The organism is Methylophaga lonarensis MPL (assembly GCF_000349205.1).
Taxonomy (GTDB): domain Bacteria; phylum Pseudomonadota; class Gammaproteobacteria; order Nitrosococcales; family Methylophagaceae; genus Methylophaga; species Methylophaga lonarensis.
In genome coordinates this window covers 1-82,640 of record NZ_APHR01000004.1, presented here as the reverse complement: position 1 = coordinate 82,640, position 82,640 = coordinate 1, and the positions used below count along the sequence as shown (strand labels likewise).

At 51.0% G+C, this 82,640-nt stretch carries 68 protein-coding genes, 1 tRNA gene and 2 pseudogenes; 39 read left to right on the top strand and 32 right to left on the bottom strand.

Going from position 1 to position 82,640, the window contains the following annotated elements:
- Both MPL1_RS00985 and MPL1_RS00980 read left to right on the top strand, forming a co-directional pair.
- Positions 1–1,201: putative bifunctional diguanylate cyclase/phosphodiesterase (locus tag MPL1_RS00985; RefSeq protein WP_009725267.1), on the top strand; the 1,201-nt coding region annotated here is incomplete at its 5' end.
- Positions 1,198–1,434, top strand: coding sequence for a TIGR02647 family protein (locus MPL1_RS00980; RefSeq protein ID WP_009725266.1), 237 nt, complete (start codon positions 1,198–1,200; stop codon positions 1,432–1,434). The genes MPL1_RS00985 and MPL1_RS00980, both read left to right, overlap by 4 nt.
- Here MPL1_RS00980 and folA read toward each other — a convergent pair.
- Entirely contained in the window at positions 1,431–1,919 is a 489-nt protein-coding gene (gene folA, locus MPL1_RS00975; RefSeq protein WP_009725265.1) for a type 3 dihydrofolate reductase, read from the bottom strand. The genes MPL1_RS00980 and folA overlap by 4 nt on opposite strands.
- A gap of 99 nt (positions 1,920–2,018) precedes the next feature.
- Here folA and MPL1_RS00970 point away from each other — a divergent pair, with 99 nt between their 5' ends.
- The 15 genes and pseudogenes from MPL1_RS00970 (at position 2,019) to MPL1_RS00900 (ending at position 21,585) form a co-directional block, all read left to right on the top strand.
- Positions 2,019–3,629 carry a Na/Pi cotransporter family protein gene (locus MPL1_RS00970; RefSeq protein WP_152417537.1) on the top strand — a complete coding sequence of 537 codons (1,611 nt, stop codon included), beginning with the start codon at positions 2,019–2,021 and terminating at the stop codon, positions 3,627–3,629.
- A 242-nt stretch (positions 3,630–3,871) separates the two neighbouring features.
- Positions 3,872–6,052: a primosomal protein N' gene (locus tag MPL1_RS00965; protein WP_009725263.1), complete on the top strand. Its 2,181-nt coding sequence runs from the start codon at positions 3,872–3,874 to the stop codon at positions 6,050–6,052.
- 105 nt (positions 6,053–6,157) lie between these two features.
- Positions 6,158–7,918, top strand: coding sequence for an arginine--tRNA ligase (gene argS, locus MPL1_RS00960; RefSeq protein WP_009725262.1), 1,761 nt, complete (start codon positions 6,158–6,160; stop codon positions 7,916–7,918).
- Between the two features lie 15 nt (positions 7,919–7,933).
- Positions 7,934–8,515 carry an SPOR domain-containing protein gene (locus MPL1_RS00955; RefSeq protein ID WP_009725261.1) on the top strand — a complete coding sequence of 194 codons (582 nt, stop codon included), beginning with the start codon at positions 7,934–7,936 and terminating at the stop codon, positions 8,513–8,515.
- A gap of 67 nt (positions 8,516–8,582) precedes the next feature.
- Positions 8,583–9,857 carry a formylmethanofuran dehydrogenase subunit B gene (locus MPL1_RS00950; RefSeq protein ID WP_009725260.1) on the top strand — a complete coding sequence of 425 codons (1,275 nt, stop codon included), beginning with the start codon at positions 8,583–8,585 and terminating at the stop codon, positions 9,855–9,857.
- A gap of 12 nt (positions 9,858–9,869) precedes the next feature.
- Entirely contained in the window at positions 9,870–11,537 is a 1,668-nt protein-coding gene (locus MPL1_RS00945; RefSeq protein WP_009725259.1) for a formylmethanofuran dehydrogenase subunit A, read from the top strand.
- Positions 11,534–12,436, top strand: a complete 903-nt coding sequence (fhcD, locus tag MPL1_RS00940) for a formylmethanofuran--tetrahydromethanopterin N-formyltransferase (RefSeq protein WP_009725258.1) — start codon at positions 11,534–11,536, stop codon at positions 12,434–12,436. Before MPL1_RS00945 ends, fhcD begins: the two co-directional genes overlap by 4 nt.
- Entirely contained in the window at positions 12,433–13,248 is an 816-nt protein-coding gene (locus MPL1_RS00935; RefSeq protein ID WP_009725257.1) for a formylmethanofuran dehydrogenase subunit C, read from the top strand. Before fhcD ends, MPL1_RS00935 begins: the two co-directional genes overlap by 4 nt.
- 243 nt (positions 13,249–13,491) lie before the next feature.
- Positions 13,492–14,506, top strand: a pseudogene (locus MPL1_RS00930) (class 1 fructose-bisphosphatase).
- A gap of 26 nt (positions 14,507–14,532) precedes the next feature.
- A complete protein-coding gene (locus MPL1_RS00925) occupies positions 14,533–15,255 on the top strand; it encodes an ABC transporter ATP-binding protein (protein WP_009725256.1) in 723 nt (240 codons plus the stop codon).
- 5 nt (positions 15,256–15,260) lie between these two features.
- Positions 15,261–17,627 (top strand): ABC transporter permease, encoded by a 2,367-nt coding sequence (locus MPL1_RS00920; protein ID WP_009725255.1) that lies wholly within the window; start codon positions 15,261–15,263, stop codon positions 17,625–17,627.
- Between the two features lie 4 nt (positions 17,628–17,631).
- A complete protein-coding gene (locus MPL1_RS00915) occupies positions 17,632–18,864 on the top strand; it encodes an efflux RND transporter periplasmic adaptor subunit (RefSeq protein WP_009725254.1) in 1,233 nt (410 codons plus the stop codon).
- A gap of 27 nt (positions 18,865–18,891) precedes the next feature.
- On the top strand, positions 18,892–19,626 hold the full coding sequence (locus MPL1_RS00910; RefSeq protein WP_009725253.1) for a dienelactone hydrolase family protein: 735 nt from the start codon (positions 18,892–18,894) through the stop codon (positions 19,624–19,626).
- Positions 19,627–19,695: 69 nt separating this feature from the next.
- Positions 19,696–21,066, top strand: a complete 1,371-nt coding sequence (gene mgtE / locus MPL1_RS00905) for a magnesium transporter (RefSeq protein WP_009725252.1) — start codon at positions 19,696–19,698, stop codon at positions 21,064–21,066.
- The gene (locus MPL1_RS00900) at positions 21,067–21,585 is read left to right on the top strand and encodes a lipocalin family protein (protein WP_009725251.1); all 519 of its coding nucleotides are present in this window, start codon (positions 21,067–21,069) and stop codon (positions 21,583–21,585) included.
- Positions 21,586–21,618: 33 nt separating this feature from the next.
- Here the strand turns inward: MPL1_RS00900 and MPL1_RS00895 are convergent, their stop codons facing one another.
- Both MPL1_RS00895 and MPL1_RS00890 read right to left on the bottom strand, forming a co-directional pair.
- Positions 21,619–24,744 (bottom strand): efflux RND transporter permease subunit, encoded by a 3,126-nt coding sequence (locus tag MPL1_RS00895; protein WP_009725250.1) that lies wholly within the window; start codon positions 24,742–24,744, stop codon positions 21,619–21,621.
- A gap of 6 nt (positions 24,745–24,750) precedes the next feature.
- The gene (locus MPL1_RS00890) at positions 24,751–25,794 is read right to left on the bottom strand and encodes an efflux RND transporter periplasmic adaptor subunit (RefSeq protein ID WP_040576740.1); all 1,044 of its coding nucleotides are present in this window, start codon (positions 25,792–25,794) and stop codon (positions 24,751–24,753) included.
- Between the two features lie 174 nt (positions 25,795–25,968).
- Here MPL1_RS00890 and MPL1_RS00885 point away from each other — a divergent pair, with 174 nt between their 5' ends.
- From MPL1_RS00885 to MPL1_RS00860, 6 genes are all read left to right on the top strand, one after another.
- Positions 25,969–27,078 carry an AI-2E family transporter gene (locus MPL1_RS00885; RefSeq protein WP_009725248.1) on the top strand — a complete coding sequence of 370 codons (1,110 nt, stop codon included), beginning with the start codon at positions 25,969–25,971 and terminating at the stop codon, positions 27,076–27,078.
- Positions 27,079–27,245: 167 nt separating this feature from the next.
- A complete protein-coding gene (locus tag MPL1_RS00880; protein WP_009725247.1) occupies positions 27,246–27,671 on the top strand; it encodes a plastocyanin/azurin family copper-binding protein in 426 nt (141 codons plus the stop codon).
- A gap of 74 nt (positions 27,672–27,745) precedes the next feature.
- Positions 27,746–28,135, top strand: a complete 390-nt coding sequence (locus MPL1_RS00875; protein WP_009725246.1) for a DUF6746 family protein — start codon at positions 27,746–27,748, stop codon at positions 28,133–28,135.
- A gap of 128 nt (positions 28,136–28,263) precedes the next feature.
- The gene (locus tag MPL1_RS00870; protein ID WP_009725245.1) at positions 28,264–29,001 is read left to right on the top strand and encodes a glycosyltransferase; all 738 of its coding nucleotides are present in this window, start codon (positions 28,264–28,266) and stop codon (positions 28,999–29,001) included.
- A complete protein-coding gene (locus tag MPL1_RS00865; protein ID WP_009725244.1) occupies positions 29,001–29,720 on the top strand; it encodes a TVP38/TMEM64 family protein in 720 nt (239 codons plus the stop codon). Before MPL1_RS00870 ends, MPL1_RS00865 begins: the two co-directional genes overlap by 1 nt.
- 4 nt (positions 29,721–29,724) lie before the next feature.
- Positions 29,725–31,176 carry an ArnT family glycosyltransferase gene (locus tag MPL1_RS00860; RefSeq protein ID WP_009725243.1) on the top strand — a complete coding sequence of 484 codons (1,452 nt, stop codon included), beginning with the start codon at positions 29,725–29,727 and terminating at the stop codon, positions 31,174–31,176.
- 43 nt (positions 31,177–31,219) lie between these two features.
- On the opposite strand, the gene MPL1_RS00855 is transcribed toward MPL1_RS00860, so the two are convergent.
- Complete coding sequence (locus tag MPL1_RS00855) at positions 31,220–31,828, bottom strand: cytochrome b (RefSeq protein WP_009725242.1); 609 nt, start codon at positions 31,826–31,828, stop codon at positions 31,220–31,222.
- 192 nt (positions 31,829–32,020) lie between these two features.
- Between MPL1_RS00855 and MPL1_RS00850 the strand changes: the two genes are divergently transcribed.
- Positions 32,021–32,356, top strand: coding sequence for a hypothetical protein (locus MPL1_RS00850; protein WP_009725241.1), 336 nt, complete (start codon positions 32,021–32,023; stop codon positions 32,354–32,356).
- Positions 32,357–32,758: 402 nt separating this feature from the next.
- Here the strand turns inward: MPL1_RS00850 and MPL1_RS00845 are convergent.
- The 3 genes and pseudogenes from MPL1_RS00845 to MPL1_RS00835 all read right to left on the bottom strand — a co-directional run bounded on the left by MPL1_RS00845 (position 32,759) and on the right by MPL1_RS00835 (position 38,929).
- A pseudogene (locus MPL1_RS00845) lies at positions 32,759–34,860 on the bottom strand (TonB-dependent receptor family protein).
- A gap of 384 nt (positions 34,861–35,244) precedes the next feature.
- Entirely contained in the window at positions 35,245–37,440 is a 2,196-nt protein-coding gene (locus MPL1_RS00840) for a TonB-dependent receptor family protein (protein ID WP_009725240.1), read from the bottom strand.
- A gap of 154 nt (positions 37,441–37,594) precedes the next feature.
- The gene (locus MPL1_RS00835) at positions 37,595–38,929 is read right to left on the bottom strand and encodes a DEAD/DEAH box helicase (protein ID WP_009725239.1); all 1,335 of its coding nucleotides are present in this window, start codon (positions 38,927–38,929) and stop codon (positions 37,595–37,597) included.
- A 210-nt stretch (positions 38,930–39,139) separates the two neighbouring features.
- Between MPL1_RS00835 and MPL1_RS00830 the strand changes: the two genes are divergently transcribed.
- Both MPL1_RS00830 and MPL1_RS00825 read left to right on the top strand, forming a co-directional pair.
- Positions 39,140–39,934 carry a plastocyanin/azurin family copper-binding protein gene (locus MPL1_RS00830; RefSeq protein ID WP_009725238.1) on the top strand — a complete coding sequence of 265 codons (795 nt, stop codon included), beginning with the start codon at positions 39,140–39,142 and terminating at the stop codon, positions 39,932–39,934.
- 138 nt (positions 39,935–40,072) lie between these two features.
- Positions 40,073–40,149 (top strand) — tRNA-Asp (locus tag MPL1_RS00825).
- Between the two features lie 14 nt (positions 40,150–40,163).
- Here MPL1_RS00825 and MPL1_RS14230 read toward each other — a convergent pair.
- From MPL1_RS14230 to MPL1_RS00740, 18 genes are all read right to left on the bottom strand, one after another.
- Positions 40,164–40,697, bottom strand: a complete 534-nt coding sequence (locus MPL1_RS14230; RefSeq protein ID WP_268743737.1) for an efflux RND transporter permease subunit — start codon at positions 40,695–40,697, stop codon at positions 40,164–40,166.
- Positions 40,631–43,273: an efflux RND transporter permease subunit gene (locus MPL1_RS00815; RefSeq protein ID WP_009725236.1), complete on the bottom strand. Its 2,643-nt coding sequence runs from the start codon at positions 43,271–43,273 to the stop codon at positions 40,631–40,633. The genes MPL1_RS14230 and MPL1_RS00815 overlap by 67 nt, the downstream gene beginning before the upstream one ends.
- Complete coding sequence (locus MPL1_RS00810; protein ID WP_040576739.1) at positions 43,270–44,340, bottom strand: efflux RND transporter periplasmic adaptor subunit; 1,071 nt, start codon at positions 44,338–44,340, stop codon at positions 43,270–43,272. Before MPL1_RS00810 ends, MPL1_RS00815 begins: the two co-directional genes overlap by 4 nt.
- A gap of 111 nt (positions 44,341–44,451) precedes the next feature.
- Positions 44,452–45,207 (bottom strand): HAD family hydrolase, encoded by a 756-nt coding sequence (locus MPL1_RS00805; RefSeq protein ID WP_040576735.1) that lies wholly within the window; start codon positions 45,205–45,207, stop codon positions 44,452–44,454.
- Positions 45,207–45,383, bottom strand: coding sequence for a DUF3012 domain-containing protein (locus MPL1_RS13350; RefSeq protein ID WP_009725233.1), 177 nt, complete (start codon positions 45,381–45,383; stop codon positions 45,207–45,209). Before MPL1_RS13350 ends, MPL1_RS00805 begins: the two co-directional genes overlap by 1 nt.
- Positions 45,384–45,409: 26 nt before the next feature.
- Complete coding sequence (locus MPL1_RS00800; protein WP_009725232.1) at positions 45,410–46,687, bottom strand: dihydroorotase; 1,278 nt, start codon at positions 46,685–46,687, stop codon at positions 45,410–45,412.
- A complete protein-coding gene (locus tag MPL1_RS00795) occupies positions 46,684–47,652 on the bottom strand; it encodes an aspartate carbamoyltransferase catalytic subunit (protein ID WP_009725231.1) in 969 nt (322 codons plus the stop codon). The genes MPL1_RS00800 and MPL1_RS00795 overlap by 4 nt, the downstream gene beginning before the upstream one ends.
- A complete protein-coding gene (gene pyrR, locus MPL1_RS00790; RefSeq protein WP_009725230.1) occupies positions 47,642–48,172 on the bottom strand; it encodes a bifunctional pyr operon transcriptional regulator/uracil phosphoribosyltransferase PyrR in 531 nt (176 codons plus the stop codon). Before pyrR ends, MPL1_RS00795 begins: the two co-directional genes overlap by 11 nt.
- The gene (gene ruvX, locus MPL1_RS00785) at positions 48,169–48,588 is read right to left on the bottom strand and encodes a Holliday junction resolvase RuvX (RefSeq protein ID WP_009725229.1); all 420 of its coding nucleotides are present in this window, start codon (positions 48,586–48,588) and stop codon (positions 48,169–48,171) included. Before ruvX ends, pyrR begins: the two co-directional genes overlap by 4 nt.
- The gene (locus MPL1_RS00780; RefSeq protein ID WP_009725228.1) at positions 48,588–49,145 is read right to left on the bottom strand and encodes a YqgE/AlgH family protein; all 558 of its coding nucleotides are present in this window, start codon (positions 49,143–49,145) and stop codon (positions 48,588–48,590) included. The genes ruvX and MPL1_RS00780 overlap by 1 nt, the downstream gene beginning before the upstream one ends.
- Positions 49,145–50,518, bottom strand: a complete 1,374-nt coding sequence (gene trkA, locus MPL1_RS00775; RefSeq protein WP_009725227.1) for a Trk system potassium transporter TrkA — start codon at positions 50,516–50,518, stop codon at positions 49,145–49,147. Before trkA ends, MPL1_RS00780 begins: the two co-directional genes overlap by 1 nt.
- A gap of 8 nt (positions 50,519–50,526) precedes the next feature.
- Positions 50,527–51,801, bottom strand: a complete 1,275-nt coding sequence (locus MPL1_RS00770; RefSeq protein ID WP_009725226.1) for a sigma-54-dependent transcriptional regulator — start codon at positions 51,799–51,801, stop codon at positions 50,527–50,529.
- Positions 51,798–53,963 carry a sensor histidine kinase gene (locus MPL1_RS00765; RefSeq protein ID WP_009725225.1) on the bottom strand — a complete coding sequence of 722 codons (2,166 nt, stop codon included), beginning with the start codon at positions 53,961–53,963 and terminating at the stop codon, positions 51,798–51,800. Before MPL1_RS00765 ends, MPL1_RS00770 begins: the two co-directional genes overlap by 4 nt.
- Positions 53,954–54,532: a DUF4390 domain-containing protein gene (locus MPL1_RS00760; protein WP_009725224.1), complete on the bottom strand. Its 579-nt coding sequence runs from the start codon at positions 54,530–54,532 to the stop codon at positions 53,954–53,956. The genes MPL1_RS00765 and MPL1_RS00760 overlap by 10 nt, the downstream gene beginning before the upstream one ends.
- Positions 54,510–55,787, bottom strand: coding sequence for a 16S rRNA (cytosine(967)-C(5))-methyltransferase RsmB (rsmB, locus tag MPL1_RS00755; protein WP_009725223.1), 1,278 nt, complete (start codon positions 55,785–55,787; stop codon positions 54,510–54,512). The genes MPL1_RS00760 and rsmB overlap by 23 nt, the downstream gene beginning before the upstream one ends.
- Positions 55,788–55,815: 28 nt before the next feature.
- Positions 55,816–56,745, bottom strand: a complete 930-nt coding sequence (gene fmt / locus MPL1_RS00750) for a methionyl-tRNA formyltransferase (RefSeq protein ID WP_009725222.1) — start codon at positions 56,743–56,745, stop codon at positions 55,816–55,818.
- 151 nt (positions 56,746–56,896) lie between these two features.
- Positions 56,897–57,400, bottom strand: a complete 504-nt coding sequence (gene def / locus MPL1_RS00745; protein ID WP_009725221.1) for a peptide deformylase — start codon at positions 57,398–57,400, stop codon at positions 56,897–56,899.
- 168 nt (positions 57,401–57,568) lie between these two features.
- Positions 57,569–57,892, bottom strand: a complete 324-nt coding sequence (locus tag MPL1_RS00740; RefSeq protein WP_009725220.1) for a c-type cytochrome — start codon at positions 57,890–57,892, stop codon at positions 57,569–57,571.
- Positions 57,893–58,088: 196 nt separating this feature from the next.
- On the opposite strand from MPL1_RS00740, the gene MPL1_RS00730 reads away from it, so the two are divergent.
- The 4 genes from MPL1_RS00730 to topA all read left to right on the top strand — a co-directional run bounded on the left by MPL1_RS00730 (position 58,089) and on the right by topA (position 63,106).
- Positions 58,089–59,123: a LysM peptidoglycan-binding domain-containing protein gene (locus MPL1_RS00730; protein ID WP_009725219.1), complete on the top strand. Its 1,035-nt coding sequence runs from the start codon at positions 58,089–58,091 to the stop codon at positions 59,121–59,123.
- A 75-nt stretch (positions 59,124–59,198) separates the two neighbouring features.
- The gene (gene dprA, locus MPL1_RS00725) at positions 59,199–60,251 is read left to right on the top strand and encodes a DNA-processing protein DprA (protein WP_009725218.1); all 1,053 of its coding nucleotides are present in this window, start codon (positions 59,199–59,201) and stop codon (positions 60,249–60,251) included.
- Between the two features lie 9 nt (positions 60,252–60,260).
- Positions 60,261–60,728 carry a DUF494 family protein gene (locus MPL1_RS00720; RefSeq protein ID WP_009725217.1) on the top strand — a complete coding sequence of 156 codons (468 nt, stop codon included), beginning with the start codon at positions 60,261–60,263 and terminating at the stop codon, positions 60,726–60,728.
- 92 nt (positions 60,729–60,820) lie between these two features.
- Positions 60,821–63,106 carry a type I DNA topoisomerase gene (gene topA / locus MPL1_RS00715; protein WP_009725216.1) on the top strand — a complete coding sequence of 762 codons (2,286 nt, stop codon included), beginning with the start codon at positions 60,821–60,823 and terminating at the stop codon, positions 63,104–63,106.
- Here the strand turns inward: topA and MPL1_RS00710 are convergent.
- From MPL1_RS00710 to purE, 3 genes are read right to left on the bottom strand one after another with little or no spacing between them, the layout of a single operon-like run.
- Positions 63,103–63,369, bottom strand: coding sequence for a SelT/SelW/SelH family protein (locus MPL1_RS00710; RefSeq protein WP_268743736.1), 267 nt, complete (start codon positions 63,367–63,369; stop codon positions 63,103–63,105). The two genes, topA and MPL1_RS00710, sit on opposite strands and share 4 nt — an antisense overlap.
- Before the next feature lie 23 nt (positions 63,370–63,392).
- Positions 63,393–64,523 (bottom strand): 5-(carboxyamino)imidazole ribonucleotide synthase, encoded by a 1,131-nt coding sequence (locus MPL1_RS00705; RefSeq protein ID WP_040576732.1) that lies wholly within the window; start codon positions 64,521–64,523, stop codon positions 63,393–63,395.
- Between the two features lie 8 nt (positions 64,524–64,531).
- Entirely contained in the window at positions 64,532–65,029 is a 498-nt protein-coding gene (purE, locus tag MPL1_RS00700; RefSeq protein ID WP_009725213.1) for a 5-(carboxyamino)imidazole ribonucleotide mutase, read from the bottom strand.
- A gap of 247 nt (positions 65,030–65,276) precedes the next feature.
- On the opposite strand from purE, the gene gltB reads away from it, so the two are divergent.
- From gltB to hemE, 3 genes are all read left to right on the top strand, one after another.
- Positions 65,277–69,746: a glutamate synthase large subunit gene (gltB, locus tag MPL1_RS00695; protein ID WP_040576731.1), complete on the top strand. Its 4,470-nt coding sequence runs from the start codon at positions 65,277–65,279 to the stop codon at positions 69,744–69,746.
- Positions 69,747–69,763: 17 nt separating this feature from the next.
- The gene (locus MPL1_RS00690) at positions 69,764–71,170 is read left to right on the top strand and encodes an FAD-dependent oxidoreductase (protein ID WP_009725211.1); all 1,407 of its coding nucleotides are present in this window, start codon (positions 69,764–69,766) and stop codon (positions 71,168–71,170) included.
- Positions 71,171–71,266: 96 nt separating this feature from the next.
- Entirely contained in the window at positions 71,267–72,331 is a 1,065-nt protein-coding gene (gene hemE / locus MPL1_RS00685; RefSeq protein ID WP_009725210.1) for a uroporphyrinogen decarboxylase, read from the top strand.
- A gap of 67 nt (positions 72,332–72,398) precedes the next feature.
- On the opposite strand, the gene MPL1_RS00680 is transcribed toward hemE, so the two are convergent.
- Genes MPL1_RS00680 through MPL1_RS00670 form a run of 3 tightly spaced genes read right to left on the bottom strand, consistent with a single transcriptional unit; the run spans position 72,399 to position 74,755 of the window.
- Positions 72,399–73,628 (bottom strand): ammonium transporter, encoded by a 1,230-nt coding sequence (locus tag MPL1_RS00680; RefSeq protein WP_009725209.1) that lies wholly within the window; start codon positions 73,626–73,628, stop codon positions 72,399–72,401.
- A gap of 18 nt (positions 73,629–73,646) precedes the next feature.
- Positions 73,647–73,985 (bottom strand): P-II family nitrogen regulator, encoded by a 339-nt coding sequence (locus tag MPL1_RS00675; RefSeq protein WP_009725208.1) that lies wholly within the window; start codon positions 73,983–73,985, stop codon positions 73,647–73,649.
- Between the two features lie 56 nt (positions 73,986–74,041).
- Entirely contained in the window at positions 74,042–74,755 is a 714-nt protein-coding gene (locus MPL1_RS00670; protein ID WP_009725207.1) for a TorF family putative porin, read from the bottom strand.
- Between the two features lie 301 nt (positions 74,756–75,056).
- Between MPL1_RS00670 and lgt the strand changes: the two genes are divergently transcribed.
- Positions 75,057–75,836, top strand: a complete 780-nt coding sequence (gene lgt, locus MPL1_RS00665) for a prolipoprotein diacylglyceryl transferase (protein ID WP_040576736.1) — start codon at positions 75,057–75,059, stop codon at positions 75,834–75,836.
- Here the strand turns inward: lgt and MPL1_RS00660 are convergent.
- Complete coding sequence (locus MPL1_RS00660; protein WP_009725205.1) at positions 75,820–76,179, bottom strand: diacylglycerol kinase; 360 nt, start codon at positions 76,177–76,179, stop codon at positions 75,820–75,822. The two genes, lgt and MPL1_RS00660, sit on opposite strands and share 17 nt — an antisense overlap.
- 130 nt (positions 76,180–76,309) lie before the next feature.
- Here MPL1_RS00660 and mnmG point away from each other — a divergent pair, with 130 nt between their 5' ends.
- From mnmG to MPL1_RS00635, 5 genes are all read left to right on the top strand, one after another.
- Positions 76,310–78,193 (top strand): tRNA uridine-5-carboxymethylaminomethyl(34) synthesis enzyme MnmG, encoded by a 1,884-nt coding sequence (mnmG, locus tag MPL1_RS00655; RefSeq protein WP_009725204.1) that lies wholly within the window; start codon positions 76,310–76,312, stop codon positions 78,191–78,193.
- The gene (rsmG, locus tag MPL1_RS00650; protein WP_009725203.1) at positions 78,193–78,819 is read left to right on the top strand and encodes a 16S rRNA (guanine(527)-N(7))-methyltransferase RsmG; all 627 of its coding nucleotides are present in this window, start codon (positions 78,193–78,195) and stop codon (positions 78,817–78,819) included. Before mnmG ends, rsmG begins: the two co-directional genes overlap by 1 nt.
- Before the next feature lie 9 nt (positions 78,820–78,828).
- The gene (locus MPL1_RS00645; RefSeq protein WP_009725202.1) at positions 78,829–79,602 is read left to right on the top strand and encodes a ParA family protein; all 774 of its coding nucleotides are present in this window, start codon (positions 78,829–78,831) and stop codon (positions 79,600–79,602) included.
- 22 nt (positions 79,603–79,624) lie between these two features.
- The gene (locus MPL1_RS00640; protein ID WP_009725201.1) at positions 79,625–80,488 is read left to right on the top strand and encodes a ParB/RepB/Spo0J family partition protein; all 864 of its coding nucleotides are present in this window, start codon (positions 79,625–79,627) and stop codon (positions 80,486–80,488) included.
- Between the two features lie 244 nt (positions 80,489–80,732).
- Entirely contained in the window at positions 80,733–82,565 is a 1,833-nt protein-coding gene (locus MPL1_RS00635) for a methyl-accepting chemotaxis protein (RefSeq protein ID WP_009725200.1), read from the top strand.
- The last annotated feature ends 75 nt before the right edge of the window (positions 82,566–82,640 follow it).

Below are 82,640 nucleotides of genomic sequence, written 5' to 3'. Positions count from 1 at the left end.
TCAGTATATCAACGACAGCCTTGGACATGCGGTGGGTGATGATTTGTTAATCGCCGTTGCCAATCGGATGACAGAACTGGTCCGAGAAGAAGATACGGTCTGCCGAACCGGTGGTGATGAATTTATTGTGTTGTTGCCAGACACCGATGCTCAAGGAGCAGCGCATGTGGCTGAAAAAATGATCAATGCTATTAACCAACCGTTTACCATCCGCGACAATCAGCTATTCATCAGCGTCTCTGTGGGGATCAGTATCTATCCTGATAATGGTCGAGATGCGGAATCACTGAACAAGCATGCCGATACTGCCATGTACCGTGCCAAACAAGCCGGAAGAAACCAGTATCAGTTTTTCACCGAAGAAATGCATCTGCAAATTGTGCATCGGCTGGAGCTCGAACATGCACTGAGAAATGCGCTGCAAGAGCAGCAACTCTTCCTGGTCTATCAACCCCAATTTGACCTCAACACACAAAGCATCAGTGGTTGTGAGGCATTGATACGCTGGCAACATCCCGAATATGGTCTGGTATCGCCGGACGAGTTTATATCGGTCGCAGAAGAGACTGGCATGATTAATCCCATTGGAACATGGGTACTGGAACAGGCCATTGCACAATGCCGGCAATGGCTTGATGACGGTCATCAGGATATTTTTGTTGCGGTCAATCTGTCAGCCGTTCAGTTCAACAACCTCCAACTGGTTGATGATATCTGTGAGATTCTGCATCGCTACCAGCTACCCGCCCGGCACCTTGAACTGGAAATCACCGAGTCCGTTGCCATGATGGATATTGAGCTGACCATCCAGCAACTCAGAGCGGTCAAAAAACATGGCATCGGATTATCACTGGATGATTTTGGTACCGGTTATTCTTCACTGAGCTACCTGAAGCAATTTCCTATCAATATGCTGAAAATCGACAAAAGCTTTGTGTTGGATATGTTGGCAGATCCGGATGATGCTGCCATTGTTGATGCCATTATCACCCTGGCAAAATCACTCGGTTTGAAAACCCTCGCCGAAGGCGTGGAAACGGCCGAACATCTTGATCTGCTCAAGCGCAAAGGCTGCGATTTCGCTCAGGGTTATCATCTGAGCAGACCGGTCAACGCAGAAACCATCACTCAACTACTGGCAACAAATAAAAAAGCTCGCCATACTGAAGACACCACTACGGGCAGCGGAGCTGAACTATGACCATCGCACAAACTATCATTGATGAAATCGAAGTATTAATGCAGTTTGATCTCGACAGCACCTTGTCCGGCATTAAAATTCATCATAGCTCAGCAAGACCGGGGCTGGTTGAAGCGGCTGAACGGTTATTTAACAACGGCTTTATCGATCAGATCGATGGTGGTTATCTGACCGAGCTTGGTCACGAAGCTGCCGAGCATATTCAGTCTGCGATCCGGCTGCTGAGGCCCTAAACAAGCCGCTGATACTGCTCAAAGCAATAGCCATATTCATTGCTGTCATCTGCCGGATGAGCTTCACGGCTCAGACACTGCCATTGCTCTGGCTCCCATTGTGGAAACCAGGTATCACCGGCGACTTCGGCATCAACACGGGTTAAATACAGCTGATCTGCCAGAGGTAAAAACTGCTGGTACAGAGAAGCGCCGCCCATCACCATGGCCTGCTCGGCATCGCCACAGGCCGCCAGTGCTTGTGAAATATCCCTGACCACCACACAACCGACAGCCTGATAATCATCCTGTCGGGTCAGTACGATATTGGTTCTGCCTGGCAACGGCCTGCCAATAGACTCATGGGTATTGCGACCCATAATAATGGGATTGCCCATCGTTACCCGGCGAAAGTACTGTAAATCGGCTGATAAGCGCCAGGGCAGACCATTTTCCCGACCAATCACACCCTGTTTATCCATCGCCACAATAATTGCAATTTTCATATTGTCACCTGTTTTTGACTGTCGCATAGCATAGCATAGCACTGGATTTTGATGATTCCGGTATTATCAAAATCATCAGCGGTGCAAACAGGATCTGTGATGTTTTCGACAATTTCTGCAGTAGTAGGCGGACTGGGCATGTTTATGCTCGGCATGTGGTTAATGTCTGAAGGTCTGCGCATGGCCGCCGGCAATACCTTGCATCAACTTCTACAACACTGGACACGCACTCGACTGCATGGTCTGGGCATGGGATTTTTTTTAACCGCCCTGATTCAGCATTCCGGTGCGGTGACGGTTGCCACCATTGGTTTCACTAACGCCGGATTGCTGACACTGGAGCGGGCTATCTGGATCATTTTTGGCACCAATATTGGTACCACTGTCACTGCATGGCTGGTCGCCATGATTGGCTTTAATTTCAATATTGCCGCCTTTGCACTACCACTGATTGGCATTGGAATGCTGCTAAAAATCAGTCAGGGAGAAAAAGCTGTCGCCTGGCTCGGTCAGGCGCTGGTCGGATTTGGTGTGTTGTTTTTGGGAATTGACGTTCTGAAAGACAGTTTTGCCGATTTAGGCGCTGCAATATCACTGGATATCAGCACTGGCCATCTGGCCACTGACATTCTGTTATTCACAGGCATTGGCTTTCTGGCCACCGTATTGTTGCAATCTTCCAGTTTGATGCTGGCCATTACCATGACAGCACTGGCCGGAGGAATTATTGGGCTGATGCCTGCTGCTGCCGTTGTTGTTGGCAGCAATATTGGTTCAACATCAACCGCTATATTTTCTTCTTTTGGCAGCACCGCTGCCGCCAAACGGGTTGTCAGCAGCCATGTCATCTTCAATCTGCTGACCGCCTCCGTCACCTTGCTGATACTGGCACCACTACTGGCTATTCTGCATTTTGTGCAACAGCTTTTGGTGGATGTGCCGGCAGAAACCACAACGCTGGCACTGTTCCATACCTTGTTTAACCTGCTGGGTATCCTGCTGATTTGGCCAATCGCCAACAGATTGGTGAACTGGCTGGAACATCGATTTATCAGTAAAGAAGATGAACTGGGTAAAGCCCGTTATCTGGATAAGCATGCTCTGAACCTGCCGTCACTGGCTATGCATGGCCTGGTCAAAGAAACACAACGCGTCGCGGAGATGGCATTAAAAGCCGCTGCAGACAGTATCAATTTTGAACGACTCCATCCGGATCTGAAGAAAAATCAGCAGTATTGCGAGCAGATTATTCTGGCTATCGGTGAATACAGCCATCAACTCTACAAGCAAAATCTGCCTGAATCCGTCTCGGAAAAACTGCCGGTATTGCTGAGGATCAACCAATACTACGCAGCTATTTCCGAACTGGCAGTGATGCTGAACAAAAATCGCGGTACGCTGGAAACCACCATGGCATCGCACATAGAAACACAACTCAATGACTTCTATAAAGATTGCCTAAGCCTGGTGTCAGCTGCCAACATCAACGACAGTGGTGAATCAGACATCACACATCAGATGGATTCACTGGAAAGCAATTATCAATCACTGAAATCGCTACTGCTTAGACGTGGCGCAGAAGGCACGCTTTCAATTGCCCGGATGGAAAAGCTGCTGACTGCTATCAGCCAGGCACGACGTATCTGCCAACAATCCATGAAAGCCTTTAATTACTTTCAGAACAGTCAATTTGAAACTGATCAAAATTAAGCCAACATAACTTCTGTACAGACACTGTATTGAATCGATCATAAGCTGTGGATAAAAATCCTTGTGGATAACTTCAATAGTTACCCACAGGAGATCGCTTGCGCCAGCCGGAAGTTATCAACAGCCTCGATAGAACTCAAGCAACTGAATCTAAACAAAATAAAGGATTAATCCAATTATCCACATGACTAAAGAACTAACATCACATAAATTCTTTATATATTTTCTTTGGTAATGATTTAATGTCCAGCATTGTGCAAGTGGCGGTTCCGTGTCCACTAAGGCAAACATTTGACTATCTGAGTGAACTTGATGCCGATAGCTGGCAGCCGGGTATGCGGGTAAAAGTGTCTTTCTCGGGGCGTAATGTGATTGGCATTGTTATATCCAGCAAAAACAATGATTCCGTCGATCAAAAAACACTCAAAAATATTGAGCAACGCATTGATGAACAAGCACTGATTCCCCAGACATTATTCGACATCATTGTCTGGGTCAGTCGTTACTACCATCATCCGATTGGTGAATGCTTTCAAGCGGCGTTGCCCAAGCAACTCAGACGCGCCGATGCTGCACAACTGCAGTATGAAACATATTGGCGCTTGGCCAAAAACAGACAGCCCGAACAGCGTCTTGGCAAAAAACAACAACAAATCATCAACTTACTTGAGCAGCATCAAAACGCTCTGAGCGACAGCCAGATAAAAAAACAGCTTGGAAGCTGCAAAAGCAGCCTGGAAGGTCTACAAAAACTGGAGCTGATTCAGGCCGATCAGACAGCAAAAATGCCATTATTCAACGGCAATATCCTGGATCACAGTCAAACACTTAACAGCGATCAACAGTCCATTGTCGAGACTGTCTGGCAGCATAAGGACAACTTTCAACCCTTCCTGCTGCATGGCGTTACCGGTAGTGGCAAAACCGAGATTTACATTGAGTTGACCGCTCGGATGATGGAACAGGGCAAGCAAGTACTGGTATTAATCCCTGAGATTGGCTTGACTGGGCAGTTTGTTGAACGTTTCTACGCGAGGCTAGGTTCACAAATTGTCGTTATGCACTCATCGGTATCTGATAGTGAACGAAAACAAGCCTGGCTTCTGGCCAGAGAGGGTGCTGCCAAAGTCATTATTGGTACCCGATCAGCCATCTTCACACCGCTGTTGAATCCGGGGTTAGTGATTATTGATGAAGAGCATGACAGTTCATACAAGCAACAGGACGGCCTGCGATACCATGCTAGAAATATTGCCATGGTTAGAGGACGCAATCACGGTATTCCGGTAGTGCTGGGCAGTGCTACACCTTCACTCGAAAGCCTGCATCTGGCATCACAAGGCCGTTATCAAAAACTGCAACTGACTGAGAGAGCTGGAGGCGCACAGTTACCCAAGGTTGAACTGGTGAGTACCGAAGGACTCAGTGAATCGATAAGTCCGCAAATGCTTCAAGCGATTGAAAAACATCTTGCCAGAGGAAATCAGGTATTGCTGTTTATCAATCGACGTGGTTTTGCACCGATCTTGATGTGTCATGAATGCAACTGGCAAGCACACTGCAAACATTGTGACGCGCGAATGGTGGTTCACCAACATCGGAATATTCTGTTCTGCCATCACTGTGGTTACATTCAACGCTTACCTGATGAATGTCCGGACTGCGGTCACAAGGAATTAAAACACTACGGCGCAGGTACCGAAAAAATAGAGCAATCACTGGCCAGGCGCTTTGCAAATTATCCGGTGATCCGCATCGACAGAGATACCACACAGGCCAAGAATGCCTTTGCAGAAATCGTTGCAGAAATTCAGTCCGGAGAACCACAAATTTTGGTGGGGACTCAGATGCTTGCTAAAGGCCATGACTTTCACAATGTCACTCTGGTAGGCATAGTTGATGCCGATCATGGATTATTCAGCGCCGATTTCAGAGCCACTGAAAATCTCGCCCAATTGGTTGTTCAAGTGACCGGCCGAGCCGGCAGAGGCCAAAAAAAAGGCCAGGTGATGATCCAGACCAGTCAGCCTGATCATGAATTCTGGCGTCATCTACTGCATCAGAACTATGCCTCAGTGGCGGAGGCATTGTTACAGGAACGCACACAATTGATGATGCCGCCCAGCCATTACTGGGTAGTGATACGCTCCGAAGCAATGATTCAAAATGAAGCGATGCAGCTGCTGTTTGATGTGCTTTCGGTCATGCAGAAATACCCATCGCCAGAGGTGATATTGTTGGGACCTGTTCCGGCACTTATGGAGAAAAAAGCAGGACGTTATCGAGCTCAGTTATTGCTCAGTTGCGCACAGCGAAAGCCATTGCATCAATTATTGGACCAGACATTGCCAGAAATTTCCAAACTCAAGCTGGCCAGAAAATGCCGCTGGTCTGTTGATGTCGACCCGGTAGCGCTGATCTAGAAACACTATTCCTGATACCGATGACATGAATGGTTGATGTCATCCCGAACATGGATCGGTTAAAATGCGGCATTTATCATTTGTCTTGATTAAGGCTGTCGACCCTTGAAACAACAACTCATCCGACTGACAGAGCAGGCCCTTGGCAAGCTGGTCGGTCTGCAGAAACTCACCGTTACCGAGTTGCCCGAAGTGCAACTGGAACGTACCAAAGATAAAAAACACGGCGATTTCGCCTGCAATATCGCAATGGTACTGGCTAAAGCAGCCGGCATGAATCCTCGACAAATTGCTGAACTAGTGGTGGGTGCACTGGAAGATAATGCAGTCATCAGCAAGGTTGAAATTGCAGGGCCCGGGTTTATCAACTTCTTTCTTAGCGAAGCTGCTTCACGACAAGTTGTGATTGATGTATTGCAACAGCAAGACCAATACGGTCTCAGCAAGGTCGGTGCCGGAAAAAAAGTTCAAGTCGAGTTTGTTTCAGCCAACCCAACAGGCCCATTGCATGTGGGTCATGGTCGAGGCGCTGCCTATGGCTCAGTAGTCAGCAGTCTGCTTAAAGCCGTCGGTTTTGATGTGCATCGTGAATACTACGTCAACGATGCCGGTCGCCAGATGGATATTCTGGCAACCAGTGTCTGGCTCCGATATCTGGAAGCTTGTGGAGAACAAATTCCTTTCCCAAGCAATGGTTACCGTGGCGGATATGTTCAGGATATTGCGGAAATGTTGTTGCAGCAGCAAGGCGACAAACTTCTGCATGCGGCCTCAAAAGTATTTTCCGATATTCCTGCGGATGAACCACAAGGTGGTGATAAAGAAGCACATATCGATGCCTTGACCGAGAAAGCTAAAACCATCCTGGGTGAAAAACATTATCGTCTGGTATTTGATATTGGCTTGAACGCCATCTTGTCAGATATTCGTGATGATTTGGCTGAGTTCGGTGCCGAGTACGATCAATGGTTTTCAGAACGTTCACTGGTCGAATCCGGTGTGGTTGAAACCGCTATTGAGCAGCTCAAACAAGCCAATGTCATGTATCAGCAGGATGGTGCCTGGTGGTTCAAGTCAACAGATTTTGGTGACGAAAAAGACCGTGTCGTGATTCGTGACAACGGCCAGCCGACCTACTTTGCCTCTGATATTGCCTATCACCTGAACAAATACCAGCGTGGTTTTGATCGCATTATTGATATCTGGGGCGCCGATCATCATGGCTACATTCCTCGGGTACGCGCTGCCATGGATGCCATGCAGCAGGATATCAGCCAGCTCAATGTCTTGTTGGTGCAGTTTGCCGTGCTGTATCGCGGCAGCGAAAAAGTAGGCATGTCAACGCGTAGCGGCGAGTTTGTCACTCTGCGCGAGTTGCGTGATGAGGTAGGTAAGGACGCCGCCAGATTTTTCTATGTGCTGCGCAGTGCTGATCAGCATATGGATTTTGATTTGGAACTGGCCAAGTCACAAAGCAACGATAATCCTGTTTACTATGTTCAATATGCGCATGCCCGTGTTTGCAGTGTGTTCCGACAATTGCAGGAACGAGGTGGTGAGTGGACGCCTGAATCAGGCCAGCAAAACCTGCAACTGCTGACCCAACCTCAGGAACAGGATCTGTTCACCATGTTGTCCAGATACCCTGAAGTGCTGGAGCTTGCAGCACTCAATCATGCGCCGCATCTTCTGGCGCATTATTTGATGGATCTGGCTCGCGATTTCCACACTTACTACAACGCGCATCACTTTATTGTGGATGAGGCTGAGCTCAGTCAGGCACGTTTGTGTCTGGTCGCTGCAGTGCGCCAGGTAATTGCCAATGGCTTGGCGGTTCTGGGCGTTTCTGCACCAGAATCGATGTAAGAGGCTGACAAAATAATGGCTGCACGAAGAAATACCCGAAAACAGCAGAAAGGCAGTCTGCCCTGGGGCCCGATGTTACTGAGTTTTGCCGTTGGTGCTTTTGTGATGTTTTTGATGCATCTCAAAGATAATGTGCCGGAGGACAAGGCCAGCAAACAACAGACACCGCGTAGTGAAAGCAGAGGTATTCAGCCGACATTTGATTTTTATACGCTGTTACCGGAAACCGAAGTCGTGGTGCAGCAACCCCGACAAAGTCAGCAACCGATTGTGACTTCACCGCCGGAAGCAGCGGCTGAAGCGCCTGCGGAACCCGTTGCCGGACCTGCAACGGCAGCGATTCCTGCTGAAGCGCAAATCAGTTATATGATTCAGGTGGGATCATTCCGTAAGCTTGAAGATGCCGATGCCTTTCGGGCGAGATTAGCCTTTTTAGGTATTGAGTCCAAAGTTCAGACCGTTACCATAGACAATCAGGATACTTGGCACCGGGTTCAGATTGGTCCCATCGTCGGACGAGACAGTGCGGATGCGATGCAAAAACGGCTGCAGGATAACCAGATAGAGTCTTTGCTAATGAGGGCAAAACACAGTTAAACAGCCGCTTGGATTATCATCTTTATCCACCCGGTCTATTATTAATCACCATCGAGGAACCCCGGTTATGACGCAAAACAACGCTGCGAAAATCTGGCACGAGGTTGCCAGTCCTTTTTGTGGTATCGCCTCCGATGATTTGACCATAGAAGTGAATGGTTCAACGGTCAAAATATTGGAAAACGGGGATGCGATCACTCAGGCTGGTTTTGAAACTCCAATCACCGATACTCAGCCCAGGATTCAGGGTAAACCGGCAAGTCTTGCAGAGGCCGTCGAACATATCGCCAACTTGTTTCGACACAGTCAGCAACCGCTGATCGGCGGGCTTGGCACGGACTTGAATGGTGCACGGGCAGCTTTGGCGCTGGCAGATAAATCAGGCGCAATTGTCGACAGCCAATATTCAAAAGCGGCTTTCAGAAATATTCTGGTGTTGCAGGACACCGGTTATATGACCACCACATTGACCGAAGTGCGAAACCGCGTTGATTTGCTGGTTGTTATTGGCTCTGATATCGAAGCCACCTTTCCACGATTTTTTGAGCGCATGGTCTGGAATGACGAGAGCATGTTCGGTCAGGAAATTGAATCACGTCAGGTCGTGTTCATAGGCAAAGCGCCCAGCGGTGATGCATCGACGTCTCCGGGCGGTCGCAAAGCAAAAGTTCTGGGCTGTGCTGATGCTGATTTGCCAGAAGTCTTGTCGGTACTGAGAGCTTTGGTCAAAGGCAAACAAGTTCAGGCAAGCGAGGTCGGCGGGATTCAGGTCGCCGAATTGCAGCGTCTGGCCGAGCAACTGCTAGAGGCTAAATATTCTGTGTTGAGCTGGTCAGCCGGTCAGCTTGATTATGATCATGCGGAAGCGACCATTCAAACGGTCTGTGAAATGATCAAGGAACTCAACGCTACAACCCGCAGTAATGGTCTGCCACTGGGTGGCAAGGAAGGCGACACCACAGTGAATGCCGTAGCTTCCTGGCAAACCGGTTATCCCATGCGAACCAGTTTTCATCGTCGATTCCCCGACTATGATCCGTTTATCAATGAAACACAGCGTATTTTGAACAATAACGAGGCCGATGTGTTGTTGTGGGTGTCCAGCTTCAATGTCGCTGTCACTCCGCCTCAATCAAATGCAAGCACCGTGGTCTTGGGCAGAAGCGGGATGCAGTTTGAAACAGAGCCTGAAGTATTTATCCCGGTCGGGGTGCCTGGCATTGATCATGAGGGCCGAACTTTCCGCACAGACAGCGTGGTCTCGGTGCCTTTACGAAAATTACGTGACAGCGGCTTGCCCAGTGTATTTGATGTGCTGACAGCTGTTGAACAAGCGCTGTAAACGGAGACTAATATGCTTTTGAAACTGACAGGTGGTCGGATATTTGATCCGGCACATGATATGAACAACGTGGTTCGCGATATTTATGTGCGTGACGGTCGAATTGTGGATGCGCCATCCGATGGCAAAGTTGATCAGGAAATTGATGTTCGCGGCAAGGTCATCATGGCGGGTGCCATTGATATGCATACCCATATCGGCGGCGGCAAGGTCAATATTGCCCGCACCATGTTGCCTGAAGATCATGCTGAAGCCGTAGTCGAACGCACCGAGTTGTTACGCAGTGGCTGTGGTCATGCAGCACCGAGCACACTGACCACCGGTTATCGTTACGCTGAAATGGGTTATACCGCCGGGTTTGAACCCGCTGTACTGCCTATCAATGCGCGTCAGGCACATATGGAAATGCATGATACGCCGATCATCGATAAAGGCGGTTATGCCATGCTCGGCAGCGATGATTTTCTGCTGCGTATGATGGCGGCCAATGCCGATCAGGAAGCTATCAACAACTACGTGGCATGGATTTTGACGCATACTCAGGCGGTTGGCTTGAAAGTGGTCAATCCAGGCGGTATCAACGCCTTCAAATTCAATCAGCGCAAACTGGATTTGGATGAAAAAAATATCTACTACGGCGTAACGCCCCGAGATATTTTGCACCGTCTGTCAACGGCAGTGACCGAGCTGGGTGTGCCTCATCCTTTGCATGTACATGGCTGTAATCTGGGTGTTCCGGGCAATATGAACACTACGCTGGATACCATTCAAGGCGCAGAAGGTCTGCCGATGCACTTGACCCATATCCAGTTCCATAGTTACGGAACAGAAGGCGACTTCAAGTTTTCTTCAGGCGCTGCGCAGATCGCCGAAGCCATCAATAAACACAAAAACATCACCGTGGATGTCGGGCAAATTCTGTTCGGTCAGACAGTGACCGCATCCGGCGATAATATGCGTCAGTTTGCCGGTAGCCCACATGCCCATCCCAACAAATGGGTATGCATGGATATTGAATGCGATGCGGGCTGTGGTGTGGTGCCATTCAAATACAAAGATCAAAGCTTTGTAAACGCCTTGCAGTGGATGATTGGTCTGGAAACGTTTTTGATGGTCGATGATCCCTGGCGTATTTTCCTGACCACCGATCATCCCAACGGTGCGCCGTTTACCAGTTACCCGCATCTGATCAAACTGCTGATGGATAAATCGTTCCGCAACGACATGCTGTCAACCTTGCATCCAGAGGCGCAGAATGCCACGCATCTGGCGTCTCTGGATCGTGAATACAGCCTTTATGAAATTGCCATCATGACCCGGGCCGGTGCCGCCAAACTGGTTGGTTTGGCTGATCGTGGGCATTTGGGGGTGGGCGCTGCTGCAGATATCACCATTTATACCGATAACGCCGATCGTGAAGTCATGTTCAGCAAACCTGATTATGTCTTTAAAGACGGCCAGCTGGTGGTCAAAAACGGTGAAGTCGTCAAGGTCACCTGGGGTACGACTCATGTGGTCAAACCAGAATACGATGCCAGCATCGAAAAGCCGTTGCAGGAGTACTTTGACAAGTACCACACCATGAAAATGGGTAACTTTAAAATCAGTAATGATGAAATCGCAGATGATGGCCGAGGCAGTCTGACCATTCAGCCGTTGCGGCAGGGAGGCAAGTTATGATTATCAACGGCGTCAGCATTGACCCGACTTTCGCAGAAGCCTTTCCAATGAAAGGCACCCGGGTCATTATCACCGCGCAAAATCTGCAATGGGCGATGAACTCAGCCCAGGCATTTACCGGTTTTGCCACCTCAGTCATTGCCTGTGGTTGTGAAGCGGCGATTGAACGGACCCTGGATCCTACAGAAACACCAGATGGTAGACCGGGCGTTGCTTGCCTGATATTTGCCATGGGCGCCAAGGGCTTGGCCAAGCAAGTTGAAACACGGGCTGGCCAGTGTGTACTGACTTCACCTACTTCAGCGCTTTTCTCTGGCATACAAGGTGAGGACGGTAAAGATATTCCTCTGGGTAAAAATCTACGTTTCTTTGGCGATGGTTTCCAGATCTCCAAGATGATTGGTGGTAAACGCTATTGGCGAATTCCAGTGATGGATGGCGAGTTTTTGACCGAAGAAAATACCGGTGTAGTCTCGGCAGTGGGTGGTGGTAATTTCCTGATCTTGGCCGAGTCTCAGCCACAGGCTTTAGCAGCATGCGAAGCGGCTATCGAAGCGATGAAAAAAGTGCCCAATGTCATCATGCCGTTTCCCGGCGGTGTGGTACGCAGTGGTTCCAAAGTCGGCTCCAAATACAAAGCATTGAATGCGTCGACCAATGATGCTTTTTGTCCAACGCTCAAAGGCCAGACCAAGTCGGAATTGTCACCCGAAGTCGAGTCCGTCATGGAAATCGTTATCGACGGTCTGAGCAAGGAAGACATTGATGAAGCGATGCGGGTAGGCATTGAAGCCGCCTGTGCTCTGGGCGCTGAAAACGGTATTCGTCGAATCAGTGCCGGTAACTACGGCGGCAAGCTGGGTCCGTTCCACTTCCATCTTCAGGAGATCATGGCATGAGCGCTTTGACATTCAAATTGATTTTTGAACGCGCCCAGCGAGTTGATTGTTCACCGCTGACCAAGGACAAACTGGAAGGCAAAACCGTTGCCGAGATTGCCGCTCTGCCTTTGGTGGCAGGCAGACAGCCCGTCACTGCCGGCGATGTGTTTGAAATCAGTGGTGATGATTGCCGCCATATCGTGTTTGAAAACAGTTCAGACAAGCTCGATTTTATTGGTCATGGCATGTCTGATGGCGAGATCACCATCCACGGTGCTGCAGGTGCCTATCTGGGTCAGTTTATGACCGGTGGCCAGATTACGGTGAATGGAAGCAGTGATATTTATACCGGTTGTGAAATGAAAGGCGGCCAAATCAAAATCAACGGCAATGCCGGGGATTTTGTCGGCGCGGCTCGTCCTGGATATAAAAACGGCATGACAGGCGGCACAATTATAATCAGCGGTAACACCGGTGCTCGAACTGGAGATCACATGCGTCGAGGCATGATTTTAATCGAAGGCGATGCCGGCGATTATTGTGGTTCGCGAATGGTCTCGGGCACCATCGCCGTATTGGGTGGTGTCGGCCGCCATCTTGGTTATGCGATGAAGCGAGGCACCTTGCTGCTAAATCAAGCGCCGGCCCAGGGCATCAGCGCCAATTTCAACGATTGTGGTTCACACACACTGGCATTTCTGCCGCTGCTGTTTGCCGAGTTTGCCAAGCTAGATAGTGGCTTTGCCAAAGTCTCGCCATTTTCACGAGTACAACGCTACGCCGGTGATATTGGCGGCATCGGCATGGGCGAGATTTTGGTGCGTTTGTAACGCACTGAGACTCGAGCACTAAGCGTCGCTATCCAGCGCGCTGGCCAAGGGCGTCAAAGTTGGCCAAACCTCAATGAGATAATAACGCGCTATAGCTGAAATCCTCGGCTATAGCGCGTTATTTCGTGAAAATTCCCTTCGGTAATGTGTGTGACGCTGTGGTCAGATAGTTTGTCCGGCACTGCTTTGGCAATTTGGTCGCTTTGGTTTACTCTTTGGTGAATCACCAAAGAGGGAGCGCTCATGTCCGATATCGGAAAATCCGTCATCCAGTATATTGTTGAGCAACAGCGTGCGCACCCTGACGCCTCGGGTGATTTGTCAGGCTTGCTCAGTGATATTGTCAGTGCCTGTAAGAAGATTTCTCATCTGGTTTCGCGCAGCGGCATTATTGGCCTTGGCGGATATGCGGATAGTGAAAACATTCAGGGTGAAGCGCAAAAAAAAACTGGATATCATCAGCAATGATGTGATGGTGGATCACCTGAAGTGGACCGGGCATCTGGCAGCCATGGCGTCCGAGGAAATAGAGGATCTGATTCAGATCCCCGGCAAGTTTCCCAAAGGCAAATACCTGATTTGCTTTGACCCGCTGGATGGATCATCGAATATTGATATCAACCTGACGGTTGGCACCATCTTTTCGATTCTGCGTTGCCCCGAAGGAAACGGTAATCCCACACTGAAAGATTTTATGCAAAAGGGTACCGAACAGGTATGTGCCGGTTTTTGCATCTATGGCCCCAGCACCATGCTGATACTGACCATCGGCAATGGCGTGAATGGCTTTACGCTGGACAGGGACGTTGGCGAATTTATTCTGACCCACCCCAATATGCGAATTCCGCGTGATACCGCCGAATTTGCCATCAATATGTCAAATCAACGCTTTTGGCAGCCACCTATCCAGCGCTATGTTGATGAATGTGTGCGTGGCACCGAAGGCGTGCGGGAGAAAAACTTCAATATGCGCTGGAATGCGTCGATGGTGGCCGAGGTGTATCGCATCCTGACCCGAGGCGGAATTTTTCTCTACCCGTCAGACAGCAAAATCGCCAAGCAAGGTGGAAAGTTGCGGTTGATGTATGAAGCCAACCCCATGAGTTTTATCGTTGAGCAAGCGGATGGGCTGAGTTCAACCGGATTGGAACGTATTATGGAGATTCAGCCCAAGGATATTCATCAGCGAGTTCCGGTGATTTTGGGTTCAAGAGCCGAGGTTGAACGGGTCGTTCGTTATCACTCGGAAAAAGCCTGAACAGCCCGTCTGTTACGCCGACCGCCATGGCCGATAAACAACAGCCATTACCGGCATTTAATGTCATCGGACTGACGCGACAATACGGCGAAGGTGCTGCTGCCGTGCACGCCCTGCAAGGCATTGATTTACAGATTCCGGCATCGGCGCTGGTGGTATTGTTGGGGCCGTCTGGCAGTGGCAAGTCAACCTTGCTGAACATTATGGGCGGTCTGGATCATGCCAGCAGTGGTGAGTGCTGGTTCTTTGATCAAGCACTGCATCAGTTCAGTGAAAAAGCGCTGAGCCTGTACCGACGGCAAAATGTCGGATTTGTCTTTCAATTCTACAATCTGATGCCGAGCCTGACGGCGCGGGAAAACGTGGAATTGGTCACCGAAATTGCGGATTCACCGATGGCGGCTGATGAAGCCCTGGCATTGGTGGGGCTCGACCATCGCCTGGATCATTTCCCGGCACAGTTGTCAGGTGGTGAGCAACAGCGTGTCGCCATTGCCAGAGCCATCGCAAAAAATCCGACCCTGTTGCTGTGTGATGAACCGACCGGTGCACTGGATAGCGCCACTGGTCGAACTGTATTGAAGGTGTTGCAGCAGGTTAACCAGCAACTGGGCACCACTGTCTTAATAGTGACCCACGCCGCCGCAACGGCGGAAATGGCCGATCGCGTCATTCACTTTGCCGACGGAAAAATTCGCGAGGTCATCGAAAACCCTGCGCCAGTGCCTGCTGAGCAGATTGTCTGGTAATACCGATGTTATCGCCGCTCGATAAAAAACTGTTTCGGGATATATGGCGGGTTAAGGGACAGGCGATTGCCATCATGCTGGTGATCGCATCCGGTGTCACCTTGATGGTGATGATGGACGGTATGGTCAATTCACTGACGGACACCAGAGATACCTACTATGAACGGTATCGGCTGGCGGAAGTGTTTGCCCCGGTAAAGCGTGCCCCGGCGCATATGGTGGATCGGGTTGCTGATCTGGACGGGGTGTTAGTCGCAGAAGGCCGAATCAATGCCGCAGGGCAGATCAACTTGCCAGGCATTGATGTGCCAGTTCGTATGCAGGCAGTGTCATTGCCGGAACACCGGCAACCGGGTCTGAATGCTGTTTATCTCTCGGCCGGCCGGCATTTGCAGGCTAATCAGCGTGATGAAGTGCTGTTGCTGGAGAGTTTTGCCCGTGAGCATGAACTGGCACCGGGTGACCGCATGACGGTGACCATGAACGGCGCGCGACATCAATTTCATATTGTCGGTTTGGCGCAATCACCGGAATTCCTTTACACCACACCGCCCGGCGAACTGGTGCCAGACGAAGCACGTTTTGCCGTGGTCTGGATGAATCAGAAAGCCTTGGCCGCAGTGTTTGATCTGGATGGTGCCGTTAACGAGATTCTGTTGCGAACCAGTCGGGATGTTTCTGAGACAGGCATCATCACCGAACTGGATCGGCTGTTGAGCCCTTATGGTGGTCTAGGTGCCTATTCACTGGACGATCACCTATCCAATCGATTTATTGTCGACGAGATAAACAGTTTGCGTGTTTCCAGTCGAACCGTTCCGCCGGTTTTTCTGGGCGTGGCGGCTTTTCTGTTATACATCGTCATATCCCGAATGGTGCAGGTTGAACGTGAACAAATCGGCTTGTTGAAAGCATTTGGTTATAGCAGTGTCGAAATTGGCGGCCATTACTTCAAGTTTGTCGTTTTGATCGCCGCAGGTGGTGCTTTGCTGGGCTGTCTAATGGGTGTCTGGTTGGGCCATTCGCTGAGTGGTTTTTATCAGCTTTATTACAAATTCCCGTTTCTGGTCTTTAGCGTCGATCCGAGTGCCTTTGTGATTGGTTTTGTCAGTAGCGTCGCCGCCGCTTCGGCAGCCAGTCTGCTGGTATTGAGAAGGGCGTTTAACCTGCCTGCGGCAGAAGCCATGCGTCCGCCTGCTCCCCCTGATTACAGCGCTTCGCTGCAAATTCCCAAACCTGTGTCCACCTGGCTGGATCAGCCCAGTCGAATGATGCTGAGGTCGGTGCTCAGGCAACCGGCAAGAGCGATGTTGGCGACATTGGGAATTGCGGCGGGTATGTCGCTGAGCGTGGCTATGCTGAGTGTGATGAGTGCTTTTGATCGAACCATTTCGCTCAGCTTTGATGTGATTGATCGTTCGGATGTCACCGTGACTTTTATTGAACCGCTGGGCAGTAGCGCGACGTTCTCGCTGCAGTCACTCGATGGCGTTTTTAAGGTTGAACCGTTTCGAGCAGTATCTGTGCTGATGCGTAACGGGGTACATGATTATCGTGGCAGCATTACTGCACTCAGCGAAAATCCAGCGCTTTATCGGGCCGTTGACGTGTCCATGCAGGCCATTGATTTACCGACAGAAGGCATTGTGCTGTCCCGATCTTTGGCAGAACAGTTGGCTATCCTGCCCGGGCAGTGGCTAACGATTGAGATCAGAGAGGGGCGGCGTCCGGTGATTGAAGTGCCCGTGGTAAGCATTGCGGATACTTTGCTCGGCTCGCCGGCATTTATGTCGATTGAGACCCTTAATCGATTACTGAAAGAACCGGGCAGGCTTTCCGGTGCTTATTTGTCAATCGATCAGCAACAGAGTCAGCGCTTGTATCGACAACTCAAAGACATGCCTGCGGTGGCCGGTGTCACCTTGCGTGAGGAGAGCCGTTCAGCGATCCGAGAGGTTATGGATACCGGCGCGGGCGCTATGCGCTTTATCATGACAGCAATTGCTGCGGTGATAAGTTTTGGCGTGGTGTACAACACGGCTCGAATCAGTTTTGCCGAACGTGCTCGCGATCTTGCCAGCCTGCGGGTACTTGGCTTGAGCCGTTCAGAAACCGGTTTTGTCTTGCTGGGCGAGCTGGCTTTGATTGCCTTACTGGCACTGCCAGTCGGTTGCCTGTTAGGGTACTTTCTGACCAGTCTGATTGCAGAAGCTTTCAGTACCGATTTGTATCGTATTCCAATGGCTTTTGTGCCCGCCAGCTATGGATTGGCGATGCTGGGTGTTGTGGTGGCTGCGGTGGTGTCGGGCATCTTGTTGCAAAGAGATATTCACAGACTTGATTTGGTCTCAGCGTTGAAAATTCGGGAGTAGTGTCATGGTTGCTCGACGTAAATCGAGATCGATTCTCACAGTGTTGGTAATGGTATTACTGATCATTGCCTTTGCGCTGGCATTCTCTCCCCGGCCGGAAGCCGTAGATATTGTGTTGGTGCAGCGGCAGGATATGCAGCTGACCATCAATGAAGAAGCGCGTACCCGAGTGCGAGATGCTTATATGGTGTCTGCGCCGATTGCCGGTCGTCTGTTACGTGTAGAGGCCGAACCGGGCGATCCGGTGATAGGCGGCGAAACTATCATCGCCAGAATGTTGCCGATTAATCCATCGGCACTGGATATTAGAACACGTGAACAGGGGCTGGCAGCGGTTAATGCGGCTGAGGCAGCGCTCAGAATGGCAAGAGCAGATCTGAACAAAGCCATCGCAGACAAGGAGCTGGCCGAGGCAGAGCAACAACGTATTCGCCAATTACATGAGCGCGGGCTGGTGACCCGTTCCGAACTGGATCGGGCAGTGCGTGGCTACAGGGCCAGTCAGGCAGATCATGATACGGCCATTGCCGCGATTGCCATGCGAGAGGCTGATCTTGCCAATGCACGAGCACGCTTGATCAGTTTCAATGATCCGCTCAGTCCGGCTAGCAGTGTGACTAATAGCAACACCATCCCTTTGGTTGCACCGGTGTCAGGACGAATTTTGAGGATTTTGCAAAAGAGTGAAACAACGCTGGAAGCAGGTGCGTCTATTCTGGAAATTGGTGATACGGCAGAGGATCTGGAGATTCTTGCCGAATTATTGTCCAGCGATGCCGTCAGAGTTTCTGTAGGTGATCCGGTGTTTATCGATCATTGGGGTGGCCCTGAACGTCTGACAGGACAAGTCGAACAAGTGGAACCCTGGGGGTTTACCCGGTTTTCAGCCTTGGGCGTAGAGGAGCAGCGGGTCAACACCATCATTCGCTTCACTGATGATCCGGACAAACGTCGTGCCTTGGGCCATGGCTATCGGGTTGAGGTTAGCATTGTGGTCTGGCAGGCTCATGATGTACTGACGGTACCTTCAGCGGCCTTGTTCCGCCATCATGGGTCATGGGCCGTGTTTGTGGTGGATGAGCGTCAGCGGGTTCAGCTGAGACAGGTTTCCATAGGGGTTAACAATGGCATGAATGCGCAGGTGCTGGAGGGCTTAACCGAGCATGAACGTGTGGTCATATACCCCGGTCCTGAAGTGCAGGAGGGCCGACGAGTTCAAGATCGGACAATATTTTAAGTGAGCAACAAGTAGGAGTAAGCCGAGATGGTAAAAATTCTGGCTCTGCTGGTCGGCCTGATGGTGTCATCGGCCATGGCAAATGAAGTGCAATATCAGCTGGAGGGCAACACCTACCAGGGCTATTTTGTTGCCCAGGATCAGGCCGACAAACTGGTGTTGCTGATACATGACTGGAATGGGCTGACCGAATACGAACAACGTCGGGCAGACATGCTGGCCGAAGCCGGATATGCGGTATTTGCGGCCGATTTGTTTGGCAAAGGAATCAGGCCCACAGAGGATGTTGATAAACGCCAGCATACCGGCGAGCTCTACCAGGACAGGCAAAAAATGCGTCGACTGGTGATGGCTGCGCTTGATACCGCAGGAGAATTGGGTGCAAATACCCGCCAGGTAGTCATTATGGGCTATTGCTTTGGTGGCGCTGTCGCGCTGGAGATGGCGCGAGCGGGCAGTGATTTTCTGGGTTATGTCAGCTTTCATGGTGGCCTTGGCACCCCTGAAGGACAGGATTACAGCCAAACTCAGGGAGAGATTCTGGTGTTGCACGGCACGGCCGATCCGATGATTAGCATGCAGGATTTTGCCGCGCTGGCCGAAGCGCTGGAACAGCATCAGGTGCCCAACGAAATGATTGCCTATGGTGGTGCGGATCATGCATTTACCGAGTTTGATGACGCTCGTTATCACCCGGAAGCGGATCGTCGCTCCTGGCAACGTTTTCTCGGTTTTCTCGAAGATCGCTTTGCCAGCCACTGATGTATCAAGCCCGGATTGGCAAATCAGGGCACTGAAATAAAAAGTACTTATCTCACAAAGGAGTGATGCATGTTACTTGTTGCCAGCTCGATGCATGACTATGCCGAGCAAACCCAACAGTTTTTGATCGAAGGTGATATCAAGGCTGCCTTAAAAGCCGCTAGAAACGTCTCAGCACTTCGAACTTCACAAGTATTAACCCGAGTGCCACTGGAAAACGTTATCGCCTTCCTGTTGCAATCCGGCTGGGAAAAAGCCGCCTATGTAGCCGGATATCTACCACCCGCATTTACGGTAACGCTATTGGGGCAAATGAGCGAGGATGATGCCGGATCACTGCTGGCGGAAATGGCACCAGAAAAGTTTGCCGATGTCCTCAAACTGTTGCCTGAAGCATATGCCAGCCGTTTGCTGGATCAAATGGATCCGGTCTATCGGCAACGGGTCATGCAATTGGCAGAATATCCGGAAGGAACCGCTGGTTCAGTAATGAGCCCGAATTTCCTGACCGTTGATGCAGACAGTCATATCAGCGAGGTGATTGAGGCGGTGCGACTGGCTCCGGCAGAGGTAGAGCGCACCGCTTATGTATTTGTCTTGCACCCTGAGACGCAGCGTCTTGAGGGGGTGGTGTCATTGCGTGAGTTGATGCTCGGTGATCCCAAAGCTAAAGTCAGGAATGTCATGACCTCGGATGTGTTTGCGATTGCTGTTGATGAGCCAGCGCTTGAGGCTGCCAGACGAATTCGCAGTCGGCGGCTGAAAATGATGCCGGTGGTTGATGAACAACAAGCAATGGTCGGCATTATCAGTATTGGTCAGTCGATGGATCTGCTGGCACATGAGCTGGCCGATGAATTTGTAGCAATGAATGCCGCCTCACCGGATGAAAGTTTTTATACACCGCCCAGACAGGCAGTGAAAAAACGTCTGCCGTGGATGGCCGCCAATATTTTTCTGAATCTTGGCGCGGTCGCAGTCATTAGCAGTTTTGAAAATACCATTGTGCAGGTGGCTATTCTGGCGGCATTTTTACCGATGATCACCGATATGGGTGGCAATGTCGGCATACAAGCGCTATCTGTGTCGATCCGCAGTATCGCGCTGGGTGAAGCCCGGCTGATAGATTTTTGGAAAGCCGTTCGTAAGGAACTGGTGATAGGCCTGTTTAATGGTGTGGCCCTTGGCGCACTGTTTTGTGTGGTTGCCTATGTATTGCAGGGCAATGTCATTCTTGGCGTTGTTGCCGGCATTGCGCTGGGTATCAATGTGCTGGTCGCTGGTGTGGTGGGCGGCACGATGCCATTTTTGATCAAACGCATGGGTAAGGATCCAGCTCTGATGACTGGACCGATTTTGACAACCATCACTGATATTACCGGCGTCACGATTTATCTGGGCCTGGCAACACTGTTCCTGTCTTCACTCATGGTTGGCTAGATGAAATTAAAACTAATAGCGATTTATGGTTTTTTGTTAATAGTAAGTGCTTGCACACGCGTGCCATCTGGCGTCAGCCCGATCACAGATTTTGAGCTGCAAAGCTATTTGGGCAAATGGTATGAAATCGCTCGTTTGGATCATTCTTTCGAGCGCGGCTTAAGTCAGGTATATGCCGAGTACAGTTTGCGAGAGGATGGTGGGGTGCGCGTCATCAATCGTGGTTTTGATGCAGCCAGACAGCAATGGAAAGAAGCTGAGGGCCGGGCTTATTTTGTCAAAGACAGCAATACCGGCCATCTGAAGGTTTCGTTCTTCGGGCCATTTTACGGCAGCTATGTGATTTTTGAGCTGGACTCTGACTATCAATATGCTTTTGTCGCAGGGCCCAGCCATAAATACTTGTGGTTGTTGGCAAGAACTCCGCAAGTTGATGATGAGGTGATGTCACGCTTTATTGAGCAGGCAGCGCAGGCAGGCTTTGCGGTCGATGAGCTGATTGTCGTGGAGCACGATTAAGCCCCTGGGATTGTTTCCGGTTGTTGTCAGCTCTTATGATTTTCGACCTTGCTGCCAGTTGAGCAAGCTCACCAGCAATGCTGGCAGGAAAGTCAGCGTGACCAGCATCGAACATAAAATGCCTGCCAGCACCACAATGCCAACACCTCGATACAACTCTGTGCCCTCACCGGGGATGAATACCAGTGGTGCCAGACCAAACACGGTGGTGCCGGTTGACATCAAAATCGGCCGCAGACGGGTCGCAACGGCCTGATGAACGGCCTCTCTCGCCGAAAGCGCCTTGTTGAGCAAGTTACGCCTGGCTTGTTCGACAATGAGAATCGGGTTATTGACCACAGTGCCAAGCAAAATGACAAAGCCCAGCATGGTAATCATATCGAAGGGTTGATAGATGCTGGGCAAGCCAAACTGAGCCAGCCACTGACCAGAGCCGTTGACCAGCACCAGGCCGACGATGCCTCCGGCAATGCCTAAGGGGACGGTTGCCATGATGATCAATGGATAACCCCAGTGGGAGAATATGGCCACCAGCAACAGATAAATCAGCAGCAATGCGATGACAAAGTTACTGGTCAGACTGTCGCGTGTGGCATCAAGTTGATCGGCGGCTCCTGAGATGGAGACATCAACACCACTTTTGATTTCGCCCTCGGCTTGCATCGCCGGAATCAACTCATTACGGACGGTATTCACCGCGGTTTCCAACGCAACATCTCTGGGCGGAATAATCCACAGCGTGACCGTTCTTCGACCATCCACCCGGCGTAAAATATCGCTATCCACGGTTTCATGAAGCTCGGCCAGTGCGTTTAACGGCAAGATGGAGCCGTTGGGAGTTAATACCGGCAGTTCAGCAAGCCCGCCCAGCGTTTGCTGCTGACCGGCAGTGCTGAACAAGAACATATCGATCTTGTCGTCATCAATAAAGAATTCATCGATGTAGGCTCCATCACTTAATGCCGCGACGCTGAAACCAAAATCAGCGGCTGTAAAACCAGTTTCGGCCAGACGTTCCCAGCGAGGCCGGATCTCGACCAGTGGTTGATCCAGCGACAGCGAAGAAGGCTGGGAGCTGATTTGTGGATTATCAAATAAACTTCTGGCCCGGCGAAGTGCCGCATCGGCCGTCGTGTATAGCTCGGCCAGTTCCGGGCCGGCTATATCCAGATTGACAGCACGGGTGCCGCCCTGATTACTGGAAATAATCGAACCGCGATGCGAAAACGCTCGCATACCCGGATAACTGGAAAACCATTCGGTGATGGCATTCATCATCGGCTCGATATCTTGCGGACGTGTTGGTTCGCTCAACAGCCAAATACGCCCAGCGCTGATGCGCAGGAAGTAATAGTTCAAAGCCGGCAGGCGAGCCTGACCGTCCAGAAACAGTTGAGGATCAGCATGTCTTGCCGCAGACAGTTCTTGTTGCAGCTGTTCGGCAATGCTGAGCATTTCTGACAGGTTATAGCCCGGCGGTGCCACCATTTGGCTAAACGCTTTGGCTTCTTCTCCTTCAGGCAGATATTCCGCCGGTGGCATCAGCCACCAGGCAGCACCTATCGTCATCATCAGCGCAAAGATGATGGTCAGCGTGCGTCGAATAACCCCTGCTGTTAACCAGTTGACGATGCCGAGAATCCAGCTTCGTCGTGACCGTGGCTCGGCGGCTCGTCCCAGACCATATTGATTGGCAGCGGCTGGCACGGCGGTAATGGCAAATAGCATAGATGCCAATATTGCTGTGGATATGGCAATGGCGATGTCCGAATACAGTTGTCCGGCTTCTTCCTGAACAAACAGCACGGGAGCAAACACCAGAATCGTGGTCAGGCTGGAGGCGAGCACCGCAGGCCAGACCTCACGAACGCCATTGATGGCGGCATTGAGTTTATCCAACCCTTTGCGGCGCGCCTGTTCAATGTTTTCCAGCACCACGATGCTGTTATCCAGCGTCATGCCAATGGCAAAGGCGATTCCCGCCAGTGAGATGACATTGATGGTGCGGTTAAAAAACAGCAGGCCCAAAAATGCTGCAAGGATGCAGACCGGGATGCCCATCAGGCCGATCAGGGTTGCCTTGCCCGAACGAAGAAATAAAAACATGATGAATGTTGCCAGCACAGCACCCAGCAACAAGTTGGTGATGACGTTGTGGATGGAGGCCTGGACGTAGCGCACATCATCACTGTTCAAAAATATTTGCAAGCCATTGGGTTCGAGCAGCTCTTGTTGAATTTGCTCAACAACCTCAAGTAGATCGTCTTTGATTTGTATGACATTGGAACCGGGTTCCCGTGTCACCGCCAGTGATAGCGCCAGCTCATCGTTAACAATCGATACGTTTCGGACTTCATAATGGGACAGGCTGATATCTGCAATATCACCGAGTCGAATATCGCTGCCATTACGGTGTGCGAGGATCATTTGTTGCAAATCTTCCAGATCCTGAAAACGGCCGACGGTGCGAACCAGATATCTTCGTTTGCCATCATCCAGATCACCTGCCGAAACATCGCGGTTTCGCAGCCGAATCTGATCTCGAACTTCGGTCAGGCTGAGGCCCCGTTGCGACAGTTTGGCGGGATCAATATAGATTTGAATCTGGCGTCTGGCACCGCCCCGCACGTGAACCTGTGAAACGCCAGTCACCCGTTCCATTCGGGTGCGCACCTGGTCATCAACAAAATCGTTGATCATGTCCATGTTGAGATTGAGCGGATTGCCGGGCAGTGGTGTGATGGCAAAAAACATAAAGGCGTTTTCAGAAAACGAGCTACTGAACAAACGCGGCTGATCAACGTTTTCCGGATAGCCGCTCACCTGGCTCAATGCATTGGAGACCCGAATCAACATTTCGTTAATATCGACGCCTGCTGGAAAGTCCAGATCGATTCCAGCCCAGCCAGTTTCAGCCAGAGATTCCATTCGTTTCAGGTTGGGCAGGTTGCGCAGATAACGTTCCTGCTCGATCAGGATTTCCTTCTCGATATCTTGGGGTGTGGCTCCCGGCCAGCCAGTGATGACGCTAATCGTGCGAACATCCAGATCCGGAATCATTTGAACCGGAATGCGCAAGGCGGCGGTGACGCCCAGCACACAGATGATCAAAATAGCAACGGTTAACAGCTTGGCGTGACGTATCGGTGCTTCAAGCATCTCGATCTAAAACTCTTCTACATGGACAGACTGGCCATCACGCAGGCCTTCATTGCCACGAATGACTACCTCGGCATCTGCCGTGAGCCCATCGGTGATGACAACGCCCTCACTCAATCTGGCACCTGTTTTTACCGGCTGACGATAGGCAATGCCATCCTTGATTACAAAAACACTCTGATTACCGTCAGGATGGCGTAATAAAGCATCACGCGGCACGATCAGTGGATCATTTTCATATTGCAGCCGGAACTCGGCCACGGCAGAAGTGCCGGGAAGCAACAGATGTTGGTCCGGTTCGACCACAATACGCACTAGAAATGCACGGGCATTTTGGTCGCCAACAGGCACGATAGCGGTAATTTGTGCTGGAATTTCAACACCTGGCAGGGCATCGGGGAAAATGCTGACTGGTGTGTTGGTGTTCAAGGCACTAAAACGTTCCTGTGGCACCTGAACATCCAGTCTTATGGGTTGCGTCGCAACCAGCTCAAGCACCGCTGTGCCTCGTTGAATCCATTCGCCAGCTTCTGTCCATTTGTTTTTAATGACGCCATCGAAGGGGGCTCTCAGGCTGTGTTGTTGCAAAAATGTCTGGGCCAGTCGCTTCGCTGCCTCTGCTGCATCGAGTGCAGCACGTGCCATTTGTTGTTCAGAAAGCCGTCGTGCGGATTCTGTTTCCGAAATATGATTTTGCTGACGCAGGCGCTGCGCTTCATTGACCAGGCGCTCCCGCTCAGTCAACAGGGTTTGGGCTTCTAGCAGGCGGGCTTCGGCTTGTGCCAGTTGATCCCGTGCAACCGCTGTGTCCAGTTGCAACAATACATCACCTTGCTTGACCCGATCACCGGCATCCACAAATACCCTTGAAACCAAGCCTTCAACTTGAGGTGACAGGCGGCTCTCCCGCTCGGCAGTCAGTGACCCCGATAGACGAAAAGCCTGGCCGCTGAGAGCACTTTTTGGCGTGGTGGTCATTACGATGGCTGGGTCAGCGCTGGCGGCTGTGGGTAAGCACATCATCAAGCAAGTTAAAAGTACGGCAAGCATGGCGATCCAGAAACAATGTGAAAATTCATCATACCTCATTAAAGCCGAACCAAAGCCCGAAGCAGGTCAAGCCTGATGCTTTAAATCTCAAGCAAGTCACTCTGCCCATAGCGAGGTTTTGTGTCAGAATGATATTCATTCTCTAAAACCATATTAAGCACAGGTGCGATCCAGATGACAATGCGGGCACTTTTCAGGCGATGGACCGAACGATATTTTTCTGATGAAGAAGCCGTCATTCTACTGATAGTGCTGGCGCTTGGGTTTGCCGCAGTGATTCTGTTTGGCAGAATGCTGGCTCCGTTTCTGACCGCATTGGTGTTTGCTTTTCTGTTGCAGGGCCCCGTCAATATCCTGGAGCGCAGAGGCGTTCCACATCTGCTGGCAGTGACTATCGTGTTTCTGGCTTTTCTGGGCGTCATGCTGGCCTTGGCCTTTATTCTGTTGCCCTTGGTCTGGAATCAGATGGTGCTGTTTTTACAGGAAACGCCGCGAATGTTTGCCAGTGGTCAGCGCTGGCTGGATGAAATACAGGAGCGTTACCCACAATTGGTGACACCGGATCAGATACAAGCCTGGATCGGCATGGCTGGCAGGGAAATGACGCAGTTTGGTCAACGCCTCATCACTGCATCACTGTCATCATTGGGCAGTGTGGTGGCCTTGATTATTTATCTGGTTTTAGTACCGATTCTGGTGTTTTTCATGCTTAAGGATCGGCAGGCACTGGTTGATTTTATTTTGTCCATGCTGCCCAAAAAGCGCTCATTGATGAGTCGGGTATGGCATGAAATGGACGATCAAATCGCCAACTATATTCGTGGCAAGTTTGTGGAAATCATCATCGTTGGCGCGGTGACTTATGTGACATTCACCCTTCTGAGCGTTCCCTATGCGGCTTTGTTGGCAGTGATTGTCGGTTTCTCAGTGTTGGTGCCATACATCGGTGCTGCTGTCGCGACTTTGCCCGTTGCCGCGGTGGCAGGGTTTAATTTTGGTCTGAGTGACCAGTTTATGTACGTGATGATTGCCTATGGCATCATCCAGGCGCTGGACGGCAATGTGCTGGTGCCTGTTTTGTTTTCAGAGGCGGTCAATCTGCATCCGGTGTCGATCATTCTGGCGGTGCTGTTTTTTGGAGGCATCTGGGGCTTCTGGGGCATTTTCTTTGCCATCCCGCTGGCAACACTCCTCAAGGCGCTGGTCTATGCCTGGCCTCGAGGCGTGGAGCTGGAGCAGCAGGCGCAAATGCTTGAGGCCAGTACAGAAAAGCAAGCCGATTAGGGCAGGCAAGGCCAACAATGTCTGGCTATGATGACGGCCTAAACATTAATAAAATCTGAAACTTATCCTTCAAGCTGTAGTCGCAAACTGTGAGGCGCTGCTGGCATTGATGTCAGCAGTGTGTGGTTCCAACAGCGCTGACTTGCGTCAGTAGAAATGGAGGAAATATGAAAATCTGGAAACAAACCTTGCTGGCATCGGCTTTTGCAATGATGGGCTCCTTGTCGATCATGGCTTCTGAAACCCATGTGGTGCATGCCAACATGATGGACTTTGATCCGGTGGTCGTGAAAATCAATCCCGGCGATTCGGTGCAATGGACCAATATGAGCACGCACAATGTCGAAATGATGGAAGGCCTGATTCCAGAAGGTCAGGAAGCGTTTACTTCGCCGATGAGCCAGAATTTCAGCCATACCTTTGAACAGGAAGGCATCTATATTTACCAATGCACACCGCATATCGGTGCTGGTATGGGGGGTGCGGTGATTGTTGGCGAACCCACTAACCTGCAAGTGATTAAAGACGCGGGTGTCCGAGGCGGTCTGGGGCGCGTGGTTCGACAGGCGATTGCCGCAGCAGAGGAAATGTAATTGCTCAGCCATGTCACTTTTATGGCCTGCAATTCGACTTACAATAGTCACTGGTTAAAATTTAAGGAGTCTTGATGAAAAAGTGGGGCGTAATTGCAGGTCTGGTGACCGCATTGAGTTTTACCTTTAATCCGGTCATCGCAGATGATCGCGTTGATCATTTCAAAGGGCTTCAGGCACAAAACCTGAGCGAAGCCTTTGCGCATATCACCGACTACAACCAGCAGTTACAAGAATTGCTGAATACTGATTTGACGCCGGAAGCCATTCTGCAAGTGCATGAGCTGACCTACACACTGGAAAATGCACTTGAGCGACTGGAAACCGAGCTGGAGGCCTGGGCTGAACAGCTGGAAGAGCTGCACCTGGCGTCAGAAAAGTTTGATGCCGAAGCGGTCAAGACTGAAGGCGACGCCTATCTCTCATTGAGTGAACAATGGCAACGCTGGGGCAACACTGAATAAGCCCTGAAAAATCTCCTGAAATGCTGGCTGGCCGGGCCATTAAATCCTGATAATTGATAAGGGTTTGAGCCAGCCAGCATCGGTTCGTATAATGCGAGGTCAATAAGCAGATACGGACCTTCTTCTTTATGGCCATTCAAACGCCATCCCCCGAGCTTCAACTTTCCATCGTCATCCCGATTTTCAATGAGCAGGACAACATTGAACCCTTGTGCACTGAAATTCGCACAGCCTTGCATGCCGCGGGTTTAAGCTTCGAAATCATTCTCGTCGATGACGCCAGCACCGACAACAGCGCGACAAAAATTCAGGCCATGTCTAGCCCTGACATCCGAGGGGTTTTTCACCGCATTAATGCCGGTCAAAGTGCCGCGGTTGCCTCGGGCTTTGCGGCGGCACATGGCCAGTGGATAGGCACCCTTGATGGTGATATTCAAAATGATCCCGCGGATTTACCGGTCATGTTGCAAAAGGCGCTGGCCGAGCAAGTAGATTGTGTGACGGGAGTCCGAGCCAAGCGTCAGGATACTTGGTTGCGTAAATTTTCATCCCGTGTTGCCAATGGTTTTCGTGATTGGATCACCGGTGACAAGGTCAGTGATAGTGGCTGTGGTGTCAGAGTGGTGCGGCGCGAAGCCGTTCGTGAGCTGCCGGTATTCAATGGCTTGCATCGATTCATGCCGACCTTGCTGCGAGGGCAGGGTTTCAAGGTGATTGAGCATCCGGTCAATCATCGTCCACGCTTGCACGGTGAATCCAAATATGGCGTTAACAATCGTCTTTGGCGCGGCATTTATGACTGTTTCGGCGTACGTTGGTACCTGAAAAGAGCTGTTCGTTCTGACAGGCTTGGGTCATCGGATTGATGCAGTCGCCGATTGATCCGTTACTGGAAAGCCCGGAAGTTCAGCAGGAACTGAAACGCTCCGCGCGCAAGGATCTGCGCAAATTTCTGATTTTGTTTTTGATTGGCCTGAGCATTTATCTGTTGGTCAATTTCACGCCTTTTGCCGACTTTCTCGATCTAAAAGAAGTCTCCATTCTTGATGGTGAGCGCACCTTAAAGCTTGCCGGTGTGTTTGTTCTGATGACTGTGTTGCTGATGTCCATCGGTACGCCACGTTTACCGTTTTACGTGTTGGGTGGTTTTGTCTTTGGCTTTTTTGAGGGCTTGGGTCTGGCATTGATTGGCAGTCTGATAGGCTCTTTTGTGATGTTTCGTGCAGCACGCTGGGGCGGCCGGTCATGGTTGTTACGTCGCTTTGGCCATAAACCTGTCCTGCAGCGCATTTTGCAAACGCAACCAACGATTACCGCAGTGGCAATGACCCGGATTTTGCCGATCAGCAATGTGTTCATCAATATTGGTCTGGCGATGAGCAAGGTGCGCAGCCGGGCCTTTTTGCTGGGCAGTCTTATTGGCTTTTTGCCACAAGGCATTATCGCCACTTTGATTGGTTCCGGTGCGGCAGATGACGTGGCATGGGAAGGTGCCGCGCAGTTGGCAATTGCTGCCGCTGGATTGATGGTGATGCTGTGGCTGTTCAGCCGCTGGTTATATCGCCAAAAACAAACAGGAGAATGACTTGATGCAACTTGAGCAGATGAAAACCTGGCATTGGTGGTTGTTGATCACCTTGCTGGCAACATTAATCTTCACTGTGCGAGCTCTTGGACCGGTTGATCTGGAAGGCTGGGCGCAGCACCGTAATGTCGGCTATGTGATGGACATGATGTGGCAGGGCAGTTGGCTGGCTCAGTACGATATTCAGGGCCGAATTCTTTCCAAGCCACCGTTGCATACCTGGACCATTGCGCCGTTTGCTGCTGTGTTGGGTGTGGATCGGCTGGCGATGATCCTGCCGGCGTTTTTATCGGTGCTGGTACTGAGCTGGCTGGTGTTTTTCGAGGGACGTCGTCGGTTTGGCCTGTTGGCTGGCGCCTTTGCCGCACTGGCCGTTATCTTGTCACCAATGATGCTCAAACATATCGCGCTGGTCCGATCCGATCCGATGTTCGCTTTAGGCATCGCGGCCGCAGCGTTTATCGCATTTCGTGCCTGGGAAACCGGGCGTGGCTGGATTTGGTTTTGGGTGATTGCCGGCCTGGCCACGCTGATAAAAGGACCGCTCGGATTAATTCTGGCTGGCGCGGGTTTACTGGCCTATTTCTGGGAAAAACGCACGGATTCAACCACGCCTGCACTTCGAGGCCGACAGTGGCCGGGCGTAATAGCCTTTTTTGCCATCAGCTTGTCGTGGTTTTTGCTGGCTCTCTGGCAGCAGGGCTATGAGCTGATCGATAAAATGTTCTTTGATGAGCTGATTGGTCAGGCCGCGGGGACTAGAAAAGACAGTATTCCGGGAGAAAACCTGCCCAAGCCGACCTTGTTTTTGCTGCTGCGCTTTTTGCCGTTCAGCTTGTTTTTCTTTTACGGCTTGTGGTGCGTGTTCCGCAGACCGGCAGACAATGCCGCCGAGCGTCGCTTTGAACGTTTTCTGACCGTATGGGTGCTGACAGGCTTGCTGATTTTCTCGCTGGCGGCGCATCATCGTGCGGATTTGTTACTGCCGCTGTGGCCAGCCTGTGCACTGATTGCCGGACGGGAAATGGTCAGATTCATGAACCATATCGGTCAAACCAAATTTGTTTCCGGTCTGGTTGTAGTGGCGCTGCTGGTCATTGGCGGCAGTTATAACCACTACCACCATCCAACCGGCAAGCGTGCGGAAAACGTTGAATATGCTGCGCAAATGCAGCAGGCTGCGGCGATCATTCAGGCAGAAGCCATTGATGTCAGTCAGTTACAGCACATGGGGACGGCAACTTTATTGCAAATGTATCTGGGGACTTTCCACCAATGGCTGGATCTGCCACAGCTATATCAGATGCTCGAAGCTCAGGGCGAGGTTTTGCTGGCGGTAGAACCGTGGGCGCTGGAGCTATTGCAGCAAACGTCTGATTTGCAAATCAGCTCGCTGTTTGACCAACAACATGCGCTGGCGGAAACCCCGGTGATGATAGTTCGGGTCAGTCTTTAATTTGGGTGGTATGGCAGCCTGAAACAGGCTGCCGAAACCTCGCTTATCCCAGCATGCGCTTTAAGGTGTTATCACGCAGTTTGAAGTGATGGTAAAGCGCAGCGCCAATATGCAGCGCAATCAACGCCAGCAACACAAATCGTCCACCATAAACGTGCAGGTTCTTTATTGGGGTTCTGGCATCACGCCAAGCTTCTTCACTAATTCCTAAACCGTTGACGACAATAGCCTGAAACGCCGAGGTATCGGAGAATTTCGGTAACAACTCAAAAGCGAATGGCGTGCCATAGAAAAACTGATTGGTCAGTCCGGCAAAGATATAGCCGGTGATGGGCATCATGAATAGAAACAGATAAAACAGTCGGTGGGTCCAGCGCGCGGCATTTTGCTGCCAGACCGGCCCGGGTACGGGATCAGGCTGAACGTTTTTCAATCGCCAGATCAAACGCAAAATCGCAAAAACAAACAGGCTCATGCCCATCGACATATGCAGTTGTAATACAAAGGTACTTGGTGGCGTGCGAGGCTCGGTAAACCACATCCGATAGTAAATCGCAAGCAGGCCAATGATGAGCAGGGTGGCCATGGTCCAGTGTAGCCAGCGGGCAATCTTGCCATATTCCTCGCGTGTGTTTGACAGGCTTCCAGACATATAATTGCTCTCCTTCTTCTAGTTAAAAACAAGATTATGGGTCTTAGTCTCGCATGATCGTCACTTAATTCCGAATAAGTGCCGATAAACGCAGACTAAAAGTTGTTAATGATCGTTTTGTGCGAACCATGTTTTAGCTGATCCGGTCTCAGCCCTGATTCCTGATTTTATTCACTTTAGGGTTAACTCAACATGAAACCAGCGCTGATATTTGCCTTGAGCCTTTCAGCTACAACGGCACTTGCTTCAGAAAATTATTTTGAATGTATGCAAGCTGCGACTCAGGACGGGGTGGTCTATGACACGGAACTCCCTCTGGCGATTTACTGCACCACCCAGCATTTTGATACCGCACCCATCGCTTTTCAGGCCAGAGCCATGGAGCTGAACATTGAGGATATGAAACAAAACGACCCTGCATTTCGTGCCTACTATGAAACCGTGCGTCGTAACTCAACACTGGATATTTATACCGATGCCCAGGTGATTGAGTTGTATCTCGACAAGCGAGAAGTTATTAAAGACTGATGACATTCACTTCATCCCCAGATTTCGCAGATTCAGGCAGATAAGATGATTGTGGAGCGCCTTCAGGCGCGAAATAAAAAACCAACCACAAAGGCACAGACGCACAGAGGATTATCCCCAGACAGCCATATCCTCACATCGATGCCGCCGCCCGTCTATTCAGTTGTGAACAACAATCCGCAGGTTACACAGATTCACGCAGATAAGATGATTGTGGGAGCGCCTTCAGGCGCGAATGAGAATATTCGGCCCTCAAGGCCTCCTACAGGAAAACCAAAATCTCATCGGATTTACATGACGTTGTGGCACAAATGTCAGTTAAAAAAATGCCCGCCAATCATTGGCGGGCTTTGAGAGTATTGGCACTGGCCCGAAGGCCAGTTCCGGATTCACATCCTGTGATTAAAAGTCGTAGGTAATGCCGCCAAAGAACAGACGCTCACGACCTGGCAGTTTGCCTTCGTTACGGCTGGCCAGATAACGTTTGTCAAACAGGTTCTCAACGCTGGCGAACAATGTGACACCTGAGTCAGGCACACGGTAATTCACAGTGGCATTCCAGATGGTGTAGCTAGGAATGATGCCTGCAACACCGGTACGACGATCTGGGTTGTCTCCATCAGTCAACTCATTACGAGTGTTGATGTCATCGACAAACTGTTTACCAACATGTTGAACACCGATACGAGCATCAACACCGCTGATATGCTCATATCCAAAATCAATATTTAGCAGGTTACGTGGTGAGTACTGCATACGGTTGCCACTGATATTGATTTCATCGCCACCATCTCTCAGTACTGTGCTCTTGTACTTGGCCTGAGGAATATAGGTGTAAGCACCAGAAATATAGAAGTTATTGCAGCATTGAAAATTTCGCCAAAATTCACACGACCTGCCAGCTCAAGACCGGTTTGTTGGCTTTTGCCAGCGTTTGCAAAAAAGTCACCGTAATCGACTATGGTGTCTTTAATGCGGTTATGGAACAGCGTCGCTTCCATTGTGATGCCAGTGTAGTAGTTCGAGCGAACCCCTACTTCGAACAGCGTGCTCTTCTCTGGGCTGGTATCAGACTGTACATCTGAATCACGGTTGGCACGAGCCGGCGAAATGCCTTTATGAACACCAGCAAACAGTGTGGTATTGGCAATACCGTTCCAGGCGACACCAAAGCTTGGCAGAAACTCGGTATCGTTATCTGTGCCACGCTCGCCGGGTAGTCCGGTGCCGGAGTTGCGGTTTTGAGTGTCACTACTGCTGATGCGTTCAACCCTGAACCCAGGTGTCAGAGACCAGTCGCCAATATGCGTGGTGTTTTGTGCATAGTAGGAGAGTGCTCTTGCTTTGAGGGTTTCATGTGAGTATGGCTGATTTGCCAAAGCAAGCCTGTAGCTTTCACGCTCTGCCGCGTTTACAGCAAAGACTTGTTTACGAATCGCAGTATCTTCGTGATAACGCAGACCCATGATGGCATCGTTATCTAGGCCGAACAGGTTATGGGCAAAGTCAGCCCGGGTTTCAACACCCCAGGTGTAGTACTGACGAGGCGCATGACGTCCACCACAGATACTGATATCGTCAACGTCACTGGCCAGGATTGTGCCGGGACCAGCTTCGGGGCATGAACGAAGGCGAGACGAACTGAACCCATCGGCATTAATCCGACCGGTGTTGCTCGAACGCAAACCATTACGGAAAGTATCGGTGTAGTAGGCTTGTGAGCTTAACTTGAAGCTGTCATTGACTTCAAAAATATGCTGTAACTGAACGGCATGGCGTTCTTGTTCCCACTTGTCGTTTTCGATAGTCGGATGGCGGAAACGGCTACGATTGTATTCGTCAATAGTCAGGTAGTTTTCAGTCTGGTTTCGCTCATCATCGGTGTAGTTATATTTCAAACGAACTGTTTGACGGTCGGTAATAGACAGTTCACCGGTAATACGGTAATCGCGAACGTCAAACTCACTGCCACGGAAAATTTCATCGCCTTTGAATTGTGAGGCTTCGATCATGATGCCACCGATCTCGTTACCCCAGCCGACACGGCCGCTCAGGCCACGATAGCCCTGATTACCAAAAGCAGACGTGACAGAACCTTCAACTTCGCCATTACGTGGCACGGGCCGCGTGACGTAGTTGATTGCACCGCCCAAGGTTTGTGGGCCATACAGGATCTGACCAGCGCCTTTGATGACTTCAATACGATCAATTGCCGAGAAGGGTGTTGAGTAGTGAACAACAGGATCGACATAGGGTGCCAACTGCAACGGCATACCGTCTTCCATAATCATGGTTTTGGCACTGCGGCGTGGATTTTGACCACGGATACCAATATTCACGTCCAGGCTCATGCTGCCATCAGAGACTACGTTGACACCAGGAACGGTGCGCAATGCTTCGTTAATGGAAATTGGACGGCGGTCTTCAAGATATTCCGAATCAATAATCTGGAATGAGCCGGGAACGGCTTCAAGACGGTCCGGCAGAATGCCGGTCACGGTCATGGTGCCGGTATCGATGACATCTTCCTCTGCGTGAACCCAGGTGGGCGACAGCATCAGCGCGGATGCCACGGCTGTGCTGATTAGTTTTAGTTTCATTCTCTACTCCTGAATTTAGAAAGCTGGAGCAGAGTAACGAAACTTTTTCCCGGTAAAAATAGGAAAAAATCCTTAAAAATACGGGAAACTTCATCGTCAGCCTTTGATGTGGCTTGTTTTATGGCCGGGAACACTTTCAGAACGTTGCTGAAATGCAACAGTCGTGGTGGTTTTACAACAAGTTGTTGGTGAATTTTACGAGCTTTGCGGAATAATTTATTTGTGGGAAATGGTGAAGGATGGAGCAATTGCGAACGGAAACTCCGTTCGCAATTGCTTGAAAATCCTTTAAAAGTCGTAGGTGATACCACCGAGGAATAAACGCTCACGTCCAGGAAGTTTTCCTGAGTTACGGCTGACCAGATATTCCTTGTCAAACAGGTTTTCTACACTGGCAAACAAGGTGACACCGGAATTTGGTACCCGATAGTTAACAGTGGCATTCCAAACCGTGTAGCTGGGAATAATGCCACGACGACCTGTCGCATCTTCCTCTCGACGATTTAGCGAGTCAGGCATTTGTTTGCCGACATGTTGTAAACCGATACGAGCGTCCACACCACTGATATGTTCGTAGCCAAAGTCCAGATTGACCAGGTTACGCGGCGCATATTCGAGACGGTTGCCACGATTAGTGATCGGATCACCGTCTATGTCAAAAGCATCATCCTTGTATTTGGCATAGGGAACATGGGTCCATGCACCTGAGATATAGAAGTTATTGGCCGTCCCCATGATATCGCCGAAATTGATGCGGCTGGCGATTTCAATCCCTGTTCTTTCGCTCTTGCCGATATTGAAGAAATCACCATCATCATCAGCCAGGGTATCTTTGTTGCGAGCATGGAACAGGGTGGCTTCGAAATATACACCTGTCAGATAATTGCTTCTCAGGCCCAACTCGTACATGGTGCTTTTTTCTGGTTTGGCCGAAACACCGATGGATTCGCGGTTGGCGCGAGCCGGTGACAAGCCTTTGTGAACACCTGCAAATACGGTGGTATTGTCGATGCCTGACCAGGCGACGCCAAAGCTGGGTAGAAATTCTGTCTGACTACGGCTGGTTCGAGTGTTGTTGAGGTTGTCGTCGAAGCTGCTACGCAGTCTTTCCACCCTGAATCCCGGAGTAATCGCCCAGTCACCGACAAAGGTCGTGTTTTGGGCATAGTAGGAGATAGCTCTGGCGCGCAAGGTCCAGTGCGAATTCCTGCCGAACAGATTTTCTTCGTAGGCGGCGTTAAAGTCTCTCACTTCAGCACGTGTTCTGGCCCAGCTCTCTTTTCTGACGGCGGTGTCTTCGTGATAACGAAGCCCGGCAATCGTCTCATTTTCAAGACCAAACAGGTTGTGTGCAAAGTCGGCGCGTGTTTCCGCACCCCAGGTGTAATATTGGCGAGGTGCGAGTCTGGCACCGCAATTTGCCGGATCTTCATCAGTCAGAGCAACTTGTCGTCTCAGACCATTACAGCTTTGATAGGTGGAAACCAGATTGCCATTACCATCATCGACCACGTTTCCTGCGCGGCTATAGCGCGTGCCTTGTCTGAAAATATCGTTGTAATACGCCTGAGATGTCAGTCGGAATTGATCATTGACGTCAAACAGATGCTTTAGCTGGACGCTGTGGCGTTCTTGCTCGAACCTGTCGAACTTGGCTGTCCGGTGTCTGAATTTATTCTGTGCATACTCATCACGCGTCAGATAGTCCTCGGTCTGATTGCGATCATCATCGGTGTAAGTGTACTTCATCATCACCGTCTGCCGATCGGTAATGTCCAGTTCACCTTTAATCCGGTATTCCTTGATGTCGTATTCGGCGCCTCGGAAAATACCATCGCCTCTACGTTGTGTCGCATCAAGCATGATACCGCCGATGTCATTGCCCCAGCCGACATTCCCATGCAGGAAGCGATAACTCTGGTTGCCAAAGCTGGAAGTCACAGACCCTTCGACTTCTCCGTTTCTGGGAACGGGTCTGGTGATGAAGTTAACTGCGCCGCCAAGCGTTTGTGGGCCATGTAAAATTTGACCGGCACCTTTAATTACTTCAACCCGGTCGATGATCGCAGGGTGCGGTGCGAAATGATTGACGGGATCCACATACGGAGCCAGTTGGAGTGGCATGCCATCTTCCATGATCATGGCCTTGGAACTGCGTCTTGGGTTGAGGCCACGAATACCGAGGTTAAGATCGAAACTCATGCTGCCGTCAGGTACAACGTTCAAGCCGGGCACGGTATGCAGGGTTTCCTTGATAGAAAGTGGACGCCGATCTTCGAGGTACTCTGAGTCGATGATTTGGTAGGAGCCGGAGACACTTTCCAGATTATCTGGTAACACACCAACAACGGTCATAACACCTACGTCAAGCGGACTGCCTGCAATGTCCTCTGAACTCACGGTTTCATCAGCCAGGCCGATAGCGCTGCTCCCCATCAGTGAAGTCAGGATAATTGTACTGAGTAGCTTTGGCGTCGGTTTCATGGTGTCTCCATCGTCAGATTATTGAACACAACTTATCTGAAATTAGCCGCCAAAGCGTATAGGAAAAATTCCTATTATGGGAATTTTTCCCGATTTTTCGGGAATAAATGCTGCCAGCCAGTTTTAGGGGGGGGGGTTATCAAACCCGGCAGGCTCATGCTGAGTTGCGGTTGCGCGGTCTACGGCGCCTCCTGGCAAGTGAGGAAGGTTTGTCGCCGGATGCAGGTGTTTGTGGTCGTGTGCGTTGGTGATTTTTTTTGCCTTGTGCGGTTTCGGAGCGTTGACCGTCATGATGCTGTGTGCGAGGCCGTTTCTTTTTGACAGCTTGGGTCGGTGATTTGGATGCAGGTAATTCATGCACCGGTTCAAAGCCCGGCTCATACTCGCGTGGTAACTGTTTGCCAATTAAGCGCTCGATGGCATTGAGTTGATCAATTTCATCAGCACTGACCAGTGAGATGGCTTCACCGTTGGCACCCGCACGGCCGGTGCGCCCGATGCGGTGCACATAGTCTTCCGGCACATTTGGCAGATCGACATTAATCACATGTGGCAGTTGATCGATATCCAGCCCGCGAGCCGCGATATCGGTGGCAACCAGAACCTGTATTTTGCCCGCTTTGAAATCTGCCAGTGCTTTGGTGCGGGCATTCTGGCTCTTGTTGCCGTGAATTGCTGCGGCGTTGATACCTTGCTGATCCAGGTGCTGGCTCAGTTTGTTGGCGCCATGTTTGGTTCTGCTGAATACCAGCACCTGATGCCAGTTATTTTCAGCAATCAGGTGAGTCAGCAGTGCCGGCTTTTGCTTTTTATCAACCGGGAAAATCCATTGTTTCACTGAGGTTGCGGTGGTATTGGCCGGGCTGACCGAAATTTCCACTGGCTGATGCATGAATCTTCTGGCCAGTTCGCGAATCTCAGTTGAGAAAGTGGCTGAAAACAGCAGGTTTTGTCGTTTGCCGGGCAACAGGGCCTGGATCTTGCGGATATCGTGAATAAAGCCCATATCGAGCATCCGATCCGCTTCGTCTAATACCAGCACTTCCAGATGATTGAAGCGCACAGCATTCTGGCGATATAAATCCAGTAGCCTTCCCGGGGTGGCCACCAGCACATCAATACCTTTTCGCAGCTTCATCATTTGTGGATTGATGCTTACGCCACCAAACACCACAGCACTGCGAAGAGGCAAAAACTGTCCATAGTTGGTAACGCTCTCGCCGACCTGTGCCGCCAGTTCACGTGTTGGGGTCAGAATCAGACAGCGTGCCTGGTTGGGGCCGGCTTTTTGTCCAAGGCTGAGCCGTTGAAGAATAGGCAGTGTGAATCCGGCGGTTTTGCCTGTACCCGTTTGGGCGGCGGCCATCACATCCTTGCCGGCGAGTATCTCTGGAATCACCGCTTGCTGAATGGGTGATGGCGTTGTGTAGCCTGCTTTTTCCAGTGCACGCAAAATCGGATCAGCAAGGCTCAGGTTTGAGAATGTCATAGAGATTCCAACAGAAAGTCAGCCGAATTGTTGCCTGTGTCGGCTAACAAGCAGGATCGGCAAGCTGTAACAACAGAGGAACGCCGGGCCTGCGCCCTGCGTTTATTGACAGAGATCATTATCGCATAGATTTTCCCTATTCAGTCGAGGATATCTTACCCAATGATGCTATTATTTCTGATGAAGTTCAGAAGTGTTTAAGGAGACCCTATGTTTAAATCCAAAGCAACGATTACCGCTGTAATCATGGTTGCAGTTGCCCTGTTTGTGTTGGTTGCTGTTTCGAGCGTTTTCTTCGGAACCAATGATGCCTATCGGGAAGTGGCGCCACGTCAGGTACAGCAAGTAGCACCGGCAGAAGACACTGAAGCCTTGACCGATGAAGCGCTTGAGCAACTGATTGCAGAAGAACAACAAGCTATGGAAAGCGTTGTTGAAGAAGAGGTGGTGGATTCGGCAACAGAAGTCGTGGAACAGGCCACCGAAGCCGCTGTGGAATCGACAGAAGATGTGACTGATATTGCTCAGGCGGCTATTGATGCCGCAGCTCAACAAGCTGCCGAAGGGCGTGAGCAGGCAGATCAACTGGTCGAAGAGCTGGCGGCAACCACTGAAGAACAAATCGCGCCTGCTGCGACAACTGCACAAGCGCAAACACATGTGGTGACGGCAGAAGCACTGGTATTCAACCCAGTAGTCGTTACCATTCAGCCAGGCGATACCGTTTCCTGGGTGAATATGCCGACCCATGATACTCAATCACTGGAGGGGTTGATCCCAGAAGGTGCAGCACACTGGCATTCAGAAATGAGCCAGAATTACAGCCGTACCTTTACCCAGGAAGGTATTTATGTGTACAAGTGCACACCTCATTTTGGTTCAGCGATGGGCGGTGCGATTATCGTCGGTAACCCTGTTAACATCGAAGAGATTCGCAATGCTGGTGCACGCGGCGCGGCTGGTCGACTGGTCAGGCAAGCGCTGGCAGTTGCCGATGCCATGTAAATAGCGGCCCTGTCAGACAAAAAACCCGCCCGGCCAAGCGCTCGGCGGGTTTTTTATTAAATAGCGCTAACACCTTTAAATTTTTTGCTGTATATTGCACGCTTCTTTCGCGCCATTCGGGCGAAAGGGAGATACAGCGGAGCGGTAGTTCAGTTGGTTAGAATGCTGGCCTGTCACGCCGGAGGTCGCGGGTTCGAGTCCCGTCCGCTCCGCCATTTTTCTCCACAACTCAACCGATGATGACCTTTGGATTGTTTCTGTCTTTAATGGCATGAAACAGATGATAGACCAGCGGTACCAGCATCAAACTCACCAGCATCGAAAAGCTTAGTCCCCATACCACGGCGATCGCCAGTGGTTGCAGCATCTCCGATCCTTCACCAAAACCAATCGCCAGCGGCAGCATTCCCATGACGGTACTCAGTGTTGTCATCAGGATGGGACGCAGCCTTAAACGAACGGCAGCAATAATTGCTTCGGTCAGATTGGCGGTTTTTAACCGTTCAAGCTCTATGTAGTTGACCAGTAAAATGGCGTTGTTGACCACTATGCCGACCAGCATGATTGTGCCCAGCCAGATTGGCATGGAGAGTGGCAAATTCAACCAGTACACCCCCATTGCCACGCCGATTGCAGCAAACGGCACACTGAGCAGAATAATGATCGGGTTGAGCAGTGATTCATACTGAATGGCCATCACCACCAGCACCAAAAATAACGCCAGACCGAGCAACAGCATGTTCTGTCTTTGTTGTTGTTCCAGTGCCTCGCGCTGACCGCCATCGTAGAGTGTATAGCCTGCTGGCAGATCCAGTGACTGACGCATTCATCAAGCTGAATCAATGCTTCTCCCAATGTCGCCTCGGCCGCCAGTGCTGCAGAAAGTTCGACAATACGCATCTGGTTTTCCCGGCGAATTCTGGATGGGGTGGCCAGTAACTCAATTTCAGCAACGTCTCCAAGATACACGGGCATGCCATCATTGCCCGCCGGGAACAGAATCACCGATTGCAGTGCCTGTGGTGAATTGATTTCCTCCTGTGGCAAACGTAGCCTGATATTGTAGGTGCGGTTACCCTGCTGGAAGTCACTGATGACGCGACCTTGCAGCGCAATTTGAGCAGCTTCGGCCAGATCGGACATCGACAGGCCGAGTGATTCGGCACGGATTCGATTGAGATTGATGGATAGTTCAAAGCGTTCATCTTCAGCCGAGTGTTCAACATTCTCCAGCAAGGGGATTTGTCGCATCTTGTCGGCAATTTCATCGGCTATCTGCTTCATCACCAGCAAATCTTCACCTTGCAGTCTGAGGCTGATGTCTTCATCGCCACTGTGAGTTCTTAGTCCGCGAATACCGCGTTGAAACACAAATACCCTGAGTCCGGGTATCTGCAAATCATTAATTTCTTTGCGTAATTCCCGAATCCATTCCGGCGTTCTGACATCACGTTGTGACAGGGGCACTAATTGCACGGTCATTTGTGCCCGGCTGGGTTCTTCACGTTGAGAGCGGCCAAAAACCGTGCCGCCCACCAAAGTGAAAATGGTGTCTGTTTCGGATTTGGCGGCAATGATTTGTTCAATGCGCTGCACATTGGCATCCATTTCTTCTACAGAAACACCTGCATCCGAAGTCATGCGCATTTCCACCCGGCCATCATCAATGTTGGGTAGCAAAATCTGATTGCCGCTGGTGAAAACGGGCAACATTACGGCAAATCCGGTAATAAACAAGGCGATGACCAGTAGTTTGATTTTCAATAACAGTCGAATCAGCTTGCCATAGCCGCGTTGCAGAAGTTCGACAACGGCATCAACACCACGTCGAATGGGGTTGCTGCCTATTTCAGTGACTTTCGCCGCATAGGCAGGCACCAATGTCAGCGCGATCACCATTGAGGCAAAGATGGCTGATGAGATGGTGAAGATCAGCTCGCTGAACAGTAAGCCGGTTAATCCACCGATAAACAGAAACGGCAAAATAGCAGCAAGGTTGGTCGAGGTCGAAGCGACTATCGGGCCATTGACCTCTGCAGCGGCATGGGTGCCGGCCTCAAGCGGCTTTTCATGCTGGCACTGATGTCGGTAGATATTTTCCAACATGACAATCGTATTATCGACCAATAAGCCGACGCCCAGCGCCAAGCCTCCCAAGGTCATGATATTGAGGGTCAGGCCACCGGCACCGAGCAGGATAAAGGTAAACATCATCGCTATCGGAATCGCACTGCCAATAATTAAGGTACGACGGAGATTGCCGAGGAACAGATACACCACCAGCATCGCCAGCACCGCCCCACCCAGAGCAGCAGAGGCGGCATTTTGCAGGGATTGTTTGATGTAGATGGATTGGTCAGTCACGGCGGTGACTTCGATGCCTTGTGGAATGACATTTTGTGAGATGAGCCAGTCCAGTTGTTGCATAACAGACTGAACCACCGCGGTGGTGTTTGCTTCAGGCTGCTTCTGAATCGCCATTTTGATGCCGCTGACACCATCGGCCCGAATCAGGACTCTCTCATCCTCGCTTGAGTCAACCACTTTTGCCACTTCCTGCAGCAAAATGATGTTGTTGTCAGTCCGGCTTACCGGCAGCTGACGAATGGCCTCGACGGTTGAAAGGCGTCCGGCAATACGGCCCGTAATTTCACTGCCAGGCATTTGAAGTCGTCCGATGGCAATATCCTCATTGGCACCATCTATGGCCTGCACAATATCTCGATAACTCAGACCCAGTGCCGCCAGTCGCTGTTGATCAGGAATCACCTGAATCTCACGCTCGACACCACCGCCAATTTCAGCTGCTGCTACGCCGGGTAGATTGATAAACCATTTACTGAGCACATCATCGGTCCAGGTGCGCAGATCAACAATGCTCATCAGATCTGAGCTGACAACAAACTCGGTGACCGGAATTTGTGAGGGGTCGCGTTTGAAGATTTCCAGCAGAGAAATGGAAGAGGGAAGCTGTGAACGGGCTCGATCCAACCGGGTGCTGGCATCGCGCAAGGCAATATCAATATCCTTGTCATAGCCAAAGTCGATATCAATTTCCACCAGGCCCAAATCGGTGGCCGATTTGACATTGATGGCCCCTTCAGTGATGGCCAGCTGCTCCTCAATGAGTCTGGTGACGCGGTCCTCCATCACTGTGGCGGGCACGCCCGGCTCAAGAATACGAATTCGAATATCCGGATAGATGATTTGTGGCAATAAATCAATCGCCAGTCGGCTCAGTACCGCCAGGCCGAGCACAATCACCGAGGCGGCAATCATGCTGACGCCAATGGGGTGCTTAATCGACCAGGCGGCGAGGCCGCCCCCTTTTATGTTCATCGGTTCGAACCATTGCTGGCGCTGCCGACAATGGTCACCTGCTGATTGTCTCTGAGGTTGGTGAAGCCACGTATGACCAGTCGCTCACCCGGTTCAAGGCCCTCAAGGATCTCAATTTGATCACCGATTTCCAGACCGGTTTGCACGGCGCGTGTTTGCGCTCGGTTGTCATCGTCAATGATGAAAACATAGGGATGGGCAGTGGAACGACGCAAAGCGATGAAAGGAATTAATAACCTTTCCGAGCGCTGGGTTTGAAGAATAACGCGTACAAACTGACCCGCTCTGGCACCCAGCGGTACCGGATGCAGGGCAATCTCCACGGTGCCGGTGCGGGTCATTGGATCGATATCTGGATAGATGCGACTAATCTCGCCATACAAGGGTGTCTGAGCCGCAGAGCCCGTGCGAAGGGCATCAATGTAGAGCTCTACGGTATCGCCAACGGACAAGTGATTCAGTAAAAGTTCTGATAGTCGGACTTCAGTGATCAAAGTTTGCTGATCAGCAAGCGTCATTATGTGGGCATATCGATCGGCAATATTGCCAGGTTCGCTGCGCCGTTCGGTGACGACACCATCAATGGGCGATCTCAGCGTCAGAAATCCCAGACGGGTTTCCAGTGCAGCGACATCGGCCTGAGCAATCGCCAGGTCGGTCTCTATCTGCGTAAGTTCAGCGGCAGTGGTCAATCTGCGCTCAACCAAATCACGAATGCGATTAAGGTCAGTCTCGGACTTTTTCTGTAAAGCCAATGCTCGATTCAGTTGAGCACGCAGCAGTCGATCATCAAGTTTGGCTATGACCTCGCCTCGTTTGACCCTGTCACCTTCAAAAAATGGCAGTTCGGTGATCTGACCTTCTTCCTGGGTGAAAATCTGTATTTCCTGAATGGCTCTGAGTGTGCCGGTTCGTTCACGTCGTACTGACAGATCAATGCGCTGAGCCTCGACCACTTCAACCAGATGAGGTCTGGGCTGTGTTGTGGTCGGACTGGACTCGCGTTCGCATGCTGCAAGTGTGATTAACAGCAAAACCAACAAGGGTGTTTTGACAGTAAATTTCATGCGCTTAAGATTTGGCTTCGCCGCCTGGCCACGAATTGTGAATGACATCGACTGCTTGAGAGGGATTTGCCCGGGTAAAGTTCCTGATGACGGTCTGTTGATACATGAGTCTTATGACAAAATGATGTCTTCAGGTTTGGCCAGTATTCTTACACGGCAGTGTTGTTGTGCCATTTGTCTATCTTTTGGTGTGTTGTAACCCCAAACAGCCAGACCGAGTTGCACAGTATTGAGCGTGCCATCTTCAATAACTTCATACAGCGTGTTTACCCTGTCTTCGACAAATATCAGGGGCTTGGGCTGGCAGAACGCTTGTAACTGTTGGAGTATCAACGGCTTTCTCAGCTGTTTTTCCAGACCAAAGATATGGCGGTCATCAAGCGTGATGCCATTTGCAGACAAAATGGCGCTGACAAAGCGTTCCTGCTTGGTGGTGACAATGAACAGTTGCTGCTGAGGGATGCTGAGTAATAGCTCTTTGATACCCGGATAGAGAGGGTTGTTGGCCAACCAGCCGTCGAAATCATCGCTGATCCAATGATCGCGGATGGCTGCAAACACCGTTTTCAGTTGCGTAATATCACAATCAGACTCCGATAACATCTGCTGCATGGTGTCCGCAAAGAACTCCAGCAGTTGTTCAACGGGGGTGCCGTTGTAGAGTGCCCGACAGATTAAAATCGCTTCATAGCCGGTTTCCATTGCCGGCCTGACCTGCCTGAACATGGACAAGATATGTTCAGGCATTTGAGCAGGTAAATCAGGCCACAGGCTGACCGCCGCTTTCCAGCCACTAATGCCGGTTTCGATGGCGCTGTCGCAAATAACACCATCAAAATCCAGCGCATAGTAGTGGTCGCACAACATCAAAGCAGGCAGTGTTTGGCAAAATCCTTGGCTTCATTGGCTGTCCAGTCAGCCTTGCTTTTGTCTTGCAATTGCTCACACCACTTTTCACTACCTACCTCAGGACTGCAGGCCATCAGGCCAATAGAGAAGATGGCTGCGGTGAGGGCCAAGCCCGTTTTTTTGAATACCTGCATGCTTATACTCCCTGAGGAATGTTGATTTAGTTGCGTTGATAGACCAGTTTGCCTTCAAACAAGGTGTGACAGACCTGATGACTGAACAGCCAGCCTGAAAACGGACTGTTTTTGCCGGCGCTGAGAAACTGGCGCGGCTGACATTCGAACTGGGACTCTGGATCGATGATGCAAATATCAGCCAGGCTGCCAACTTTGAGTTGGCCAGCCTCTAGTCCGAGGATTTCTGCTGGCCGACAGGTGATGGCTGCCAAGGCATCGATCAGCGGCAGTTCGTCATCTTCGACCAGTTTCATGGTCAGTGGCAGCAGCGTTTCCAAGCCAGAGATACCGGGTTGCGTTTCGGCAAACGGTCCCAGCTTGGCATCATTATCAAGCGGTTGATGATGCGATGAGATGGCGTTAATTACGCCTTCCCGGAGGCCTTGTTGTAACTGCTCGCGATCTCTAAGGCTGCGCAGTGGCGGCAGTACGTGACTGAGGCTGTCGTAGTTGCCAAGGTCGTGCTCACACAAATGCAGGTGATGTGCACTTACATCCGCGGTGACAGGCAATCCGCGACTCTGTGCCTCTCGAATAAGTCGTACCGCTTTCCCGCTGGACAAACTGTGGAAGTGAGCGCGTACTCCGGTTTGCTCAATCAGAATCAAGTCACGACTGACTGCAATGGTTTCAGCACTTTCGGGAATGCCGGCAAGGCCCAGGCGAGTACTGACGGTGCCTTCGTGGACACAGCCACCGGATTGCAGCCACGGATCGGCAGGGTTGATGAATACCGTCAAATCCAGTGAGGCCGCATATTCCATGGCACGCTTGAGTACCACACTGTTTTTGATGACCGACAGTCCGTTACTGACGCCGATACAGCCGGCAGCTTTCAGTGCCGCCATTTCAGCCAGCAGCTCTCCTTGTAATTTTTGGGTCAGTGCGCCGATGGTCAGCACCATGGTGCGACCGGCTTTTTTGGCGCGATCTTCGATCAACTCAACAACGGCGGCAGTATCAATCACTGGATCGGTATCTGGCGGTACGCATAATGTGGTGATGCCGCCTGCAGCAGCAGCAAGCGTTTCGCTATGTATGGTTGCGGTGTGTTCCTGACCGGGTTCACGGAGTCTGGCGCTCAAATCCACAAGGCCGGGGCAGACAATCATGCCACTGGCATCAATGGTCATATCGGCATGAAAATCACTCATCTGCTCGGCGATGGCGACAATTTTGCTATCGTCGATAAACACATCCAGACCATTATCAAGTTGACTGGCCGGGTCGATGACGCGTCCGTTACTGATGCGGATTTTCATGTGTCTGTCTCTTGTTGTTGTGCACCCAGGGCCATCGACATCACCGCCATACGAATAGCGATGCCATGTGTGACCTGTTCCAGAATGACTGATTGCGGACCATCGGCAACCGCAGAGGCGATCTCGACACCCCGGTTAATCGGGCCCGGATGCATCACGATGGCGTCGGGTTTTGCCAATCGCAGTTTTTCGGGGCTCAGGCCGTAGCAGCGATAGTATTCACGTGCGCTGGGGATCAGTGCGCCTTTCATTCGTTCTAATTGCAAACGCAGCATGATCACCACATCGACATCTTTCAGTCCCTGATCCATGTCGTGATAGACATGCACGCCGAGCGTCTGGCAGTCACGTGGCAGTAGCGTCTGAGGGCCGATGACTCGAATTTCACCGACGCCAAGAATCGACAAGGCCTGAATTTGTGAGCGGGCAACACGTGAATGCAAAATGTCACCGACGATGGCGACACGAAGATTATGAAACTCGGGTTTGTGCCGACGAATGGTAAACATATCCAGCATGGCTTGTGTCGGGTGGGCATGACAGCCATCGCCGGCATTGATAACACTGACATGAGGTGCGACATGCTGGGCAATAAATTCGGCAGCTCCGCTTTGGTCGTGGCGCACCACAAACATATCGGTATGCATGGCTTCCAGATTGTGCAGGGTGTCGAGCAGGCTTTCGCCTTTGGAGGTGGCCGAGGTGCTGATGTTGAAGTTCATCACATCCGCTGACAGTCGCTTTGCAGCCAGTTCGAAGGTTGACCGGGTTCGGGTACTGTTTTCAAAAAACAGATTGATGATGGTTTTGCCTCGCAGCAGCGGGACTTTTTTCACCTGACGCTGGGTAATGCCGGAAAATTGTTCAGCCCGATCCATGATTTCGGTCAGCATCGGTTTTTTCAGGCCTTCAATGGTCAGAAAGTGGCGCAGTTGTCCTTGCTCTGTCAGCTGGTTACTCTGCATTTTCTGCCTCGGTGGATTTCAGTTTCAGGTGTAATCCACCGGTATTGTGCAGTTTGATTTGCTGCTTTTCCGGTAACTCGATTGAAATGCCGGCAATGTCAGGTCGAATTGGTAGTTGTCGGCCATCTCGTTCAACCAGTACTGCCAGTGTGACACTGGCGGGGCGGCCATAATCAAAAATCTCATTGAGTGCGGCGCGGGTGGTGCGGCCGCTGTAAAACACGTCATCCACCAGCAGCAGATGTCGGTCATCGACCGAGAATGGCAAGTCTGAGGGCGTAACCTGCGGGTGCATGCCGATTCGGGTGAAATCATCACGATAGTAAGCGATGTTCAGCGTGCCCAGTGGGCCATCAAAAAAATCTTCGCCAAGCCTCTGCGCCAGGGCTTTTGCCACCCATACGCCGCCGGTATGAATACCGATTAAAAGTGGCTGTCGTCCTGCCAGTTGTGACCGAATGCTATCGGCCATCTGGTCCAAAAGCGCGTCAATTTCTGCGTGGGTGCTTGGAATGTTCATTGTCGATCCAGCCATGATTGAAGAATGATTTGTGCTGATAAACGGTCAACATCACTGCGTTGTTTGCTCGCCATTTTATCGCGAATTCCCATATGTTCCAGTGCTTCGAAAGTGGTCAGTCGCTCATCTTGCCAATCCACGGCAATTTTGAAGCGTTCTTGCATGCGGCGGCCAAACTTGCGCGCGGCGGCTGTCATCGCTTGTTCGCTGCCATCCATGTTCAACGGTAGGCCGACGACCAGTAGCTGTGGCTGCCACTCCTGAACCAGTTTTTCCAGCATGGCCCAGTCTGGAATGCCATCTCTGGCTTTCAGGGCCGTCAGTGGGCTGGCGGTGCGTGTTAATTCCTGGCCAACCGCGACGCCGATATTTTTCATCCCGAAATCAAACCCCAATAGCGTGCGAGCCTGACTCATCAAGCATGACCACTGCTGGCAGAAATCAGATCAATGTTGATACCCAGTAGTTTTGCGGCAGCGTGCCAGCGCTGATCGGCCGGTGTTTCAAAAAGTATCTCTGTGGTGGCAGGCACGGTCAGCCAACTGTTGTCAGCCAGTTCCTGTTCTAATTGACCCGCTCCCCAACCCGCGTAACCCAGCGTGACCATAAAGCGTTCAGGGCCTGACTTTGTACCCAGCGTGGGCAGAATTTCACTGGAGGTGGTCAGATAAATGCCTTGATCTATCTCCATGGTGTTACGCCAATCGGCTGGACCGCCATGCAACACCATGCCTTGTTCCTTTTGTACCGGCCCACCGAACAACACCGGGGTGCTCATTTTCGCTTCAGAGTCGTTATCGATTTCAAGATGTCGCAACAGTTCTGTCAGCATGATTTTGGTTGGACGGTTGATGATCAGGCCCATCGCCCCATCATCGTCGTGTTCACAGAGGTAAACCACTGATCGATAAAAAAACGAGTCGGCCAGGGCCGGCATGGCTATCAGAAAATGATGTTTGAGAGAGTCAGTCATCAGAAAAAATTGAAACCCACCTGGAATAGTCGTTCGACCTCACGAATATGCCGTTTGTTGATCAAAAACAGGATGACATGATCTTCGGCCTCAATAACCGTATCGCGATGTGCAATCAACACATCATCGCCACGGACGATAGCGCCGATAGTGGTGCCAGGCGGCAAATCAATTTCGTCAATGCGTTTGCCAACCACCATGGACGAGCTTTTGTCGCCATGGGCGATGGCTTCCAGTGCTTCTGCTGCGCCGCGTCGCAGCGAGTGAACCGCGACAATATCGCCTCGACGAATATGTGCCAGCAAACTGCCAATGGTGGCTTGCTGTGGAGACAGGGCGATGTCGATGGTGCCACTTTCAACCAGATCCACATAGGCCGCCCGGTTGATCAGTGACAACACCTTGCGAGCTCCAAGTCGCTTGGCCAGCATGGCAGAGAGAATGTTGGCTTCATCATCGTTGGTTAGTGCGCAGAACAAATCGACTTTTTCGATTTCTTCCTCGAGCAGTAATTCCTCGTTAGCGACATCCCCAAGCAGAACAATACTGTTGGTCAGTTGCTCAGAGAGAAATTCGGCACGTTCAGGGTTGGCCTCGATCAGTTTTATCTGATAATCGTGTTCCAGGGCCTTGGCCAGCCTGACGCCAATGTTACCGCCACCTGCCAACATGATTCGTTTGTAGGGCTTATCAAGTTTTCGCAGTTCGGCCATGACTTTTCTGATGTCATTGCTGGCGGCAATAAAGAACACTTCGTCATCTGTTTCGATTACCGTGTCGGCGGTCGGATTTATGGCCTTGCCGTTGCGAAAGATCGCCGCAACACGGGTGTCGGTTTTGGGGATGTGTTCGCGAATTTCCCGTAGTGGGTTGCCCACCAGTGGGCCGCCATGAAACGCGCGGACTGCAACCAGTTGCACTTTACCTTCAGCAAAATCAAGAACCTGCAGCGCATTGGGATGGCTGATCAGGCGTTCTATGTAGTCAGTAACAATCTGTTCGGGGCTTATCAGCACATCGATAGCAATGGCTTCATTGTTGAACAGTTCGGGCTTACTCAGATATTCGGTGGTGCGGATTCGGGCGATCTTGGTCGGAGTGCTGTAGAGGGTATGGCAGATTTGACAGGCAATCATGTTGGTTTCGTCACTATTGGTGACAGCCAGAATCAAATCGGCGTCCTCTGCACCGGCTCGAGCAAGTACATCGGGATGCGAGGCATGCCCTTGAATGGTTCTAATATCGTAGTGATCCTGCAACTTCATCAGATTGATGGGATCGCTGTCGACCAGCGTGATATCGTCATCCTCACGTGCCAGCGTCGCGGCGACGGATGAGCCCACTTGACCTGCACCCAGAATCAGAATTTTCATGGTCTATCCTATGACTGCTTGATGTCGATACCCAGCGATCGCATTTTACGATACAGGTGGGTGCGTTCCATACCGGCAAGTTTGGCAGCCTTGCCAACATTGCCATCGGTCTCCTGCAATTTGTGCAGCAAATAGAGCCGTTCGAATTGCTCACGCGCTTCTCGGAGCGGCAGATCAAAATTGATCTTGCCGTCCTCCTGCGCTGCGATAGTGGAATTTTCCTGAAGTGCCGCATCGATTTGCTCGACGTCTATATCATCGGTTTCTTCGAGTAACAGCAATCGCTGAATAATGTTTTTCAGTTCCAGTACATTACCCGGCCAGGGATAATTGCGTAGACGATTTTGTGCCGCGACCGTGAAGCGACGGTAGGGCAATCCGGCTTGTGTGGTTTGCAGATCAACAAAGAAGTGAACCAGCTCGGGAATATCTTCGACATGATCGCGTAACGCGGGAAGGTTCAGTGTGATGCTGTTGAGCTGATACAGCAGTCCCTCGGCAAACTCACCATGCAGAATGGCCCGCTCCAACGAATGCTCATTGGCACAGATCAGTTGACAGCTGTTCATTTGGCCGCTCTCCAGCAGATGTGACAGCAGTGATTGGGCCTCATCGCTGAGCAGTCCTACATCATTGATGAAAACACAGTTGCTCTGGGCCAGCGAAGTCAGTTTCAGGCTGTCCAGTGGAAAGCTTTCCGGGCTGAGTTCGATAAATCGTCCATTGGCATAATTGCCAAGCCGATGCAGGTAGCGGGCAAAGCAATGTTTGCCGGTGCCGCCTTCGCCAATCAGTAGGATTGGCATTCCGTGACCGGCAACCCGTTCCGCCTGTTCGCGCAGCAAATTGATACTGGCACTTTTGCCGACAGGGGTGATGGCCTGTTCATGCTGGAGTGCCGATTGTTTCGCCTGATTTTCCAGCGCCTGTTCAACTGCGCGAAGCAGTTTGGCCATGGACAACGGTTTTTCGATAAAGTCACTGGCACCCAGTCTGGTGGCTTCAACAGCAGTTTCAATGGTGCCGTGTCCTGACATCATCAAGATAGTCACCGACGCACGCTGTTCCTTGAACTCCTTAAGCAGGCTGATGCCATCAACATCGGGCATCCAGATATCAAGCAACACCAATTGTGGCGTGATCTGGCTGAACTGTTGCCGCGCTTGCTGGCCGTCTTCTGCCGTGACAACGCGGTAGTTTTCATCCTCAAGAATGTCCTTGATTAGCTCGCGAATATCCGGTTCATCATCGACAACAAGAATTAACGGTTTTTCGGTGATCACGATTCTGACTCCTCCAGAGGCAGGCGAATTATAATACTGGCACCTTCGGGCTGCAGGTTTTCTGCCCAGACGTCACCACCATGTTCTTCAATGATCTTGCGAACAATGGCCAGCCCGAGGCCTGTGCCTTTGAGTTTGGTGGTGGTATAGGGTTCGAATAATTTGTCTGCCATATCGCTCGGAAAACCGGGACCCTGATCGGTCACGATGATTTCCAGCCAGCGCCGGTGGTCTTGCTCAACTGCATGGTAGCTGATGACGATATCGACTTCCTGTCCGGCTTCTTCACTGGCCTCGATGGCATTCTTGAGCAGATTGTGCAGCACTTGTCTGAAGCGGTTACTATCAATTTTTGCCCTTATATCACTCGGGCTGTTCAATACAACAAACTGATGGTTAGGGTTGCTCTGATACATTGCCAGCACTTCACGAATCAGTTCGCCGATGGAGTGCGTTTGCAGCTGCAAGGCCGGGCTGCGAGCATATTCGGAAAATTCATCCACCATGATTTTCATGGCTTCCACCTGATGAATGATGGTGTTGGTCAGCTTGCTTAATGCTGGCACCTGATCTTCGGGAACCAGCGGCTGGTATTTATGCTGTAGCCGCTCGGCAGACAATTGAATGGGTGTGAGCGGGTTTTTGATTTCATGTGCCAGACGACGAGCTACCTCACCCCATGCTGCATGACGCTGTGCTTGCAGCAATGCGGTGATATCATCGAACACAATCACCCAGCCACTGCCGGCAGGCAGGGGGGTACCATGTAACATCAAGGTTTGGCGGCCTTTGGCTTGTGTTAAATCGACCTGTTGTTGCCAGCCAGAATTTCGCTTTGAAAGTTCCTCTATCAGCTGACAGAAGACTTGAAGGTTATCGTTCAGTTGAGCCAGTTCCGATAGCGGGCTTTCCAGTTTTTGCTGCAAATTGACGCCGAGAATCTTGTTACTCGCAACATTGGCTGTGCGCAGATAGTTTTCGTTATCAATAGTTACCACGCCGGTCGATAAACTACCCAGCACAGTAGTCAGATAACTGGTTTGTTGCTCAAGCAAACGATGACTGCGTTGTGAAGCGTTTCTGGCCTGGGTCAGCCGTTCGGTCATCTGGTTGAAGGATCGGACCAGAAAACCAATTTCATCATGACTGGCAACATCAAGTTTCATATTGTAGTTGCCGGAGGCTACTGCCTGGGTGCCTTCTGCCAGTGATTGCAAAGGTTGCACAATTCTTCTGGAAATCCACACAGCAAACCATAATGACGCCAGGATGGTCAGAAACACGATAAGGCTCAGCGTCAATGAAAAAATGGTGATCAGCGGTTTGCGCAGATAGCTGATTTCCCGATAGTCGGTGTAGGCATCCTGAACGGTTTTTCCTAGAATGCTCAGATTACGATTGACCGGGAACATGACATGCAAAAGTCGCTGTTCCCTGAGCGGTGTCGCTGTTGGAATGAGCACCGCAGCGCGCAATTGAAGCTCATCTTTTTCCCCTGGATCCATGCCGATGTAGTCTTCCTGGGTTTGCAGCTGTCTGAGGATGGACTCACTCGGCCGTTCCGGCACCATGATCATCGGGCTCTCTACGCTGGACATCACCAGCTGACCATCAATGGTCCAGATGCTCACTTCGAGTGCGCCACTGAGTTTGATCAGCTCGCGCAGGTTGTGACCGAGGTTTTCATCGGGAATTTCTGACAATACGCCTGCCATCATTCTTGTCTGCCGGAGCAAGGTTCGCATTCTAATGCCAAAGGCAGCCCGGCTAAGTTCAAGCGAGTCAGTAAGTGCTTGCTCAACATTCACATCAAACCAGCTGTTGATTCCTCGGTGCAGAAAATGCAAAGAGAAGCCATAGACGATAGTGGTGGCGCCCAGTATCAGCATGACAAACAGACTGACCAGTCGAGTGGTCAGTCTTGAGCCGGGTTCGTTGTGTCTGAAATCACGAAATAAACGATACAGGCTGCGAATCAGTATTCCTGCCAGCAACACAAGACACAGCAGGCCAACGCCAAAAATCACCAGAAACAGGTCATTGAGTGCCGAGCTGTCTTCTGTGGCGGTGGTGAGTAACCAGGCCAGCACCAGCAATGAGATAGCGAGATAAAAGTATGGCGCTGTGCCGGTACTGAGTCGGCGAATAAGCTTCAGTACCATTTGGCTTCTGTCCAGGGGCTGGTGAGCTGCCATTTGGTCGACAACAGTGCACCTGGTCGCATGGGGGTGGGCAGGGCATGTAAATCCAGACCGCTTCGCAGTCTGAGCTGAAGTCGATTGTGTTTGAGCAGTATCTCAGGCGGCAGAGTCAGGGCATTGATTCGGCCCATTGATGCCAGTGCTTCTTCGATGGTCGGAAAGGTTTGAAACTTCTGTGTGCTGACTGCCGTTAACACATATTGTCTGGAGAGTTGATGGAAGCGCAGCTCGTAAACCAGCTCAGTACGCCACACTTTCCGGTTCCATTGCCAGAGTGGTCCGAGCACAGGGATTTCATTGATTAACTGAATTTCCTGGAAAAATGTGATTGGCACACCATGTTCCAATGCTTCGAGGACCCGAGGAGTCAGCGGGTAACTGATGGAAGCATTGAGGATATGGCCATTGCCGACCTTGCGAACATCTGCATGTTCAACCCTAAATGTTTCTGCAACTGCTGGCACAGACCAGCAGAGTGCCAGCATGAGCAGCAACTTGCGGGTCAGTTTAACTACGCTGAAGACATGCATAATAGAATCCGTCCATTACGTCATCGCCTGGCAGACGTTGATAACCAACGTGTGTGCGATGCGCGGGCGCATCAGCAATCTGAAGCTCTGTTGCGTCATGGTGGCGTTGTAAAAAGGCTTCGATCTGCTGCTCATTTTCCTGTTTCATGACTGAACAGGTCGTGTAGATCATCATGCCACCGGCTCGAACTAAAGGCCAGAGTGCGTCCAGTAGTTGTTGTTGTCTGAGCGCTAACTGCGCAATATCCTCTGGTCGACGCAGCAGCTTGATATCTGGATGACGGCGAATGACGCCAGTTCCAGAGCAAGGTGCGTCCAACAGGATGCGGTCGAATAATTGCCCATCCCACCAGCTTTCTGGCTGGCTGGCATCTGCGCACAGCAGTGAAATTTCCAAATTCAGGCGTGAGGCATTCTCAGAAATCTGTTTCAAGCGGCTTGCGTCCAGGTCCATGGCCAGTAGCTGGATATCGGCTTTATGCTCAAGCATGTGACAGCTTTTGCCTCCCGGTGCTGCACAGGCATCAAGTATTCGCAGTCCGGGCTCAAGCTGCATCAGTCGGACTACGTGCTGAGCGGCGCCATCCTGAACCGAGACTTCACCAGCTTCAAAGCCAGGTAACTGATACACATCCACTGCCTGGTCAAGCAAAATACCATCTGGACAGCTATTCAGCGCTTGCGCCGGGATGTCGGCCTGCACAAGTTTGTTTAAGTAGTCATCTCGACTGCATTTTTGCCGGTTGACCCGAAGCATCATGGGCGCAGCCTGATTATTGGCTTCGATGATGTCGCTGCAGCGACTTGGCCAGTCATGTGAAAGTTGTTCGAGCAGCCAGGCAGGATGTGCGCTGCTTGCCTCATTATCGCAGGCGAGATCTTGATTCAAGCTATCTGCACGACGTTGATAGGCTCGTAAGCAAGCGTTGATCATGCCGCTGGCCCATTGTTTGCCAAGTTTTTTGCTGGCATTGACGGTTTCGGAGAGTACCGCGTGAGGCGGCGTTCTCATGTGCATCAGCTCAAACAAACCGCATAGCAGCAGATTTTTCAAATCCTGATCTTTGGCTTTCAAGGGCTTGCTGAGTAATTGCTGGCTCAGGTAGTCCAGCGTGCTGTAGTGGCGGATGACGCCATAGGATAATTGCTGGCAGAGGCTGCGTTGCTTATCTTCCAGCAGCGGCAGTGAGCGACCAAGCTCAGCCGTCAGCGAATGTTTGTCTCGACTGACTGCCGTGATAATTCGAGCAGCCATACTGCGAGTGCAAAGTGTTTTGGATGGGCTAGCCAAGTGTCTCGCCTACCTCAATGCGATTGGCATTGATGAAGTCTGCGACGGACATGGCTTTTTTGCCCGGAGCTTGCAGTAGTTGCAGGCGAATGATGCCATTGCCGGTCGCCACATCGATGCCTTGTTTGGTCACAGACAACACCGTGCCAGCGCTGGACTGAGAATTGCCGGTCACAAGACTGGCCTGCCAAATCCTCAATGGCTGTTCTTTCCATTGGGTAAAAGACACCGGCCAAGGGTTGAAGGCTCGTATTTGACGGTCAATTTCAGCGGCTGATTTTTGCCAGTCGATTAGGGCTTCGCTTTTGTCGAGCTTACTGGCGTAGGTGGTATTGGCATCGTCCTGAACTTGAGCATTGCGTTGCCGGGCAGGCAAATCAGTCAATGCCTCAACCAGAGTGTTGGCTCCCAGCTCTGCCAGTCGATCATGAAGGCTGGCGGCTGTTTCAGTGTCTGCGATAGCGCATCGTACTTCGGCCAGCACGGGACCGGTATCCAGCCCTGCTTCCATCTGCATAATGCAAACGCCGGTTTCTTTATCACCGGCAAGAATGGCCCGTTGGATGGGCGCGGCACCGCGCCAGCGTGGTAATAAGGAGGCGTGCACATTAATGCAGCCGTGTTTGGGCGCATCAAGTATGCGCTGTGGCAGTAACAGGCCATAAGCAACCACGATCATGACATCGGCCTGATAGTGCTCAAGCCGTTGCCGGTCTTGCTCGTTTTTGAAGTTTTCCGGCTGTTCAACGGTAATTTGATGTTGCAGCGCTAGTTGCTTGACCGGGCTGGGCGTCAGTTTCCGCCCCCGACCTGCCGGACGATCAGGCTGAGTATAAACGGCGCAGATCTCATGTTCTGTGTCCAGTAAAGCTTGTAGTGATGACGCGGCAAATTCTGGTGTGCCCGCGAAGATGATGCGCATTAAAGTCCCCAGGTCTGTTGATCGATCATTAGCCGCTTTGCTTGTCCAGGTCGGTGCAAATGAGATGTTGTGGCTATTCTACAACAGCCTTATCCAGCGCGCTTGTATGGAATTGTCGGGCAAGGTTCGCGGCTGGAGAGGAGGGCTGGGTTCAAAGCTTCTGTTTTTGGTGTTTTTCCAGACGTTTTTTGATGCGCTGACGCTTGAGGTTGCTCAGATAGTCGACAAACAGTTTTCCATCGAGGTGATCAATTTCGTGCTGGATACAGGTTGCCAGCAAGCCTTCGGCTTCAAACTCCTGTACTTCACCTTGTAAATCCAGCGCCTTGACCCGAATTGTGTCAGCACGGCTAACGACCTCATAGGCTTCGGGTACGGAAAGGCAGCCTTCCTGATACTCACGCTCGCCCTCGGCGGCAACGATTTCCGGGTTGATCAAGGTCAGTGGTTGACTCTGGTCTTCTGAGATATCAATGACGATCACCCGCTTTTCGACGTTCACCTGAATTGCCGCCAGGCCGATGCCGGGTGCCGCATACATGGTTTCCAGCATATCCGCCGCGAGCTGACGTATGTCGTCGTTAACCTCATCAACAGGCTGGGCAATGTTACGCAGTCTGGGGTCAGGAAAGTGCAAAATGTTCATCAGTGCCATGCAGATACCATTTATCAAAAAACACTACTCAGACCTCGTTTCAAGGCCCAGAGTTTTTGTATTATAAGGTCTGTTGATCTTTGATAGCCATCACTGCCAGCAGTGATGTATCGTCAACGGATGCTGCTCTGCGTTAATGCACATGATAAATCATCAGTGATGAACAGATCATTCTGGCTTGAGGCTTGAATAGAATGCAGACAGGTTGCGAATATCTTCATCACTGAGATTGCTCGCCTGCATTTGCATAATCATGGCCATTTGGCCGTGACGCTGCTTGTCCCGGTAGGCGGTCAATGCAGAGACCAGATATTCGTAATTCTGTCCCGCAAGATTGGGATAGATAGGCATGGTGGCGATGCCGTTGGCGCCGTGACATGTTGCGCAAATGGCCGATCCGGCTTTTCCTGCCGAGATGTCACCTTCCGCGATGACAGCCTGAGCATTCAGGCCGATCAGTGTCATAAGTGCAATTCGGGACATATTCTTCATGGGCAAACTCTCGATTTATCTGCAAGCCTGGAGCAGCACAGAGTCTGCTGCCGAAACTCCAAACCTTGCCATGTTGATGGGTCAGTGTTTTTATTATGCACATCGCTTGATATGTGTTATCGCTTATACCACACTAACAGCGTTGCTTGTCTACTATGTCAGGACCCGGATAGCCTGACTTCATGAGGACCAAACTATGATTCGTCGCCTTTGTCTGAGCCTGTTGTTGTTGACACTGAGTTTTCCGCTGATTGCCAACAACGTAGAGCTGAACCCGAATCACCCGGAACGCTATGTCGTCCAGAAAGGTGACACACTCTGGGACATTTCAGGGAAGTTTTTGAAGCACCCCTGGCACTGGCCGGACATCTGGTCTGCCAATCCACAGGTAGAAAACCCACATCTTATTTACCCCGGCGATGAATTGACACTGGTGTGGCGTGATGGCCGACCAGTACTGGAATTGTCCAGAGGTCTGCCGGCGTATCGCATGTCACCGCAAGTCAGGGATATCACACCTGAAGCCGCAATCCCGGCTATCCCGCTGTCTCTGATTGGCCCGTTCCTGAGTAAGCCGCGCGTGGTTGGTGAAGAGTTGGTTGAGCTGGCTCCTTATGTAGTTGCTACAGCAGATGAACGAATCGTCACCGGTGCCGGCGATACTATCTACGCGCGTGGAACCGATGCCTACGACAGTGAAATGTTCAGTATTTTCAGGCCTGGGGATGCCTACAAGGACCCAGATACCGGTGAACTATTAGGCTACGAGGCTATTTATGCCGGAGAGGGTGCGGTGACCAGGGCCGGTGATCCCTCAACATTGCAATTGGTTAAAACCACTCGGGAAGTCATGGTGGGTGACCGCTTGCTGGAGGCGGATGATGACAGTTTCGATCTGACCTTCTTCCCGCGCAGACCGGAACAGGATATCAGCGGCAGCATTATCTCAGTGGTCGATGGCGTATCGCAGATAGGGCAGTATCAGATTATTGTGCTGAATCGTGGTGCGCGCGAGGGGCTTGAAACCGGTCATGTTTTCTCGGTCTACAAACGTGGTGAGACCATTCGCGACACCGTAAGCCAGGAGCGAAATGCGATGGTGACATTGCCAGAAGAGCACGCAGGTATTGCGATGGTGTTCCGGGTGTTCGAAAAAGTCAGCTATGCCATTGTTATGAAGGCGTCAACAGCGATCAACATTCACGACACGATCAGATCGGTGGATTTATAGGAGACGATTCTGGACAGATTCAGCGGCGAACAGCTCAAAACAGCCTGCTGGCTGGCACTGCAAAGGATTTCAGGTGTGGGCCCAGTCACTTACGGCCGCATCCTCGATCACTTCAGTGAGCCTTTGCAGGTGTTTCACAATCCGGAGTTGGCACGCAAAATCGCCCCCGATCTCCACCAGTCCCTGTTGGCTGCCGATTGGGATTCGGTCGAGAAAGACATGGACTGGCTGGAGTCTGATTCCCAGCGTCATTTAATCACGCTTAATGATCCCCGCTATCCTTCACTGCTCAGAGAAATTTCTGATCCACCGCCGCTGATTTTTGCACACGGTGACATCAGCCTGTTGTCAAAGTGGCAACTTGCGGTTGTTGGCAGTCGAAACCCGTCAACGTCGGGGCGGGATTTGGCCTATGACTTTGCGCGCTATTTGAGCCAGGGAGAGCTGGTGATCACCAGTGGTTTGGCAACAGGCATTGATGCTGCGGCTCACAAAGGCGCACTGGCTGGTGGTGGCAAGACCATTGCGGTTGTTGGTACCGGGCTGGATCGTGTTTATCCCGCCAGCCATCGGCAGTTGGCTCATGACATCGCCGGCAATGGACTGATTGTTTCAGAGTTTCCATTGGGTACCTCGCCTCGACCAGAAAACTTCCCAAGGCGAAACCGAATTATCAGCGGATTGGCACTGGGCACTTTGGTGGTTGAAGCAGCATTGAAGAGTGGTTCATTGATCACTGCCAGGATGGCATTGGAACAAGGACGAGAGGTATTTGCCATTCCTGGCTCAATTCACAATCCATTGGCAAGAGGTTGCCATCAACTGATTCGTGAAGGTGCAAAACTGGTTGAAACAGCCAATGACATTATTGAGGAACTGGGAGCGCTGGCAGCAGTCTCTATCAGCTCAGAAGCGGCGCCAGTCATCAATGACGATGACAACATTTCTGTTGACGCAGACTATCAGGCATTGTTTGCGCATCTTGGATATGACCCGATTCACGTAGACACACTGATAGCCCGCAGTGGATTGACGGCCGATGTGGTTTCATCCATGCTGTTATTACTGGAGCTCAATGGCCAGGTCGCTTCAATGCCGGGTGGACGCTATATTCGCACCGGCTCATGAGAGAGATTGATGAAAGAGAACGTAATTGATGTGCTGTTGTATCTGTTCGAGAACTACATAGACTCGGAAGATAGCGTAAAGCCAGACAAGGACGCGTTGGAGCTTGAGCTGGAGCAGATTGGCTTTCAGGAAAAGGAAATCAGCAAGGCACTGGACTGGCTGGACAGCATGACAGTGCTTGCGGGAGAACAACCCAGCATTAATGCCAGCATGCGCATGTTCATGCCTGCCGAGCTGGAAAAACTGGATGTTCAATGTCGTGGCTATTTGCTGTTTCTGGAACAGGTTGGTGTGCTGGACACTGATACCCGCGAAATAGTCATTGAGAGAGTCATGGCGCTGGAAACAGACGAAATCGATCTGGATCAGCTCAAATGGGTGGTTTTGATGGTGCTGTTTTATCAGCCTGGTCGTGAAGTGGCTTATGCCTGGATGGAGGATCTGGTGTTTGAAGATCTTGAAGCCGTGATCCACTAACGGTACACCGCCTGCGTCATTGTTCACACTTAGCCCGTCTTGTAACGGGCTTTGTTGTTTAAGAGCCTTATGTTTTTTTGGTGTTGATATTTATGGGAAAAAAACTCGTCATCGTTGAGTCTCCGGCCAAGGCCAAGACCATCAAGAAATACCTCGGCAAAGATGTCGAGGTGCTGGCCTCCTATGGCCATGTACGAGATCTGCTGCCTAAAGAGGGCGCAGTAGATCCTGGCAACGACTTTGCCATGAAGTACCAAGTGATCGACCGTAACAGCAAACATGTAGAGGCCATCGCCAAAGCAATGAAGGGTTGTGATGCCTTATATCTGGCAACGGATCCGGATCGTGAAGGCGAAGCCATTTCCTGGCATTTGTTTGAGCTGCTTAAAAACAAGGGTGTTTTGAAAAATAAAGAAACTCACCGAGTGGTGTTTCATGAAATTACCAAGCAAGCCGTCAACGATGCGGTAGCCAACCCACGCGAGCTTTCCATGCACCTTGTTAACGCACAGCAAGCGCGCAGGGCTCTGGACTATCTGGTTGGCTTCACCTTGTCACCCTTACTTTGGAAAAAAGTACGTCGCGGTTTATCCGCCGGCCGGGTGCAAAGTCCGGCATTGCGAATGATTGTTGAGCGTGAGCTGGAAATTGAAGCTTTCAAGGCGCGGGAATACTGGACCATCGAAGCTGATGCCGCAGCTGAAGACAAACCTTTTCAGGCAAAACTGACCCACTTTAAAACCAAGAAGCTCAGTCAGTTTTCAGTTGATAACGCAACGCAAGCCAGCGAGGTTGTTGCTGAGTTGAATCAAGCTGCTCAGGGCAAGCTGCTGGTAACCGAGGTCGAGAAAAAGCAACGCAAACGCAATCCTTCGGCACCTTTTACCACCTCAACCTTGCAACAGGAAGCCTCTCGCAAACTGGGCTTTGGCGCGCAACGAACCATGAGTGTGGCGCAGCAGCTGTACGAAGGTGTTGATACCGGCGAGGGCGCGGTGGGTCTTATCACCTACATGCGTACCGACTCTGTTGCTTTGGCAGCAGAGGCTGTCGCAGAAATTCGCCAGCTGATTGCCAGTAAATACGGCAATCAAGCGGTGCCATCAAAACCGCAGGAATACAAAACCAAATCCAAGAATGCTCAGGAGGCGCATGAGGCGATTCGTCCTACCTCGGTGATGCGTACGCCCGATGAGATGAAAGCTTGTCTGTCGGCGGATCAGCTCAAGCTATACACGCTGATTTGGCAGAGAACCATGGCCAGCCAGATGATCCATGCCACGCTTAACACCGTTGCGGTGGATTTAGGCTGTGGCGCTGGCAACACTTTCAGAGCCACCGGCTCAACGGTAGTGAATCCTGGCTTTATGAGTGTTTACATGGAAAGCCATGATGAAACACCTGAGGACAAGGATGAAAAACTGTTGCCGCCGATGGAAGTTGGCCAGGTGATCAGTCTGGAACAAATTCGTCCAGAGCAACATTTCACCGAGCCACCACCGCGTTACAGCGAAGCCAGCCTGGTGCGGGCGCTGGAAGAGCACGACATCGGTCGTCCTTCAACCTACGCCAGCATTATCTCCACCCTGTTACAGCGTGAATATGTTGAGCTGGTCAACAAACGCTTCCACCCAACCGATGTGGGGCGGGTTGTGGGCAAGTTTCTGGTTGAGCACTTTACCCGCTATGTTGATTATGGATTCACGGCACAGCTGGAAGATGAACTGGACGCAGTTTCACGAGGTGAGGAAGAGTGGATTCCGTTGTTACGCAACTTCTGGGGACCGTTCAAGGAGCAGGTCGAGACCAAAGACAAGGAAGTACAGCGTAGTGATGTAACACAGGAATTGCTGGACGAAGACTGCCCCAAATGCGGTAAGAAATTATCCAGCCGACTGGGTCGCAGCGGCCGCTTTATTGGTTGTACCGGTTATCCGGAGTGTGATTACACCCGCAACATCAATGGTGAAGAGACCTCGGCCAGCGAACCAGAAGTGGTTGAAGGTCGGAAATGTCCTAAATGTGATTCTGATCTGTGGATTCGAACCGGTAAATACGGCAAGTTCATCGGTTGCAGCAGCTATCCAAAATGCAAACATATCGAGTCGTTGGAGCAACCAGCCAACACTGGTGTGATCTGCCCGAAATGCAACAAGGGCGAAATCCTGACGCGCAAATCCAGACGCGGCAAGGTGTTCTACTCCTGTTCGGAATACCCGAGCTGTGACTACGCCTTGTGGAATGAACCGGTCAAGGAGCCTTGCCCGAATTGTAATTGGCCAATCCTGACGCTGAAAACCACCAAGAGCAAAGGCACTGAGAAGGTGTGTCCGCAAAAAGATTGCGGCTACAGCGAAAAAGTTGAATCAGCCGATTAAGTTTTCTTGTCGGAATGTCCCAAATCACGCTGCGGGTCGATAATGTCCCGCAGTTTTTGTTTGAGCTCTGAAAGTTCTGGAAACCGGCCTTCATCCTTCCGGGACCAGATAAGCTGATCATCCACACGCACTTCAAAAATGCCGCCAGTGCCGGGCTTGAGCACGACTTCGGCAATGTCGCCATCAAAGGTAGTCAGCAGTTCCTGTGCTGTCCAGCTGGCTCTCAACATCCATCTGCATTGACTGCAGTAATGGATGAGCACGCGATGACCCGTGTCACTCACAGTCAGTCTGCCTTGAGCGCCTCAAACACCTGTGACGCTTGATTCAGGGCGGACTCAGCAGCGTCGTCAAGCACGTTGATGTGGCCCATTTTGCGGCCAACACGGGCTTCTTTTTTCCCGTACAGGTGCAGTTTGACATTTGGCAGCTGCAAAGCGGCTTGCCAGTTAGGTTGTGAGCTGCCCCAGACATCGCCAAGCAGATTAATCATCACGACGGGCGTAATTAGCGAGGTATCACCGCTGGCGAGACCACACAGCATTCTGACTTGCTGTTCAAACTGTGAGCTGTGGCAGGCATCCAATGTGTAATGACCGGAGTTGTGAGGTCTCGGCGCGATTTCGTTGGCGATGATGTTGCCGGATTGGTCAACAAAAAACTCAACGGCCATGGTGCCGACGTAATTGAGTCCGGCGGCAATTTTGTCAGCCATTTCAATCGCAGTTTGTTGTTGAGCCGAGCTGACGGTAGCAGGCACGCGGGTAGAATGCAGAATGCCGTTCACATGCACATTCTCGGCAACCGGGAAGTTGTAGACCTCGCCGTTTTCGCTGCGGGCCAGTACCACGGAGATTTCACGATCCAGTTGAATACGCTGTTCCAGCACACACTCTTTCTGACCAAGGGCTTCAAAGGCCTGCAGTGCTGCATCAAGATTTTCACAAACAATCTGGCCTTTGCCGTCGTAACCAAATGTGGCTACTTTCAGGATCGCTGGAAATTGGACGCTGTGGGTTGCTGCGATCAGATCTTCTTGACTATGGATGCTGGCAAATGGAACCGTTGCAATACCAAGGCTGTTGATAAAGCGTTTCTCAACATTGCGATTTTGTGTTTTTGCCAAGGCCGTTGAAGAAGGGTGGACAACGGTTCGCTGCTCAAGAAAGGCCAGTGTGCTGGCGGGAATATTTTCAAACTCAGTCGTGATTGCGGCACATTGTTCAGCCATTTGCTTCAGAGCTTGCTCATCGGTATAGCTGGCGCAAATGTGTTGATCGGCGATAATGCCGGCGGGACTATTTTGATCAGGGTCGAGTACGACAACCCTGTAGCCCATTGATTGAGCTGCGCTGGTGAACATACGGCCTAGTTGACCGCCTCCGAGCATTCCGAGTGTTGATCCGGGCAATATCATGATGGCGCTTATTCCGCTTTGGGGGGGAGTGTCATGGCGAGTACCGCTTGTTCTTGCTGCTGACGGAATGATTCGAGTTTTTGACGAAGCGCATCATCCTGTATCGCCAGCTGGGCAATGGCAAACAAGGCTGCATTTGCGGCGCCTGCTTCACCAATCGCAAAAGTCGCTACCGGTATGCCTTTGGGCATCTGTACAATGGACAACAGCGAGTCCTGACCTTTCAAATACTTTGACGGAACAGGGACGCCCAATACCGGAACGCAGGTATTGGCTGCCAGCATGCCTGGTAGATGGGCGGCGCCACCGGCCCCTGCAATGATGCAGCTGAGGCCTCGTTGTTGCGCAGTTTTGGCATAGTCACTCAACAGGTCTGGAGTTCTGTGTGCTGATACGACGCGTGTCTCATGAGGCACGCCAAAAGCCTCAAGTTGCTCGACGGCTTTTTGCATCACAGGCCAGTCACTGGTGCTGCCCATGACGATGCCGACAACCGGTTTAATCATGATAGTTCCGTTGCATTGCCAGAAAAGCAGTGCATTTTAGCTATTTTATTGAAAATAGGAAAATTTACTGCAGTATTTCCGGTCATATAGAGCACGGCAATAATTGAACGGAAGGGGACGAGTCGATATACTAGGTGATCCTTTCTGCCGTCTTTAGTTGTACACGTTCCTTATCAACCCAATTCCGAGGGGCCGGTTAACCGGAGGGTAACGTGGCGGCGTAAACAGTAACTTAAAGGTACGTGACGTGAGTCAGCCAACTGAATTGACACAGGGTCTTTACCGGCCCGAATTTGAAAGAGACAACTGTGGCTTCGGCCTTATCGCACAAATGGATGGCAAGCCCAGTCACTGGCTTGTTAAGACTGCGATTGAGGCACTGGGCAATCTGACCCATCGCGGCGCTATCGGCGCTGATGGCAAGACCGGTGACGGTTGTGGCTTGTTATTGAAAAAACCTGATAGCTTCTTTCAGGCGGTAGCTAGTGAACTTGGTTTCACGCTGGCGGATCGCTATGCCGTCGGTATGGTGTTTTTATCACAGGATTCTGCCAAGGCTGCCAATGCGCAACAGGCCGTGGTTTCCGCAGTCAAGCAACAAGGTCTCGAAGTCCTGGGCTGGCGTGATGTGCCAGTAGATGCTGAGTCAGCCTGTGGTGTTGAAGCACTGCGTTCGTTACCGGTAATGCGTCAGCTGTTTATCAACGCGGCTGATAACATGGATGACGCTGCTTTTGAGCGCGCTCTGTATATCGCAAGACGCAAAGCTGAAAAAGCCATTACGGACGACTCGGATTTCTATATTCCCAGCCTCTCAGCTCAAGTCGTTTCCTACAAAGGTCTTGTAATGCCGTCGTACCTGCCGGTTGTTTACAAGGATCTGAACGACGAGCGCCTGGAAACGGCCATTTGTGTGTTCCATCAGCGTTTTTCTACCAATACCTGGCCTCAGTGGCGTCTGGCTCAACCGTTCCGCTATCTGGCGCACAACGGGGAAATCAATACGGTTCAGGGTAACCGCAACTGGGCGCTGGCACGTGGTGCCAAGTTTGCCACATCACTGATTGAAAACATGGATGATATCCGTCCACTGGTGGGTACCACCGGGTCGGATTCTTCCAGCATGGACAACATGTTGGAGGCGCTGCTTGCCGGTGGCGTTAACCTATTCCGTGCCATGCGTTTGCTGATTCCACCTGCCTGGCAGAATGATCCGACTATGGATGCCGATCTCAAGGCATTCTATGACTTTAACTCCATGCACATGGAACCTTGGGATGGCCCGGCTGGTGTGGTGATCACAGATGGTCGGTATGCCGCCTGTACGCTGGACCGTAATGGTCTGCGTCCGGCACGTTACATCATCACCAAAGATCGTCACATCACATTGGCTTCAGAAGTCGGTGTATATCAGTACAACGCTGAAGATGTTGTGGCCAAAGGTCGTCTGAAACCTGGTCAAATGCTGGCAGTTGATACGCAAACCGGCGAGCTGATGATGCCGGATGCCATCAACGACATGCTCAAGTCGGCACAGCCTTATCAGCAATGGCTGGCAGACAATCTGATTCGCCTCAAAGACGGCGCAGATGATGAAACCGGCCCAGCAATTGAGGGTGAATCGCTAGGCATTTATGAAAAGCTGTATGGCGTTTCATTTGAAGAGCGCGATCAGGTCTTGCGTGTGCTGGGCGAGGACGGCCAGGAAGCAGTCGGCTCCATGGGTGATGATGCGCCATTCCCGGTGATGTCGACCCGTGTCAGGTCGCTCTATGATTATTTTCGTCAGCAGTTTGCTCAGGTGACCAATCCACCGATTGACCCGCTGCGTGAAAACATTGTCATGTCCCTGGAAACCTGTATCGGTGAAGAGCGTAATCTGTTCGAAGAAGGCGAAGACCATGCGCAGCGAGTTGTGGTCGACTCGCCGGTGCTGTCTGAGAGCCAATTCCGTCAGATCCTGTCTCTGGGTGACAAAAATGATGAATATCGCTTATCAACCATAAGCCTTCAGTACGCAAAAGACACTGATCTTGAGAGCGCAATTGATGCTATCTGCCAACAGGCAGAACAGTTGGTTCGTGATGGTGTTGTGGTGCTGGTGCTGAGTGATCGCAATATCCACAAGGATCAGCTGCCAGTTCATGCCCTGCTGGCAACCGGTGCTGTTCACCAGCACTTAATCAAGGCCGGACTGCGTTGTGATGCCAATATTGTGGTTGAAACTGCGACAGCACGTGATCCGCATCACTTTGGTGTGTTGCTGGGCTATGGGGCGACGGTGATTTACCCCTATCTTGCCTATGCCTGCCTGAATGATCTGATTCGGACTGGAGAAATCAAAAACATCAACCGTGTTGAAGCCTGTCAGCGTTATCGCAAAGGTATCAACAAAGGCTTGTTCAAGATCACGTCAAAAATGGGTATCTCGACCATTGCCAGCTACCGTGGCGCACAGCTGTTCGAGATTGTCGGTTTGAATGATGTGGTCGTTGACAAGTGTTTCACTGCGACGACCAGTCGTATCAACGGCACCAGCTTTGAAGATTTGCACCAAGATCAACTGCAACTGGCTGGCCTTGCCTGGAATCAGCGCAAACAGCGCGAGCAGGGCGGGCTGCTGAAATACGTTCACGGTGGTGAATATCACGCCTATAACCCGGATGTGGTGGCAACACTGCATAAAGCGGTGCAAGGCGGCAGTTATGACGACTATAAAGCCTATGCGGACTTGGTCAATGACCGTGAACCGATGGTGTTGCGTGACTTACTCAGCGTCAAGCTGGCAGATCAGCCGCTGGATATTGAGGAAGTAGAAGATCTCGGTCAAATTTTGAAACGATTTGACAGTGCCGGCATGTCATTGGGCGCCTTGTCGCCAGAGGCGCATGAAGCACTGGCAATCGCAATGAACCGCCTGGGTGGTCGTTCAAACTCTGGTGAGGGTGGTGAAGACCCTGATCGTTTTGGAACAGAGCGGGTCTCGAAAATCAAACAAATTGCCTCTGGCCGATTTGGTGTAACACCGCACTATCTGGTCAACGCAGAAGTGTTGCAGATTAAAATTGCTCAAGGCGCCAAGCCAGGTGAAGGTGGTCAGTTGCCGGGTGGCAAGGTCAACCAGATGATTGCTACCTTGCGTCACTCTGTGCCCGGTGTGACTTTGATCTCACCGCCGCCGCATCATGATATTTACTCGATTGAAGATCTGGCGCAGCTGATTTTTGACCTTAAACAAGTCAACCCGGATGCGCTGGTGTCAGTCAAGCTGGTGTCTCAGGCCGGGGTGGGTACGGTCGCAGCCGGTGTGGCAAAAGCCTATGCCGATCTGATCACCATCTCAGGTTATGACGGCGGCACAGGTGCCAGTCCGCTGACCTCAGTCAAGTATGCAGGTGGCCCGTGGGAGCTGGGTTTGTCCGAGGCGCATCAAACGCTGCGTGCTAATGACTTACGCGACAAGGTTCGTTTGCAAACTGACGGCGGCCTGAAAACGGGGCTGGATGTCATTAAGGCTGCAATTCTGGGTGCAGAAAGTTTTGGTTTCGGCACGGGACCGATGGTCGCCTTGGGCTGTAAATACCTGCGTATCTGTCACCTGAATAACTGTGCAACCGGTGTTGCAACACAAAACGAAACCTTGCGAACACAGCACTTCATTGGTTTGCCGCAAATGGTGATGAACTACTTCCAGTTTGTTGCCCGTGAAACCCGTGAATGGCTGGCTAAGCTGGGTGTGCGCAGTTTGCAGGATTTGATTGGTCGTACCGACCTGCTTGAAGTTTTGCCTGGCGCAACCCCCAAGCAGCAAAAACTCAACCTGATGCCTTTGCTGTCGGACGCCGGTATCGCTGCTGATAAGCCGCAGTTTTGTGTCGAGCCCAGCAATGCGCCTTACGACAAAGGTGAGCTGGCAGAGCAAATGGTCCGTGATATCAAGGACGCTATCACCAACAAAACGGGTGGTGAATTCAGTTATCAAATTCGCAATATCAACCGTTCAATTGGTGCAAGGTTGTCTGGCGAAATTGCCAAAGTTCACGGTAACTATGGCATGCGCGACAAGCCTATCCGCGTCAATCTGAAAGGCTCAGCAGGCCAAAGCTTCGGCGTTTGGAATGCCGGCGGCCTGGAGTTGAAACTCGAAGGTGATGCAAACGATTACGTTGGCAAGGGCATGGCGGATGGCAAGCTGACTATTTATCCGTCAGCAGAAAGCAGCTTTGATTCACAAGAAGCCAGCATTATCGGTAACACCTGTCTGTACGGCGCTACCGGCGGTCATTTGTATGCCGCTGGTCGTGCAGGTGAACGTTTTGCTGTGCGTAACTCTGGTGCAATTGCGGTTGTTGAGGGTGTTGGTGATCACGGTTGTGAATACATGACTGGTGGCGTTGTTACAGTGCTGGGCGAGACCGGCCTGAACTTTGGTGCGGGCATGACCGGTGGTCTGGCATATGTGTTGGACCAAGATGGCAGCTTTGCCGAGCGCTACAACAAAGAACTGGTTGAGCTGGTGCGTATTGATAGCGATGAAATGTCAGATCTTGCGCTGCACCTCAAGTCCATGATCGAGGATCATGTGCGTGAAACAGGCAGTGCCTGGGCACATCAGTTGCTTGATAATTTCTCTGACCGCCTTCGTCAGTTCTGGCTGGTCAAGCCAAAAGCCGCGTCACTGGACGGTCTGATTCAGACCGCAACCAAAGCCGCTTAACGCAAGAAACCTGAAAAATGACAAAAAATAACTTTCAATTTCTGGATGTGGGTCGTGTTGACCCAAAAAAGCTTGAAGCTAAGGAACGAGTCAAAGGCTTCGGTGAGATTTATGGCAGTTTTGATGCAGACTCATCAGCTGAACAGGCTGATCGTTGTCTCGAGTGCGGTAATCCATACTGCGAATGGAAGTGCCCGGTTCACAACTACATTCCAAACTGGTTGAAACTGGTCTCTGAGGGCAATCTTGCTCAGGCTGCTGAACTGTCTCACCAAACCAACACTTTGCCGGAAATTTGTGGCAGAGTCTGTCCGCAGGATCGTCTTTGTGAGGGTGCCTGCACACTCAATGATGGCTTTGGTGCAGTCACAATTGGCTCTGTCGAGAAATACATTGCCGATACCGCATTGGCTGAAGGCTGGCGTCCGGACTTATCGCATGTAGTGCCCACCGGTAAACGTGTTGCAGTGATTGGTGCTGGTCCTGCTGGTCTTGGCTGTGCGGATGTTCTGGTTCGTAATGGTGTTAAACCGGTGGTCTATGACCGTTATCCGGAAATTGGCGGCTTGCTGACCTTTGGTATTCCCGAGTTCAAACTGGAAAAAGAAGTGGTCAAGCGTCGCCGCGAAGTACTTGAAGGCATGGGCGTTGAATTTGTACTCAATACCGATATTGGAAAAGACATTCCGTTTCAACAGCTGCTGGATGAGTATGATGCCGTTTTCCTGGGCATGGGCACTTACACCTACATGAAAGGTGGTTTCCCCGGTGAAGATATGCAGGGCGTTCATGAAGCATTGCCTTATCTGGTCGCCAATAACAAACACCTGTTGGATTTGCCAACTGAAGGCTATATCAGTCTGGAAGGCAAGAATGTCGTTGTACTAGGCGGTGGTGATACGGCGATGGACTGTAATCGTACTGCGATTCGTCAGGGTGCCAATAGCGTGACTTGTGCTTACCGTCGTGATGAAGAAAATATGCCGGGCTCACGTCGTGAAGTGAACAACGCGCGTGAAGAGGGTGTCCAGTTCCTGTGGAACCGTCAGCCGATCGAAATTGTTGGTGAGAATAACCAGGTCACAGGTGTCAAAGTAGTCACAACTGCACTTGGTGAGCCGGATGAGCGGGGTCGTCGTCGCCCTGAGCCGGTGCCTGGAAGTGAAGAGATTATCCCTGCCGATGCCGTGGTCATAGCGTTTGGTTTTCGACCCAGCCCCGCTCCTTGGTTCGCCGAATTTGGTGTGAACATTGATGAAGGTGGTCGCGTCGTTGCGCCAGCAGAAGCTCAGCCCGCCTATCAGACCAGCAATCCGAAAATCTTTGCCGGTGGTGATATGGTGCGTGGTTCAGATCTGGTGGTCACGGCCGTCTGGGAAGGTCGTCAAGCGGCAGAAGGTATTCTTGACTATCTTGAGGTCTGATCCAGAGAGCTCATCAAAAGCCGCTGCTGAATGCAGCGGCTTTTTTGTGCGTGACAGAAATGTCGTGCTGAATTGAAATGATGGAAGGTGTTGACTGTGTCTGAATTGAAGAATGATCGTTATTTGCGTGCCTTGTTACGTCAACCCGTGGACAAAACTCCCATTTGGGTGATGCGTCAGGCGGGACGGTACTTGCCGGAATATCGGGAAGTTCGAGCCAAGGCAGGTGATTTCATGACCTTGTGCACAACGCCCGAACTGGCTTGTGAAGTGACATTGCAGCCTTTACGTCGTTTCGACTTCGACGCCTCGATTATTTTTTCTGACATCCTGACGATTCCTGATGCCATGGGACTGGGTTTGCACTTTGTTTCTGGAGAGGGGCCGAAATTTAGTCGCCGCATTGAGAGCGCCCGTGACATTGATAATCTGGCAGTACCAGATATGGAAGATAGTCTGGGGTATGTGATGGACGCCATCCGCATGACCCGGAGAGAGATCGACGGGAAAGTCCCCTTAATAGGATTCAGCGGCAGTCCGTGGACGCTAGCCTGTTATATGGTAGAAGGCGGTGCCAGCAAAGATTTTGCCTTGATCAAAGGCATGATGTTTGATGCCCCCGACGAGATGCATAAATTACTGAGTGTGCTGGCAAAATCCGTGACCAGTTATCTTAATGCGCAGATTCAGGCGGGTGCTCAGGCGATCATGTTGTTTGATACCTGGGGCGGTAGTCTGAGTGGTGACAATTACAGGGCCTTTTCGCTTGCCTACATGCAGCAGATTATCGCAGGCCTGAAGCGTGAGCATGAAGGCAGAATTGTACCAGTCACCTTGTTTACCAAAGGTGGCGGGCAGTGGTTGTCATCAATGGCTGATGTGGGTGCTGATGCGCTGGGTCTGGACTGGACCACCGATATCGGGCTTGCTCGCTATCAGGTCGGTCAACAGGTTGCCCTGCAAGGCAATATGGATCCTTGCGTGTTATATGCACAGCCCGAACGAATCAAGCAGGAAGTGAAAAACATTCTGGCAGCCTATGGTCATGGTAGCGGCCATGTCTTTAATCTGGGTCATGGGATTCACCCAACCATCAACCCAGAACATGTTCAGGCTTTGGTAGAAGCAGTCCATGAATACAGCGCGCCTTATCACCAATAACTAAAAAACGCGGCAATAAAAAAGGGCAGGTAAAACCTGCCCTTTTTTGTTGTGCAGTAAGCAGTGCTTACTTGGTGTTGTTGGTGAACTCTGGATAGGCTTCCATACCACACTCCGCGAGATCCACACCTTCGTACTCTTCTTCTTCAGTGACACGCAGGCCCATAGCCATTTTGATCACTGACCAGACGATGAAGCTGGTGATAAATACCCAGGCGAAGATGGTCACAGCACCGATGATTTGTGCAGCGAAGGTAGCATCGCTGTTAGTCAGTGGTACAGCTAACAGACCCCAGATACCGACGACACCGTGGACAGAGATCGCACCGACTGGATCGTCGAGTTTGAATTTGTCCATCATCACGATAGAGAAGACCACAATGATACCGCCAATCGCGCCGATGATAGTCGCCATCAGAGGTGCAGGTGTATCAGGACCGGCAGTGATTGCGACCAGACCTGCCAGTGCGCCGTTAAGAATCATGGTCAAATCAGCTTTGCCGAACAACAGTTTGGCAACCAGCAGAGCAGCGATAACGCCACCAGCCGCAGCCGCATTGGTGTTCATGAACACGATAGCAACGTCGTTGGCATCAACAATTGTTGATGTTGCCAATACAGAACCACCGTTGAAGCCGAACCAACCCATCCACAGGATGAATGTACCCAGTGTGGCTAATGGCAGATTTGCACCCGGAATCGGACGAACTTCGCCGTTCGGGCCATATTTGCCTTTACGTGGGCCAAGCAGGATTACGCCAGCCAGAGCAGCAGCAGCACCGGCCATGTGAACGATACCGGAACCAGCAAAGTCAGCGTAGCCGATTTCGCCCAGGTCAAACAGACCAAATACAGCTTGTTCACCCCAGGTCCAGGCGCCTTGCATTGGGTAAATGAAACCGGTCAGCACAACAGCAAACGCTGCAAATGACCAGAGTTTCATACGCTCAGCAACGGCACCAGAAACGATAGACATTGCTGTAGCAACGAATACTACCTGGAAGAAGAAGTCAGCTGATGGCGCATAAGTCCATTCATCAGCAACGCCGTCACCCATGATGCCTGACAAGAAGATACCGCCTTCGTACATGATGCTGTAACCAACAATCATGTACATGGTACAAGCGATAGCGTAGAGCATGATGTTTTTGGTCAGGATTTCAGTCGTATTTTTGGCGCGAACCAAGCCAGACTCGAGCATCGAGAAGCCTGCCGCCATCCACATGACCAGGGCACCACATACCAGGAAGTAGAAGGTGTCCAAGGCATACTGGAGTTGGAAGATTTCATTTTCCATTTTTTCTACTCCTCAGTTTTACAGAGCTTCAGGGCCGGTTTCGCCTGTGCGAATCCGAACCACTTGCTCAAGTGGGTACACAAAAATCTTGCCGTCACCGATTTTGCCGGTGTTAGCGCCTTTGATTACAGCCTCAATCACCTGCTCGACAATACCGTCGTCAACGGCAATCTCGAGTTTCAGTTTTGGCAGGAAATCGACAACATATTCGGCACCACGGTAGAGTTCAGTGTGGCCCTTCTGACGTCCAAAGCCTTTTACCTCAGAAACGGTCAAGCCTTGCACGCCGATTTCGGAGAGTGACTCCCGGACATCATCAAGCTTGAAAGGCTTGATAATCGCTACAACTTGTTTCATAGATACTTTCCTTTTGAAAATGACCGCCCTGCCATTGCAGGACGGTCGAAAGGGGTTTAGAAGGTTTTACCAATTGAGAAAACGAATTTGTCACTGGTAGCGCTTCTGCCAAGATCTTCATTGTAGAAATCACCGGCTTTGCTGCTGGTGGCAATGTAGGCCAGAGTCCAGTCAAAGCCGACAAAGTTTTTGCTCAGACCAACGTAGTAGTCAGAGTAGCCGCTGATGCCTAATTTGCTACTGAAATCAGAGTAGCCGTAGGCTGCAGTGAAATCAACACCGTCAAAGATAGGCAGTTCGTAGTCAAACGCTACGTTCCAGTAGTGAACTTTTTCACCACTGCCTTCAAAGTTTTTATCGTAGGCATAGCCCAGGGTGAAGTAGCTATAGCTCAGTGCACCATAGACTTCGTTGTTGTTGAACTCGCTGTCACCAGGGAAGATGTAACGCAGAACACCGATGTCATAGCCAATTCCGGTGTCACCGATTTCGCTGGCAAAACCACCGTATACGTTGATTTCTGAGCCGCCTGCAATGCTGCTGCTCCAGATGCCAGTGTAGAAGCCAGAGATGTGTTCGTAGTCAAAGCTGCCTGAGATGGCAGGTTTGTTGTCTGAAAAGCTGATACCACGGAAAACATAATCTGATGCCAGCTCAACGCTCGCGCTGGTCATGTGTTGTCCGTTTTCGCTTTCCCATGCCATTGCCGTGGTAGTGGCAAAAGTTGTGGTAGCCGCGAGGCACAAAGCAGAAAGTTTGCTCAGTTTCATTCTAGTTGCTCCTAGTTTATTTCAAGTCAGTCTTTAAAGGGTCGTTTGAATGTCACTATGTTGGAAAAATGCAACACACTGTATTCAGACTGCCACAGCTAACGCAGATACCGTGCCATGTTATAAATATCCATTTAAAACAATAAGATGATGTTGTTTGTGAATGTGTGGCGAGCCCTTGTTGAACTATTTTGGTGCGAACAAAAACGATGATGTTAAATTTTGGTGCGATGCTCCGAATCTGCTCACGATGCACAAACTTGATATGATGCGTGCAGCCGATGAGGAGAGCCTGTTAGACATGAATTACCCACTAATCGACCCTGTTGCACTGAATTTAGGGCCACTGCAGATATATTGGTATGGCTTGATGTATCTGTTTGGCTTTGTGGCTGCCTGGGGTTTGGCAAGAATGCGCGCCAGCAGCCATGGCTGGCAACACAACGAGATAGACGATCTACTCTTCTACGGTGCGCTAGGAGTGATCATTGGTGGTCGGCTCGGCTATGCCTTGTTTTACGACCTTGCCGCTAACCTTGATAATCCGATCAATGTGCTGAAAATCTGGCAGGGGGGCATGTCGTTTCATGGTGGTTTGATCGGTGTGTTAATCGCTTTTTGGTGGTTTGCCAGAAAAACCGGTAAGGAGTTCTTCCAAGTCAGCGATTTTATCGCACCGATGGTGCCGCTGGGCTTGTTTGCGGGGCGAATAGGCAACTTCATTAACGGCGAGCTTTGGGGCAGAGTCAGTGACGTACCCTGGGCAATGATATTTCCGGGAGGTGGGCCACTACCCAGGCACCCGTCGCAGCTTTATCAGGCAATGCTGGAAGGCCTGCTGTTGTTTATTCTGCTTTGGTGGTTTTCGAGCAAACCACGACCGAGAATGGCTGTTTCCGGGCTATTCCTGACAGGTTATGGCGTATTCAGGTTTTTGGTTGAGTTTGTGCGCGTACCGGATCCGCAATACGGCTACCTGGCGTTTGACTGGTTCACCATGGGTCAGTTGCTCTGTCTACCGATGATCATTGCCGGTTCGGTGATGTTGTGGCTGGCATACCAGGCTAAGCCAGCAAAATAGTCATCCAGATGGCGGCGCTGATGCACAAGGTCAGCAATACGGCCAGTGAGCCATAGTCCTTGGCTCTGCCGGATAGTTTGTGCTGATCGGTACTGACACGGTCGACAACGCACTCAATGGCTGAATTGAGGGCTTCGACAATCAAGACCACCACCAACGACGCAATCATTGCCAGCCGTTCAAGCGGACTGACATCCAGCCAGAAGGCAATGGCAGACAAGACCAATAGCAGAATCACTTCCTGCCTAAAAGCGGACTCATATCGAATTCCTGCGTACAGACCTTTAAGTGAATAGGCAAAGGCAAAAACCAGTCGTTTGATACCGGTGTTTTTATGGATCATTTTTCAGCTTCCAAGACAGGTTGTTGAGCTCAGCCAGAGGTGATGCCGAGTCTATAAATGATTGAATTTTAGGCAATCATTGTGACTGGCGTGTTAAAATTCGCACTTGCAATTTTTTAGGCTTAAGGTCATGCATTACCAGGATCATTACGATGTTATTGTGGTCGGTGGCGGTCACGCTGGCACTGAGGCGGCGCTGGCATCGGCACGTCAGGGTGTCAAAACCATGTTGCTGTCACAGAACATCGAAACATTGGGCCAAATGAGCTGTAACCCTGCGATTGGCGGTATTGGCAAAGGTCATCTGGTCAAAGAGGTGGATGCGCTTGGCGGTGCGATGGCTCGGGCTGCCGATTTGGCAGGCATCCAGTTTCGCACATTGAATTCCAGTAAAGGCCCCGCTGTTCGTGCCACGCGCGCACAAGCCGACCGCATTCGTTACAAGGCGGCTATTCGAGCCATGCTGGAAAATCAGCCCAATCTGAGTCTGTTTCAGCAGGCGGTTGATGATCTGGTTGTCGAAAATGGTCGCGTGGCTGGCGTGGTGACCCAAGCCGGACTGAGATTTTCAGCCAAGACCGTTGTTTTGACGGTAGGCACATTTTTGGGCGGGCTGATTCATATCGGTTTGCAAAACCATCAGGGAGGCCGTGCTGGCGATCCTGCATCGATAGCCTTGTCCAGGCGTCTGCGTGAATTGCCGTTTCGGGTGGATCGTCTGAAAACCGGTACACCGCCGCGTATTGCTACTCAGAGTATTGATTTCAGCCAGTTAAAAGAACAGCCGGGAGATACCCCGACACCGGTGTTTTCTTTTTTAGGCAAAGCCAGCGATCATCCAAGACAGATTTCCTGCTACATCACCCATACTAACGATCAGACACATGAGGTGATTCGGCAAAATCTTCATCGTTCACCGATGTACAGCGGTGAGATAGAAGGTATCGGTCCGCGTTACTGTCCTTCAATTGAGGACAAAGTCGTGCGTTTTGCAGATCGAAATGCCCACCAGATTTTTCTGGAGCCAGAGGGATTGGAATGTGGCGAGGTGTATCCAAATGGCATTTCAACCAGCTTGCCATTTGATGTGCAATACGAAATCGTTCGTTCGATGAAGGGACTTGAAAATGCCCATATCACCCGGCCGGGTTATGCCATCGAATATGATTTCTTTGATCCGCGTGATCTCAATCCATGGCTCGAGACTCGACATATGCCGGGCCTGTTCTTTGCCGGGCAGATCAATGGCACCACAGGTTATGAGGAAGCAGCGGCACAGGGATTGATCGCCGGCCTCAATGCTGCCTTGCAAGTGCGTGAGCTGGCACCGTGGTATCCGCGGCGTGATCAGGCCTACATCGGTGTATTAATTGACGATTTGATTACCTCTGGCACACGTGAGCCCTATCGAATGTTTACCAGTCGTGCTGAATACCGGCTAATGCTGCGAGAAGATAATGCAGACGTTCGCCTGACACCTATCGGCCGTGAACTGGGCGTTGTGGATGATCTGCGTTGGCAGGTTTTTAATGAAAAACAGGACGCTGTCGAACACGAACAGCAACGCCTGGCAGCCAGCAAGCTGAGTCCCGAAAAACTGGATCAGCAGAAGGTTTCGGCAATACTGGGCGAACCACTCAACAAGGCAACCAACGCACTGGAGTTATTGCGTCGACCCAATGTGGATTACCAAACGCTGATGTCATTACTGGACGAGCAAGTTGCGGTAGCACCGGAAGTTGCCGAGCAGGTGATGATTCAGGTGAAGTATTCAGGCTATATCAACAGGCAACAGAACGAAATTGACCGACTGCAGCGTAATGAAAGTCTGCCGTTACCGGCAGATATGAACTATAAGAATGTTCGAGGTCTGTCCAATGAGGTCAGGGAGAAGCTGGAAGCGGCCAGACCCGTCAGTCTCGGACAGGCAGCCAGAATCTCCGGAGTGACACCTGCGGCAGTTTCTCTGCTATTGGTGCATCTGAAGCGAACCGGCATGAGCGAAGCCAGCTGATGTCGGCAGTATTGCTGGCGCAGCTCGAACAGGGCTGTGCCAGATTGCAGCTCTCATTGACCGAGGGTCAAAAACAACAGCTGGTCGCGTATGTGTTATTGCTGAATAAATGGAACAAAGTCTATAACCTGACTTCGGTTCGAGATCCGCAAGAGATGATGCAGCGTCATATTCTGGATAGTCTGGCTCTGATGCCGTATCTTGATGCTAAAAGTATGCTGGATGTTGGAACCGGCGCTGGCTTGCCGGGAGTCCCGCTCGCAATTGCATTGCCGCAGATGCAAGTGACATTGCTGGACAGCAACTCCAAAAAAACCCGATTTCTTCAACAGGTCAAGGCAGAGCTGAAGCTTACCAATGTCACGGTGGTTCATGGCCGAGTCGAGCAAGCGGCTTTACAAAAGTTTGCGGTAGTGACCGCGCGCGCTTTCGCAACGATTGCTCAAATTATTGATTTGGCAGGCAGACATTGCGATGATTCCGGCAGCCTGGTGTTGATGAAAGGTCTCTACCCCGAACAGGAGTTGCAGCAGATTGGCTCGGGCTTTAAATTGCAGGATGTTGTGTCTCTGGATGTGCCTGGATGTGATGCCGAACGGCATCTGGTTCGGCTGATTAAGGATTAGGGCTCGAATATGGGAAGCATTTTTGCGATCACCAATCAGAAAGGTGGCGTTGGCAAGACCACGACCAGTGTCAATCTGGCGGCGGCCCTTGCTGATTATGGTAGAAAGGTATTGCTGATTGATCTTGATCCGCAAGGCAATGCTTCGACCGGTTGTGGTCTGGACAAGGATGACATTGCCCTGACCAGTTATGAAGTCATCATGACCGAGGCCAAGGCAGCCGATGCGATTATTCGACCTGACAACCTGTCATTTGACGTGATTCCAACCAATTCGGATCTGACGGCTGCGGAAGTCCAACTGCTTGAGGTCAAGCTTCGCGAACACAGACTTCGTCTGGCGCTGGAATCAACCCGCGATCTTTATGACTATATTCTGATCGACTGCCCGCCCTCCTTAAGCATGCTCACGGTCAATGCGCTGGTTGCCTCCAAAGGTGTTCTGATACCGATACAATGCGAGTACTACGCACTAGAGGGATTGTCGTCGCTGCTCAAGACTATCGAGCGAATCAAGCAACGCGCCAACCCCGGACTGGAAATTACCGGCTTGTTGCGTACCATGTTTGATGCACGGAATAATCTTGCGAATCAGGTGTCACGTCAGCTGATTAATCACTTTCAGGGCAAGGTGTTTCACTCAATCATTCCACGTAATGTTCGTCTGGCCGAAGCTCCCAGTCATGGCTTGCCAGTCATCAATTATGATCGGACCTCTCGAGGTTCCATTGCGTACATGGCGCTGGCGAGCGAACTGATGCGCCGTGATAAAAAAGCAGCATAACAGCAGATAATTAGGGAATCCGATGGCTATCAAAAAAAGAGGTTTGGGCAAAGGACTCGATGCACTATTGTCAGATGTTCATCACGAAGAGGGTGATTTAAACGACAGTTTGCAATATTTCCCGCTGGACATGATCCGACCGGGTAAATATCAGCCGCGGATGGATATGTCACAGGAGTCGCTGGAGGAATTGGCTGACTCAATACGCGCCCAAGGGCTGGTCCAGCCAATTGTGGTTCGGCCGATTGATGCCGGTCACTACGAAATCATTGCCGGTGAACGCCGCTGGAGAGCATCCAAACTGGCAGGACTGGAAACTGTGCCGGTGCTGATCAAGGATGTGTCTGATCGCAGTGCCATCGCCATGGCCTTGATTGAAAACATTCAACGTGAAAATCTCAACCCCATGGAAGAGGCTAACGCGCTGTTTCGGCTGCGTGAAGAGTTTGAGATGACCCATCAACAAGCCGCAGAAGCTGTCGGCAAATCGCGGGCAACCGTGACCAACCTGTTAAGGTTACGCAACCTCAATGAGGATGTGAAAAAACTGGTTGAAAATTGCGATCTGGAAATGGGCCACGCCCGCGCTTTGTTAGCGTTGGAAGGCCAAGGCCAATCAGAAGCCGCCTTGCAGATCGTTGAAAAAGGCCTGTCGGTGCGTGAAGCGGAACAGCTGGTACGTCGCTTGTTAAAACCTTCGGCTAAAGCCAAGCCTGAAGCCCCTCAGCCGTCGTTTGAAGAAATCGAGCAACTCGAACAACGCATCATGGAAAAACTCGGCAAGGGTTGCAGCATCAAACACCGAGCCAATGGCAAAGGCAAGCTGGTGTTTGATTATGCCAACGTCGATGAGCTGAAAAGATTGATTCAACAAATTGGCGTCTGAGCCAGCAGCTTTGCTTATCAGAGATTCCTTCTCGCGCTTGCACACAAATAGTGAAAGTCGTGTGTCACTATGGTGCAACTTTGTTGCATCGCTTGCAACAAAGTATCATTCTCGGACCGCACCAAACGGAAATGTGTGAGTTCAATCACACTTTAGCAATCATTTAGCTCGCTCGATGGATCCCATTCATTCGCTGGACTGAAAATTGCTTCCTCACGCTTACTCAAAAGCGGTGGAATCAGCAATGAAACTGTTGGATAGAATATTTAATGCCTCAGAACTTCGTGAAGCAGCGCCAGAGGAAGTTTTGCTGCCAGAGCTTCCGGACACTCCGCATTTTTCAGAAGAAGAAAAGCGGTTTTATCGCTCAATCCAGCTGGTCAGCAGTCAGACGGCTCAACTTTCCAGACAAATTTTTCGTGCACTGGAAGTCCAGCAGAACTTTTTATCCGAAATCGGCCAGCGTACTGACAAACTGGATATGGAGTTGAGGCAGGCCAACGACTATCTAAACAGCTCAAACTCCACCGTTGGTGCATTGCAATCGCAGATAGATGTCGAGGTCAATGATGTCAATGCTGCTGTCGGCCTTGCGATGCAACAAATATCACTGACCTTGAATGAGAAGACTCACAGCGTGGCCGATGTGCTGGATGGCATTATGGAAATTGGTCGTGGCGTGAACATTTTGGCGCTCAATGCGGCAATTGAAGCGGCGCGGGCAGGTGAGCATGGCCGTGGCTTTGCGGTTGTGGCTGACGAAGTTCGACGGCTGGCAGCAATTACCATGGACAGGGCACAGCAGGCGTCCAAACAGCTCGACTTTACTCAAGTTAACGCAGAACTGGACAACATCAGTAAGACCAATGCACAACGATTGAACAACTTTGTAGAAGTCATTCAAGCGGCCACGGCTCAATTAACCGAGTTGTTTCACTCAATCAGTGAGCAATTGACTGCGGTCATGGAAAATACTGCGGTGATCTTCGAAACGCTGGATTTGAGCAATGGTGTGATGCAGCGGATTCACAGTAAAAACAAAATTATTAACGAAGTTGTTGAAGACACCTCAAAAGGCGTGGATAAAATTGATATCCAAGCCGCAGATATCAACGCGGCGCTCAGATCGATGGATGCAACGTTGAAAAAGCTCTATCTGGTTCCCGATGCCGCGCATGATCAGCTGGATGATATTTTGCATCGAGGTAAATTACGGGTTGCGATTGAACCAAACTTTGTCGGTTTGTCATTTCGGGAGAAACTGGGAGAGCCACTCAAGGGCATGGATGTTGACTATGCCAAGGCTTTTGCCAGATATCTTGGTGTGGAATGTGAGTTTATTGAAGCGCCCTGGGATATGTGCACTGAGTTGCTGACGGCAGGCAAGCGATATGGTGAGCCGCCTGCCGACATTGTGATTAGTGCACTACCTCCGTCCGCTGAATACGATAATGTGGCGTACTCAGAAGCTTATACCTATCTTCACTGGGTGCTGGCGAGGCGCAAAGGCGATCACAAAATCAATCGACTGGAAGATCTGGCGGGTAAAGTCGTGGGCATTATCAACGATCCGGCGGCATTTCAGGTGCTCGAAGATCGGGGGCTTCGATGGAGTAGTAATGAGAGCAAACCCGGAGGCAGAATTAAGTTGGAAAATCTGATTGCTTATTCTGATCAGTCTCGCATTCACAATTGCCTGGCCGATGGCGTAGTCGATGCCTTTGGCGTTGATTTACCGATCTACTACTGGGCCTGTGAAAATTCCAACAGTCCCTGGTACGGCAAAATCGAGATTATCCCGGGCAATGTTGCTCAACAACCCTATTACTACACCATGGCAGTCAATGCCTGGGGCTCGAGTTATCGTTTATTGGCAAAGGCCAATGCATTCATTGCCTGGTTTAAACAACAGCCAGAACGCAAGCAGATTGAGCAAAAGTGGCAGGGGGCTGCTGTTACCGGCGACATCAGTTACCGGGATGAGCCGGGTAACCTGATGGGTGAAGCCGATCTCAAAGTTTTATACCACGCCCATTGCCAGAAATTTAACTTAACCCCAAAATCACTTGATACATAATCAAGCCAGGATCTGTTTTTACTGATACTGTCATCACCTCAACTAAGAGAAACGCTGACACAGCTGTCAGTATGA

Coding starts and splice junctions, on each gene's coding strand:
- MPL1_RS00765 (WP_009725225.1), bottom strand. CDS start 53,963: ATGGTACTGAAGCTTATTCGCCGACTCAGTACCGGCACAGCGCCATAC.
- MPL1_RS00910 (WP_009725253.1), top strand. CDS start 18,892: ATGGTAAAAATTCTGGCTCTGCTGGTCGGCCTGATGGTGTCATCGGCC.
- MPL1_RS00875 (WP_009725246.1), top strand. CDS start 27,746: ATGAAAAAGTGGGGCGTAATTGCAGGTCTGGTGACCGCATTGAGTTTT.
- MPL1_RS00850 (WP_009725241.1), top strand. CDS start 32,021: ATGAAACCAGCGCTGATATTTGCCTTGAGCCTTTCAGCTACAACGGCA.
- MPL1_RS00740 (WP_009725220.1), bottom strand. CDS start 57,892: ATGAAGAATATGTCCCGAATTGCACTTATGACACTGATCGGCCTGAAT.
- def (WP_009725221.1), bottom strand. CDS start 57,400: ATGGCACTGATGAACATTTTGCACTTTCCTGACCCCAGACTGCGTAAC.
- MPL1_RS00780 (WP_009725228.1), bottom strand. CDS start 49,145: ATGACTGACTCTCTCAAACATCATTTTCTGATAGCCATGCCGGCCCTG.
- MPL1_RS00645 (WP_009725202.1), top strand. CDS start 78,829: ATGGGAAGCATTTTTGCGATCACCAATCAGAAAGGTGGCGTTGGCAAG.
- MPL1_RS00660 (WP_009725205.1), bottom strand. CDS start 76,179: ATGATCCATAAAAACACCGGTATCAAACGACTGGTTTTTGCCTTTGCC.
- MPL1_RS00760 (WP_009725224.1), bottom strand. CDS start 54,532: ATGCATGTCTTCAGCGTAGTTAAACTGACCCGCAAGTTGCTGCTCATG.
- MPL1_RS00830 (WP_009725238.1), top strand. CDS start 39,140: ATGTTTAAATCCAAAGCAACGATTACCGCTGTAATCATGGTTGCAGTT.
- MPL1_RS00965 (WP_009725263.1), top strand. CDS start 3,872: ATGTCCAGCATTGTGCAAGTGGCGGTTCCGTGTCCACTAAGGCAAACA.
- MPL1_RS00880 (WP_009725247.1), top strand. CDS start 27,246: ATGAAAATCTGGAAACAAACCTTGCTGGCATCGGCTTTTGCAATGATG.
- MPL1_RS00915 (WP_009725254.1), top strand. CDS start 17,632: ATGGTTGCTCGACGTAAATCGAGATCGATTCTCACAGTGTTGGTAATG.
- MPL1_RS00870 (WP_009725245.1), top strand. CDS start 28,264: ATGGCCATTCAAACGCCATCCCCCGAGCTTCAACTTTCCATCGTCATC.
- MPL1_RS00840 (WP_009725240.1), bottom strand. CDS start 37,440: ATGAAACCGACGCCAAAGCTACTCAGTACAATTATCCTGACTTCACTG.
- MPL1_RS00980 (WP_009725266.1), top strand. CDS start 1,198: ATGACCATCGCACAAACTATCATTGATGAAATCGAAGTATTAATGCAG.
- folA (WP_009725265.1), bottom strand. CDS start 1,919: ATGAAAATTGCAATTATTGTGGCGATGGATAAACAGGGTGTGATTGGT.
- MPL1_RS00860 (WP_009725243.1), top strand. CDS start 29,725: ATGCAACTTGAGCAGATGAAAACCTGGCATTGGTGGTTGTTGATCACC.
- MPL1_RS00805 (WP_040576735.1), bottom strand. CDS start 45,207: ATGTTGTGCGACCACTACTATGCGCTGGATTTTGATGGTGTTATTTGC.
- MPL1_RS00635 (WP_009725200.1), top strand. CDS start 80,733: ATGAAACTGTTGGATAGAATATTTAATGCCTCAGAACTTCGTGAAGCA.
- MPL1_RS00810 (WP_040576739.1), bottom strand. CDS start 44,340: ATGAAATTTACTGTCAAAACACCCTTGTTGGTTTTGCTGTTAATCACA.
- trkA (WP_009725227.1), bottom strand. CDS start 50,518: ATGAAAATTCTGATTCTGGGTGCAGGTCAAGTGGGCTCATCCGTCGCC.
- MPL1_RS00690 (WP_009725211.1), top strand. CDS start 69,764: ATGACAAAAAATAACTTTCAATTTCTGGATGTGGGTCGTGTTGACCCA.
- MPL1_RS00900 (WP_009725251.1), top strand. CDS start 21,067: ATGAAATTAAAACTAATAGCGATTTATGGTTTTTTGTTAATAGTAAGT.
- fhcD (WP_009725258.1), top strand. CDS start 11,534: ATGATTATCAACGGCGTCAGCATTGACCCGACTTTCGCAGAAGCCTTT.
- MPL1_RS00640 (WP_009725201.1), top strand. CDS start 79,625: ATGGCTATCAAAAAAAGAGGTTTGGGCAAAGGACTCGATGCACTATTG.
- MPL1_RS00950 (WP_009725260.1), top strand. CDS start 8,583: ATGACGCAAAACAACGCTGCGAAAATCTGGCACGAGGTTGCCAGTCCT.
- rsmG (WP_009725203.1), top strand. CDS start 78,193: ATGTCGGCAGTATTGCTGGCGCAGCTCGAACAGGGCTGTGCCAGATTG.
- mnmG (WP_009725204.1), top strand. CDS start 76,310: ATGCATTACCAGGATCATTACGATGTTATTGTGGTCGGTGGCGGTCAC.
- mgtE (WP_009725252.1), top strand. CDS start 19,696: ATGTTACTTGTTGCCAGCTCGATGCATGACTATGCCGAGCAAACCCAA.
- MPL1_RS00895 (WP_009725250.1), bottom strand. CDS start 24,744: ATGCTTGAAGCACCGATACGTCACGCCAAGCTGTTAACCGTTGCTATT.
- MPL1_RS00705 (WP_040576732.1), bottom strand. CDS start 64,523: ATGATATTGCCCGGATCAACACTCGGAATGCTCGGAGGCGGTCAACTA.
- MPL1_RS00855 (WP_009725242.1), bottom strand. CDS start 31,828: ATGTCTGGAAGCCTGTCAAACACACGCGAGGAATATGGCAAGATTGCC.
- MPL1_RS00815 (WP_009725236.1), bottom strand. CDS start 43,273: ATGAACATAAAAGGGGGCGGCCTCGCCGCCTGGTCGATTAAGCACCCC.
- lgt (WP_040576736.1), top strand. CDS start 75,057: ATGAATTACCCACTAATCGACCCTGTTGCACTGAATTTAGGGCCACTG.
- MPL1_RS00925 (WP_009725256.1), top strand. CDS start 14,533: ATGGCCGATAAACAACAGCCATTACCGGCATTTAATGTCATCGGACTG.
- MPL1_RS00885 (WP_009725248.1), top strand. CDS start 25,969: ATGACAATGCGGGCACTTTTCAGGCGATGGACCGAACGATATTTTTCT.
- rsmB (WP_009725223.1), bottom strand. CDS start 55,787: ATGGCTGCTCGAATTATCACGGCAGTCAGTCGAGACAAACATTCGCTG.
- MPL1_RS00970 (WP_152417537.1), top strand. CDS start 2,019: ATGTTTTCGACAATTTCTGCAGTAGTAGGCGGACTGGGCATGTTTATG.
- MPL1_RS00865 (WP_009725244.1), top strand. CDS start 29,001: ATGCAGTCGCCGATTGATCCGTTACTGGAAAGCCCGGAAGTTCAGCAG.
- MPL1_RS00800 (WP_009725232.1), bottom strand. CDS start 46,687: ATGAAAATCCGCATCAGTAACGGACGCGTCATCGACCCGGCCAGTCAA.
- MPL1_RS13350 (WP_009725233.1), bottom strand. CDS start 45,383: ATGCAGGTATTCAAAAAAACGGGCTTGGCCCTCACCGCAGCCATCTTC.
- MPL1_RS00670 (WP_009725207.1), bottom strand. CDS start 74,755: ATGAAACTGAGCAAACTTTCTGCTTTGTGCCTCGCGGCTACCACAACT.
- MPL1_RS00955 (WP_009725261.1), top strand. CDS start 7,934: ATGGCTGCACGAAGAAATACCCGAAAACAGCAGAAAGGCAGTCTGCCC.
- purE (WP_009725213.1), bottom strand. CDS start 65,029: ATGATTAAACCGGTTGTCGGCATCGTCATGGGCAGCACCAGTGACTGG.
- MPL1_RS00935 (WP_009725257.1), top strand. CDS start 12,433: ATGAGCGCTTTGACATTCAAATTGATTTTTGAACGCGCCCAGCGAGTT.
- MPL1_RS00795 (WP_009725231.1), bottom strand. CDS start 47,652: ATGCAGAGTAACCAGCTGACAGAGCAAGGACAACTGCGCCACTTTCTG.
- pyrR (WP_009725230.1), bottom strand. CDS start 48,172: ATGAACATTCCAAGCACCCACGCAGAAATTGACGCGCTTTTGGACCAG.
- MPL1_RS00675 (WP_009725208.1), bottom strand. CDS start 73,985: ATGAAACAAGTTGTAGCGATTATCAAGCCTTTCAAGCTTGATGATGTC.
- topA (WP_009725216.1), top strand. CDS start 60,821: ATGGGAAAAAAACTCGTCATCGTTGAGTCTCCGGCCAAGGCCAAGACC.
- MPL1_RS00890 (WP_040576740.1), bottom strand. CDS start 25,794: ATGCTTGCCGTACTTTTAACTTGCTTGATGATGTGCTTACCCACAGCC.
- fmt (WP_009725222.1), bottom strand. CDS start 56,745: ATGCGCATCATCTTCGCGGGCACACCAGAATTTGCCGCGTCATCACTA.
- MPL1_RS00680 (WP_009725209.1), bottom strand. CDS start 73,628: ATGGAAAATGAAATCTTCCAACTCCAGTATGCCTTGGACACCTTCTAC.
- MPL1_RS00920 (WP_009725255.1), top strand. CDS start 15,261: ATGTTATCGCCGCTCGATAAAAAACTGTTTCGGGATATATGGCGGGTT.
- MPL1_RS00945 (WP_009725259.1), top strand. CDS start 9,870: ATGCTTTTGAAACTGACAGGTGGTCGGATATTTGATCCGGCACATGAT.
- MPL1_RS00730 (WP_009725219.1), top strand. CDS start 58,089: ATGATTCGTCGCCTTTGTCTGAGCCTGTTGTTGTTGACACTGAGTTTT.
- MPL1_RS00720 (WP_009725217.1), top strand. CDS start 60,261: ATGAAAGAGAACGTAATTGATGTGCTGTTGTATCTGTTCGAGAACTAC.
- MPL1_RS00835 (WP_009725239.1), bottom strand. CDS start 38,929: ATGACATTCTCAAACCTGAGCCTTGCTGATCCGATTTTGCGTGCACTG.
- ruvX (WP_009725229.1), bottom strand. CDS start 48,588: ATGAGTCAGGCTCGCACGCTATTGGGGTTTGATTTCGGGATGAAAAAT.